At 51.3% G+C, this 115,343-nt stretch carries 99 protein-coding genes, 2 pseudogenes and 1 riboswitch (2 of these 102 only partly in view); of the genes and pseudogenes, 74 read left to right on the forward strand and 27 right to left on the reverse strand.

Annotation, left to right across the window (positions count from 1 at the left end; genetic code table 11):
* The 6 genes from ACLJPE_RS00275 to dusC all read left to right on the forward strand — a co-directional run.
* On the forward strand, positions 1-153 hold the 3' portion of the coding sequence (locus ACLJPE_RS00275; RefSeq protein WP_000194216.1) for an MFS transporter. 1,206 nt of this gene lie to the left of the window's left edge; only the last 153 of its 1,359 coding nucleotides appear in the window; the start codon falls outside the window, past its left edge; its stop codon occupies positions 151-153.
* Between the two features lie 11 nt (positions 154-164).
* Positions 165-1,202, forward strand: coding sequence for a gentisate 1,2-dioxygenase (gene gtdA, locus ACLJPE_RS00280; RefSeq protein ID WP_001289851.1), 1,038 nt, complete (start codon positions 165-167; stop codon positions 1,200-1,202).
* 15 nt (positions 1,203-1,217) lie between these two features.
* A complete protein-coding gene (locus tag ACLJPE_RS00285; protein ID WP_000170621.1) occupies positions 1,218-1,919 on the forward strand; it encodes a fumarylacetoacetate hydrolase family protein in 702 nt (233 codons plus the stop codon).
* A gap of 8 nt (positions 1,920-1,927) precedes the next feature.
* A complete protein-coding gene (gene maiA / locus ACLJPE_RS00290) occupies positions 1,928-2,572 on the forward strand; it encodes a maleylacetoacetate isomerase (protein WP_000781183.1) in 645 nt (214 codons plus the stop codon).
* A 14-nt stretch (positions 2,573-2,586) separates the two neighbouring features.
* Positions 2,587-3,780, forward strand: coding sequence for a 3-hydroxybenzoate 6-monooxygenase (locus ACLJPE_RS00295; protein ID WP_000150103.1), 1,194 nt, complete (start codon positions 2,587-2,589; stop codon positions 3,778-3,780).
* Between the two features lie 108 nt (positions 3,781-3,888).
* On the forward strand, positions 3,889-4,827 hold the full coding sequence (dusC, locus tag ACLJPE_RS00300; protein ID WP_023220013.1) for a tRNA dihydrouridine(16) synthase DusC: 939 nt from the start codon (positions 3,889-3,891) through the stop codon (positions 4,825-4,827).
* Positions 4,828-4,884: 57 nt separating this feature from the next.
* Here the strand turns inward: dusC and yohP are convergent, their stop codons facing one another.
* The gene (gene yohP, locus ACLJPE_RS00305; RefSeq protein ID WP_000698460.1) at positions 4,885-4,968 is read right to left on the reverse strand and encodes a small membrane protein YohP; all 84 of its coding nucleotides are present in this window, start codon (positions 4,966-4,968) and stop codon (positions 4,885-4,887) included.
* 317 nt (positions 4,969-5,285) lie between these two features.
* Between yohP and mdtQ the strand changes: the two genes are divergently transcribed.
* Together mdtQ and ACLJPE_RS00315 are read left to right on the forward strand one after the other, a co-directional pair.
* Positions 5,286-6,722 carry a multidrug resistance outer membrane protein MdtQ gene (gene mdtQ, locus ACLJPE_RS00310; RefSeq protein WP_023231102.1) on the forward strand — a complete coding sequence of 479 codons (1,437 nt, stop codon included), beginning with the start codon at positions 5,286-5,288 and terminating at the stop codon, positions 6,720-6,722.
* Between the two features lie 65 nt (positions 6,723-6,787).
* Positions 6,788-7,549 carry an SDR family oxidoreductase gene (locus ACLJPE_RS00315; protein WP_000169617.1) on the forward strand — a complete coding sequence of 254 codons (762 nt, stop codon included), beginning with the start codon at positions 6,788-6,790 and terminating at the stop codon, positions 7,547-7,549.
* Positions 7,550-7,596: 47 nt separating this feature from the next.
* On the opposite strand, the gene ACLJPE_RS00320 is transcribed toward ACLJPE_RS00315, so the two are convergent.
* Positions 7,597-8,166: a DedA family protein gene (locus ACLJPE_RS00320; protein WP_001530335.1), complete on the reverse strand. Its 570-nt coding sequence runs from the start codon at positions 8,164-8,166 to the stop codon at positions 7,597-7,599.
* A gap of 158 nt (positions 8,167-8,324) precedes the next feature.
* Here ACLJPE_RS00320 and ACLJPE_RS00325 point away from each other — a divergent pair, with 158 nt between their 5' ends.
* Together ACLJPE_RS00325 and pbpG are read left to right on the forward strand one after the other, a co-directional pair.
* A complete protein-coding gene (locus ACLJPE_RS00325; RefSeq protein WP_001017057.1) occupies positions 8,325-8,912 on the forward strand; it encodes a Yip1 family protein in 588 nt (195 codons plus the stop codon).
* Positions 8,913-9,077: 165 nt separating this feature from the next.
* Positions 9,078-10,025 carry a D-alanyl-D-alanine endopeptidase gene (gene pbpG, locus ACLJPE_RS00330; protein ID WP_000911555.1) on the forward strand — a complete coding sequence of 316 codons (948 nt, stop codon included), beginning with the start codon at positions 9,078-9,080 and terminating at the stop codon, positions 10,023-10,025.
* 58 nt (positions 10,026-10,083) lie between these two features.
* On the opposite strand, the gene dld is transcribed toward pbpG, so the two are convergent.
* Positions 10,084-11,814 (reverse strand): D-lactate dehydrogenase, encoded by a 1,731-nt coding sequence (dld, locus tag ACLJPE_RS00335; protein WP_000095235.1) that lies wholly within the window; start codon positions 11,812-11,814, stop codon positions 10,084-10,086.
* Between the two features lie 266 nt (positions 11,815-12,080).
* On the opposite strand from dld, the gene bglX reads away from it, so the two are divergent.
* The 5 genes from bglX to ACLJPE_RS00360 all read left to right on the forward strand — a co-directional run bounded on the left by bglX (position 12,081) and on the right by ACLJPE_RS00360 (position 18,304).
* Positions 12,081-14,378 (forward strand): beta-glucosidase BglX, encoded by a 2,298-nt coding sequence (bglX, locus tag ACLJPE_RS00340; protein ID WP_000871554.1) that lies wholly within the window; start codon positions 12,081-12,083, stop codon positions 14,376-14,378.
* A 180-nt stretch (positions 14,379-14,558) separates the two neighbouring features.
* Complete coding sequence (locus tag ACLJPE_RS00345; RefSeq protein ID WP_000155868.1) at positions 14,559-15,476, forward strand: ABC transporter substrate-binding protein; 918 nt, start codon at positions 14,559-14,561, stop codon at positions 15,474-15,476.
* 3 nt (positions 15,477-15,479) lie between these two features.
* The gene (locus ACLJPE_RS00350) at positions 15,480-16,649 is read left to right on the forward strand and encodes an ABC transporter permease (RefSeq protein WP_001278104.1); all 1,170 of its coding nucleotides are present in this window, start codon (positions 15,480-15,482) and stop codon (positions 16,647-16,649) included.
* Positions 16,642-17,589, forward strand: a complete 948-nt coding sequence (locus tag ACLJPE_RS00355) for an ABC transporter ATP-binding protein (RefSeq protein ID WP_000569166.1) — start codon at positions 16,642-16,644, stop codon at positions 17,587-17,589. Before ACLJPE_RS00350 ends, ACLJPE_RS00355 begins: the two co-directional genes overlap by 8 nt.
* Complete coding sequence (locus tag ACLJPE_RS00360; protein WP_000824858.1) at positions 17,573-18,304, forward strand: ABC transporter permease; 732 nt, start codon at positions 17,573-17,575, stop codon at positions 18,302-18,304. The genes ACLJPE_RS00355 and ACLJPE_RS00360 overlap by 17 nt, the downstream gene beginning before the upstream one ends.
* Here the strand turns inward: ACLJPE_RS00360 and ACLJPE_RS00365 are convergent.
* Both ACLJPE_RS00365 and mlrA read right to left on the reverse strand, forming a co-directional pair.
* On the reverse strand, positions 18,285-18,392 hold the full coding sequence (locus tag ACLJPE_RS00365; protein ID WP_001261696.1) for a protein YohO: 108 nt from the start codon (positions 18,390-18,392) through the stop codon (positions 18,285-18,287). The genes ACLJPE_RS00360 and ACLJPE_RS00365 overlap by 20 nt on opposite strands.
* A gap of 59 nt (positions 18,393-18,451) precedes the next feature.
* The gene (gene mlrA / locus ACLJPE_RS00370) at positions 18,452-19,183 is read right to left on the reverse strand and encodes an HTH-type transcriptional regulator MlrA (RefSeq protein WP_001240418.1); all 732 of its coding nucleotides are present in this window, start codon (positions 19,181-19,183) and stop codon (positions 18,452-18,454) included.
* A 222-nt stretch (positions 19,184-19,405) separates the two neighbouring features.
* On the opposite strand from mlrA, the gene ACLJPE_RS00375 reads away from it, so the two are divergent.
* The 3 genes from ACLJPE_RS00375 to ACLJPE_RS00385 are packed head-to-tail and all read left to right on the forward strand — an operon-like array spanning position 19,406 to position 22,321.
* Positions 19,406-21,091, forward strand: a complete 1,686-nt coding sequence (locus tag ACLJPE_RS00375; protein WP_000272850.1) for a sensor histidine kinase — start codon at positions 19,406-19,408, stop codon at positions 21,089-21,091.
* Positions 21,088-21,807 (forward strand): two-component system response regulator BtsR, encoded by a 720-nt coding sequence (gene btsR, locus ACLJPE_RS00380; protein WP_000598637.1) that lies wholly within the window; start codon positions 21,088-21,090, stop codon positions 21,805-21,807. Before ACLJPE_RS00375 ends, btsR begins: the two co-directional genes overlap by 4 nt.
* Positions 21,808-21,853: 46 nt before the next feature.
* Positions 21,854-22,321, forward strand: coding sequence for a DUF1456 family protein (locus ACLJPE_RS00385; RefSeq protein WP_000950413.1), 468 nt, complete (start codon positions 21,854-21,856; stop codon positions 22,319-22,321).
* Positions 22,322-22,377: 56 nt separating this feature from the next.
* Here the strand turns inward: ACLJPE_RS00385 and ACLJPE_RS00390 are convergent, their stop codons facing one another.
* From ACLJPE_RS00390 to metG, 3 genes are all read right to left on the reverse strand, one after another.
* On the reverse strand, positions 22,378-22,908 hold the full coding sequence (locus tag ACLJPE_RS00390) for a YehR family lipoprotein (protein WP_023137005.1): 531 nt from the start codon (positions 22,906-22,908) through the stop codon (positions 22,378-22,380).
* Positions 22,909-23,079: 171 nt separating this feature from the next.
* Positions 23,080-23,538 carry a YehR family lipoprotein gene (locus ACLJPE_RS00395; RefSeq protein WP_000703136.1) on the reverse strand — a complete coding sequence of 153 codons (459 nt, stop codon included), beginning with the start codon at positions 23,536-23,538 and terminating at the stop codon, positions 23,080-23,082.
* Positions 23,539-23,778: 240 nt separating this feature from the next.
* Positions 23,779-25,812, reverse strand: a complete 2,034-nt coding sequence (gene metG / locus ACLJPE_RS00400) for a methionine--tRNA ligase (RefSeq protein WP_024154944.1) — start codon at positions 25,810-25,812, stop codon at positions 23,779-23,781.
* 164 nt (positions 25,813-25,976) lie between these two features.
* Here metG and apbC point away from each other — a divergent pair, with 164 nt between their 5' ends.
* From apbC to ACLJPE_RS00430, 6 genes are all read left to right on the forward strand, one after another.
* Positions 25,977-27,086 (forward strand): iron-sulfur cluster carrier protein ApbC, encoded by a 1,110-nt coding sequence (apbC, locus tag ACLJPE_RS00405; RefSeq protein ID WP_001005424.1) that lies wholly within the window; start codon positions 25,977-25,979, stop codon positions 27,084-27,086.
* Between the two features lie 277 nt (positions 27,087-27,363).
* Entirely contained in the window at positions 27,364-27,645 is a 282-nt protein-coding gene (locus ACLJPE_RS00410; RefSeq protein ID WP_000760404.1) for a YehE family protein, read from the forward strand.
* Positions 27,646-27,923: 278 nt separating this feature from the next.
* Positions 27,924-28,457, forward strand: a complete 534-nt coding sequence (yehD, locus tag ACLJPE_RS00415; protein ID WP_000830680.1) for a fimbrial protein YehD — start codon at positions 27,924-27,926, stop codon at positions 28,455-28,457.
* 61 nt (positions 28,458-28,518) lie between these two features.
* Positions 28,519-29,199: a fimbrial assembly chaperone gene (locus ACLJPE_RS00420; RefSeq protein WP_000827109.1), complete on the forward strand. Its 681-nt coding sequence runs from the start codon at positions 28,519-28,521 to the stop codon at positions 29,197-29,199.
* A 28-nt stretch (positions 29,200-29,227) separates the two neighbouring features.
* Positions 29,228-31,714: a fimbrial biogenesis outer membrane usher protein gene (locus ACLJPE_RS00425; RefSeq protein WP_001528511.1), complete on the forward strand. Its 2,487-nt coding sequence runs from the start codon at positions 29,228-29,230 to the stop codon at positions 31,712-31,714.
* 15 nt (positions 31,715-31,729) lie between these two features.
* On the forward strand, positions 31,730-32,752 hold the full coding sequence (locus ACLJPE_RS00430) for a fimbrial protein (protein WP_000825909.1): 1,023 nt from the start codon (positions 31,730-31,732) through the stop codon (positions 32,750-32,752).
* Between the two features lie 43 nt (positions 32,753-32,795).
* On the opposite strand, the gene rcnB is transcribed toward ACLJPE_RS00430, so the two are convergent.
* Complete coding sequence (gene rcnB, locus ACLJPE_RS00435) at positions 32,796-33,110, reverse strand: Ni(II)/Co(II) efflux transporter accessory subunit RcnB (protein ID WP_001645180.1); 315 nt, start codon at positions 33,108-33,110, stop codon at positions 32,796-32,798.
* A 281-nt stretch (positions 33,111-33,391) separates the two neighbouring features.
* Positions 33,392-33,488: riboswitch (TPP riboswitch) on the forward strand.
* Between the two features lie 31 nt (positions 33,489-33,519).
* Between rcnB and thiM the strand changes: the two genes are divergently transcribed.
* From thiM to ACLJPE_RS00450, 3 genes are read left to right on the forward strand one after another with little or no spacing between them, the layout of a single operon-like run.
* Positions 33,520-34,317 (forward strand): hydroxyethylthiazole kinase, encoded by a 798-nt coding sequence (gene thiM / locus ACLJPE_RS00440; protein WP_001606226.1) that lies wholly within the window; start codon positions 33,520-33,522, stop codon positions 34,315-34,317.
* Complete coding sequence (thiD, locus tag ACLJPE_RS00445; protein WP_001188961.1) at positions 34,304-35,104, forward strand: bifunctional hydroxymethylpyrimidine kinase/phosphomethylpyrimidine kinase; 801 nt, start codon at positions 34,304-34,306, stop codon at positions 35,102-35,104. Before thiM ends, thiD begins: the two co-directional genes overlap by 14 nt.
* Positions 35,105-35,139: 35 nt before the next feature.
* Positions 35,140-35,886 (forward strand): GntR family transcriptional regulator, encoded by a 747-nt coding sequence (locus ACLJPE_RS00450; RefSeq protein WP_000434059.1) that lies wholly within the window; start codon positions 35,140-35,142, stop codon positions 35,884-35,886.
* Here the strand turns inward: ACLJPE_RS00450 and ACLJPE_RS00455 are convergent.
* The 3 genes from ACLJPE_RS00455 to ACLJPE_RS00465 are packed head-to-tail and all read right to left on the reverse strand — an operon-like array spanning position 35,860 to position 39,094.
* Complete coding sequence (locus ACLJPE_RS00455) at positions 35,860-36,825, reverse strand: PfkB family carbohydrate kinase (RefSeq protein WP_001645176.1); 966 nt, start codon at positions 36,823-36,825, stop codon at positions 35,860-35,862. The genes ACLJPE_RS00450 and ACLJPE_RS00455 overlap by 27 nt on opposite strands.
* Positions 36,822-37,826, reverse strand: coding sequence for an ADP-ribosylglycohydrolase family protein (locus ACLJPE_RS00460; protein ID WP_000642800.1), 1,005 nt, complete (start codon positions 37,824-37,826; stop codon positions 36,822-36,824). Before ACLJPE_RS00460 ends, ACLJPE_RS00455 begins: the two co-directional genes overlap by 4 nt.
* Positions 37,823-39,094 (reverse strand): nucleoside permease, encoded by a 1,272-nt coding sequence (locus ACLJPE_RS00465; protein WP_000858692.1) that lies wholly within the window; start codon positions 39,092-39,094, stop codon positions 37,823-37,825. Before ACLJPE_RS00465 ends, ACLJPE_RS00460 begins: the two co-directional genes overlap by 4 nt.
* Before the next feature lie 253 nt (positions 39,095-39,347).
* Between ACLJPE_RS00465 and fbaB the strand changes: the two genes are divergently transcribed.
* Positions 39,348-40,400 (forward strand): class I fructose-bisphosphate aldolase, encoded by a 1,053-nt coding sequence (fbaB, locus tag ACLJPE_RS00470; protein WP_000129590.1) that lies wholly within the window; start codon positions 39,348-39,350, stop codon positions 40,398-40,400.
* Between the two features lie 52 nt (positions 40,401-40,452).
* Here fbaB and yegS read toward each other — a convergent pair whose 3' ends face one another.
* Complete coding sequence (yegS, locus tag ACLJPE_RS00475) at positions 40,453-41,352, reverse strand: lipid kinase YegS (RefSeq protein ID WP_001273393.1); 900 nt, start codon at positions 41,350-41,352, stop codon at positions 40,453-40,455.
* A gap of 555 nt (positions 41,353-41,907) precedes the next feature.
* On the opposite strand from yegS, the gene steD reads away from it, so the two are divergent.
* Both steD and ACLJPE_RS00485 read left to right on the forward strand, forming a co-directional pair.
* Positions 41,908-42,243, forward strand: coding sequence for a type III secretion system effector SteD (gene steD / locus ACLJPE_RS00480; RefSeq protein WP_031602137.1), 336 nt, complete (start codon positions 41,908-41,910; stop codon positions 42,241-42,243).
* 121 nt (positions 42,244-42,364) lie between these two features.
* On the forward strand, positions 42,365-42,781 hold the full coding sequence (locus tag ACLJPE_RS00485; protein ID WP_001555792.1) for a CesT family type III secretion system chaperone: 417 nt from the start codon (positions 42,365-42,367) through the stop codon (positions 42,779-42,781).
* A gap of 9 nt (positions 42,782-42,790) precedes the next feature.
* Here the strand turns inward: ACLJPE_RS00485 and ACLJPE_RS00490 are convergent.
* From ACLJPE_RS00490 to mdtA, 11 genes and pseudogenes are all read right to left on the reverse strand, one after another.
* A pseudogene (locus ACLJPE_RS00490) lies at positions 42,791-42,970 on the reverse strand (non-LEE encoded effector protein NleB); the annotation flags it as partial.
* Between the two features lie 450 nt (positions 42,971-43,420).
* A complete protein-coding gene (yegQ, locus tag ACLJPE_RS00495; RefSeq protein WP_001517981.1) occupies positions 43,421-44,782 on the reverse strand; it encodes a tRNA 5-hydroxyuridine modification protein YegQ in 1,362 nt (453 codons plus the stop codon).
* 115 nt (positions 44,783-44,897) lie between these two features.
* The gene (locus ACLJPE_RS00500; RefSeq protein WP_039513969.1) at positions 44,898-47,009 is read right to left on the reverse strand and encodes a DUF4034 domain-containing protein; all 2,112 of its coding nucleotides are present in this window, start codon (positions 47,007-47,009) and stop codon (positions 44,898-44,900) included.
* Between the two features lie 10 nt (positions 47,010-47,019).
* A complete protein-coding gene (locus ACLJPE_RS00505; RefSeq protein WP_001645168.1) occupies positions 47,020-47,736 on the reverse strand; it encodes a DUF1266 domain-containing protein in 717 nt (238 codons plus the stop codon).
* The gene (locus tag ACLJPE_RS00510; RefSeq protein WP_039513973.1) at positions 47,736-48,938 is read right to left on the reverse strand and encodes a hypothetical protein; all 1,203 of its coding nucleotides are present in this window, start codon (positions 48,936-48,938) and stop codon (positions 47,736-47,738) included. The genes ACLJPE_RS00505 and ACLJPE_RS00510 overlap by 1 nt, the downstream gene beginning before the upstream one ends.
* 268 nt (positions 48,939-49,206) lie before the next feature.
* A complete protein-coding gene (baeR, locus tag ACLJPE_RS00515) occupies positions 49,207-49,929 on the reverse strand; it encodes a two-component system response regulator BaeR (RefSeq protein WP_000137854.1) in 723 nt (240 codons plus the stop codon).
* A complete protein-coding gene (gene baeS / locus ACLJPE_RS00520; protein WP_000870070.1) occupies positions 49,926-51,329 on the reverse strand; it encodes a two-component system sensor histidine kinase BaeS in 1,404 nt (467 codons plus the stop codon). Before baeS ends, baeR begins: the two co-directional genes overlap by 4 nt.
* Positions 51,329-52,741: an MFS transporter gene (locus ACLJPE_RS00525; RefSeq protein WP_000137821.1), complete on the reverse strand. Its 1,413-nt coding sequence runs from the start codon at positions 52,739-52,741 to the stop codon at positions 51,329-51,331. The genes baeS and ACLJPE_RS00525 overlap by 1 nt, the downstream gene beginning before the upstream one ends.
* Positions 52,738-55,818, reverse strand: coding sequence for a multidrug efflux RND transporter permease subunit MdtC (gene mdtC / locus ACLJPE_RS00530; RefSeq protein ID WP_039513978.1), 3,081 nt, complete (start codon positions 55,816-55,818; stop codon positions 52,738-52,740). The genes ACLJPE_RS00525 and mdtC overlap by 4 nt, the downstream gene beginning before the upstream one ends.
* Positions 55,819-58,941, reverse strand: a complete 3,123-nt coding sequence (mdtB, locus tag ACLJPE_RS00535; RefSeq protein ID WP_001197795.1) for a multidrug efflux RND transporter permease subunit MdtB — start codon at positions 58,939-58,941, stop codon at positions 55,819-55,821.
* The gene (gene mdtA / locus ACLJPE_RS00540) at positions 58,941-60,182 is read right to left on the reverse strand and encodes a multidrug efflux RND transporter subunit MdtA (RefSeq protein WP_000678813.1); all 1,242 of its coding nucleotides are present in this window, start codon (positions 60,180-60,182) and stop codon (positions 58,941-58,943) included. Before mdtA ends, mdtB begins: the two co-directional genes overlap by 1 nt.
* A gap of 282 nt (positions 60,183-60,464) precedes the next feature.
* On the opposite strand from mdtA, the gene ACLJPE_RS00545 reads away from it, so the two are divergent.
* Positions 60,465-60,524, forward strand: a complete 60-nt coding sequence (locus tag ACLJPE_RS00545) for a type I toxin-antitoxin system Ibs family toxin (protein ID WP_105887528.1) — start codon at positions 60,465-60,467, stop codon at positions 60,522-60,524.
* A 98-nt stretch (positions 60,525-60,622) separates the two neighbouring features.
* Here the strand turns inward: ACLJPE_RS00545 and yegD are convergent, their stop codons facing one another.
* Positions 60,623-61,975: a molecular chaperone gene (gene yegD, locus ACLJPE_RS00550; RefSeq protein ID WP_000469628.1), complete on the reverse strand. Its 1,353-nt coding sequence runs from the start codon at positions 61,973-61,975 to the stop codon at positions 60,623-60,625.
* 133 nt (positions 61,976-62,108) lie between these two features.
* On the opposite strand from yegD, the gene alkA reads away from it, so the two are divergent.
* Positions 62,109-62,978: a DNA-3-methyladenine glycosylase 2 gene (gene alkA, locus ACLJPE_RS00555; protein WP_000494714.1), complete on the forward strand. Its 870-nt coding sequence runs from the start codon at positions 62,109-62,111 to the stop codon at positions 62,976-62,978.
* Here the strand turns inward: alkA and ACLJPE_RS00560 are convergent.
* A complete protein-coding gene (locus ACLJPE_RS00560) occupies positions 62,946-65,936 on the reverse strand; it encodes an MASE1 domain-containing protein (protein WP_023223158.1) in 2,991 nt (996 codons plus the stop codon). The genes alkA and ACLJPE_RS00560 overlap by 33 nt on opposite strands.
* 330 nt (positions 65,937-66,266) lie before the next feature.
* Between ACLJPE_RS00560 and udk the strand changes: the two genes are divergently transcribed.
* The 3 genes from udk to asmA all read left to right on the forward strand — a co-directional run bounded on the left by udk (position 66,267) and on the right by asmA (position 69,475).
* A complete protein-coding gene (gene udk, locus ACLJPE_RS00565; protein WP_000132082.1) occupies positions 66,267-66,908 on the forward strand; it encodes a uridine kinase in 642 nt (213 codons plus the stop codon).
* Positions 66,909-66,998: 90 nt separating this feature from the next.
* Positions 66,999-67,580: a dCTP deaminase gene (gene dcd / locus ACLJPE_RS00570; RefSeq protein ID WP_001234783.1), complete on the forward strand. Its 582-nt coding sequence runs from the start codon at positions 66,999-67,001 to the stop codon at positions 67,578-67,580.
* 38 nt (positions 67,581-67,618) lie between these two features.
* Positions 67,619-69,475 carry an outer membrane assembly protein AsmA gene (gene asmA, locus ACLJPE_RS00575; RefSeq protein ID WP_039513982.1) on the forward strand — a complete coding sequence of 619 codons (1,857 nt, stop codon included), beginning with the start codon at positions 67,619-67,621 and terminating at the stop codon, positions 69,473-69,475.
* 85 nt (positions 69,476-69,560) lie between these two features.
* On the opposite strand, the gene ACLJPE_RS00580 is transcribed toward asmA, so the two are convergent.
* Positions 69,561-71,141: a TerC family protein gene (locus ACLJPE_RS00580; RefSeq protein WP_000454712.1), complete on the reverse strand. Its 1,581-nt coding sequence runs from the start codon at positions 71,139-71,141 to the stop codon at positions 69,561-69,563.
* Between the two features lie 674 nt (positions 71,142-71,815).
* Here ACLJPE_RS00580 and ACLJPE_RS00585 point away from each other — a divergent pair.
* The 39 genes and pseudogenes from ACLJPE_RS00585 to ugd form a co-directional block, all read left to right on the forward strand.
* Positions 71,816-72,955: a polysaccharide export protein gene (locus tag ACLJPE_RS00585; protein ID WP_023231092.1), complete on the forward strand. Its 1,140-nt coding sequence runs from the start codon at positions 71,816-71,818 to the stop codon at positions 72,953-72,955.
* Between the two features lie 5 nt (positions 72,956-72,960).
* Positions 72,961-73,410, forward strand: a complete 450-nt coding sequence (wzb, locus tag ACLJPE_RS00590) for a low molecular weight protein-tyrosine-phosphatase Wzb (RefSeq protein ID WP_000482224.1) — start codon at positions 72,961-72,963, stop codon at positions 73,408-73,410.
* Complete coding sequence (gene wzc, locus ACLJPE_RS00595) at positions 73,407-75,566, forward strand: tyrosine-protein kinase Wzc (RefSeq protein ID WP_000137227.1); 2,160 nt, start codon at positions 73,407-73,409, stop codon at positions 75,564-75,566. The genes wzb and wzc overlap by 4 nt, the downstream gene beginning before the upstream one ends.
* Positions 75,567-75,652: 86 nt before the next feature.
* Positions 75,653-76,495, forward strand: a complete 843-nt coding sequence (gene wcaA, locus ACLJPE_RS00600; RefSeq protein WP_000205695.1) for a colanic acid biosynthesis glycosyltransferase WcaA — start codon at positions 75,653-75,655, stop codon at positions 76,493-76,495.
* Positions 76,496-76,497: 2 nt separating this feature from the next.
* Positions 76,498-76,986: a colanic acid biosynthesis acetyltransferase WcaB gene (wcaB, locus tag ACLJPE_RS00605; RefSeq protein ID WP_000888725.1), complete on the forward strand. Its 489-nt coding sequence runs from the start codon at positions 76,498-76,500 to the stop codon at positions 76,984-76,986.
* On the forward strand, positions 76,983-78,200 hold the full coding sequence (wcaC, locus tag ACLJPE_RS00610; RefSeq protein ID WP_031602069.1) for a colanic acid biosynthesis glycosyltransferase WcaC: 1,218 nt from the start codon (positions 76,983-76,985) through the stop codon (positions 78,198-78,200). The genes wcaB and wcaC overlap by 4 nt, the downstream gene beginning before the upstream one ends.
* Positions 78,175-79,389, forward strand: a complete 1,215-nt coding sequence (gene wcaD / locus ACLJPE_RS00615) for a colanic acid polymerase WcaD (protein ID WP_000091397.1) — start codon at positions 78,175-78,177, stop codon at positions 79,387-79,389. Before wcaC ends, wcaD begins: the two co-directional genes overlap by 26 nt.
* A gap of 12 nt (positions 79,390-79,401) precedes the next feature.
* Complete coding sequence (wcaE, locus tag ACLJPE_RS00620; RefSeq protein ID WP_000480134.1) at positions 79,402-80,148, forward strand: colanic acid biosynthesis glycosyltransferase WcaE; 747 nt, start codon at positions 79,402-79,404, stop codon at positions 80,146-80,148.
* Positions 80,149-80,163: 15 nt separating this feature from the next.
* Positions 80,164-80,718, forward strand: a complete 555-nt coding sequence (gene wcaF / locus ACLJPE_RS00625) for a colanic acid biosynthesis acetyltransferase WcaF (RefSeq protein WP_001153603.1) — start codon at positions 80,164-80,166, stop codon at positions 80,716-80,718.
* Between the two features lie 23 nt (positions 80,719-80,741).
* Positions 80,742-81,863, forward strand: a complete 1,122-nt coding sequence (gene gmd / locus ACLJPE_RS00630) for a GDP-mannose 4,6-dehydratase (RefSeq protein WP_000048160.1) — start codon at positions 80,742-80,744, stop codon at positions 81,861-81,863.
* A 2-nt stretch (positions 81,864-81,865) separates the two neighbouring features.
* A complete protein-coding gene (locus ACLJPE_RS00635) occupies positions 81,866-82,831 on the forward strand; it encodes a GDP-L-fucose synthase family protein (protein WP_001041701.1) in 966 nt (321 codons plus the stop codon).
* A gap of 2 nt (positions 82,832-82,833) precedes the next feature.
* The gene (locus tag ACLJPE_RS00640) at positions 82,834-83,307 is read left to right on the forward strand and encodes a GDP-mannose mannosyl hydrolase (protein WP_001528436.1); all 474 of its coding nucleotides are present in this window, start codon (positions 82,834-82,836) and stop codon (positions 83,305-83,307) included.
* Positions 83,304-84,527 (forward strand): colanic acid biosynthesis fucosyltransferase WcaI, encoded by a 1,224-nt coding sequence (gene wcaI / locus ACLJPE_RS00645; protein ID WP_023233200.1) that lies wholly within the window; start codon positions 83,304-83,306, stop codon positions 84,525-84,527. The genes ACLJPE_RS00640 and wcaI overlap by 4 nt, the downstream gene beginning before the upstream one ends.
* On the forward strand, positions 84,524-85,966 hold the full coding sequence (gene cpsB, locus ACLJPE_RS00650; protein WP_000605943.1) for a mannose-1-phosphate guanyltransferase: 1,443 nt from the start codon (positions 84,524-84,526) through the stop codon (positions 85,964-85,966). Before wcaI ends, cpsB begins: the two co-directional genes overlap by 4 nt.
* Before the next feature lie 110 nt (positions 85,967-86,076).
* Positions 86,077-87,447, forward strand: a complete 1,371-nt coding sequence (gene cpsG / locus ACLJPE_RS00655; RefSeq protein WP_023231091.1) for a colanic acid biosynthesis phosphomannomutase CpsG — start codon at positions 86,077-86,079, stop codon at positions 87,445-87,447.
* 53 nt (positions 87,448-87,500) lie between these two features.
* A complete protein-coding gene (gene wcaJ / locus ACLJPE_RS00660; RefSeq protein ID WP_000183163.1) occupies positions 87,501-88,895 on the forward strand; it encodes an undecaprenyl-phosphate glucose phosphotransferase in 1,395 nt (464 codons plus the stop codon).
* 101 nt (positions 88,896-88,996) lie between these two features.
* Positions 88,997-90,475, forward strand: coding sequence for a colanic acid undecaprenyl disphosphate flippase WzxC (wzxC, locus tag ACLJPE_RS00665; RefSeq protein ID WP_000058681.1), 1,479 nt, complete (start codon positions 88,997-88,999; stop codon positions 90,473-90,475).
* Positions 90,476-90,496: 21 nt separating this feature from the next.
* Positions 90,497-91,777, forward strand: a complete 1,281-nt coding sequence (gene wcaK, locus ACLJPE_RS00670; protein ID WP_039513985.1) for a colanic acid biosynthesis pyruvyl transferase WcaK — start codon at positions 90,497-90,499, stop codon at positions 91,775-91,777.
* Complete coding sequence (gene wcaL, locus ACLJPE_RS00675) at positions 91,774-92,994, forward strand: colanic acid biosynthesis glycosyltransferase WcaL (protein ID WP_039513987.1); 1,221 nt, start codon at positions 91,774-91,776, stop codon at positions 92,992-92,994. Before wcaK ends, wcaL begins: the two co-directional genes overlap by 4 nt.
* 10 nt (positions 92,995-93,004) lie before the next feature.
* Positions 93,005-94,408, forward strand: coding sequence for a colanic acid biosynthesis protein WcaM (gene wcaM / locus ACLJPE_RS00680; RefSeq protein ID WP_039513990.1), 1,404 nt, complete (start codon positions 93,005-93,007; stop codon positions 94,406-94,408).
* Positions 94,409-94,585: 177 nt separating this feature from the next.
* Complete coding sequence (gene galF / locus ACLJPE_RS00685) at positions 94,586-95,479, forward strand: GalU regulator GalF (protein ID WP_000981469.1); 894 nt, start codon at positions 94,586-94,588, stop codon at positions 95,477-95,479.
* 376 nt (positions 95,480-95,855) lie between these two features.
* Positions 95,856-96,941 carry a dTDP-glucose 4,6-dehydratase gene (gene rfbB / locus ACLJPE_RS00690; protein WP_000697846.1) on the forward strand — a complete coding sequence of 362 codons (1,086 nt, stop codon included), beginning with the start codon at positions 95,856-95,858 and terminating at the stop codon, positions 96,939-96,941.
* The gene (rfbD, locus tag ACLJPE_RS00695) at positions 96,941-97,840 is read left to right on the forward strand and encodes a dTDP-4-dehydrorhamnose reductase (RefSeq protein ID WP_015405858.1); all 900 of its coding nucleotides are present in this window, start codon (positions 96,941-96,943) and stop codon (positions 97,838-97,840) included. Before rfbB ends, rfbD begins: the two co-directional genes overlap by 1 nt.
* A gap of 47 nt (positions 97,841-97,887) precedes the next feature.
* Positions 97,888-98,766, forward strand: a complete 879-nt coding sequence (gene rfbA / locus ACLJPE_RS00700) for a glucose-1-phosphate thymidylyltransferase RfbA (RefSeq protein ID WP_015405859.1) — start codon at positions 97,888-97,890, stop codon at positions 98,764-98,766.
* A complete protein-coding gene (gene rfbC / locus ACLJPE_RS00705) occupies positions 98,767-99,318 on the forward strand; it encodes a dTDP-4-dehydrorhamnose 3,5-epimerase (RefSeq protein WP_000973709.1) in 552 nt (183 codons plus the stop codon).
* A gap of 5 nt (positions 99,319-99,323) precedes the next feature.
* Positions 99,324-100,317, forward strand: a pseudogene (locus ACLJPE_RS00710) (CDP-6-deoxy-delta-3,4-glucoseen reductase).
* On the forward strand, positions 100,314-101,087 hold the full coding sequence (rfbF, locus tag ACLJPE_RS00715; RefSeq protein ID WP_000648785.1) for a glucose-1-phosphate cytidylyltransferase: 774 nt from the start codon (positions 100,314-100,316) through the stop codon (positions 101,085-101,087). Before ACLJPE_RS00710 ends, rfbF begins: the two are co-directional and overlap by 4 nt.
* A 4-nt stretch (positions 101,088-101,091) precedes the next feature.
* Positions 101,092-102,171: a CDP-glucose 4,6-dehydratase gene (gene rfbG / locus ACLJPE_RS00720; protein WP_023233204.1), complete on the forward strand. Its 1,080-nt coding sequence runs from the start codon at positions 101,092-101,094 to the stop codon at positions 102,169-102,171.
* 26 nt (positions 102,172-102,197) lie between these two features.
* The gene (gene rfbH, locus ACLJPE_RS00725; RefSeq protein WP_023233205.1) at positions 102,198-103,511 is read left to right on the forward strand and encodes a lipopolysaccharide biosynthesis protein RfbH; all 1,314 of its coding nucleotides are present in this window, start codon (positions 102,198-102,200) and stop codon (positions 103,509-103,511) included.
* A 27-nt stretch (positions 103,512-103,538) separates the two neighbouring features.
* Positions 103,539-104,438, forward strand: a complete 900-nt coding sequence (gene rfbJ, locus ACLJPE_RS00730; protein WP_023233206.1) for a CDP-abequose synthase — start codon at positions 103,539-103,541, stop codon at positions 104,436-104,438.
* An 81-nt stretch (positions 104,439-104,519) separates the two neighbouring features.
* Complete coding sequence (locus ACLJPE_RS00735) at positions 104,520-105,812, forward strand: MATE family efflux transporter (protein ID WP_024148572.1); 1,293 nt, start codon at positions 104,520-104,522, stop codon at positions 105,810-105,812.
* A 4-nt stretch (positions 105,813-105,816) separates the two neighbouring features.
* A complete protein-coding gene (rfbV, locus tag ACLJPE_RS00740; RefSeq protein ID WP_000908622.1) occupies positions 105,817-106,818 on the forward strand; it encodes an abequosyltransferase RfbV in 1,002 nt (333 codons plus the stop codon).
* 318 nt (positions 106,819-107,136) lie between these two features.
* The gene (locus ACLJPE_RS00745) at positions 107,137-108,198 is read left to right on the forward strand and encodes a glycosyltransferase family 4 protein (RefSeq protein WP_001528395.1); all 1,062 of its coding nucleotides are present in this window, start codon (positions 107,137-107,139) and stop codon (positions 108,196-108,198) included.
* The gene (rfbN, locus tag ACLJPE_RS00750; RefSeq protein ID WP_023233208.1) at positions 108,199-109,143 is read left to right on the forward strand and encodes an O antigen biosynthesis rhamnosyltransferase RfbN; all 945 of its coding nucleotides are present in this window, start codon (positions 108,199-108,201) and stop codon (positions 109,141-109,143) included. It begins immediately after the preceding gene.
* A complete protein-coding gene (locus ACLJPE_RS00755; RefSeq protein ID WP_001528486.1) occupies positions 109,144-110,583 on the forward strand; it encodes a mannose-1-phosphate guanylyltransferase/mannose-6-phosphate isomerase in 1,440 nt (479 codons plus the stop codon).
* Positions 110,570-112,003 carry an O-antigen biosynthesis phosphomannomutase RfbK gene (rfbK, locus tag ACLJPE_RS00760; RefSeq protein ID WP_023233209.1) on the forward strand — a complete coding sequence of 478 codons (1,434 nt, stop codon included), beginning with the start codon at positions 110,570-110,572 and terminating at the stop codon, positions 112,001-112,003. Before ACLJPE_RS00755 ends, rfbK begins: the two co-directional genes overlap by 14 nt.
* Before the next feature lie 71 nt (positions 112,004-112,074).
* Positions 112,075-113,505, forward strand: coding sequence for an undecaprenyl-phosphate galactose phosphotransferase (locus tag ACLJPE_RS00765; RefSeq protein WP_000368703.1), 1,431 nt, complete (start codon positions 112,075-112,077; stop codon positions 113,503-113,505).
* Positions 113,506-113,668: 163 nt separating this feature from the next.
* The gene (gene gndA, locus ACLJPE_RS00770; RefSeq protein WP_000043533.1) at positions 113,669-115,075 is read left to right on the forward strand and encodes an NADP-dependent phosphogluconate dehydrogenase; all 1,407 of its coding nucleotides are present in this window, start codon (positions 113,669-113,671) and stop codon (positions 115,073-115,075) included.
* 235 nt (positions 115,076-115,310) lie between these two features.
* Positions 115,311-115,343, forward strand: the beginning of a protein-coding gene (ugd, locus tag ACLJPE_RS00775; RefSeq protein WP_000704825.1) for a UDP-glucose 6-dehydrogenase. It continues 1,134 nt past the right edge of the window; only the first 33 of its 1,167 coding nucleotides appear in the window; its start codon is at positions 115,311-115,313; its stop codon lies beyond the right edge, outside the window.

A 115,343-nucleotide genomic window follows, 5' to 3' on the forward strand; every position in this document is an offset into this window, starting at 1 on the left:
ATGGCCCTCAATTTCTCTTTCGATACGTTGTTTTTTGTCATTGCTATTCCGGCGGCTATCAGCGCGGTAATGCTTACCCTGCTGACGGTGGTTGTCCGCCTTTCGATTTCTGTACCTGACGACCTGCCGCGTGCCAGCGTCGTAAACGAATAAGGAGAATCTCCATGTCTGAAATAAATCAGAACGTAAAAGATAGCCGTCAGCAGTATTACCAGCATATTTCCGGGCAGAATCTGACGCCGCTGTGGGAATCGTTACATCACCTGGTACCGCAGACGCCAAACGCCAACTGCGCGCCGGCCTACTGGAATTATCAGGAAATTCGTCCGCTACTGATGGAAAGCGGCAATGTCATTGGCGCGAAAGAGGCGATCCGCCGGGTGCTGGTGCTGGAAAATCCGGCGTTGCGCGGTCAGTCGTCGATCACGGCGACCTTATATGCTGGTTTACAGCTGATCCTGCCCGGCGAAGTCGCGCCGAGTCATCGCCATAACCAGTCGGCGCTGCGTTTTATCGTCGAAGGTAAAGGCGCATTTACCGCGGTGGACGGCGAGCGCACGCCAATGCATACCGGCGATTTTATCCTGACGCCGCAGTGGCGCTGGCACGATCATGGTAATCCGGGGTCAGAGCCGGTGGTATGGCTGGATGGTCTGGATCTGCCGTTAGTCAACCTCCTGGGCTGTGGGTTTGCGGAAGACTATCCCGAAGATCAGCAGCCGGTGACGCGAAAAGAGGGCGATTATCTGCCGCGCTATGCAGCGAATATGCTGCCGCTGCGCCACCAGCGCGGGAACTCGTCGCCGATTTTCAACTATCGTTACGACCGCAGCCGCGAGGCGCTGCACGATCTGACCCGTATGGGCGATCCGGATGAGTGGGAAGGTTACAAGCTGCGTTACGTTAATCCCGTCACCGGCGGTTATCCGATGCCGTCAATGGGCGCGTTCCTGCAATTGCTGCCAAAAGACTTTGCCTCGCGTGTGGCGCGGAGCACCGACAGCACTATCTACCACGTCGTTGAAGGGGCAGGGCAGGTCACTATCGGCAACGAAACTTTTCATTTTTCCGCAAAAGACATTTTTGTGGCGCCGACCTGGCATGAGGTGTCGTTTCGCAGCAGTGAAGACACGGTGTTATTCAGCTTTTCGGACAAGCCGGTTCAGGAAGCCCTGGGGCTGTTCCGCGAAGCACGTTATTAATTAGGGAGAGAGAACATGACCAAATATGTATTCCAGCCGCAGGCCCCGGTAACAGTACCAGTGGCGGGCAGTGATGAGCAGTTTCCGGTACGTCGCGTTTACTGCGTGGGTCGCAACTATGCCGCCCATGCCCGTGAAATGGGCTTTGATCCTGATCGCGAACCGCCGTTCTTCTTTTGTAAACCAGCGGACGCTGTCGTCCCGGTAGCGGCGGGGGATACCCTGGAACTGCCGTATCCGGCGCAGACCGATAACTACCATTATGAAATTGAGCTGGTGGTGGCGATTGGTAAAAAGGGGAGCGATATCCCGCTGGAAAAAGCCCATGAATATGTCTGGGGATACGCCACCGGTCTGGACATGACGCGTCGCGATCGTCAGATGGAAATGCGTCAGATGGGACGCCCGTGGGAAATCGGCAAAGCGTTCGATCTCTCCGCGCCCATTGCGCCATTACACAAAGCCGCTGAAACGCATAATGTGGATAACGCCCCTATTTGGCTACAGGTTAACGGCGAAGACCATCAGCGCAGCGATATTCGTCATCTGATTTGGTCGGTAAATGAAACCATCAGCTATTTGTCCGGCTTCTTTGAATTGCAGCCAGGCGATTTGATTTTCACCGGTACGCCAGAGGGGGTGGGCGCCGTGGTGAAAGGGGATGTCATCACCGGGAACGTAGAAGGTCTGACGCCGATTGCTGTGAAAATTGTCTGAGGTGAACGATGAAGCTGTACAGTTTCTTTAATAGTTCGGCGTCTTATCGTGTACGTATTGCGCTGGCGTTAAAGGGGATTGATTACCAGACGGTGGGCGTCAATATTCGTATCGGCCAGCAGAATGCGCTGGCCTACCGACGGATGAATCCGGTAGGCCTGGTGCCGACGCTGGTCACTGATGACGGCGAATCGTTGGGGCAATCGTTGGCCATCGTCGACTGGCTGGACCGACATTTTCCGCAAACGCCGCTGCTGCCGACGAGCGACCCGGCGCGCAGCCAGGCGCTGGAAATTGTTTACGCTATCGCCTGCGATATACACCCAATCAATAACATGCGCGTGTTGCGCTACCTGACCGATGAGCTGAAGGTTAGCGAAGAGGATAAAAAACGCTGGTACGCCCACTGGATACAGCAAGGGTTAAGCGCGGTAGAGCAGCTATTGCGTAAAAGTCAGTCCGGACGATTCTGCGTGGGCGACGCGCCAGGACTTGCGGACTGCTGCCTGATTCCTCAGTGGGCGAATGCGCTCAGGATGGGCTGCGATTTATCAGGCTATCCGCGCTGTAAAGCCGTTTATGACGCCTGCGTACAGCTACCGGCGTTTATTGCCGCCGCGCCGGAAAATCAACAGGATAAAATCCCGGCCTGAAAAGGAGAATGACCATGACTCACGTGACAAGCGCAATTATTGTAGGTGGCGGAATCGGCGGCGCGGCGACCGCGCTGTCGCTGGCGCGCCAGGGAATAAAAGTCATGCTGCTGGAAAAAGCGCACGAAATTGGCGAGATTGGCGCGGGTATTCAGCTTGGGCCGAACGCTTTTTCGGCGCTGGATAGTCTCGGTGTGGGCGATGTTGCCCGCCAGCGTGCGGTGTTTACCGATCACATTACCATGATGGATGCCGTGAATGCCGAAGAAGTGGTATGCATTGAAACCGGGCAGGCGTTCCGCGACCATTTTGGCGGGCCGTATGCGGTAATTCACCGGGTAGATATTCATGCAACGGTATGGGAAGCGGTGCTGACGCACCCTGGCGTGGAGTATCGTACCTCGACCCATATTGTCGATATCCGCCAGACGCCGGATGACGTTACGGTGTTTGATGAGCAGGGAAATAGCTGGACGGCGGATATTCTCGTGGGCTGCGACGGCGTTAAATCGGTCGTGCGGCAAAGTTTACTCGGCGACGCGCCGCGCGTAACGGGGCATGTAGTCTATCGGGCGGTGATTGATTGCGACGATATGCCGGACGATTTACGTATTAACGCACCGGTGCTGTGGGCAGGCCCGCATTGTCACCTGGTTCATTATCCGCTGCGCGGAGGCCAACAGTACAATCTGGTGGTGACATTCCACAGCCGCCAGCAAGAAGAGTGGGGCGTGAAAGACGGCAGTAAAGAAGAGGTGCTCTCTTATTTTGCCGGCATTCATCCCCGCCCGCGCCAGATGCTGGATAAGCCGACCTCCTGGCGCCGCTGGTCGACCGCCGATCGCGAGCCGGTCGCGAAATGGGGAACCGAGCGTATCACTCTGGTGGGCGACGCCGCGCATCCGGTGGCGCAATATATGGCCCAGGGGGCCTGTATGGCGCTGGAAGACGCCGTCACGCTAGGCAAAGCGCTGGAACGCTGCGACGGCGACGCGCAGCAGGCATTTGCGCTGTATGAGTCGGTGCGTATTCCCCGCACGGCGCGTATCGTCTGGTCTACCCGCGAGATGGGGCGTCTCTATCACGCCGCCGGGGTGGAGCGTCAGGTGCGTAATCTGTTGTGGAAAGGGAAATCGCAGGAGGCGTTTTATCGCGGTATCGAATGGCTGTACGGCTGGAAAGAAGATAACTGTCTTGAGCCGCGTTGAGCGCCTTACGTGACGTAGCGTGGCGTTTGCGCCGCCACCCGGCAAAAAGTTTTGCTCATCGCAGAGAGGCGTTATGATAGCGCCTCTTTTTTTGCTGTGGATACCGATATGCGTGTTTTACTGGCGCCGATGGAAGGCGTGCTCGACGCGTTAGTGCGCGAGCTGCTGACCGAAGTGAATGATTACGATCTCTGCATCACCGAATTTGTGCGCGTGGTGGATCAGCTGCTGCCGGTAAAAGTGTTTCATCGCATCTGCCCGGAGTTGCATCACGCCAGCCGCACGCCGTCCGGCACGCCGGTGCGTATTCAGCTTCTGGGCCAGCATCCGCAGTGGCTGGCGGAAAACGCCGCGCGGGCGACGGCGTTGGGATCGTATGGCGTGGACCTGAACTGCGGCTGTCCGTCAAAAGTGGTGAACGGCAGCGGCGGCGGCGCGACATTGCTCAAAGATCCCGAACTCATCTATCAGGGCGCGAAAGCGATGCGGGCCGCGGTACCGTCGCATCTGCCGGTGACGGTAAAAGTGCGTCTCGGCTGGGATAGCGGCGATAGAAAATTTGAAATCGCCGATGCGGTGCAGCAGGCCGGCGCCAGTGAACTGGTGGTGCATGGCCGTACCAAAGCGCAGGGCTACCGCGCCGAGCATATCGACTGGCAGGCGATCGGCGAAATACGCCAGCGTCTGACTATTCCGGTTATCGCGAATGGCGAAATCTGGGACTGGCAGAGCGCGCAGGCATGTATGGCGGCCAGCGGCTGCGATGCGGTGATGATTGGCCGTGGGGCGTTAAATATTCCTAACCTGAGCCGGGTGGTGAAGTATAACGATCCGCGTATGCCGTGGCTGGAAGTGGTTGCATTATTACAAAAATATACCCGACTGGAAAAGCAGGGCGATACCGGTTTATACCATGTCGCGCGTATTAAACAGTGGTTGGGATATTTACGTAAGGAATATATTGAGGCGACGGAACTCTTTCAGTCGATTCGGGCGTTAAACCGTTCGTCCGAGATTGCGCGGGCGATTCAGGCTATTAAAATCTAATCTCTACAGCGTCCAGAACGTGTGCCGGACAGATACTATCGCTGCCCGGCGCAGGAATCAGAAAATCATCTTAAACACGCCCGTTACCACCAACAGCCCAATCAGAAAAATAATTAAGATTGCCCATAGAAGAATTTTCATTGTTTGTCCCTTTATTGGTAAATACAAACAAAGTATAGGAAAGTATTAAGCCATCTGCTGCCTTGTTGGGCGTGGCGACGTTTAACTCATGAAGGCTGCTGGCGCGTATTGCAGCAAAATCGTTCATTTATTAACGGGTTAATGGGACTTTACATTGAATCATTACATCAAAAAATGTATCAGATGAAATTATTTGCTAATCATATAAATTTCAAAATATGTCTTTTGTTGTCTGATGATGTATTGCCACGCGTAACTAAAAAATAGATCGTCGTAAGACGTACTCTCTGCGCACCTTTTTTTATCAGAACACCTCCATGAATCGTAATTCTTTCCTTGCCGCGACAGCGAGCTTACCGCTTTTTATTTTGCTGGCGGGCTGCGCCCCCATGCACGATACCCGCCAGTCGCTGACCCAGCAGACGCCCTCTTCTCATGTTGATTCCAGCCTGCCGGCGGCATTGAAAAACGGTTGGCCGGATAGCCAGTGGTGGAAGGCGTATCACGATACGCAGCTTGACGCGCTGATTGATAATGCCATACAGCATTCGCCGGATATGCAGGTGGCTGAACAGCGTATTCAACTGGCGGAAGCGCAGGCGAAAGCGGTTGAGGCGCAGGACGGCCCGCAGCTCGACTTTTCTGCTGACATTGAGCGCCAGCGAATGTCCGCGGAAGGGCTGATGGGGCCATTCGCGATTACCGACCCCGCGGCGGGAACGACCGGGCCGTGGTATACTAACGGTACATTCGGCCTGACGGCGGGCTGGGATCTGGATTTATGGGGGAAAAACCGCGCTGAAGTTACCGCGCGGATCGGGGCGGTCAAAGCGCGCGAAGCGGAGCAGGAGCAGACCCGACAATTGCTGGCAAGCGGCGTGGCGCGACTCTACTGGGAGTGGCAGACGCAGGCGGCGCTGAAAAATGTGCTGATGCAAATCGAGCATGAGCAGCAAAACGTGGTGGCGGTAAACCGGGAGTTGTATCAACACGGCATTACTTCTTCTGTTGAAGGGGTCGAGACCGATATCGACGCCAGTAAAACCCAGCAGCAGATGAATGACGTTAACGGTAAAATGAAGGTTATTGAAGCGCGGCTCAGCGCGTTAACCAATACGCAATCGGCGGCGCTCAAGCTGCGTCAGGTGAGTCTCCCCGCCGTTGAAAGCCAGTTACCGTCGCAACTGGGGTATTCGTTGCTGGCGCGCCGGGCGGATCTACAGGCCGCGCACTGGTACATTGAATCCTCGTTGAGCAGCATTGACGCCGCGAAGGCCGCGTTTTATCCCGATATCAATCTGATGGCTTTTTTACAGCAGGATGCGTTACATCTGAGCGATCTGTTCCGCCATTCCGCACAGCAATATGGCATTACCGGCGGGCTGACGCTGCCGATTTTCGACAGCGGCAGGCTGAATGCCAACCTCGATATCGCCAAAGCGCAAAGCAACCTTTCTATCGCCAACTACAACAAAGCGGTGGTAGATGCGGTTAATGATGTGGCGCGCGCTGCCAGTCAGGTAGAGACGCTGGCGCAGAAAAACCAGCATCAGCAGCAGATTGAGCATGACGCGCAGCGTGTGGTCGGTCTGGCGCAAGCGCGCTTTAATGCCGGCATTATTGCGGGTTCCCGCGTGAGCGAGGCCAAAATCCCGGCACTGCGCGAGCAGTGTAACGGCTTGCTGTTGCAGGGCCAGTGGCTGGATGCCTCCATTCAGCTTACCAGCGCGCTGGGCGGCGGTTATCATTCCTGATTTTTCCGGATGATTCAGACAGGGTTCCTATACTTAGGCTGTGTATGAATCATCCGGAGAGGAATATGACCAAAGTTGCAATTGTAACGGCATCAGATTCGGGAATTGGCAAAGCGTGTGCGTTGTTATTAGCACAAAACGGTTTTGATATTGGTATCACCTGGCATTCCGATGAACGCGGCGCGCAGGAGACGGCGAAAAAAGCGGCGCAATTTGGTGTGCGGGTAGAGACCATTCATCTTGACCTGAGCCAGTTACCCGAGGGCGCGCAGGCCATTGAACATCTTATCCAGCGCCTGGGGCGCGTTGACGTGCTGGTCAATAATGCCGGGGCGATGACCAAATCCGCGTTTATTGATATGCCGTTTACGCAGTGGCGGCAAATTTTTACCGTGGACGTCGATGGCGCATTTCTCTGCGCGCAGATCGCCGCCCGGCATATGATTAAACAAGGAGAGGGAGGGCGTATTATCAACATCACCTCCGTCCATGAGCATACGCCGCTTCCGCAAGCCAGCGCCTATACCGCGGCGAAACATGCGCTGGGGGGATTGACTAAATCCATGGCGCTGGAACTGATTGAACATCATATTTTGGTCAACGCCGTCGCGCCAGGCGCTATCGCCACGCCGATGAATGATATGGATGACAGCGACATTGAGCCGGGATCGGAACCCTCGATCCCTATCGCCCGACCGGGTTCTACGCATGAAATAGCCAGCCTCGTCGCCTGGCTGTGTTCGGAAGGCGCAAGCTATACCACCGGTCAGTCGCTGATTGTCGACGGCGGGTTTATGCTGGCGAATCCGCAATTCAACGCAAAATAAACGCCGGGGCCGGATGGCGGCGTTATGCCATCCGGATACCATCGGGTTTAACGGGCCTCCGCTTTGCCGCGGCTTTTCAGCCACCAGCGCACGCCCACCACCAGGACGATGGCCAGAATCAGCCAGACCCCATGCCTGAGATGCTGATCGAGGTCGTGCAGCCATGGCGCGATCATCTCGCCGCCAAGATATCCCAGCGTGGTAAACAGCAGCGCCCAGATCAGCGCGCCTACAATATTCAGCGGCAGAAAAATTTTAGGCGGCAGGCGGCTGGCGCCAATCAGCAACGGGCCAACCACCCGGAAGCCATACATAAAACGCGTGCCGATCACAAACAGATACGGATGGCGTTGGATCATTTTCTGCGCGCGACGAATCTTCGTATGATAACGCGGGAAACGACGCAGGATCTTCCCGCCATAGCATCGTCCTAACAAGTAAAGTAGCTGATCGCCCATCATCCCTCCCAGCGCGACGGCCGCCGCCACCAGCGGAAACTTGAGCAATCCCTGATGCGCCGCGACGCCCCCCAACAGGGTAACGGTTTCACCTTCGGCCATACTGCCGATAACCAGCGCCGCATAGCCATAATGCGTAATAAGCGTGTTGATATCCATGCGTAAACCACCTCCGGCATTAAGCATACACCCTGGCAAGAGGCGTGCGTGGCAAAGCCGACGTTTTGCCGGAGACTATTTCGCTGTTGTTCATAAAATAACCAGAAACTGAATTATACTTGAACATACTGGCATCTGAGGCAGCAGAAGGGGGCAGTATGAACCATGTATGGGGGCTTTTTTCCCATCCCGATCGGGAAATGCAGGTGATCAAAAGCGAAAACGAAACCGTTTCGCATCACTATACGCACCATGTTTTGCTGATGGCGGCGATTCCCGTCGTCTGCGCCTTTATCGGCACGACGCAAATCGGCTGGAATTTTGGCGACGGCAACGTGTTACAACTCTCGCTGTTTACCGCTTTTGCGCTGGCGGTCTTGTTCTACGGCGTGATGCTGGCGGGCGTCGCGGTGATGGGACGCGTCATCTGGTGGATGGCGCGAAACTATCCGCAACGGCCATCGCTTGCGCGCTGTATGGTTTTTGCCGGCTATGTCGCGACGCCGCTGTTTTTAAGTGGTCTGGTGGCGCTCTATCCCCTGGTATGGCTATGCGCTTTGGTCGGCGCTGTCGCGCTCTTTTACACCGGCTATTTGCTGTATTTGGGTATTCCGACTTTCCTTAACATTAATAGAGAGGAAGGATTAAGCTTCTCCAGTTCGACGCTCGCTATCGGCGTGCTGGTCCTGGAGGTGCTACTGGCGATCACCGTGATCCTGTGGGGATACGGCTACCGCCTGTTCTGATGCGAAAAAGGGCTGGCGCAAAAGCCAGCAATGCAGCATTTGCTGACGATTCTTCTGTAGCGGCAACGCTGTCGTGCCGCTATGATGCCACTGCTAGCTTGAGTATAATCTTAGCTCAGGCGGTGTGCGTTACGACGCGCGTGAATCATTATCAGAAATCTCATCATGCTGAAATTCCGAGCTTCATTCCTGAGCCTTGCTCTGATGTTGGCCGTACCTTTTGCCCCGCAGGCCGTGGCGAAAACGGCAGCGACAACCGCGGCGTCTCAACCTGAGATTGCCTCCGGTAGCGCAATGATTGTTGATCTCAACACCAATAAAGTGATCTATTCGAACCACCCGGATCTGGTGCGTCCGATTGCCTCAATAACCAAATTAATGACGGCGATGGTCGTGCTCGACGCGCGATTGCCGCTGGATGAAATACTGAAGGTCGATATCAGCCAGACGCCGGAAATGAAAGGGGTTTACTCCCGCGTGCGCCTGAACAGCGAAATTAGTCGCAAAAATATGTTGCTGCTGGCGTTGATGTCATCCGAAAACCGTGCGGCGGCAAGCCTGGCGCACTATTATCCTGGCGGTTATAACGCGTTTATTAAAGCGATGAATGCGAAGGCGAAAGCGCTGGGCATGACGCATACCCGCTTCGTTGAGCCGACGGGGCTGTCGATTCATAACGTCTCGACCGCGCGGGATTTAACAAAACTGCTGATTGCCACGAAGCAATACCCGCTGATTGGCCAGCTAAGCACCACGCGCGAAGACATGGCGACATTCTCGCATCCGGCGTATACGCTGCCGTTTCGCAATACCAACCATTTGGTCTACCGTGATAACTGGAATATCCAGTTAACGAAAACCGGCTTTACCAATGCGGCGGGGCATTGCCTGGTGATGCGTACCGTGATCAATAACAAACCGGTCGCGCTGGTGGTCATGGATGCGTTCGGCAAATATACCCACTTTGCGGACGCCAGTCGCCTGCGTACATGGATTGAAACCGGTAAAGTCATGCCCGTTCCGGCTGCCGCGCTGAGCTATAAAAAGCAAAAAGCCGCGCAAATGGCGGCAGCCAGCGCCAGCGCCGGAGCGCAAACCGCACAGAACGATTAAGTCGCCGCAGGCCCGGCAGGCATCGCGCCGCCGGGCATTCACGGTAAACCGCACGGTGTTAATGCGTTTCGTCGGGCGTATTTTCCTGCCAGAATTTCCGCTTACTCGTTTTGCCGATACCGGGGTTCATACTGTTGGTTGGGTCATTTTGCCGATAAAAACGCGTCAGCGTTTCCGGCGCTTTATACAGATGTCCCACGTTGTGCTCCGCCGGGTACTGCGCCCCGCGCGCCTGCAATAGCTCCAGCATTTGCGCTTTCAGCGCATGGACGTCGACGCCTTTCTTTACGATATAGTCCTGATGAAAAACGTGGCACATAAAGTGTCCGTAATAGAGTTTATGTACCAGTTGGCTGTCGATTTCCGGCGGCAGATGCTCGAACCAGTCGGTATCGTTGCGGCGCAGAGCGATATCCAGCGCCAGGATATCTTCCACTTCATCAGAGTGTACGGCCTGATAACGAATCGCCGCGCCAGCAGCGGCGAAGCGGTGCAGGAAGGCTTTGCTGCCTTCTTCCGGCGTACAGGTGAAGAAACCGCCCTCAGCGGATTTAAAAAATTCATTCAGCCAGCGTTGCGCTTCTGCGACGCCGTCTCCCGCCATTTTTAACAGCAGATGATGCTCATATTTATCGCGCCAGTTTTTCATTCGCGGCGGCAGATGGCTGGGAAACAGATGGCCGAATTTCTGCATCGCGCGGTCGGTGAAATGCGGACGGAAAAATTTTACTTTTTCCAGCATCGCATCGGTTCGGCCTTTTAGCGTGAAAAAGAATGGCATCTTGTCGGTGCCGAGTTTATCGATCATCAGAAAGGTATCTTTACCGTACTGCTCCGCAATATCGTAGATATCGCGATGCATATATTCTCCCGCCACTGGCAGATTGTCGAAGTTCGCCAGAATATGCCGACGGATTTCAGTCAGTACCGCGGGCTGATTGGTGCCGATATAAAAAACCTGCTGATTTTTTTCCGCTGCAAAGGTATCAAGGCGAACGGCAAAAACCGCCAGTTTTCCGGCGCAGCCGGAAGATTCAAACAAACGGTCCGGGTCGGCGTTATAGCGGGCGGGCGTATCGGCGTTGATATCTCGTACCCGCGTCACATAGTCGTGATCGTGCGCATGACGACCATCGTGACGCACATCCTCATCTTTAATCCGTTCGTCATCCAGCTTGCTCAGGATCTGCTCCGGCGTATGCCCAAGATCGATACCCAGATGATTGACCAGTTGCAGTTTGCCTTGCTCGTCAATACGGGCAAAGAGCGACATCTCGGTATAGGCCGGGCCGCGCTGCACCAGCGAGCCGCCGGAGTTATTACAGATGCCGCCGATGACCGACGCGCCGATACACGACGAACCAATCACCGAGTGCGGTTCACGGCCCAGCGGTTTAAGCGCTTTTTCCAGCGCATAGAGCGTCGTACCGGGCCAGGCCAGAACCTGTTGGCCGTTATCCAGTAAGTGCAGCTTATCCAGCCGCTGGGTGCTGATAATCACAATATCGCGATCGTAGTCGTTGCCGTTCGGCGTGGAGCCTTCCGTCAGACCGGTGTTGGCGGCCTGCATCAGAATAATTTTGTCAGCGTTAACGCAGGCGTTGAGCACACGCCACAGTTCCAGTAACGAACCCGGGAAAACAACGGCCAGCGCGTCGCCCTGACCGGAACGGAAACCCTTGCGATAGCGGGCGGTTTTGGCGGGGTCTGTCAGCAGGTGAGAATGGCCTACCAGGCGGGCCAGCTCATTCAGGAACGTTTTATTATCAGTCATTGTTATGGAAGACATTCTCCACTCCTTGTGGTGGGACAAAATATCAGCGTTAAGCATAGCGCTTTGTATGACAATACGCTTTCTCATTCAAATTGTCTCTGTGTTGGTAGTATTCATTTGCCGCCTTGATACCATTTGCTGGCGGTTGCGTATTCGACTGTGCGGAAAATTAGGAGAATAACCTTCGCTTTCTTCTCCTCTCGCGTTTAGGCTTATGGCAAACTGCGGTTTTTATTCTGTTTTTACCGCCTCGTCGGGATAAAGATAAAGAGAGACTCAACATGAAATGGTTATGTTCAGTAGGTGTTGCTGTGAGTCTGGCGATGCAGCCAGCATTGGCGGAAAACCTGTTTGGCAATCACCCGCTGACGCCCGAAGCGCGCGACGCGTTCGTCACAGATTTACTCAAGAAAATGACTGTCGATGAAAAAATTGGTCAGTTACGTCTGATTAGCGTCGGCCCTGATAACCCGAAAGAAGCGATTCGCGAGATGATCAAAGACGGGCAGGTAGGGGCGATTTTCAATACCGTCACCCGCCAGGATATTCGTCAAATGCAGGATCAGGTGATGGCGTTGAGCCGCCTGAAAATTCCTCTCTTTTTTGCCTATGATGTGGTACACGGCCAGCGAACCGTCTTCCCGATAAGCCTCGGTCTGGCTTCTTCTTTTAATCTGGATGCGGTAAGAACCGTAGGACGCGTATCGGCGTATGAAGCGGCGGACGACGGTCTGAATATGACCTGGGCACCGATGGTGGATGTCTCCCGCGATCCGCGTTGGGGGCGCGCCTCCGAAGGCTTTGGCGAAGATACATATTTAACCTCCATCATGGGCGAAACCATGGTGAAAGCGATGCAGGGCAAAAGTCCGGCGGATCGCTACTCGGTGATGACCAGCGTGAAACATTTTGCCGCCTATGGCGCCGTTGAAGGCGGTAAAGAATACAACACCGTGGATATGAGTTCCCAGCGTCTGTTTAATGACTACATGCCGCCGTACAAAGCGGGGCTGGATGCGGGGAGCGGCGCGGTGATGGTGGCGCTGAACTCGCTGAACGGCACGCCTGCGACGTCAGATTCCTGGCTATTGAAAGATGTCCTGCGCGATGAGTGGGGCTTTAAGGGAATTACCGTTTCCGACCACGGCGCTATTAAAGAACTGATTAAACACGGCACGGCGGCCGACCCGGAAGATGCGGTGCGCGTGGCGCTAAAGGCAGGGGTGGATATGAGCATGGCGGATGAGTATTACAGCAAATATCTGCCGGGCCTGATTAAGTCGGGCAAAGTGACGATGGCGGAACTGGACGACGCGACGCGCCATGTGCTCAACGTAAAATATGACATGGGATTGTTTAACGACCCCTATAGCCATCTGGGGCCGAAAGAGAGCGACCCGGTGGACACCAATGCCGAAAGCCGCCTGCATCGTAAAGAGGCGCGGGAAGTGGCGCGGGAAAGTGTGGTACTGCTGAAAAACCGGCTGGAAACGTTGCCGCTGAAAAAATCGGGCACCATTGCCGTTGTTGGGCCGCTGGCCGACAGTCAACGTGATGTAATGGGGAGCTGGTCTGCTGCTGGGGTCGCGAATCAGTCGGTGACGGTGCTGGCGGGTATTCAAAATGCCGTCGGCGACGGGGCGAAGATCCTCTATGCCAAAGGGGCGAATATCACTAACGATAAAGACATCGTCGATTTCTTAAACCTGTATGAAGAGGCGGTGAAAATCGATCCGCGCTCACCGCAGGCGATGATTGATGAGGCGGTGCAGGCGGCGAAACAGGCCGATGTGGTGGTCGCAGTGGTAGGCGAGTCGCAGGGGATGGCGCATGAAGCCTCCAGTCGTACCAATATCACCATTCCGCAGAGTCAGCGCGACTTAATCACCGCTCTGAAAGCCACCGGTAAGCCGCTCGTACTGGTATTAATGAACGGCAGACCGCTGGCGCTGGTAAAAGAAGATCAACAGGCCGATGCGATTCTGGAGACCTGGTTTGCCGGGACGGAAGGCGGCAACGCCATTGCCGATGTGCTGTTTGGCGATTACAACCCGTCAGGCAAACTTCCGATATCCTTCCCGCGTTCGGTGGGACAAATTCCGGTCTATTACAGCCATCTCAATACGGGACGCCCGTATAATCCTGAAAAGCCAAACAAATACACCTCACGTTATTTTGACGAAGCGAATGGCCCGCTCTATCCGTTTGGTTACGGTCTGAGCTACACCACATTTACGGTGTCTGACGTCACGCTCTCCTCACCGACAATGCAACGCGACGGCAAAGTCACGGCCAGCGTAGAGGTCACGAACACCGGTAAACGCGAAGGGGCAACGGTCATCCAGATGTACTTACAGGATGTCACGGCGTCAATGAGCCGCCCGGTGAAGCAATTAAAAGGCTTTGAAAAAATCACCCTCAAACCCGGCGAACGTAAAACCGTGAGTTTCCCGATTGATATCGAGGCGTTGAAGTTCTGGAATCAGCAGATGAAATATGACGCGGAACCCGGCAAGTTCAACGTCTTTATCGGCGTGGATTCCGCTCGCGTTAAACAAGGATCGTTCGAACTACTGTAAGCCTGCCGTCAACAGGGTGCGATAGCTGCGCCCTGTCTGGCAATGACTTTTCCTGTCCCCCCTTTTATTACCAGTCACGTCACTTACACTGGCGGAAAATCCCAGGTTAAACGCAGACTTTTCAACTATGCTTTTTTCTCAAGTCTCTGAAAAAGGCCGTAAAAGGATGAGGAAAGCATCATGACGATCTCAAAGCTATGGGTAAGTTCGCTGGCGTTGCTGGCGACGGTGAGTTTACCTCTACAGGCGGCATCGCCCGTGACGGTCGGGTCAAAGATTGATACCGAAGGCGCGCTGCTCGGCAACATGATTTTGCAGGTACTGGAAAGCCACGGCGTTAAAACGGTCAATAAAATTCAGCTCGGGACCACGCCAGTCGTTCGTGGCGCGATTACCGCCGGAGAGCTGGATATCTATCCGGAATACACCGGTAACGGGGCGTTCTTTTTTAAAGATGAAAACGATCCGGCATGGAAGAATGCAAAGCAAGGCTTTGAGAAAGTCAAAAAACTGGATGCGGAGCAGAATAAGCTGGTCTGGTTGATGCCTGCGCCGGCAAATAACACCTGGACCATCGCGGTACGCCAGGACATCGCGGAAAAAAATAAACTCTCCTCGCTTGCCGATCTCAGCCGTTATCTGAAAGAGGGCGGCACTTTTAAACTGGCGGCGTCTGCGGAATTTATCGAACGGGCGGATGCGCTGCCGGCATTTGAAAAAGCCTATGATTTTACCTTGAATCAGAACCAGCTCTTGTCGCTGGCGGGCGGCGATACGGCGGTCACGATCAAAGCCGCCGCGCAACAAACATCCGGCGTTAACGCCGCGATGGCGTATGGCACCGACGGCCCGGTCGCCGCGCTGGGTCTGCAAACCCTGAGCGATCCGAAAGGCGTCCAGCCTATCTATGCCCCCGCGCCGGTAGTGCGTGAATCGGTGTTACAAGCCTATCCGCAGATAGCCGACTGGCTGCAGCCCGTTTTCGCCAGCCTTGATGAGAAAACGCTGCAACAGTTGAACGCCAGAATCGCCGTAGAAGGGCTGGATGCGAAAAAAGTCGCCGCAGATTACCTCCGACAAAAAGGGTGGGTGAAGTAATCTGTGAGTGACGCTGCCAAAAAAATTACGGTTAATCGTGTGCTGTTGCTGTTGGTTGTTCTGGCCCTGCTTGCTGTCGCGCTACCTTTCATTAATTACGCCCCGAATCGTCTGGTGAGCGGCGAGGGGCGCCAGTTATGGGAGATCTGGCCGGCGACCATCTGGATGCTGACTGGCGCGGGATGCGCGCTGTTTACGCTGTGCTTTGTACCCGGTAAACGCGGTAGCGTACTGACGCTGATGATGGCGCAGACGCTTTTTATTGTCATGCTGTGGGGAGTCGGTAGGGCGGCGACCCAGTTGGCGCAGGAGGGCAGCCCGCTGGCGCGTACCAGTCTGGGAAGTGGATTGTGGCTGGGCCTCGGTCTGATGCTGCTGGCCTGTAGCGATGCGATCCGCCGTATTACCGTTGGGCCGCTGTGGCGCTGGTTGCTGCACGCGCAAATTGTCATTGTCCCGCTGGTGCTGCTGTTTTCAGGCACGTTCGACAACCTCTCGCTTCTGAAAGAGTATACCAATCGCCAGGATGTTTTCGATGCCGCGTTGGTGCAACATTTGATGTTGCTGGCGGGCACGGTGCTGCCGGCGCTGGCGATCGGACTACCATTGGGCGTCTGGTGTTATTTTTCCGCCTCACGCCAGGGGCCGGTGTTTACCGTGCTGAATGTGATCCAGACTATCCCTTCCGTCGCGCTGTTTGGCCTGCTGATTGCGCCGTTGGCCGGACTGGTGAAACAGTTTCCGTGGCTTGCCGCATTCGGCGTCGCGGGAACCGGCATGACGCCTGCGTTGATAGCGCTGGTGCTCTATGCGTTATTGCCGCTGGTGCGCGGCGTGGTCGCCGGGCTCAATCAGGTGCCGCGCGATGTGCTGGAGAGCGCAAGAGCAATGGGAATGAGTAGCGGCCAGCGCTTCAGGCATGTGCAACTGCCGCTGGCGCTGCCGGTCTTTTTACGTAGCCTGCGGGTAGTAATGGTCCAGACAGTGGGAATGGCCGTCGTCGCCGCGCTGATTGGCGCGGGAGGTTTCGGCGCGCTGGTGTTTCAGGGGCTATTGAGCAGCGCCATTGATTTAGTCCTGTTGGGCGTCATTCCGGTGATTGCGCTGGCGGTAGTGATCGACGCGCTGTTTGATTTATGGATCGCGTTTTTGAAGGGAGCAACCGATGATTGAATTTAACCATGTTAGTAAAACCTTCGGCGATCAACAGGCTGTTAGCGACCTCAATTTGCACTTTAGCGAAGGCAGCTTTTCGGTGTTAATTGGCACCTCCGGTTCGGGAAAATCGACCACGCTGAAGATGATTAACCGGCTGGTAGAGCATGATAGCGGAACGATCCGTTTTGCCGGGGAAGAGATCCGCAGCCTGCCGGTGCTTGAACTGCGCCGTCGCATGGGCTATGCCATTCAGTCTATCGGTCTTTTTCCCCACTGGACGGTGGCGCAAAATATCGCCACCGTACCGCAACTACAAAAGTGGTCGCGTGCGCGGATTAACGATCGTATTGATGAACTGATGGCATTATTGGGTCTGGAAAGCGCGCTGCGCGATCGTTATCCGCATCAGCTTTCCGGCGGGCAACAGCAGCGGGTCGGCGTTGCGCGGGCGCTGGCTGCCGATCCGCAGGTATTGCTGATGGACGAGCCTTTCGGCGCGCTTGATCCGGTAACGCGCGGCGCATTGCAGCAGGAGATGACCCGCATTCATCAGCTACTGGGGCGCACCATCGTACTGGTGACGCACGACATCGACGAGGCGCTACGCCTCGCCGACCATCTGGTGCTGATGGACGGGGGCCACGTTATCCAACAGGGATCGCCGCTTTCTATGCTGACCTCGCCGGAAAATGATTTCGTGCAGGCGTTTTTTGGCCGCAGCGAGCTGGGCGTAAGGCTGCTTTCGTTACGTAGCGTAGGCGATTATGTACGCCGGCATGAACAGCTCAGCGGCGACGCGCTGGTGGAAGAGATGACGTTACGCGATGCGCTATCGATGTTTGTCGCCCGCCGGTGCGACGTCCTGCCGGTGGCGAATCAGCAGGGCGAGCCCTGCGGTACGCTCCATTTCCGCGATCTGCTTTCGGAGACGTCCCCCCGTGAAACGACTGTGTGATCCACTTCTCTGGCTTATTGTTCTGTTCTTGCTTCTGCTGTTTGGATTGCCTTATAGCCAGCCGTTCTTCGCCGCGCTGTTTCCCGATTTGCCGCGCCCGGTCTACCAACAGGAGAGTTTTGTCGCCCTCGCGCTCGCCCATTTCTGGTTGGTGGGCATCTCAAGTCTGTTTGCCGTCGTGGTGGGCGTCGGCGCAGGGATTGCGGTCACGCGAGAAAGTGGGAAGGAGTTTCGTCCCCTGGTGGAGACTATCGCCGCCGTCGGGCAGACCTTTCCGCCGGTCGCGGTACTGGCGATCGCGGTACCCGTCATGGGTTTTGGTCAGCAACCGGCCATTATCGCCTTGATCCTGTATGGGGTGTTGCCCATCCTGCAGGCGACCCTGGCCGGGCTGGGCGCGGTGCCTGCCAGCGTGATGAGCGTTGCCAGCGGTATGGGAATGAGCCGTCGCCAACAGTTGTATCAGGTTGAGCTGCCGCTGGCCGCGCCGGTGATTCTGGCGGGCATCCGAACCTCGGTGATTATCAATATTGGTACGGCGACCATCGCTTCAACGGTGGGAGCCAGTACGTTAGGCACGCCGATCATTATCGGGCTTAGCGGCTTTAATACGGCCTATGTTATCCAGGGGGCGCTGCTGGTGGCGCTGGCGGCGATCATTATCGATCGCCTGTTTGAAAGGCTGACGCGCGCGCTTACCCGGCACGCAAAATAAAACTGTAACCTGCCAGCATCACGCCGCCGATACCGCCAATAGCCATCAGCAGGAAAAGGGCGATCACCCCGATTTTCGCTACGCGCATTATGTACTCCTTATGTTAATAAAAGGAGTATACATTAAAGCGAATTTGTTAGCTGCTGTTTAAACGCCTAGGGGATGAATGTCGCGTCCCTGGGCGCGCCATGCCAGGAGTTGTTGCTGCTGCGCCAGCGTCTGGTTTTCTCCGCACCATACCAGTAACGTCTTGCCGTCAAACAGTTCCGGGCGGAACTGGCTAAGCGAGTGCGCCAGCACGTCGATTCGCCATCCCTGTTGGCTGGCGACCCAACCTTCCAGCCACAGGCGGGTGGTATCATGGATATTCCAGCCGATCACCAACGCATCTTTTCCCTGTTTCTTACGCGCAGACGCCAGGCAGAGCGCAATATAGTTGATCAGGATACCGTCAAGAATGCCGAGCAGCGCCTGAAGGGCGGGTTGTTGGCACTGTAACCGTCGCCGCAGCGGGACGAACAGGTTCGTGGTCAATGTTTGGGCTGGATAATCCTGACCGCGTTCTTTGACCCATAACCGTAAACTGTGCAGATTACTGCTTTGCAGGTAGTGCAGCAGGATCTCCTGCTGTTCGCGCCAGCCGTTAGGTTGTTCGCTACTGTCGCTACTGAGCAGCACTTTGACTTTGCTGACCTGGACGCCGTTATCTATCCAGCGCTTGATTTCGCGGATTCTGTCGATATCGGCATCGTTAAACAGACGATGACCGCCATCCGTTCGCTGTGGTTTTAAAAGTCCATAACGTCTCTGCCACGCGCGCAACGTGACAGGATTGATATCACAAAGCAAAGCCACTTCACCAATTGTGTAAAGCGCCATCGTTTCACCCTTGCTCGCGAGGTCCCGGTTTAACTTTAGACGCTCTTTTAGGAACCAGGAAGTTTTGCCTGTTTTTTATGCATTAAAACGCGAAGTAGCGGGTTGCGGCGCGGCGTTTAAGTGATCGTATTCACGAATTCATATTTTTATGCAACAGTTCAAAGAAAGTTAATCGTACTCAATGTATGTTACGCGCTTTTAATTGAAGTGTGGTTTGCGGGTATGTACGAGTTTAATCTGGTGTTGCTGCTGCTTCAGCAGATGTGCGTGTTTCTGGTCATTGCGTGGCTAATGAGTAAAACGCGCCTGTTCATCCCGCTTATGCAGGTCACGGTTCGTCTGCCGCACAAGCTTCTGTGTTACGTCACGTTTTCTATCTTCTGCATTATGGGCACTTATTTTGGGCTGCATATCGAAGATTCAATTGCCAATACCCGCGCGATTGGCGCGGTGATGGGCGGCCTACTCGGCGGGCCGGTCGTCGGCGGGCTGGTCGGTCTGACCGGTGGGTTACATCGGTATTCTATGGGCGGCATGACGGCGCTGAGCTGTATGATTTCCACCATCGTCGAAGGGCTGCTGGGCGGGTTGGTACACAGCGTTCTCATACGTCGCGGACGCCCGGACAAAGTGTTTAGCCCGCTGACGGCGGGAGCAATTACGTGTGTTGCCGAACTGGTGCAGATGCTGATCATTTTACTGATAGCCAGGCCGTTTGACGATGCCCTGCATCTGGTCAGTAATATTGCCGCGCCGATGATGGTGACGAATACCGTTGGCGCCGCGCTGTTCATGCGTATTTTGCTCGATAAGCGCGCCATGTTCGAAAAATATACTTCGGCATTTTCTGCTACCGCGCTGAAGGTCGCTGCGTCAACGGAGGGGATTCTGCGTCAGGGATTTAACGAAGTGAACAGTATGAAGGTGGCGCAGGTGTTATATCAGGAGCTGGATATTGGCGCCGTCGCCATCACCGATCGCGAAAAACTGCTGGCTTTTACTGGTATTGGCGACGATCACCATCTACCGGGCAAACCCATTTCATCAGGTTATACGCTGAAAGCAATTGAAACCGGAGAGGTGGTTTATGCCGATGGCAACGAAGTGCCGTACCGCTGTTCGCTACACCCGCAGTGTAAACTCGGCTCGACGCTGGTGATCCCGCTGCGTGGCGAAAATCAGCGAGTCATGGGCACCATTAAATTGTACGAAGCGAAAAACCGGCTGTTCAGCTCAATTAACCGCACCCTGGGAGAGGGTATTGCGCAGCTTTTATCCGCGCAGATCCTGGCCGGGCAGTATGAACGGCAGAAGGCGTTGCTGACGCAGTCAGAGATCAAGCTGTTGCACGCGCAGGTGAATCCGCATTTTCTGTTTAACGCGCTCAATACCATTAAAGCGGTGATTCGCCGCGACAGCGAACAGGCCAGCCAACTGGTGCAGTACTTGTCGACCTTTTTTCGCAAAAATTTAAAACGCCCGTCGGAAATCGTCACGCTGGCGGATGAAATTGAACACGTGAACGCTTATCTGCAAATTGAAAAAGCGCGTTTTCAGTCGCGTCTGCAGGTACAGCTTGATGTTCCATCGACGCTTTCACGTCAGAAATTGCCTGCGTTTACATTACAGCCGATTGTTGAGAACGCCATTAAACATGGCACGTCGCAACTGCTTGATACCGGCAACGTCGCTATTCGCGCCCGGCGCGAAGGGCAGCATTTGATGTTAGATATTGAAGATAATGCGGGACTGTATCAGCCTTCCGCCGGCAGTAGCGGGCTGGGGATGAGTCTGGTGGATAAACGTCTGCGCGAACACTTTGGCGATGATTATGGTATTAGCGTGGCCTGCGAGCCGGACTGCTTTACCCGAATTACATTACGACTTCCACTGGAGGAGGACGCATGATTAAAGTGCTGATTGTGGATGATGAGCCGTTAGCGCGGGAAAATCTGCGGATTTTGCTCCAGGGGCAGGATGACATTGAGATTGTGGGAGAGTGCGCGAACGCGGTAGAAGCGATTGGCGCGGTACATAAGCTGCGACCTGATGTGCTGTTTCTGGATATTCAGATGCCGCGTATCAGTGGGCTGGAGATGGTAGGAATGCTTGACCCGGAACACCGCCCGTATATCGTTTTTTTGACCGCGTTTGACGAATACGCCATCAAAGCCTTTGAAGAACACGCTTTTGATTATCTGCTCAAGCCGATAGAGGAGAAACGGCTGGAAAAAACGTTACATCGTCTGCGTCAGGAGCGCAGTAAACAGGATGTTTCGTTGCTGCCGGAAAACCAGCAGGCGCTTAAATTCATTCCCTGTACCGGACACAGCCGGATCTATTTGTTGCAAATGGATGATGTCGCCTTTGTCAGTAGCCGTATGAGCGGCGTTTATGTGACCAGCAGTGAAGGTAAAGAGGGGTTTACCGAGCTGACGCTGCGCACGCTGGAAAGCCGGACGCCGCTACTGCGTTGTCATCGTCAGTTTCTGGTGAATATGGCCCATTTGCAAGAAATTCGGCTGGAGGATAATGGGCAGGCAGAGCTGATTTTACGCAACGGCCTGACGGTGCCGGTAAGCCGTCGCTATCTGAAAAGTTTAAAAGAGGCGATTGGCCTGTAAAAGACTGTTAGAATATCGTTTTGCCATAGAAACGACCGAAGGCCTCATGCTGAGTAACGATATTCTGCGTAGCGTGCGCTACATTTTAAAAGCTAATAATACCGATCTGGCGCGCATCCTGGCGCTGGGTAACGTTGATGCTACGCCGGAGCAGATTGCAATCTGGTTGCGCAAAGAAGAGGAAGAGGGGTTTCAGCGTTGCCCGGATATCGTGTTGTCCTCATTTCTCAATGGCCTCATTTATGAAAAACGCGGCAAAGATGAGGCGGCGCCTGCATTGACGGCGGAACGTCGTATCAACAACAATATTGTGCTGAAAAAGCTGCGTATCGCCTTTTCGCTAAAAACAGATGATATCCTGGCGATACTTACCGGTCAGTTGTTTCGTGTCTCAATGCCAGAGATCACCGCGATGATGCGCGCGCCGGATCATAAGAACTTCCGCGAATGCGGCGATCAGTTTATGCGTTATTTTCTGCGCGGTCTGGCGGCCCGTGAACACGCGGCGAAGTAATTCTGCGGTATTGTTCCCGGCAGCGTCCTGTCTGACCGGGAAAACTCATTATTATACTAATTGATTCTATGATACCCGCTCTCTTCCAACAGTTTCTGCGAGCGAATCATTGACAGATAGTGCGCGGAACAGTTGTCAATTGATGATCCTGGCAATTTACAGAGGTCGCTCATTTTTGCCTGGGTAAAATCAATATTCACATATTCCGTAGCATAGCTATCATAATAGTCGATTCGTTCAGTCAAACCCGGCATACCCTGATAAGCTTCGCTGACTTGACTCAGCATTTTTTGTGCTTCTTCTTTATTATTGGCTTTCAGGGTTTTATAAAGTATTTTATTTTCAGATGCTTGACGTAAAACGATATCCCCTTTGTAGTAATAGGTTAACTTGATTTCAATACCGTTGAGATTACCTACATAGCGTTGTGTTTCCTCTGACTCTTTGTTAGCGGCTATCTTTTTGATAAACGCTGTCATGTTATTTTGCTTTCCCTGGAGAGTATCGTTTTTCTGATCGCAGCCAGTTATGCTAACCGATAGAGAGAGCGCGAATAGTGGCAGCGCCATAAGGCGTAGAATCCGCATAACAATTCCTTGTCGTTAAGTATTGGTGTAGCCAGGAATTCAGGGATTATAGGCTTTGGCGAGGGGACTTACAGCGAGGCTGTCTTTTTTCGGAATTCATAAAGAAAAGACGCTGCCGAAGCAGCGCCCTGAGCGACTTTACCAGTCGATGCAATACATTATGCCTGCCAGTTATTTCGCTTCTTTAAAACCAGCGGCTTCCAGCAGCGTCTGGGTTTGTTTCATGCTGATACCTTTGCTGGTATCGCCGGACACCATTGTCCCAGAGATTCCCTGTAACGCTTTAAAGTCCACTTTTTCCATATCCACAGAGACGTTTTCCTGGGCATAGGTATCTTCATAGGTTAATTTTTCTTCTACTCCGGCGATATTTTTATATTTCGCGCTCAGCGGATCGAGAATTTTGGCGGCATCTTCTTTCGTTTTAGCGCCTACAGTGGCATAGCTGATTTTACTTTCAGACGTCTGCTTAATGATTTTGTCACCTTTATAGGTGTAGGTAATTGAAATTTCTGTCCCCGCCAGGTTTGCGTTAAAGGTCTTTGATTCTTCTTTATCGCCACAGCCAGCAAGAGAGAACACCAGTACGGAAGCCAAAGCCGCGGACAATAACTTGCCAGAAATTTTCATCTAAAACTCCATTTTATATAATGATTGGGTTTTTAAAATAATTTCAATGAATTAATTTAACCCAGTAATAGCAATGTATCAGGGAGGGATAGAATATGACTTTTAGCCGTTATTTAGCAGTCCGGATATGGAGTCTTAGCGCTATTGCTTATTAAGGAAAAAGTTAAAACGCGCGGAGGGGGCGATATGCCAGTCAGGATTAAGCGGTTAAAAAAGCCGGAGCATGCTCCGGCTTGTTGCTTATTTCACCTGCTGGCCAGGCTTCGCGCCCTCATCAGGGCTTAACAGGAAGATATCTTTCCCGCCAGGGCCTGCGGCCATCACCATTCCCTCGGAAACGCCAAAGCGCATTTTGCGCGGCGCGAGGTTGGCGACCATTACCGTCTGGCGGCCAATCAGCGCCTGCGGGTCCGGGTAGGCGGAACGAATGCCGGAGAAGACGTTACGCTTCTCGCCGCCCAGATCCAGCGTCAGACGCAGCAATTTGTCAGAGCCTTCCACAAACTCGGCGTTTTCAATCAATGCTACGCGCAGGTCAATTTTGGCGAAATCGTCAAAGGTGATGGTTTCCTGAATCGGGAAGTCGGCTAACGGGCCGGTAACCGGCGCAGCTGCGGCTTTCACCTCTTCTTTAGACGCTTCAACCAGCGCTTCAACTTGCTTCATGTCGATGCGATTGTAGAGCGCCTTAAAGGTGTTGACCTTGTGACCGAGCAGCGGCTGTTCGATGGCATCCCAGTTCAGTTCGCTGTTCAGGAAGGCTTCAACGCGTTCAGAAAGCGTCGGCAGTACCGGTTTCAGATACGTCATCAGCACGCGGAACAGGTTGATGCCCATCGAGCAAATGGCCTGCAGGTCAGCGTCGCGGCCTTCCTGTTTAGCCACCACCCACGGCGCTTGCTCGTCAACATAACGGTTAGCGACGTCGGCCAGCGCCATAATCTCACGGATAGCTTTGCCGAATTCACGGCTTTCCCATGCTTCGCCAATCACCGCAGCGGCGTCAGTAAAGGTTTTGTACAATTGCGGATCGGCCAGTTCAGCCGCCAGCACGCCGTCGAAACGCTTATTGATAAAACCGGCGTTACGCGAGGCCAGATTGACTACTTTATTGACGATATCGGCATTGACGCGCTGGACAAAGTCTTCCAGGTTCAGGTCGATGTCATCAATGCGTGAAGAAAGCTTCGCGGTGTAGTAGTAGCGCAGGCTGTCGGCGTCAAAGTGTTTCAGCCAGGTGCTGGCCTTAATAAAGGTGCCGCGCGACTTAGACATCTTCGCGCCGTTCACCGTCACGTAACCGTGAACGAACAGGTTGGTCGGCTTACGGAAGTGGCTGCCTTCCAGCATGGCAGGCCAGAACAGGCTGTGGAAATAGACGATGTCTTTGCCGATAAAGTGGTACAGCTCGGCGTCGGAGTCTTTCTTCCAGTATTCTTCAAAGCTGGTTGTGTCGCCGCGCTTATCGCACAGATTTTTGAAGGAACCCATATAGCCAATCGGCGCGTCCAGCCAGACGTAGAAATATTTGCCCGGCGCGTTCGGGATTTCGAAACCAAAATACGGCGCGTCGCGGGAGATATCCCACTGCTGGAGGCCGGATTCAAACCACTCCTGCATTTTGTTCGCCACCTGCTCCTGCAGCGCGCCGCTGCGGGTCCACGCCTGCAGCATTTCGCTGAATGACGGTAGGTCAAAGAAAAAGTGCTCGGAGTCACGCATTACCGGCGTCGCGCCGGACACCACGGATTTCGGCTCGATAAGTTCGGTCGGGCTGTAAGTTGCGCCGCAGACTTCACAGTTATCGCCGTACTGGTCCGCGGATTTACATTTCGGGCAGGTGCCTTTCACAAATCGGTCCGGCAGGAACATGCCTTTTTCCGGATCGTAGAGTTGAGAGATAGTGCGGTTCTTAATAAAACCGTTCTCTTTCAGGCGCGTATAAATCAGCTCGGACAGCTCGCGATTCTCGTCGCTGTGCGTTGAGTGGTAGTTGTCGTAGCTAATATTAAAACCGGCGAAATCGGTCTGGTGCTCCTGGCTCATTTCACCGATCATTTGCTCCGGCGTAATACCAAGCTGCTGCGCTTTCAGCATGATCGGCGTGCCATGAGCGTCATCGGCACAGATGAAGTTAACCTCATGGCCGCGCATTCGCTGGTAACGGACCCAGACATCAGCCTGGATGTGCTCCAGCATATGGCCGAGGTGGATAGAGCCGTTGGCGTACGGCAGCGCGCACGTTACCAGAATTTTCTTCGCGACTTGAGTCATAGTGGGTATTACTTCTTCTGTTGTAAAAAAGGGCTTTGATAGTACCAAAATGGTAATTACTGCGCCAAGCGATAAGGGCATTTATCCGTAAATGAATAATTGTTACCGCTGGAGTAAACTACAAAGTTACAATCGTACTTTTCAGAACTACAAAAGGAGTCGGGATGAACGAACAATCCCAGGCCAAATCACCAGATACCCTGCGAGCGATGGTCGCCGGGACGCTGGCGAATTTTCAGCACCCAACCCTGAAGCATAACCTCACCACGCTTAAGGCGTTGCACCACGTCGCCTGGATGGATGATACGCTGCACGTTGAGCTGGTCATGCCGTTCGTCTGGAACAGCGCGTTTGAGGTCTTAAAAGAGCAATGCAGCGCCGATCTGTTACGTATTACAGGCGCAAAAGCGATCGACTGGAAACTGTCGTACAACATTGCGACGCTGAAACGCGTCAAAAATCAGCCTGGCATTAATGGCGTGAAAAACATCATTGCCGTGAGCTCCGGTAAAGGCGGGGTGGGTAAATCGTCCACGGCGGTAAACCTGGCGCTGGCGTTAGCGGCTGAAGGCGCAAAGGTCGGGGTTCTCGATGCCGATATTTACGGTCCGTCGATCCCAACCATGCTTGGCGCAGAAGATCAGCGCCCGACATCGCCAGACGGTACGCATATGGCGCCGATTATGTCTCACGGCCTGGCGACCAACTCGATCGGCTATCTGGTGACTGACGATAACGCGATGGTATGGCGCGGCCCAATGGCCAGTAAGGCGCTGATGCAGATGTTGCAGGAGACGCTGTGGCCGGATCTGGATTATCTGGTACTGGATATGCCGCCGGGAACCGGGGATATTCAGCTAACGCTGGCGCAGAACATTCCTGTTACCGGCGCGGTGGTGGTGACTACGCCGCAGGATATCGCGCTAATCGACGCCAAAAAAGGTATCGTGATGTTCGAGAAGGTGGAAGTGCCGGTGCTCGGCATTGTGGAAAATATGAGTATGCATATTTGTAGCAACTGCGGCCATCACGAGCCGATCTTCGGCACGGGCGGCGCGCAGAAGCTGGCGGAAAAATACCATACTCAGCTTCTGGGTCAGATGCCGTTGCATATTAGTCTGCGCGAAGATCTCGATCGCGGTACGCCGACGGTGGTTAGCCGTCCGGAGAGCGAATTTACCGCGATCTATCGCGAACTGGCCGATCGCGTTGCGGCACAGCTTTACTGGCAGGGTGAAGTGATTCCGGGAGAAATCGCCTTCCGCGCGGTGTAATCCTCCTGACGTATTCTAAAGAGAATATGGCATTCACTGCATTAATATATATTGATGCAGTGAATGTATTAATAAAATAATAGCCCCCGCATTGTTAATTCCTGCTTAAACAGACAGGTGTTTATCTGAAATAATCGGCAAAAACATTATTTGAATTGATCATACCTATCCTACTGATTTATTTTTTCAATTGGTTTTAAGGTATCGATACGTTCATCCTGCTCATCAGGACGGCCTGCATACTGTTTGACGTTCACCAGAGGAACAATTGCTCACTATGAAAAAATATTTGCTGATGGGAATTATAGTTTCGGCTTATGGGATAAGCGTACCTGTTTTTGCCTCCGACACCGCAACATTAACCATCAGTGGAAAAGTGACCGCGCCAACGTGCAGTACAGAAGTGGTAAACGCACAGTTGCAGCAGCGTTGCGGCAACACTATCCACGTTTCAACGCTGCAAACACCCGCCGCTACGCCGATGAGAGGTGTGACAACGCAGCTATACACGGTGCCTGGTGATAGCACCCGACAGATTGTTGTTAATCATTACGACTAATTCTTATTAATTCCGCAGGCCCATATCATTGACATCAATGATATGGGCTTTTTTATTCGTTGTGTTTATATGTAAGGGCAGTAAATTTCGGAAATTAATAAGTTTACAAAATAATGATAAGCAATGATTATTTGTTGCAATTATATTGCAATCTGTAAATTGTTTTAAATCAACAAAACATCGTGTTTACATTGCGATAACTTCCTGTCTGTGAGAATTTTCTTTGCAAGGGTTAATAACTCTTAACAAATAGAAATTACTTCATTAAGGAAGAGATTATGAAACGTTCACTTATTGCTGCTTCTGTATTGTCTGCTGTATTTATGAGCGCTGGGGCTTTTGCTGCTGATGAAGATATGGGTGAATTAAAAATCAACGGAGAAGTGGTAGGAACATCCTGTACGTTCGAAGGCGCAAATAGCGCGACTATTGAATTATCCCAGGTAGGTGTTGATAGATTGACTGACTTAAACCCTGGCGATATATATACAGGATACACTAGTCCAGAAGCGATTTTAAAAGTAAAATGTTCGAATACAGCTAATCCACGAATTAGTTTTAACCGTTCTCAATTTGTGGATAATATGCAAATCACCAAAAATAATGCTACTAATAATGGCGCGGGCTTCGCTGTTTATCTTGATGGTATTCAGGTGAAACCTGATGAGTCGGGGAATTATACTCTGAATTCAAGTAAGTTTGAAAATGGTGTATATACCCTGAACTTTTCTGCCCGCTATGCCGCCGTTGAAAATACTGTAACACCAGGTTCTGTTGAATCTGTACTGACAATGACGGTATTAACTGATTAACAATCTTTTTTTGGCGGCTAAGCTTTTAGCCGCTTGTATCTCTTTTATAAGGTTATCGGCCATGAAACGGATGATTGCATTATGCCTGGCTTGTGCCGCTATGCCTGCGTGGAGCGGCATTTATATATATGGTACACGTATTATTTATCCGGCGCAGAAAAAAGATATTACCGTACAATTAATGAATGACGGTAAACGAAGCTCACTCATCCAGGCGTGGATTGATAACGGTGATACCAGCCTGCCGCCAGAAAAATTACAGGTTCCATTTATTATGACCCCACCTGTAATTAGAGTCGCGGCAAATTCAGGTCAGCAATTAAAAATAAAAAAACTCGCTAATAACTTGCCTGGCGATCGTGAAAGTCTTTTCTACCTCAATGTACTGGATATTCCACCAAATTCAGACGAGAACAAAGATAAAAACATTATTAAATTTGCGCTACAAAACCGGATAAAGTTGATCTATCGCCCACCGGGGGTACAGAAAGTCGATAAAGCAACATTTTCCCGCTTGCAGTTGCTTCGTGCGCCAGGGAGTATTAGCGTGAAAAATAATTCCGCAAACTGGATCACTATTCCAGAAGTTAAAGCAAAAAGTAAAGTAAATAAAGAAACCTTATTACTGGCTCCATGGTCATCGCAAAGTATCACCACAACGGCAGTTGTAAATAGTTATACCGTGACGCTAATTGATGATTCTGGGAATTATTTAAACGAGACTATCAAAATAGAAAATTAAAAGCGGGGAATTAACCTAAGGATAGATAATGGAAAAGTTAAACGCCATCACGCTGTCACTTTTTGCAGCGTTGCTTACTTCACCCGCCTGGGCTGAAGAAGAAACATTCGATACTAACTTTATGTTCGGTGGGTTGAAAGGTGAAAAGGTGTCCCGTTATCAGATTGATAGCACCAAACCCATGGCTGGCGTTTATGAGATGGACGTTTATGTCAATAAAGAATGGCGTGGAACTTATGAGGTTAATATTCAGGATGACCCCGATAGTACCTGTATTTCTCCGGATCTGATCGCCAGCCTGGGAATTAAATTTACCCCGCAGAGTACAACAGTAGAAAATGAATGTATTGCGCTGAAAACGGTGGTTCATGGAGGTAGTGTTTCTTATGACACTGCCGCTTTTAACCTTTATCTGAGCGTCCCTCAGGCTTATGTGTTGGAATATGAAGCGGGCTATGCGTCTCCAGAGACATGGGACCGTGGAATTAACGCTTTTTATACATCGTATTATGCCAGCGAATATTACAGCCATTATAAAAGCGGCGGTAGTGAGAAAAATACTTACGCAAATTTTGTCAGCGGATTGAATCTGCTTGGATGGCAATTACATTCTAACGCTAATTTTTCCAAAAGTGACAATTCAGCTGGCAAATGGCAGAGCAATACTCTGTATCTGGAACGTGATTTCCCGGCGGTACTGGGGACAATGCGTCTGGGGGAACAGTACACTAGCGGGGATATGTTTGATACGGTGCGCTTTCGCGGGGTGCGCTTCTGGCGTGATATGCAAATGCTGCCGCACTCTAAGCAAAATTTCGCTCCGGTTGTGCGTGGCGTGGCGCAAAGTAACGCCCTGGTGACGGTTGAACAGAATGGCTTCATTGTTTATCAAAAAGAAGTTCCGCCTGGCCCCTTTGTATTTGAAGATCTTCAGCTGGCAGGGGGGGGAGCCGATCTGGACGTGAGCGTTAAAGAGGCTGACGGTACTGTTTCACGGTTTATTGTTCCGTATTCTTCCGTTCCCAATATGGTGCAGCCCGGCGTAGCAAAATATGATTTCGCCGCCGGACGAAGCAGAATTGAAGGAGCCTCTCAGCAAACTGATTTTCTCCAGGGAACCTATCAGTACGGGGTCAATAACCTGCTAACGTTGTATGGCGGAACGATGTTAGCCAGCGATTATCGCTCATTTACCCTTGGCACCGGGTGGAACACGCTGATTGGCGCGGTATCTGTCGACGGTACGTTGTCTCATAGCAAGCAGGATAATGGCGATGTTTTTGATGGGGAAAGCTACCAGATTGCCTGGAATAAATATCTCCCGCAATCAGCCACCCATTTTTCTCTGGCAGCATATCGCTACTCATCACGTGATTATCGCACTTTTAACGATCATGTCTGGGCTAATAACCGGGACAACTATCGTCGCGATGATGACGATATTTATGATATTGCAGATTATTATGAGAATGACTTTGGGCGTAAAAATACTTTCACTCTCAATATTAATCAGACGCTACCCGATGGGTGGGGATATTTTACTGCCAGCGCCCTGTGGCGCGACTATTGGGGGCGTAGCGGTACAGGCAAGGATTATCAGTTAAGCTACAGTAATACCTGGCAGCGGCTCAGTTTTACGCTATCGGCAACCCAGACTTATGACAGCGATAACCGTGAAGATAAGCGCTTTAATATCTATTTATCGATTCCCTTAACATGGGGAGTAAAGGAGAATGGGGGAAATCGTGATATCCATTTATCGAATTCCACCACCTTTGACGATCAAGGTTATGAGGCGAATAACACCAGCCTTAGCGGCACGTTCGGTAATCGCGATCAGTTTAATTATACGACTAACCTCAGCCAGCAGCGACAGGAACACCAAACGACATTCGGGGGATCAGTAACCTGGAACGCCCCGCTGGCGACGGTCGGCGGCAGTTACAGCCAATCCAATCAATATCATCAGGTGGGCGGAAATATTCAGGGAGGGCTGGTTGCATGGGCCGATGGCGTGCATTTAGCCTCTCGCCTTAATGATACTATCGCGATTATTAACGCGCCGTACCTGGAAGGCGCGGCGGTGCAGGGGCGTCCCTATTTACGTACCAATGCAAAAGGTTATGCCGTATTTGAAGCATTGACGCCATACCGGCAAAATTTTATCTCTCTTGATGTCTCCGAGAGTGAAAGTGATGTCGCTCTGCTGGGAAACCGTAAAGTTACAGTGCCTTATCGCGGAGCCGTAGTGGTGGTTGATTTTGAAACAGAGACCAGTAAACCTTTTTATTTCCTGGCGCGGCGCGCAGATGGCGAGCCTTTAACGTTTGGTTATGAAGTGGAAGATGACGAGGGAAATAATGTAGGACTGGTAGGTCAGGGGAGCCGGGTATTTATTCGTACTGAAAAGGTTCCCGTTTCGGTAAAAGTCGCAACAGATAAACAACAGGGTCTTTTCTGTAAGATCACTTTTGATAAACAGATTGATGAAAATAACGTTTATATTTGTCGGTAATCTTTAGGTGACGCCATGAAAAGACTACTATTTTTATTAATAATGATGCAGTTTACGCAGTTGGGTTACGCGGCGTGTAATGCGACCTTAACCAACACGAAGGATTATACGATTCAATCCGATAGCTTAATGCTGGGGGGGGAGGAGTCAGCCATTATTACAAATGGTTTCACTGATGCCAATTGTTCTAATAGTGATGTTGTGACTAAATTAGAGACATCCGATCATATTATTGGTATGGGGCCGAATGATAGTGTTAAGTTAAAATTAAAAGTTGAATGGCAAAGCAGTAGTGCGATAAATATGCGCAACCAAAACGGTGTAATTGAAGCCCCCTATAAGATAACGATTTCAGAAATAAACTCACTGGAGGCGGTGACTGTGTCTGCCAGGGGGGGATACTCGGTTACGATAGATAATATAACGGTGATGTCGGGTGCAAAGAATCAATGGAGCGGTAGCGATTGGGTGGTATTTATTTTAAAATATATTGGCTGTTGGGGGAATAGAGAGTGTGTTGCGAACGTTATCACTGATCTGAATGGGAAAGGCGTTTATAAAGCCAATTTAACGATAAATTACAACCGTAAAGAAACTACCTGCGCCCCCCAGAATCTCACCATCACGCTGGACCCGGTGCCTATGACTAAACTCCGCACTAAAGGAGAGGTTAGTGAATTTTCTAAGCAGGGTGATATTATTCTGGATTGCAAAAATCAGGTACGGAATGCGATGCTGACATCACGGCAAATAGCGGTGAATCTACGTAGTGATTTAGTCTGGGATGAGAATGAAGCAGTCCTGAAACCGGATAACGATAATGGCGTTGGGTTTATCTTAAGAGATTCAAATCGGAGCCTGCTTAAAATAAACAAAGGAGCAGCGATAAACAGTATTTTCAAAACCTATGCCAAAGGCAGTGCAGTGAATTCGGTGGAAGCTATTCCTGTCTTTGCCACATATTATGTTCTTGATCCTGCAAAAGTTAAAGCGGGGCCATTACAATCGAAAGCATTAATCGTGGTATCTTATAATTAATTTTATGCTGTACGCACTCTTTATACAAAGAGTGCGTATATCATTATCGATGATAAAAAATCTCGCCATCATAGGCTTTGATGATTTTTCCATCGGTATCGTTAATCAGTACATACGCGCCGCCCATATAGGTCCAGTGAGTACCGGCATTTGGCGCGGGCAGATTACGTAATTTCCACTGTTTAATATTATACTCATCGGTGCGGTACATCTGCGGAACGGTATCGCCGGGCTTGAAGTGGGTGAAGTCGGCGATAAAACTTTTTAACTCATATTGATCAATGCCCGTTGTCGCGGGGGCGGCCCATGCAAAACTGGTTGCAAGCAACAGCGCGCAAGGCAGCAACTTACTTTTCATACTTTTACCCTCCACATATGCGGGTCAGTTAACATCGTGTGTATCATTTCTGCTGGTGGCGTATCTGACAAGCGCTATTTTGTTATCTCACGCCCCTTTTCGTAAAAAGTGTAAACGAAAGCGTCGTGCAGCAACATATCCGCCAGCAAGTTTGCCAGAACCGAATAGGTTTTGAGAACTATCTGATAACGCTGAAATTATCGTCCGCCGTTGGCTGTAAATTTACATTGTCTGGCGCAGACAGTATGCTTAATAGCGAAACCCCGCTTAACACGGTGGGGCTTGACGACTCGGGGTGCCCTTCTTTGTGAAGGCTGAGAAATACCCGTACCACCTGATCTGGATAATGCCAGCGTAGGGAAGTCTGACACTGCTCGTGTCCCTTCTTCACGCGGGCAGGAGCTGAACCATGCAGCCTGACCTGCACTGCCGCACGCTTGCGGCGCATACGTTAAAACACTTTCGCGCGCTCTCCCCGCTTACGCACTGTATGACGAATGACGTCGTACAAACGTTTACCGCCAATACGTTGCTGGCGCTGGGCGCTTCACCCGCCATGGTGATTGATCCTGTCGAGGCCAGACCGTTTGCCGCCATCGCCAACGCCTTGCTGGTTAATGTCGGAACATTAACCGCCTCACGCGCTGAAGCGATGCGTGCGGCGGTAGAAAGCGCTTATGATGCCAAAACGCCGTGGACGCTTGATCCTGTCGCAGTAGGCGCGCTGGAATTTCGTCGGCGATTTTGCCTGGATCTCTTGTCCCTGCGCCCGGCGGCAATACGCGGCAACGCCTCGGAAATCCTGGCGTTAGCCGGCATGGCGCTGGGCGGACGCGGCGTAGATACCACCGAAGCGGCGTTGGCCGCACTGCCTGCGGCGCAGGCGCTGGCGCGTCAGATAGACTGCATCGTGGTGGTCACCGGCGAGGTAGATTACGTCACTAATGGTCAGCGCACGCTGAGCATTCCCGGCGGCGATCCGTTAATGACTCGCATTGTAGGCACCGGCTGCGCGTTGTCGGCGGTCGTCGCCGCCAGTTGCGCGTTACCGGGCGCCGCGCTGGACAATGTCGCGTCGGCCTGCTGCTGGATGAAACTGGCTGGACAGACCGCGGCAGAGCGTAGCGAAGGACCGGGTAGCTTCATCCCGGCTTTTCTTGATGCGCTCTATCATCTGGATGTGGAGGCGGCCAATGCAACGAATTAACGCGCTGACGATTGCTGGCACCGATCCCAGCGGCGGGGCCGGTATCCAGGCGGATCTTAAGACTTTTTCCGCGCTGGGCGCATATGGCTGTTCGGTCATCACCGCGCTGGTGGCGCAAAATACCTGTGGCGTACAGTCGGTGTACCGGATAGAGCCGGACTTTGTCGCCGCTCAACTTGATTCCGTGCTCAGCGATGTGCGCATTGATACCACGAAAATCGGGATGCTGGCGGAAACCGATATTGTCGAGGCCGTGGCGGAACGACTACAGCGCCATCATGTACGTAATGTGGTGCTGGATACGGTGATGCTGGCGAAAAGCAGCGATCCGTTGCTCTCGCCCTCTGCGATAGAAACATTACGCGTCCGGCTGTTGCCGCAGGTATCGCTGATTACGCCTAATTTGCCGGAAGCCGCAGCGTTGCTGGATGCGCCCCATGCGCGTACGGAACAGGAGATGCTGGCGCAGGGGCGGGCGTTACTGGCGATGGGGTGTGAAGCGGTATTAATGAAAGGCGGGCATTTAGAGGATGCGCAAAGCCCGGACTGGCTCTTTACCCGTGAGGGCGAGCAACGTTTTAGCGCGCCGCGTGTGAACACCAAAAATACGCATGGGACGGGCTGTACGCTGTCGGCGGCGCTGGCGGCGTTACGGCCCCGGCATCGCAGTTGGGGAGAGACGGTAAACGAGGCGAAGGCATGGCTTTCGGCGGCGTTGGCGCAGGCGGACACGCTGGAAGTGGGGAAGGGCATTGGTCCGGTACATCATTTCCACGCGTGGTGGTAGTATACTGCCTACAGACCCGTCGTCAGGAAAGATAAATGGAACAAGCGCATACCCGGCTCATCGCGCAACTGAATGAACGAATTTCAGCGGCGGATAATACGCCGCTATACATGAAATTCGCCCAGACGGTAAAGGATGCCGTGCGCAGCGGTATTCTTGAGCACGGTAATATTTTGCCTGGCGAACGCGATCTCAGCCAGCTTACCGGCGTCTCGCGCATCACGGTACGGAAAGCGATGCAGGCGCTGGAAGAAGAGGGTGTCGTCACGCGCGCCCGTGGCTACGGTACGCAAATCAATAATATCTTTGAATATTCTCTGAAAGAGGCGCGGGGATTTTCTCAGCAGGTTGTCTTGCGCGGCAAAAAACCGGATACGCTATGGGTTAACAAACGCGTGGTAAGTTGTCCGGATGAGATCGCGCAGCACCTGGCGATCCCCGCAGGCAGCGACGTCTTTTTACTCAAACGCATTCGTTATGTTGATGAGGACGCGGTATCGATTGAAGAGTCCTGGGTGCCCGCGCATCTGATTCATGATGTCGACGCGATTGGCATTTCGCTGTATGACTATTTTCGTCGCCAGCACATTTACCCTCAGCGTACCCGATCTCGCGTCAGCGCCCGGATGCCGGATGATGAGTTTCAGTCGCATATTCAAATGGATGGTAAAGTGCCGGTGCTGGTGATTAAGCAGGTGGCGCTCGATCAGCAGCAGCGGCCTATTGAATACAGCATCAGTTATTGTCGTAGCGACCTATACGTTTTTGTGTGCGAGGAGTAGCGCCTCGCGTGTGGGCGCGCAGTCGCCGCCGCGATGCCCGACCACCCAGCTCGCCACCGCATTTCCCAGCAGTACGGCATCCGCGAGCGGCCAGCCTGACGCTAGTCCTGCCAGCACGCCGCCGGCATGGCTGTCGCCCGCGCCGATGGTATCCACCACGGTTGTCGGAAACGCTGGCACAACGCCGGAAGATTGCGCGCTAAAATACCACGCTCCGTCTTTATCGTGGCGCACCACCAGCGGCGCGGAAAAGCGGTTTACCCATGCTTCGCCGAAAGTGCGCGTATCGGTCGCAAGCCCGGCGCGTTCCGCGGCGATGATGCCTTCCTGGCGATTGAGGGAGACGATGGGTCGGCAGGCCATAATGCGCGCCATTGTATCGTCTGTAATATCACCGATTCGTGGGCCAAAATCGATAAAAGGCGTTACATCGTCGACGGTTTCCAGCCACTGGATCAGTGGTTCGCCACAGGACGAGGCCAGTTGATAGCCGGACAGGTAGACAAGACTGCCCCGCGGTGTCCTGAGCTGCGACAGCCAGTCCGCATTCCACTGGTTTTCCACGCCGCTAAAAGACATAAACGTGCGTTCGCCATCCGGTTCGACTAACGCCAGACACCAGCCGTTATCTCCTTCAACCGCGTCAATCACGCTGGATAATCCCTCTTTTGCCAGACGGCGGCGAATCCTCTCCGCCCACACGCCCTGGCCCAGCGGCAGCGCATTGCTGGCGTCAATCCCCAGTCGTTTCAACGCCACGGCAATATTCAGCGCACAGCCGCCGACATTGACGCTCTGTTGTTGCAGTTCAATATCGCCTCCGCGACGCGGCAACGTCCAGGCGTCGGCAATGATATCGATCACTGCCGCGCCGATAACGGTGAGCGGACGCCGGGTATGCAGGGTCGGTAATAATGTCAGCAACCGTGCGCCGTTCATAGTGCCTCCCGCCGTTGACGATAACTCGCCAGCGCAACGGCATAGCGCGCAAAATCCAGCTGATTAACCTCGTCCAGCGTTTGCTTTAACTGGGGGTTAATGGCGCTTACCCCGTGCAACGCGCCGCAAATGGCGGTAGCCATCGCGCCGATAGTGTCGGTATCGCCGCCGAGGTTAGCGCACAGCACGGCACAGCGGTTAGGATCGGTATTCGCCAGTTCCACCATGGCGATAGCGCAGGGAACCGATTCAATGGTGCTGGTTCCCGCGCCGATGATCTGATAGAGCTGTTCGCTGGCAGATTCGACGCCGTCGGCGCGGCGGACAATGTTTAGCGCCAGTTCCAGACGTGCCGATAGCGAGGCGCTAAACGTGGTAATACGCGCTGTCTGCGCCTGATGGGCGACGGCGGGGAGCGAGTCGGCAATACTTTGCCACGTGTCGCCGTTAACCGCTCGCGAGACGGCCCAGGCGACAACCACGGCGCCAGCCACCGCCAGATCGGATTTATGCGTCGGGCTGGAGGCTAACGCTACTTCTGCTATAAAGGCTGTCAGGTTAGTTGGCGGCAACAGGCAGCCCAACGGCGAAACGCGCATGGCCGCGCCGTTAGTCACGCCGTTATTTTCCAGCGCCGCGATGGGTTTGCCGTCGCGAATCGCATTCAGCGCAATTTTTGACGTCGGGCCGAGTACATTTTTATTGAACGCATCAAAGCGTTCCGCCCAGGCGAGGATGTTACGTCCAATAATCTCGGGATCAATACTGCCTTCGCATTCGAGTAGCGCGTCGGCCAGGCAGAGCGCCATTGCGGTATCGTCCGTAAACTCCGCGCGGTTAAAATAGCAGGCGGCATTATTCTCTTTTGGCCCGGGCAGAAAGCGGTCAATCCAGCCGAAATGCGCTTTGACGCGCGTTCTCGGCCACAGCTCAGAGGGCATTCCCATCGCATCCCCTAACGCTTGCCCGTAAAGAGCACCGAGAATACGTTCTGCTTTCATTTTACTTCCCCTTGTGTCAACGCAATATCGCGATCGTCAATAGCAGTGATCTCTTTGTCCGATTCGCGAAAGAAAATCATAAACAGTAGCGCGATGACGGCAATCATCACTGCGCCAAACGTCCACATGCCCGCCCAGTTGAATGTCAGACCGTTAACCGGTTGCGGATAAGCAAACATTTTTTCCATCATCACGCCGCCGAGACGATACCCCAGCAGGCTGCCGAATCCCTGACAGCAGAGGGTGATAAGCCCTTGCGCAGCGGTACGCATATGAACCGGCGCTTTTTTATCGACATAAATGTAGGCGGTGACGTAGTAGAAATCGTAACTTACGCCGTGCAGCAAAATACCGAGGAACAGCAGGGCGTAAGTGAAGTACGTCTCCGCGCCGCCATAGACAAAAAAGCCGTAGCGGATCGCGGCGGTAATAAGACCAAGCAATAATACCTTTTTAATACCAAAGCGCTTAGTGAAAAAGGGCAGCGCCAGCATAAAGAAGATTTCAGAGAACTGGCCGAGCGTCATCCAGCCGGTGGCGTTTTTCATTCCCACTTCTGTCAGATAGCCGTTAGCGAAGATGTAGTAGAAGGCCAGCGGCATTGCAAACAGGAAGGAACAGAAGAAGAAAACGAGAAAGTTTTTATCGCGCAGCAGGACCAGCGCATCCAGCCCCAGCATCACTTTAATATCCATCTTGCCGGTGCTTTTTGGCGGCGTGTCTGGCAGACAGAACGCAAATACGCCCAGCAACGCTGAACTTGCGGCGGTTATGAGCAGTGGAATGTTGGTGGGGGAAATATCGTTATAGCCTAACATTTGCGGCAGGAATCCACAGGCGAGGCCGGAGGCAATCCACCCAATGGTTCCCATAACGCGAATGCGTGGAAAATCGCGTTCAACGTCCGGTACGTTAGCGAAGGCAATGCTGTTTGTCAGCGCGATGGTCGGCATATAGGTCAATGAATAGGCCAGAAGCAGCGGAAAGAATCCGGCGAAGGTGGTTTGCTGCGCCGCGAAATACATCAGTACGGCACCCGCAAACATCAGTACCGCCAGGACTTTTTGCGCCGAGAAAAAACGGTCGGTAACGGAGCCGACCAGAATCGGCGACAGGATCGCCGCAATGGCGGTACAGGCATAAGACCAGCCTATTTCACCGGCGGAAAACCCGCTTTTATTTAGCCATAGCCACAGGGGGACGAACCAGGCGCCCCAGATAAACCACTCCACGAACATCATGAACGACAGTTTAAAGGTCGTTTTCATTTTTGAATCCTTCATGACAGGTAAGGTACGCCACGACAATACCATTTAATAATACCTTTTAAATACCATTGAGCATTAATTTTGACCGATCTAACACTTTTTCGGACGTGAATCGAGTCAGCAGATAGCGCCGAAAAAATGCGCTAAAGTTGGCAAAAATGGTCGGTCAGTACCAGGCTTATTGCGACCCGCAATCTGCGGGGCAGGACTATTCACCTTCCGATACCCTATCGGAACTTACGGGAGCATAGCTATGACTGATATTGCGCAGTTGCTTGGCAAAGACGCCGACAGCCTTTTACAGCATCGTTGTATGACCATTCCGTCCGATCAGCTTTATCTACCCGGCAAGGATTACGTTGACCGGGTGATGATTGACAATAATCGTCCACCAGCCGTTCTGCGTAATATGCAGACGCTCTATAATACTGGTCGCCTGGCGGGAACAGGATACCTTTCGATACTGCCCGTCGATCAGGGGGTGGAGCACTCCGCCGGCGCTTCTTTTGCGGCCAACCCGCGCTACTTTGACCCAAAAAATATTGTTGAATTGGCGATTGAGGCCGGCTGTAACTGCGTGGCCTCTACCTACGGCGTACTGGCCTCGGTTTCACGGCGCTATGCGCACCGTATTCCGTTTTTGGTCAAACTGAATCACAACGAAACATTGAGCTATCCGACAGAGTACGATCAGACCCTGTACGCCAGCGTTGAGCAGGCGTTCAATATGGGCGCCGTGGCGGTAGGCGCGACGATCTATTTCGGTTCGGAACAGTCTCGTCGCCAGATTGAAGAGATCTCCGCCGCTTTTGAGCGTGCGCATGAGCTGGGTATGGTGACCGTATTGTGGGCTTACCTGCGTAATTCTTCCTTTAAAAAAGACGGCGTCGATTACCATGTATCCGCTGACCTGACGGGGCAAGCCAACCATCTGGCCGCTACGATTGGCGCGGATATTGTGAAACAGAAAATGGCCGAGAATAATGGCGGTTATAAAGCGGTCAACTTCGGCTATACCGACGACCGCGTGTACAGCAAACTGACGAGCGATAACCCGATCGATTTGGTACGTTACCAGTTGGCGAACTGCTATATGGGACGCGCCGGGCTTATCAACTCCGGCGGCGCGGACGGCGGCGACACTGATCTCGGCGACGCGGTTCGTACCGCGGTGATCAACAAACGAGCCGGTGGAATGGGGCTAATTCTGGGACGTAAAGCCTTTAAGAAATCGATGGCTGATGGCGTGAAGTTGATTAACGCCGTACAGGATGTCTATCTGGATAGCAAAGTCACCATCGCCTGAGTTTAACGAAGAAAAGCCGGATGTGAGCGCATCCGGCCAGCGACAGGTGTTATTAACGTAGCAACGGGCAGTCTGGCGGCAGCCGACAGCGTAATGCGCCAGGTAGCACCTCAATATGAAATTCTTGTCCGCTGAGTGGTTCGCCATCCAGATTAAACGTGATTTCATGCGGCGCATGAATATCAAACCACGCCGAGGCGCCGTCAATAATATTCGGATTGTCATCTGACTGCGTGAGTGTGGAAAACAGCGCCGGCAGCAGCTCTTCGCCGGTAAAAATCCGTAGCTGTAACAGCCCGTCGTTAATCAGCGCGGTGGGACATAATTGCTGCCCGCCGCCGGCCTGACGACCGTTGCCGATGCCGATCACCAGCGCATCTCCCTGCCAGTGAAAGTTTTCGCCACGTATTTCGCAGCGGTCAGGGGTCAGCGTATCCATTCTCATCAGACCGTGGATAAGATAGGAGACGCCGCCCAACGCGGCCTTGAGTTTTTCCGGCGTTTCAGTGGTAATGCGGGTGCCAAAACCGCCCGTCGCCATATTGATAAAACAGGTTTTATCATTGACCCTGGCCATATCAATTTCCATCGCGTTTCCGGCAATCGCCAGTTTCAGCGCTTTGTCCAGCGCTTCAGGAATACCGGCGCTGGTGGCAAAATCGTTGGCAGTGCCGAGCGGCAAAAGGCCCAGTGCAGGGGCTACGCCGTCGCGGATCTGGATGAGCGCGGTCGACACTTCATTAATGGTACCGTCTCCGCCGCCGGCAATCACCGTTTCAACGCCCAGTCTACGGGCTTCATCAACGTAACGCTGCGCGTCGCCTTTTTCCCAGGTTACCCGAACGTGAATCTGTATACCTTCGTCGCGAAGTAGAGTAATGGCCTCACGTAGCGGCTGGTTATCAGCGCTTTTGCCATTGAGGATCAGTAAGCTGGCGGGAAAGTTAGCCATCCGTTATGCCTTAATAAGTTGAACAACAATCTCCAGAAAGTGTATAGCAGAAATGAAAAAGCGAGGTCAGAACAGGATGAAAATTGAAATGTTGCGCACTTATTGCTTTACCGTTTTTCTTCCTGCTGTACGCAGCGGTAAGTGAAGCATGGTTTAAGGCAAATGGCGACAAGAGAGATGCCGGTATGCGCATTGAGTAGCGCTTGTGAGAGTGCAGGGAAATCACAAGGGGGAGTCAGACGCTTTCCGATATAGCGCCTTTGATAACGAAACGGAGAATTAACAAGACGAACATACGTCAGTTATCAGTATTAATTTCAAACACCATAATATCAGATAAAAACCTGATATTTATTACCAAACATACTTTTTAATAGCATAAAATCGAAATGTTCTTTAGACTCTTTAGCAGAAACACGGCGCACTATTAGAAGCACGCTACTATATATCAAATAAAACCTATTTAGATGATGGCTTAGCGCGGTGTCTTATAGTCGTGCCTGAGGTACCGCTTTTCTCATAAACATAAACAGGCATGTGCATGAAGAGGTTTATATGAATGTCACTTCAGGCGTGAATGCGCAAACGCCATTGCTCCCTCCTTCTGAACGGGGTAATGACGAAAAACCAGTAGCTGAAATCGTTGAGTTTAACGCTTACGGCAATAAACCCAGATGTTTAATGTGCCTGGGAACCACGGCATTGTTTACAGGTGTTTTCAGTGGGGTATGCTCAGGGGCTGTCGCCAGTGTCAGTAGTGGTGCTGCATATACTACCGCTCTGACGGTTTTAGGCGCATCGTTTGGCATGGGGGGAATTGGTATGATGGGAATATGCGCCGGACTATACCTTAGCGCAAATGGCATCAGAACCCGGCCAGCCTGGCCATAAATGAGCAAACACAGCAAGTCATAGGGAAAAGATGAATTCCGACGATGACACGGGGTGTTAAGCGTCCAGACAAGAGGCTTATGACTTATATAGAAACTCTTTAAATAGAGTATGGGGTGTTATGTATTCAAGAGCCGATCGCTTATTAAGACAGTTTTCACTAAAATTAAATGCCGATTCAATTGCCTTTGACGAAAACAGATTATGCTCATTTATTATAGATAACCGTTACCGTATCTTACTAACAAGCACTAATAGCGAGTATATAATGATATACGGTTTTTGCGGAAGACCTCCGGATAATAATAATCTTGCTTTTGAATTTCTCAATGCTAATTTATGGTTTGCAGAGAATAATGGACCACATTTGTGTTATGATAATAACTCACAATCATTATTACTGGCTCTCAACTTCTCACTCAATGAAAGTTCTGTAGAGAAACTTGAATGTGAAATTGAGGTAGTTATTAGATCAATGGAGAATCTGTATCACATTTTACAGGATAAAGGAATAACTCTGGATACCGATTATACGTGACGGTGGGAAGGGTGTTTGGTGATCTGGTGGTAATAGAGGATAATCAACCCCGGCAAAACTTACATGGCCTGATGAAGGTGGACTGAGCGTAGGTGCGATGGTTTGAGTATTACTTTGACATGAAATCAAACCTCTAATCCGGGAAAACATTATTTTAATCCTTGTAAAAGCGGCATTAAAACGTGCCATAACTTTACACGCTTAAATTATCGGTTTTTAACCTTAATTTAATAACCTGGAAACTTTTTGTATAAGTTCGCACAAAGCAGTTCTTGATTTAATTCACTGATTTTAAACGTAAATATCAGAATGCTAAGTCCTGAGTCTGACCGGATGCGGGAGGATTGTGACTTGCTGGCTGGCCATGAATAGTGGAGGTCTGTAAACCTAAGCGCCCATTTGCGCTTTGGTTAGTGTGGTCAATTTTTGGATGTGGCGGAAAGTACCACTTTTTTATTGATTATACGCAAAAAATAAGCCTGCGTAAGGGAGATTACGCAGGCCAAGGAGGTGGTTCCTGGTACAGCTAGCATTTATGGGTTATGTTTTTCAGCGCGTTGAATAATACCCGCATTGAGCGAAGCGGTATGTGATCAATTTCTAAGAATCTTCCCGCCATGAAAAAATAACCGCAATTAACTACTTAGCATGGGGGTTACGCGTTGATTCGCCTGAGAAATTACGCATCAATAGTGCGTAATCCAGCGTAACGTCCTGCGGGACGGGCATCCAGACGGTATAGCCATCGCCAGGCGCCACCGGCATAGCGTCGCCTTTGGCGTTCTCCATCTGTTCCAGGGTGAAATTGATATTTCCCTGCGGTGTCATCAGCTCCAGACTATCGCCAACGGAGAATTTATTTTTCACCGCCACGGCCGCCAGTTGGCCTTTACGCTCGCCGGTGAACTCGCCGACAAATTGCTGGCGTTCGGAAACGGAGTACCCGTACTCGTAATTCTGGTAATCGTCGTGCGTATGGCGACGCAGGAAACCTTCGGTATAGCCGCGATGAGCCAGACCTTCCAACGTTTCCAGCAGCGTAGGGTCGAAGGGTTTACCCGCGGCGGCGTCGTCGATGGCCTTACGGTAGACCTGCGCGGTACGGGCGCAGTAATAAAAGGATTTGGTGCGGCCTTCGATTTTCAGCGAGTGGACGCCCATTTTCGTCAGGCGCTCCACGTGGGCGATAGCGCGCAAATCTTTTGAGTTCATGATATAGGTGCCATGCTCGTCTTCGAACGCGGTCATGTATTCGCCCGGTCTTTGGGCCTCTTCTATCATAAACACTTTATCCGTCGGCGCGCCGATACCGAGCGTCGGCTCAACGTTCTGTACCGGAATCGGTTCGTGCTTATGCACGATGTTGCCGACAACGTCTTCTTTTCCTTCCTGCACGTTATATTCCCAACGGCAGGCATTGGTGCAGGTGCCCTGGTTCGGATCGCGTTTATTGATGTAGCCGGAAAGCAGGCAGCGGCCGGAATAGGCCATGCATAGCGCGCCGTGGACGAAAATTTCTATTTCCATATCCGGCACCTGCTGGCGAATTTCCTCAATCTCTTCCAGCGACAGCTCGCGGGAGAGAATCACACGGGTCAGCCCCATCTGCTGCCAGAATTTTACCGTCGCCCAGTTTACGGCATTAGCCTGTACCGACAGGTGAATCGGCATTGCCGGGAAGTGCTCGCGTACCAGCATAATCAACCCTGGATCGGACATGATCAGCGCATCCGGGCCCATCTCGACGACGGGTTTCAGGTCACGGATAAAGGTTTTGAGCTTGGCGTTATGCGGGGCGATGTTCACCACCACGTAGAATTTTTTTCCGAGCGCGTGGGCTTCGTTGATGCCAAGCTGCAAATTTTCGTGATTGAATTCGTTATTACGCACGCGTAAAGAGTAGCGCGGTTGGCCCGCATAGACGGCATCGGCACCGTAAGCGAAAGCGTAACGCATATTTTTCAGCGTTCCCGCCGGCGAAAGGAGTTCTGGTTTAAACATCATTTTCTCGTTCTGATGACAGGTCAGATCCGCCTCACCTGATGAGGCGGCTGGAGGAGAGTCCTCACTTTAAGGGCGGGCATTGTAGCGCCGTGGGAGAGGGGAGTAAACCACCTTACACCATTGAGTTGACCTGTCCCGGCAGCTCTGAGTTCGGGATGCGGACGGTATACCAGGCGAAACGAAAGCGTTTCCAGAAAGAATCGAAATGCAGGTGGTCCAGGCAGTCCATAACGATTTCATTATCCGGGTAAAGCGTGAAGGCAAAATGCGCCCAGCGTGCGCTTAGCTTCATATTAAACAGCGTTCGATCGTGTTTATTACCGTGCAGGCGCGATAGGGTCACCATAGCGTGTAGCGTGCCTTTGTTGGCCTCTTGTTGCACCAGTTCCAGATGCTTATGCGCCAGCGTAATATCCTTCACTTCAAAAATATTCAGCAGGAACAAGCCCCAGGCCTCTTTATGTCCGAACTGATGCGCCAGCCAGAGATTATCGAGCAGTTCTTTTTCATAAGCGGAACGTTTTTCGGTATCAAGTTCTTGTTTACTCAGACGCTGGTTGCAGATGCCGATGCTGAAATGAATATTTTGCAGGTCATTTTCATAGTCGGTATAGCCTCCGTTATCTATTAATTTGTACGGGGTGCTCTCGCGCAGCGCTAACTGCCGGTGCAAAATCTCCGCCGCGCGCTGAAAATACCCTAACGCGATGGCAGGATCGTAAGGTAGTAGGCCGTTGTTCTCTTTATTATTGTGTTCAAGGCCCAGCAGGTTTAGCGCGGCGGGGATATTTCTTTGCGCGCCCAGCTCTGCCAGCGACACGAAATGTTCCGGGAGCCCGAACCAGTTGAAATTTTTAATCGCCGCCCGCCAGTGATGGTTATATTTAATGTCGGCGACGCTATCGAGCCAGGCGAGGCCTTGCGCCTCATCCTTTTCGAAACCCAATAGCCCGGCGTACTGAACGTAGCCACGACGGATTTTCGGCACTGCGAATTCCGTTTGCTGCGCATTCTGACAGAGAAAATTATACATCCACCAGGTGTCAGGAAAATCGCGCAGGGCGAACTTTATCGTGTCATCAGAGAAATAATTGTTGAGCTTAACTTTTTCTACGATCGAACGCTGAAGGGTTCGCCAGAGCGCGTCATTATCGTCCAGATCGCTATAGCAGACCCGCAGCCACTTCAGCGCGTTGTGGCGGGATTCCTGGATATGCGCTCGCAGGCTAATCTCTTCGGCTTTGGCGATAATGCGTTCCTGTTCTGCCGGGGAGTCAACCTCTTTAATGCGCAGATCGCGGTGACCGTCCCACCAGATTAATAGCTCCAGATGTTCACGTTCTGCGGCAGAAAGGTGATCGCATACGCTTGATTCCAGAAATTCGCGGATTTCCTCGTGAGACCCTCCCCAGCGCGGCATACGAAACGGGATATATTCATCCAGCACGTAAAATGCTGTCGGGAAAATAGCCAGGCAGACGGCGAGCCAGTATTTTTGCCCGGCATCGTCATTGCACTCCGGTAGCACGGACGGGCGCGGCAAATTTGGGCAAACCGCGTCGGCAAACGACAGCCCGGAATGGGCCATCAGCGCGTCCACCTCCTGCGGTGAATGGCGATGATATTCAGCCAGATCTTCCATTAATGGCTGCCCGGCAACATCCGCGCCCACGAGGAACTCAACCAGCCAGTCGGGCTGGCCGAAGACTTTTGAGTTGGTGCTGGTCAGGGCCGCCGCCATCCACTGGCGCGGTTCACAGTCGATAGCATTGAGCGCGGCGATGACCATCCGTTCGTTGCAGGCGGCAGCGCAGATCCACATCGCTCGGGTGGTTTCTCTCGCCCAGCCATAGCTGCGATACAGCCACGCACGGTGATTCCAGTATTGCGCCTCGGCAAGCCAGGCGTGAGTAGAGCGGGGGCGGGCGCGCTGCCAGTTTTTGATCAGCGCTAATCCTTGCGGCCCGGCCTCAACCAGCGTGTCCATATCGTAAAAAGGGTTGTCCATTTGATTCCAGGCGAAGAAATAGCGCTTTTCCGCTTCGCGGCTGGTAAAGCTCTCCGTCAGCGCCTGGTTGTAGCGTTCGTCCAGTTCGTCATAGCGTTCTTCGCGCAGCAGGCCGGAAATATCGGCGATATGCCACTCGCGATGCCCGTCATTGAGGGGATTTTTGTGGTTGCACATCTCAAACATAGCGTTGAGCAGGCGGTCATCCTGTTCCATAAATAGTCCTTTAAATCGGCTCGAAAATTTTGAATTCATTCCACGGCAGTTGTCGCCAGCGGCTGACAGGGTCTTGCAGATAATGGGTGGCTTCCTGTAAATCCCGTCCGGCAAGCGCTGTTGGCGTGTCACGTAGCGTGAGCCATACCCGGCGGGCGCGAACGTAGGCGGTGGCGTAATCCTCCCAGGAATCAAAACAGTCCTGAGCGCGCTGGGCGTTAAGTAATAACACCAGCCAGGCCTGATGTACGTCGCACCAGCCGAGCCCGGCGATACAGCGGGTCAGAAAGGCGGTGCGCATGCAGTCGAAAGCCAGCGCGTCGCGGACCTGGCCCTGGGCCGCCAGATGATGATAAAACGTGCGCGGCGAGCTGCCGATGCCCGCAGGCCAGCGGCGTAAGATATCCTCAACCTTGTGGCGTAACGCCGCGCCGTCGAGGTTCTCGCTCAAGCCCAGCTCTTTTTTTACCTGCTGTGCCAGATAGCGGCGTTTGTCATCGTCAAGTTTGAAGACCAGCTCAACGCCTTTGGTCGGTAGCCCGTTGCGTCGGGCGAGGATATCGGCTAGCGCCAGCGCCCATTGCCGCCGCCGGGTATCGCGACGCAGATCCTTCAGACGATCTTTTTCTTTCTCCTCGGCGATACGGGCCGCAATCAGCGGTTTGTTTTTTTTGTAGTTGCGCCAGCTAAAAAATAGGGCGGCAATAATAAGAACAATCCAGAACATTATTGCACCTCCTTGATGACAGGGAGGTAACGCGTGGTTTGTAGCGTCAGGCTTTCAATTTCGAAAGGTTCGCTACTGGTGTTTTTTCCGGCAAGCGTAGGGTGCCATTCATGCCGTGGAAACAGCATTTCCGCAGCCGTCGCCACGTTAGGATCAACAACCTGAAGGTAGCGCAGCGCCTCTGGGGCGCTGTGCAACAGCAGCCACTGTAAAGCTACCGGGGGAGTGGGGAAGTGCTCCATTAAATGAAAATTGTCATGCAGCACATTGAGCAGAAAATTGAGGTCATGAATATGAGTAATAAATTTCCAACCTGAATATTCCGGCGTTGCTTCATAAACTATTCCCATCTCTTCGCAATCGGCGTGGCGCTCAGGAAGTGGTTGCAGATGGCGTAACAGAGATAAAACATCGTTAGCATATTTCTTAATAGGATGGCGATTTTGCTTACCTTTAATCTGATCAATGCTCAGGCCGTTATTACCAACCACCAGGCTTATTGTGACGTGGGGAATATTATTGCCGTCGCGCAGGCTGAACAGGCGAAGTTTTTGTTGTTCAATTTGTCGGGCGTAGTAATCGCCGTAGCCGCCGGAAAGCGCGCCTTTATTTTCAAAATCTCCGACGCAGTGTTGCATATGCCAGGATTCATACGCCATCTCACTGCGCAGGCCGGGGTTTGTTGCATCAAACTCAACCAGCACGCCGTTATTCACCGTCATCACCGGTTTTAGCGCCTCGCTGTTGGAGGGATACCAACCTTGTTCACGCAGGCGCTGCATTTTTTGATGCTCCGCTTCGCGCATTGCCAGCACGGTAAAGCAGTTGATGCGCTGTAGTTTAGTTTCCAGCCGCGTTCCTTCCTGACGCGAAAGAAATTCCACTAAATCTCTTTCCATTGCCACAAGTTGCGGGTGCTGAACGTTAAGGTAGTAAAAGCGCTCATAGCCACCCAGCTTTGGCGCCAGCCAGGCGGGGATTTCTGTATCAGCGCTAAAATAAACGGCATAATCGGCGACGGATCGCACAGGATAAACATGGGGAAAGTCACCAATGATCCAACGATAAAAATGGTTGCTTAACCAGCGCTGGATATTTTCGCTGTCGCCGCGTTGTTGGCTCCGGGAAAAAATAGACGATTTTACATTTGGCGCATTTATTATATTGCGTGGTTTATAGCGGTGAGATGACGTTTCTGTCATAAAAATCCATGTATAATTAAGTTGGTATTATGTTTATTTATTTTTAGATTCACTTAATGAATTAATGCGCAATAAGTTTAAAAAACTACTCACAGTATATCGGTAAACTAAAAAGAGCGGCCAAATAATTTATTGTCCCCGATCGCGTTCGTCATGGTTTTCGGGATACCGCTTGGCCAAAGAAAAGAGGACAGTGTGTTAATTCCGCCAGAATAGCGTTGGCGGAAAATATCGTTTTACGACCTTGTTATTGTTATGCCAATAATCATTATACCAGGCGACACGCATCCGCTTCCCAGCGATATCCCACCCCGTAGACCGCGCGTATAAATGACTGTTCGGCATCCAGCGATTCCAGTTTACGGCGCAGGTTTTTAATGTGGCTGTCGATAGTACGATCGGTCACCACACGGTAGTCGTCGTAGAGGTGGTTTAACAACTGCTCGCGGGAAAAAACTTTACCCGGTTCAAGCGATAAGGTTTTTAGCAGGCGGAATTCAGCGGGGGTTAAATCCAGCGCTTTACCACACCAGGAGGCCTGAAAGCGGCTTTCATCAATCATTAACGGGCTTTCGGCATCCTGCTGCTGGAGTTCGCGCTGCGGTTTACAGCGGCGCAAAATGGTTTTCACGCGGGCCACGACTTCGCGCGGGCTGTAAGGCTTACAGATATAATCATCGGCGCCGATTTCCAGCCCAAGCAGCCGGTCGATCTCTTCGATTTTGGCCGTGACCATCACAATGGGGATGTCGGAAAAACGGCGAATCTCCCGGCATAGCGTCAGACCATCGGTACCCGGCAGCATCAGATCCAGCAGAATCAGATCCGGCGGCGTTTGACGCACATACGGCAGTACCTTGTCGCCATGATTGATGAGCGTGGGGGCGTAACTCGCCGCGCGTAAGTAGTCAATAAGCAGCTGTCCCAGCTTGGGTTCATCTTCAACAATCAAAATGCGCGGCGTGTTTTCATCAATGGGTAATTCAGTCATACTTCTCTCTGTAAATCGCGATCCAGCGGTAACTCTACTGTAATGCTAACCCCGCCAAAAGGCGAATGAGCGGCGTGAAGATGACCGTTATGCGCGTGTACAATATTGACGCATATCGCCAGCCCCAGTCCAGAACCGCCGCTGGCGCGGTTACGGGACACTTCCGTGCGGTAAAAACGGTCAAAAAGTTTTTGTAACTGTTCATCGCTGACGCCCGGTGCAGAATCGGCAAAGGTCAGGAATAATGATTTGTCGCGTTGTTCGGCGGAAATATGCAGGCCACCGCCGCTGTCGGTGTAACGCAGACTGTTTTCCAGCAGATTATTAAACAGTTGCATCAGGCGATCCGGGTCGCCGAAGACGGTCATGCTATCCGGCAACGCGTAATGTAGCGTTAGCCCCCGGCTGGTAAAGCGTTCTCTGAACGCGCCGCCAGCGACTTCCAACAGGGGAACAAGATCGACGGTCGTTTTTTGGTAAGCCAGCGCGCCCTCGTCAGACAACGAAAGCTGATGCAGGTCGTCAACCAGTTTGGTAAGCGTACCGACTTCCGCCTGTAGGGAGGTAACCGATTCTGGCGTGAACTGGCGAACGCCATCCTGAATGGCTTCCAGTTCGCCGCGCAATACCGCCAGCGGCGTGCGCAGTTCGTGGGAAATATCCGCCATAAAGTCGCGGCGCATCTGCTGATTTTTTTCCAGCGTGCTGGCAAGCTGGTTAAAGTCCTGCGCCAGTTTTCCCAGCTCATCGGCGCTGGTTGGGGTCACGCGCGTGGTAAAATCCCCCGCCGCCAGTCTGTGCGTACCCTCGACCAACCGTTTGACCGGGGCGAGCAGGCCACGCGCCAGCAAAAATGTCGCCAGCGCGGCCAGCAACGTTGATAACGCCACGATCATCCAACTGGCGCGCCGCTGCTGCATATCAAAATTAATATCCGTATTGCGCGTCAGCCGCTCGACAGGAGAGGCGATAATCGCGCCGACTTCGACGTCATTGACCAGAATGGGGCGGCGAGTACCGTCATGCGGCACCGGACCGCGTGGGCCGACCAGCACCCGGCCATTTTGATCGACGACCCAGAACTGGGTGCGCCAACCGTGTGGCGGCATACCGGGGCCGGGTTTATCCCGGTCGTTGTCATGCTCAAATGAACGCAGAATCTGGAAAACGAAGCGATCGTTGTTGCGTAAAAAACGCCAGTTGCCGTGTTGCTGGTACTGGTCGCCCAGCGCATCGCCCAGCATTTGTAGCCGCTGCTCGTTGCCGTGTTTGATATAGTCAATAAATCCGCGTTCAAAACTGACGCGCACGGCCCAATGCATACTGATCAGCAGCACGATGCAGGTGGCGAAAATCGCCAGAAACAGCTTACCGGTGATTCCGGGCCGCCAGACTTTCATTACAGGCTCCTTTTACGCCGTGAAATGACCATGTTTTGCTGTGTATCGTTCGGCACGCGGGCAAAAATTATCGCCGGTAGCGCGATAATAACCGCCATACATAACCAGGTGTACATAAAGACGTGATGTGTGGCGCTACTGTCTATCCCGATATGCTGTTGGCCAAACATACCCAGCAGCATTCCGGCAATAGTGACGCCAATACTCATCGAGAGCTGCATAATCATCGATAATAAGCTATTGCCGCTGCTGGCCAGCGTATCGGGAAGGTCTTTTAGCGTTAAGGTGTTCATGGAAGAAAAGCGCGCCGAGTTCACCATTCCCTGCAAAAGCAGTACCAGCGGCAGGAGATAATACCAGCCGAGCAGCGCGACCGACATAAACAACAGGCTAACCAATGCCAGTCCGAGCGTGGTCGCTACCAGAACCCGACGATAGCCAAAACGGTTAACTATCTGCACCACAATCCGCTTCATTCCCATGCTGCCCAGCACCATGGGGATCATCATCAAACCGGCATGAAACGGTGAAAAACCAAGACCAATTTGCAAAAAGACCGGCGTCATAAACGGCAGCATACCGCTGCCGATACGCCCGGCAAAACTGCCCAGCAACCCCAGTGAAAACGTGGGCGTGCGGAACAATCGCAGGCTGAATAACGCGCCTGAGTTTTTTTTGGCATGGAGGAGATAGAGCAGAATGGCTGCCGCGCCGCCCGCAGCAAGTCCGGCTAATGTCCAGGGCGAAATCCCCATGCTTTTACTACCGTCCAGCGCCAGCGTGAGTACCGCCATGCCGATAGCTAACAGCAGGAACCCCGGCAGATCAAAGCGCCGGGTCTCTATGGTGTAGTTTGGCATCAGCATAAAGGTCGCCATAGCGCCGACAATTCCCACCGGGATATTGATCAGAAAGATCCAGTGCCATGAAGCATATTCCACCAGCACCCCGCCCAGCGCGGGGCCGAGTAACGGCCCGATCTGTCCCGGTAGGGTGACGAAGGTCATCGCCGCCATATATTGCGCGCGCGGCACGATTTTCATGACCGTCAGGCGTCCGACTGGCACCATCATCGCGCCGCCTACGCCTTGTAAAACCCGCGCTAATACCAGTTGATTAAGCGTGCCGGAGAGGGCGCAAAACAGCGAACCCAGCGTGAACAGCACAATGGCGGCAAAGAAAATATTACGCACGCCGATTTTATCTGCCAGCCAGCCGCTGGCGGGGAGCATCACGGCGACGGTAAGAACATATGACACCACTACCATGTGCATATGCAGCGGGCTTTCCCCCAGGCTTTTCGCCATGGAGGGCAGCGCAGTGTTGACGATGGTGGTATCCAGCGACTGCATAAAAAAGCCGAATGCCACAATCCAGAGTTGCCAGCGGGTGTTGTCAGGAAGTTCTGTCATATCTCTACTACCGGTTTGCTATTTTTACGCGAAAAACGCAGCCGCAGACGATCGAAAAAGAGGTACACCACCGGCGTGGTATAGAGCGTCAGGAGCTGGCTCATGACCAAACCGCCGACAATGGTTATCCCCAACGGCTGCCGTAATTCCGAACCGTCTCCGCCAGATAACACCAATGGCAGTGCGCCGAACAGCGCCGCCAGCGTGGTCATCATTATTGGACGGAAGCGTAACAAGCAGGCCTGGAAAATGGCTTGTTCCGGCGTCAGGCCGCCGCTTCGTTGCGCTTCAAGCGCAAAATCGACCATCATAATGGCGTTTTTCTTCACAATGCCAATTAATAGCATGATCCCTATCAGGGCGATTAGGCTGAAAGGGGCATTGAAGAGCTCCAGCGCCAGAAGCGCCCCAACGCCCGCCGATGGCAGAGTAGAGAGAATGGTCAGCGGATGGACGTAGCTTTCGTACAGTATCCCCAGCACAATGTAGACGGTAGCGATCGCCGCCACTATCAAAATAAGCTGCGAATTCATGGTCTGCTGGAAGACTTGCGCCGTTCCGGAAAAACTGCCGCGTACCGTCGGGGGGACGCCAAGCTGCGTCATTGTGCGATTAATGGCCTCCGTCGCCTGCGATAACGATGTGCCGGTCGGCAGGTTAAAGGCAATCGTGGACGCCGCGGACAATCCCTGATGGTTCACCGACAGCGGCGCATTGGCGGGCCGCCATTGGGCGAAATAAGAGAGGGGAATCGCTTTTCCGTCACGGTTGATAACGAACATTTTCTCCAGCGCGCTGATATCCTGGCTATAGCGCGGATCGACTTCCATCACCATTTTATACTGGTTCATCGGCTGATAAATGGTGGAAATTTGCCGCTGGCCGAAAGCATTATTTAACAGACTGTTTGCGGCCTGAACATCAATACCCAGCCGTGACATGGTGTCGCGGTCGTAGATAAGGTTCATCTCCGCGCCATTATCCTGCTGGTCGGAGTTTACGTCCGCCAGTTGCGGCAGGGCCGAGAGCGCTTTGCGTATTTTCGGCTCCCACTCGCGCAGCGCCGCCAGGGAGTCAGACAGCAACGTATATTGGTAACTGGCGTTAGCCTGCCGCCCGCCGACGCGAATATCCTGTACCGCCATCAGAAACAGCCTGGCGCCGGGTTCTTTTGCCAGTTTGACCCGCAGTCGATCAATGATTTGCTGCGCCGTCTCTTTGCGTTCGCCGCGCGGCTTCAGCGTAATAAACATCATGCCGCTATTCACCCGCGAGCCGCCGGTAAAACCAGTGACATTATTCACCGCCGGATCGTCGCGAATAATTTTCATAAAATCCTGCAGCTTGCCGCGCATGGCCTGGAAAGAGATGCTCTGGTCAGCCTGAATACCGCCCATCAACACGCCGGTGTCCTGCTCCGGAAAGAATGTTTTAGGGATGGCGATATAAAGCCAGATGTTCAGCGCAATGGTGCCAAGAAAAACCACACCGACAAGACGCGTATGGTTAAGCACCCATTTTAACGACGTGCCGTAACCCTGTTGCAAGGCGACCAGCAAACGGCCAACGCCCCGTTTACGCGGTTGGGTGCGCGGTTTGCTTGATTTAAGCATCCAGCCGCACATCATCGGCGTCAGCGTGAGCGAGACCACCAGCGAAATGCCAATCGCCACCGAGAGGGTAACGGCGAATTCCCGTAATAATCGCCCTGGCAGACCGCCCATTAACAGCAGCGGCAGAAATACCGCCACCAGCGACAGACTCATGGAGATGACCGTAAACCCGACTTCCCGCGTACCCTGTAATGCCGCCTGCAAAGGTTTCATTCCCGCCTCCAGATGGCGGGCGATATTTTCCAGCACCACAATGGCATCATCAACGACAAATCCGGTTGCGATAGTCAGCGCCATCAGCGACAGATTGTTGAGGCTGAAGCCGCACAGATACATGGCGGCGAAGGTGCCGATGAGCGAAACGGGAACGGCGACGGCGGGGATTAGCGTGGCGCGCCCGGAACGCAGGAATAAAAACACCACCAGGATCACCAGCGCGACAGAGATAACCAGCGTCTCTTCTACCTCTTGCAGCGATGCGCGAATCGTCGGCGAACGATCCTGGGCGATTTGTAAATCGATAGCGGCGGGGATCATTGCCCGCAGTTCCGGCAGTTTTGCCCGGATGCCGTCGACCGTCTGAATAATGTTGGCCTCCGGCAGCTTGCGGATCATCAACAAAATAGCGGGTTTAGCGTTCGTCATCCCGGCGTTACGGACATCCTGCACCGAGTCGGTGACGCTGGCGACGTCGCCCAGGCGTACCGCCGCGCCGTTGTTATAGTGAATAATCAGCGGCTGGTATTCGGCGGCGGTTTTCAGTTCGTCGTTGGTCTGGATTTGCCAGCGGTGGACGCTATCTTCAATTGCGCCTTGCGGTCGGCGTACGTTGGCGCTGTCGATCGCTTCGCGGACCTCATCCAGCGAGACGCCCTGGTTAAAGAGCGCCTGCGGGTTTAAGCCTACACGTACTGCGGGCAGGGAGCTGCCGCCGACGTCAACATCGCCGACGCCGTCAATTTGCGCGATGGTTTGCGCCAGTTGGGTAGAGGCGAAATCATACAGTTTGCCCTGTGACCAGCTCTCCGAGGTGAGCGTTAAAATCATAATCGGCGCGTCGGATGGGTTGGCCTTGCGATAAGTCGGGCGGCTGGGCATTCCGCCTGGCAACAAGCTTTGCGCGGCGTTAATGGCGGCCTGCACGTCGCGCGCCGCGCCGTTAATATCACGATCGAAATTAAATTCGAGAATAATGCGCGTACTGCCGAGCGAGCTGCTGGAAGTCATTTCATTGACGCCTGCAATGCGTCCCAAAGAGCGTTCCAACGGCGTCGCCACCGACGAAGCCATGGTTTCCGGCGAGGCGCCCGGCAGCGAGGCGCTAACCATAATCACCGGGAAATCGACCTGCGGCAGCGGGGCGACCGGCAGCAGACGGAAGCCCAGAATGCCGCACAGCGTAATGGCGGCGGCAATCAAAATGGTGGCGACCGGGCGGTAGATGAAAAGGGCGAAAAAGCGCATCTACGCCTCCTCTTTATGGCGCGGAAAGCGACTTTTCACGTACAGCGACAGGCGGTCAAACAGGAGATAAATCACCGGTGTGGTAAACAGAGTTAATACCTGGCTGACCAGTAGGCCGCCCACCATTGCGATCCCCAACGGGCGACGTAATTCCGCGCCAACGCCGGTACTCAACATTAATGGCAATGCCCCGAGCAACGCCGCCAGCGTGGTCATCAGAATCGGTCGAAAACGCAGCAGACAGGCCTGGAAGATAGCGTCGCGCGGACTCATCCCCTGTTCGCGTTCGGCGGCGAGGGCGAAGTCAATCATCATGATGGCGTTTTTCTTCACGATGCCGATCAGCAAAATAATGCCGATAATGGCGATAATATCGAGCTCGCTACCGGCGATGATCAGCGCCAGCAGCGCGCCGACGCCCGCCGTAGGCAGCGTTGAGAGAATCGTGATCGGATGGATAAAACTCTCATACAGCACGCCGAGCACGATATACATCGCCACCACGGCGGCGACAATAAGCCAGACGGTGCTGCCCAGCGCCGCCTGGAAGGCGAGCGTACTGCCCTGAAACTGCGTTGTAATATCCGCTGGCAGGGCGAGCGTTTTTTCCGTATCGAGAATTGCCTGCACCGCATCGCCGAGCGAATAGCCCTCCGGCACGTTAAACGAAAATGTCGTAACCGGGAACTGATCTAAATGATTGATAGAGAGCGGAGCGAAGCGCTGCTCAATGCGGGCAATCGCGCTGAGCGGTACGGTGCCGCCGTCGCGGCTCGTCAGGCGAATCGTCTCCAGCGCCGCCAGTCCCGGCGTGCTGGCGGTATTATGTTCCAGTACGACGCGGTACTGGTTCGCCTGGGTATAAATCGTTGAAATCAGGCGTTGCCCGAACGCGTTGTAGAGCGCGTTATCCACATCCGCCATGCTGATACCCAGACGGCTGGCGCTGTCGCGGTCGACATTCACCCAGGCCGCTAATCCCCGATCTTGCCAGTCGCTGCTTACCTCAGAGAGCTGTGGTAACGACTGTAGCGCGTTCTGCAGTTTTGGCACCCAGTGACTGAGCGCATCGAGCGTCGTGGCCTGCAGGGTAAACTGATACTGCGTGCGGCTGACCTGCGTGTCGATGGTTAAATCCTGCGTCGGCTGGAGATACAGCGCCACGCCGGGAATCGTCGCCACGGCGGTTTGCAGCCGGGAGATCACCTGCTGCACGCGGTCATCACGCGCATCCAGCGGCTTGAGGTTAATTTGCAGGCGCGCGCTATTCAGCGTGGGGTTAGCGCCGTCTACGCCAACAAAAGTCGTCAGACTTTGCACCGCCGGGTCCTGTAATATCCGCTCCGCCACCTGGCGCTGACGTTGCGCCATACTGGCATACGATGACGATTGCGGCGCCTGCAGCGCCCCCTGGATAATGCCGTTATCCTGTACCGGAAAGAACCCTTTCGGGATGACTATCCACAGCATAACGCTGAGCAGGAGCGTGGCGAATGCCACGCTCAATGTAAGCCACGGATGGTTGAGCACTTTCGCTAATCCGCGTCCGTAGCTGGCGATCACGCGGTCAAACATCCGCTCGCAGGCGCGGGAAAAGCGGTTTTGTTTACGCAGAGATTGCTGGCTGAGCATACGCGCGCACATCATGGGCGTGAGCGTCAAAGAGACGACGGCGGAGATTAAAATCGCTACCGCCAACGTCACCGCAAATTCGCGGAACAGTCGACCAACAATATCGCCCATAAAGAGCAACGGGATCAGCACCGCAATCAGTGAAAAGGTGAGGGAAATAATGGTAAAGCCGATTTCGCCCGCGCCTTTGAGCGCCGCCGCCAGCGGTTTTTCTCCTTTTTCGATGTAGCGCGAGATGTTCTCGATCACCACAATCGCATCGTCCACCACGAAACCCGTGGCGATAGTGAGCGCCATCAGCGTCAGGTTATTAATGGAAAAATCCAAAAATACCATCACCGCAAAGGTGCCGATAAGCGACAGCGGTACGGCGATGCCGGGAATAATTGTGGCGGGAATATTGCGTAAAAACAGATAGATAATCATGACGACCAGCGCGATCGCCAGCATCAGTTCAAACTGGGTATCGCGCACGGAAGCACGAATATTGGTGGTGCGATCGGACAGGACCGTGACCTTCACCGATTTCGGCAGGCTTTCGGTAAGCTGGGGCAGCATCTGGCGAATGCTGTCCGCTGTCGCAATGATATTGGCGCCAGGCTGGCGTTGAACGTTCATCACGATAGCCGGCGCTTGATTCGCCCATGCGCCGAGCCAGCTATTTTCCGCCCCCTGTTCGACGGTGGCGACATCGCCCAGCCGTACCGGCGCGCCGTTTTGATACGCGATGATAAGCCTGCGGTATTCGTCGGCAGACTGCATCTGATCGTTAGCAGAAAGCGTCACCGCCCGTTCGGGGCCATCCAGACTGCCTTTCGCCGAGTTGACGTTGGCGCCGGTAATTGCGGTACGGACCGTTTCGCTGGTCAGACCGAGCGCGGCGACAGCCTGAGCATTCAGTTTTACGCGTACCGCAGGGCGCTGCCCGCCGGCAAGCGTCACCAGCCCGACGCCGGAGACCTGCGAGATCTTCTGCGCCACGCGGGTTTCTACCATGTCCTCTACCTGGGTCATCGGCATCGCGTTTGAGGTGACGGCAAGCGTCATAATCGGCGGGTCCGCCGGGTTGACTTTGCTATAAATCGGCGGATTCGGCAGGTCGGAAGGCAATAAATTGGTGGCTGCGTTAATCGCCGCCTGTACTTCCTGCTCGGCAACGTCCAGCGGCAGCGTCAACTGAAACTGTAGCGTTACCACCGATGCGCCGCCGGAGCTTTGCGACGACATCTGCTTAAGTCCCGACATCTGGCCGAACTGGCGCTCAAGCGGCGCGGTGACGGCGGAGGTCATGACATCCGGGCTGGCGCCAGGGTAGAGCGTAACAACCTGAATAGTGGGGTAGTCGACCTCCGGCAAAGCGGCGACGGGCAGGAAGCGATAGCCGATAATCCCGGCGAGTAAAATCGCCGCCATCAGCAGAGTGGTGGCCACGGGGCGCAGAATAAACAGACGCGAAGGGCCGCCCGTGCTGCCCGGAGGTAATACCTGCATCAGGCGCGCGCTCCTTTTTGACCTTCATGGCGGGAAGGGGATTTTTCATCCGCCACGGTGGTCTGCGGCTCAACGACCTCGACTTTTGCGCCTTCCGTCAGCCGATCAATACCATCGGTAACGACGCGATCGCCTGCCGACAAGCCAGCGCTGATCACCACGTTTCGGTTATCCTGAATACCGATTTTTACCCGCTTCTTGCTGACGTTATTTTCGTCGTTCAGCACCCACACAAAGTGGCCCTCATTGCCCATTTGCACCGCCGCGGCAGGCACCACAACGGCATTTTGTTCGGTATCGACCAGCATCCGGGCGTTCACAAATTGATTGGGGAACAGCGTATCGTCCTGATTGGTAAAGCGCGCTTTAATTTTGATCGTTCCCGTCGTGGGATCAATCTGGTTGTCCAGACTGAGCAACACACCTTCGCTCAATTTGTGCGAGTTAGTCCGATCCCAGGCTTCTACGACCAGCGCTTTCCCCGCTTTCTGTGCCTGAACCACGGTCGCGATATCGCTTTCCGGCAGAGTAAAAATGAGATCAATCGGGTGCGTTTGCGTAATGACGACAATACCGGCGGTATCGCTGCTGGAAATCTGGTTGCCGACATCCACCTGTTTCAGACCCACGCGTCCCGAGACCGGGGCTGTGATACGACTCCAGTCGAGCTGTAACTGCGCGCTGGCGACATTGGCTTCATCCGCTTTAATGGTTCCCTGGGTTTCGTTGACCAGCGCCTGTTGCGCATCCAGTTCCTGACGGGAAACCAGATTGGTTTTTGCCAGTTGCTGATAGCGCGCCAGATCACGACGCGCATTCGCCAGCGTAGCGTTATCTTTCGCCAACTGTCCCTGAGCCTGCGCCAGGGCGACCTTAAACTGGCTGGGATCGATTTGCGCCAGCAGATCGCCTGCGTTGACCTGCTGACCTTCCTGAAAGTGCAGGGCGATGAGTTGACCATCCACGCGGCTACGCACCGTAACGGTATTCGCTGCGGTCACGGTACCCAGCCCGCTCAGATAGCGCGGTACGGCTTGCGTGGTCGCGGTCGCGGCCTGTACCGGCGCCAGAGGGCCGTCGCGCATACCGCGGCGACCTGCGGCGGCGGTATGCGGCGCTTGCGCGGCGACGCCCGGCGCGGCGGTCGGGCTTTCGCTACGGCTATGCCAGAACCAGAATGCGGCGGCGGCTACTACAACCCCAATCGCTATTGCCCAGCGGAAAGTATTACTGCCTTTCATCGGTATAAGTTTCTCATCCTGAAACGTTTTGCGGAATGTTGCTCCCTCTATTGTAGTCAGCAGGGAAGGGAGAAAAATGGAGGAATTATGGAACACGGTCGGGATTATTCTGAATGGCGGCCCGCTTTGCGAGGCGCTACGCAACTCTCATCGGTGAAAATCGTTAACGCGCCGGAGTGCGGTAAAGTGGCGGCACGGCAATGAAGGTAAGCCACCGATTTCAGCAGGACGCTGAAACGGGAAAGCCCCTCCCGAGGAAGGGGCCAAAATAAGGAAAGGGTTATGATGAAGGTAGTCATCATACTGGTGATACTCTTAGTGATTAGCCTACCAGCTTACTAAGACACCAGGGGGAGGAGGAATCCTCCCTTACCCTCACTCCTGACGTTAAGCCACATCAAGAATAATGTCAATCCATCAGCTCTGGGCTTGCGAGGCGCTTAGCGGAAAACGACCTCCGCCCAGCGCGCCAGTCCTGCGGTGACGGAGCCGAAATCATCGCCGCCAGCGACGGGTATGCCCGGTAGCTGTTCGGAAAGCGCTTTTTTAATCAATGGCGAACGGGCGCTGCCGCCGGTCAGATAGATGACATCCGGTTTTTCCTGCGCGCTGTCCAGCGCCAGTTGCACCTGTTCCAGAATACGCGCCAGCGGTTGATCCAGCGCCGCTTCCAGTCCTTGCTGGCTGATAGCGACCGCCAGGTCGTCGCTGATAAATGGCAGCCTCGCCGTAACATCCGCCTGGCCGGAAAGGGCGATTTTGCTCTCTTCCGCGCAACGTACCAGGCGGTAACTAAGCCGCTGGCGCCAGACCTTGAGCAGCAACGCGACCTTGTCTGCTTCACGCGCGTTGCGAACCAAATCATTCAACAGACGACCATTCGCGCTACTGTAAAAATCGCTTTGCGCCGGGACGTCGTTAATCGCCACGGCATTCCACCACGGCAGCACCGGCAGGGCGATGCCTTTTTCGGTTTCGCCGCCCATGCCCAGCAAAGGCATCAGATTTTTAAAGGCCAGCGCGATATCCAGATCGTTTCCGCCCACGCGGCAACCGCTGTGCCCCAACAGGCTGTTTTCACGATCGGCGCGCTGACGCCACTGTGGCCCCATTAGTAGCATGGAGCAGTCGGTGGTGCCGCCGCCAATATCCACGACCAGCACACGCTTCTCTTCCCGCAGCGTAGCCTCGTAGTCCAGGCCCGCCGCGACCGGTTCGTACTGGAATACCACCTCCTGAAAACCGGCGCGTTTTGCCGCCCGCTCCAGAATACCCTGCGCCTGGCGGTTCGCGTCATCGCCGCCGAGTCCCTGAAAGTTGATCGGGCGACCGATCACCGCCTGGGTAATGGCCTCCGGCAATTGGCTGTGCGCCGTATGACGAATATGTACCATCATGGCGCAGACCAAATCTTCAAACAGCGCGACCTGCTGCGGTTTCAGGCCGCTGGCGCCTAAAAAGGATTTTGGCGATTTGACAAACCAGACCTCCTGGGGATCGTCAATATAGTGCGCCAGCGACGCCAGACCAAACTGTACGCTTTGCGCGCCAACCTCAATATCTTCCTCGCGGTTGTAGCGTATCGCGCGGCGCAGCAGCGCCTGGGTTTCTTCGTCCGTTGCCGGCACATCATGATGGCGATACAGCCACTCGCTCACCGCCTCGCGCGTCGGCGCGCACAGCATAGACGGCAGTAATGCGCTGTTATTCTCCATTGTCAGCAACTGTGGATGCCCGTCGCGCATAATGGCGACCGAGCAGTTTGCCGTACCGTAATCAAATCCTATAAACACCTTAAAATCCCCATGCCAGTGAAGAAGGGGCGTGACTTTAGCGAAATGTCGTCGCGGCGACAACTGGAATATGAAAGCAAGGCGTTACGTGCGATTAGCGTTTATGCTGAAAGGTCAAATAAAGGAGAAAAGTATGTTTACCCTGAGCTGGCAGCCGCCTTACGACTGGTCGTGGATGTTGGGCTTTCTTGCCGCGCGTGCGGTGGATGGCGTGGAAACGGTAGGCGAGGGCTTTTATGCGCGCAGCCTGGTGGTGGGCGAGCATCGCGGACTGGTCAGCGTGAGGCCCCATCTGCCCACCCACACTGTGCAGGTTAGCGTAAGCGCCGGATTACTTCCCGTCGCGCCGGCGTGTCTGGCGAAGGTTTCGCGTCTGTTTGATCTTGACTGCCAGCCCGCGCAGGTTGCCGCCGTGCTGGGGCCACTGGGCGAGGACAGACCGGGGCTGCGTTTACCGGGATCGGTTGATACGTTTGAACAAGGCGTGCGGGCGATACTGGGGCAACTGGTGAGTGTCGCGATGGCGGCAAGGTTGACGGCGAAAGTGGCGCGCCGCTATGGCGAGGCGTTGCCGGATGCGCCCGATTATGTCTGTTTTCCCGGTCCGGAAACGCTGGCGTTGGCCGATCCGCTGGCGCTTAAAGCTCTGGGGATGCCGCTGCGGCGCGCCGAAGCGCTGATTCATCTGGCGCAGGCGACGCTGGCGGGAAAACTGGCGCTCGCCGCGCCGCCGGATATTGAGCAGAGCGTTAAAAATTTACAAACGTTTCCGGGAATTGGCCGCTGGACGGCGAACTATTTCGCCCTGCGCGGTTGGCAGGCAAAAGATATCTTTTTACCCGATGATTACTTAATTAAGCAGCGCTTCGCCGGGATGACGCCCGCGCAGATCCGTCGCTACGCGGAGCGCTGGAAACCGTGGCGTTCCTACGCGCTACTGCATATCTGGTATACCCACGGCTGGCAACCGTCAATGGATAGCGAAATAGCTGGTATTCAGTAACAAATCCAGTGGTTGCGCTTCGGCGATAGTGTCGCCATAAATTAGATCCACGCCAATACGGGAGAGCGTATCCAGCACCTGTGGGTTTTGTACCGGCCCGGCGAGCGTTTTGATGTCCAGATGCTGGGCGTGTCCCTGGATGATCGAGGTCAGCATTTCATCCATTAAACTCTCATGAACGTTGGCGATAAGGTCGCTATCCAGCAGTAAATAATCAGCGATATGCGGGGTCAGTAAATTAAACAGCTGTAAATCGCGCCCGACATGGCTGAGAATCACCTGGCAGCCGCGTTGCCGCAGTTTTCGCAGAGTCGCAGCGGCGGTCTGCGCCTGCTTAACGATAACGTCAGCCGGGATAATCAGGTGTAATAACCGTGGCGGCAGTGGGCTATGCTCCAGTTGTTCCAGCAGCTCATCAATGAGGGTCGCGCTGTATAATCCTGCGGCGGACAGCGGCAGCGCAACGCTTAATCCCTTGCTGGCGACGGCGGTCGCCGCATGGTGGAAAAACTCATGGAATACCCGTCGGTCAAGCGCGTGATGCAGCGCGGAGTCGGCTAATCCTGCCCGGAACGCGCGCTCTTCCATCACTTCCCCTTCGCTGGTCCACAGCCTGAGTGAGACCAGCCAAAAGCTGGTGGCCTCCGGCGTACGCGGCGGCGCGACGTTTCTGGCAAGCATTAGCAGGTGGTTATTTTTAATCATATGCCACTGTTCTTCCAGCGGCATCATTCCCTTTGAGGAGGTTAATGCGTGCTGCGGTTCGTACACGGTCAGACGGCCGCGACCGCTATTTTTCGCGGCGTAGCAGGCTATATCGGCCTGAGACACGACCTCTGTGAGCTGGCAGTTATGTTCATTTATCATTGTGATCCCGGCGCTGGCGCCGATCCGATGCAGGCGTCCTTCCCACATAAAGTGATATTCATTAACGGCGTTGATAAGCCGCGTCACGATAAAGCGCGCGCTGTCACTATTACAATCCGGCAGCAACAGGCCAAACTCATCGCCACCCAGACGGGCCAGGAGATCGCCGGAGCGAAGCATACTGAGCATCAGTGACGCGAGTTCGCGCAATAAGGCATCGCCGGCGGCATGTCCCGCGCTGTCGTTAACCGCTTTAAAACGGTCCAGATCGATAAACACCAGCGCATGATGTTGAGGCGATTCCTGTATTGTTTGCAGGCGCTGTTGAAGCTGCTTTTCAAAACTGGCGCGGTTGGCAAGATGGGTGAGGGCGTCATGCGTTGCGCTGTAGCTGAGCTGGCGTAACATTTTTCGTGATTCGGTAACGTCCTGGATAACCAGAACCGAACCAATCTTATCGCCGTCAAGCGTACTGAGCGGCGTGATACTGTAATGAATATCGTAGCTACCGCCGTTATGACAATGGAGCACTATCTCCTGTTCCATGTCCGATCGCGACCTGTCGGCGCGATAAATATCCTCCAGCAGCGGCCCCTTATCACCTGACGTAATGCGCAGAACCGTTAATAATGGCGCGCCTAAAGCATCCTCTTGCCGCCAGCCGCTCATCTTCTCGGCGATCGGGTTCATAAAGGTGATATTCATCGCGACATCAATACACACCACCGCTTCTCCGATAGAGTCAAGCGTGATGTGCAACCGTTCTTTTTCCTGAAACAGCGCGTCGTTCGCCTGTGTAATACGCTCCATCAACCGCTGGTTTTCCTGCTCGCTTTGCTTGAGATCGTTAATATCTTCAATCTGAGCAATAAAATAGAGAGGTTTATTGTCTTTATGCCGAACCAGCGAGACGGCCAGCAGCGCCCAGACGACATCGCCGTTGCGGGTGTAGTAGCGTTTTTCCATGGAATAGCTATTGATGTCGCCGCGCACCAGCATGTTTAGCTGTTCAAGGTCGTTATTCAGGTCTTCCGGCCAGGTCAATTGCTGAAATGTCATCGTGCGTAATTCATCCTGGCTATAGCCAAGAAAATGGCTCAGAGATTTATTGACCTGTAGCCACTGACCCTCCGTACCGACCAGCGCCATACCAATGGCGGAATACTCCATCGCGTTGCGAAAGCGGGATTCGCTCTCGGTGATATGTTTGCGTTCCGTGCGAAACGCGTACATCACCATCGTCATCATATTGGCAGGCAGCAGGATCATTAAAAAAGGCAGCCACGGCATATTGACCATCACGTCGGTTTTCGGCGTGGCGAGCAGCGTGGGGTCATTGGCCAGCATGAGCGAGACCACGATAACGGTAGCTAAAAAAATTAAAAACGCCTCCATTCGCGGCAGGCGCACCGCACTCCACATCAACAGGACGATAACGCACGTAAACGGCCACGGAATATAGCGCATAGCGAGCCAGCTTAGCGCCAGCGTAATGACCAGCGTCAATAGCGTTTCCAGCAACAGATGCGGGTCGCGATGACGCAACAGATAGTGTGGTTTAAACAGTAAACCTAACGGCACCAGCGTCAGCGCGCCGATGGCTTCCGATAATACCCAAATCAGAAACGCTTTCGAGGCGACCGCTTCCGGCGCTATTAGCCAAAATAACAGGCCGCCGAGTAGCGGCGGAATCACGGCGCTGCCGATAGCCAGACGAAACCAGTCATTCAAATTTTGTAAGGGGTTGTAGCTGGGGAGCAGTTTTCGCAGCAGTATCGCGCCAGTGGCCGCCTCGATAATATTTATTGCCGTCCAGCTAAAGTTAAGCGAGGCGGCAGGAAATAAAGTCAGTGAGGCGCCGATGCTGCCGAGCGAGCAGGCGACCGCGATCCCAGGCCACAGACGGCCCGCATGGCGGTAAAACGCGACCATCATAATGGAGGTGGGGAACCACAGCGGCGCGAGTTGGGTGCCGACACGCGATAATACGAGCGAAAAGAGCGTAAAGACAAACGCGACCAGGCCTAAACTGACCAGACGCAATAGCGGGTGGGGGACGGTAACGAAAACATGTTGGGATGGTTTACTCATTACCACTCTATCCGAATCGCCGGTAACGTCGCGGAATACCGGACGCGTCAGTTTACTCTGTGATTATGCTAGTATAAACGCGTAATGATTTATACGCTGGCTGAATATAAATTGTGGCTCCCGGCGTATTCCTCCTCCAGACGGGTCGATAAATCCGCTGTCCGCATTAAAACTGAACGCTTTTACGTCGCGACGTCGAATGCGCCGCCAACAAATTCACCGTGGCATAGCGCCGGACTGGTATCGCGCTGCTGAAATCCCTATAATTGCCGCGTTTGGCGTTTCGGCGCCCCCCTTCCTTACATCCAGGTTAATCAGGTCGCTAAATTTATGACTGATCAGTCTCATCAGTGCGTCATTATCGGTATCGCTGGCGCATCGGCTTCCGGCAAGAGTCTTATTGCCAGTACCCTTTACCGCGAATTGCGTGAACAAGTGGGTGACGAACATATTGGCGTTATTCCCGAAGACAGTTATTACAAAGATCAAAGCCATCTGTCGATGGAAGAACGCGTAAAAACCAACTATGACCATCCGAATGCGATGGATCACAGCCTGCTATTTCAGCATCTTCAGGCGCTCAAGCGCGGTTCGGCGATTGAATTACCGGTATACAGTTATGTTGAGCATACCCGTATGCAGGAAACGGTTCGCGTAGAACCGAAGAAAGTGATTATTCTTGAAGGTATTCTGTTACTGACCGACGCGCGTTTGCGTGAAGAGATGAACTTCTCTATTTTTGTCGATACGCCGCTGGATATCTGTTTGATGCGCCGTATCAAACGCGATGTGAACGAGCGTGGTCGCTCAATGGATTCGGTGATGGCGCAATATCAGAAAACGGTGCGTCCGATGTTCCTGCAATTTATTGAGCCTTCCAAACAATATGCGGATATTATCGTGCCGCGCGGCGGTAAAAACCGCATCGCTATTGATATTCTGAAAGCGAAAATCAGCCAGTTCTTTGAATAAATCTGGCGAATTGTGTACCGTTCAGTGATAACCTGGTTAGCCCTTGATGTGCTTGATTTAAGGGCTTGATGCGCGAAAGGAGAAAGTGCCATGCGTTTATGCGACCGAGATATTGAAGCCTGGCTGGATGAAGGCCGTTTGTCTATCACCCCGCGACCTCCCGTAGAGCGCATTAACGGCGCGACGGTCGATGTACGTCTTGGCAATAAATTTCGAACCTTCCGTGGCCATACGGCGGCGTTTATCGACCTGAGCGGGCCGAAAGATGAGGTCAGCGCGGCGCTGGATCGCGTGATGAGCGATGAAATCGTTTTGCCGGACGGCGAGGCATTTTATCTGCATCCGGGCGAGTTGGCGCTGGCCGTCACCTTTGAATCCGTTACCCTGCCGCCGGATTTAGTGGGCTGGCTGGATGGCCGTTCCTCGCTGGCGCGTCTGGGACTGATGGTGCATGTGACGGCGCACCGTATCGATCCCGGCTGGTCGGGCTGCATTGTGCTTGAGTTTTACAACTCCGGGAAGCTGCCGCTGGCGTTGCGTCCGGGTATGCTCATCGGCGCGCTGAGCTTTGAGCCGCTGTCAGGCCCGGCGGCGCGGCCTTATAACCGCCGTCAGGATGCCAAATATCGCGATCAGCAGGGCGCTGTCGCCAGCCGGATTGATAAAGACTGAGCCATTCGGCGCAATACTGCCGGTCCATTGAGGGTAGCATGAGACGATTTCTGACGACGCTGATGATTCTCCTGGTCGTGCTGGTGGCCGGATTCTCTGCGTTGGTATTGTTGGTCAATCCGAATGATTTCCGCGCCTATATGGTGCAGCAGGTTGCCGCGCGTAGTGAATATCAGTTGCAACTGGACGGGCCGCTGCGCTGGCACGTATGGCCGCAACTCAGCATCCTTTCCGGGCGAATGACGCTAACGGCGCGAGGCGCCAGCGAACCGCTGGTGCGGGCTGACAATATGCGCCTGGATGTCGCTTTATGGCCGCTGTTGAGTCATCAGCTTCATGTTAAGCAGGTGATGCTGAAAGGCGGGGTGATTCAACTGACGCCGCAAACGGAAGCGGTACGCAGTGATGATGCGCCGGTCGCGCCGAAAGATAATACCTTGCCGGACGTAGCGGAAGATCGCGGCTGGTCGTTTGATATTCGTAGCCTGCGCGTTGCCGACAGCGTGCTGGTTTTCCAGCATGAAAATAATGATCAGGTCACGGTGCGCGATATTCGTCTGAATATGGAACAAGATGCCGAGCATCGCGGCACGTTTGATTTTTCGGGACGCGTGAACCGCGATCAGCGGGATCTTGCTTTATCGTTCAGCGGAACGGTGGATGCTTCCGATTATCCGCATAATTTAACCGCGGGTATTGAGCAACTGCGCTGGCTATTGCAGGGCGCGGATCTACCGGCGCAGGGGATTGAGGGGCAGGGACAACTGCAGGCGCAGTGGCAGGAGGCGCAAAAACGTCTTTCATTTAACCACTTAAATTTAACGGCGAATGACAGTTCTCTGACCGGGCATGTTCAGGTAACGCTGGCGGAGCAGCCGGAATGGCAAATTGACCTCCAGTCCAGCAAGCTTAATCTGGACAACCTGTTGCCGCATCATAGCACCGTGGCACAGACGGGCGGCGCGGTGTCGCAGGGGCAAAATACGCTCCCCCTGACCAGGCCAGTTATCGCGTCGCGTGTTGGTGCGCCGCCTTATCAGGGGCTGCAAAGCTTTACGGCGGAGATTGCTTTACAGGCGGATTCAGTTCGCTGGCGGGGAATGGACTTTACCCAGGTTTCGACGAAGATGTCTAATCAGGCCGGATTGCTGGATATCACCGAGTTGCAGGGGAAACTGGCCGACGGAGAGATGTCGCTGCCCGGCACGCTTGACGCCCGCACCGCCAGTCCGCGCATCGAATTCCACCCTCGCCTCAACCATGTTGAGATTGGGACTATCCTGAAAGCCTTCAATTATCCGATTAGCCTGACCGGTAAGATGTCGCTGGTTGGCGATTTCTCCGGGGCGGATATTGACGCGGAGGCGTTTCGCCATAGCTGGAAAGGAAAAGCGCATGTTGACATGAGCAATACGCGCCTCGAAGGAATGAATTTCCAACAACTGGTGCAGCAGGCCGTAGAGCGAAGCGGCGGCGACGCGCAGCAGTCGCAGGAAAATATGGACAACGCGACCCGACTGGATCGCTTCACGACCGATCTGACGCTAAATAAGGGCACGCTGACGCTCGACGACATGGTCGGGCAATCTTCTATGCTGGCGTTAACCGGCAGCGGAACGCTGGATCTGGTTAAGCAGAGCTGTGATACGCAATTTAATCTGCGTGTGCTGGGCGGATGGAACGGCAATAGCAACCTGATCACCTTCCTGAAAGAGACGCCGGTGCCGCTGCGCGTCTATGGCAAGTGGCAGGAGCTGAACTATACCCTGCAAGTGGATCAGTTATTGCGCAAGCATTTACAGGATGAGGCGAAGCGTCGGCTCAACGACTGGGCGGATCGCAATAAAGATACCCGTAACGGTAAAGATGTGAAGAAACTGCTGGATAAGCTGTAGTTTTTGGCCAAAGAGGAGTGCCGGATGGCGAGGCTAACGCGCCTCCGGCCTGCCTGGTAAGCAGGCCGGGGCAGGCGAACAGACGTTACATCTCCGGGTCTGGCTCGCCGTTATGGAGCGGAATTAACTGCACTTTCTGCACTCGATGGCTTTCTACCTGCAATGTTTTCAGCAAATAATCACCCACCTGAACCTCTTCACCGGTTTGCGGTATGCGCTGCAAATATTCCATCAATAATCCGGCAATCGTATGGTATTCCCGTTTTTCATCCAGCGGCAGCGGCACGTACTGCACCAAATCCTCCAGCGGCATATGGCCGTTTGCTGTCCAGGAACCGTCCGGGTTCTTCTGAATATCGTGGCGGGCGTCAATTTCCTCGACTTCATTCGGCAGATTACCGGCGATAGTCTCCATGACATCGCTTAATGTCACAATGCCTTCAACCGAGCCAAACTCATCTACGACAAAGGCAAAATGGGTTCTGGCGTTACGGAACTGCTCCAGCGCAGGCAGCAGCGGCAATGTTTCCGGGAAAACCAGCGGTTGGCGAATCAGCGCCCGCAGGTTGAGCGGTTCGCCGCGCAGCGATTGTTGCAACAGATCGATGACGTGGACGACGCCGAGTAAATCTTCCTGTTCATTTTCACCCGTCACGACCAGACGCGTATGCTGGTTCTTTTCCAGCAGAGCGCGGATTTCCGCTTCCGGCGCGTTGAGATCGATATGCTCGATATCATGACGCGACGTCATGATGCTACTTACGGTGCGCTGGTTGAGATTCAGCACCCGCTCAATCATCCTGCGCTCCTGCGGATTAAAAATCTGGCTGTCGTCATGGTCTGCCAGCATCGCGGCGGTTTCCGCATCCAGTTCGGCATCCTCTTTTTTACCGCTAATCAGCCGCATCACGGCCTCCGTTGTGCGCTGGCGCAGCGTATGGTTAGCGGAAAGAAAACGGCGGCGGTTAAAAATAGCCAGTTGGTTGAGCGCCTCGATCATCACCGAGAAGCCGATAGCCGCGTACAGATACCCTTTCGGAATGTGGAAACCAAACCCTTCCGCCACCAGGCTAAAGCCGATCATTAGCAGGAAGCTAAGACACAAAATGACAATGGTGGGATGGTTGTTCACAAATCGGGTCAGTGACTTGCTGGCGAGCAGCATCAGGCTAATGGCGATTATCACTGCCGCCATCATGACCGCCAGGTGATCGACCATCCCCACGGCGGTAATCACGGAGTCGAGAGAAAAGATAGCGTCCAGCACCACGATTTGCGCGACCACCGCCCAGAATTTCGCCCCCTTACGCTGGGTAGGGTTGGCGCTATCTTTCCCTTCCAGCCGTTCATTGAGCTCCATGGTGGCTTTAAAGAGCAGGAAGAAGCCGCCGAACAGCATAATCAGATCGCGGGCGCTGAAGCTTAACGCCTGTACGCTAAAAAGCGGCTTAGTCAAGGTGACCAGCCACGAGATTGACGCCAGCAGCAGCAGGCGCATGATCATCGCCAGTATCAGGCCGGTAATGCGCGCGCGGTCGCGCTGCCCCGGCGGTAGTTTTTCAGCGAGGATGGCAATAAAGACCAGGTTATCAATGCCGAGAACAAGTTCGATAACGATTAACGTTACCAGTCCGGCCCAGATTGACGGATCGGCAATCCATTCCATAGTAAGAGCAATACCTTCTGTAATATGACAATTGTCACAATTCGATCATGGATAATACGGCGGAAAAATGCAATGCCGCAGAGCAATTTATCTTTGTTACGCGGCTATAAAATAACTTTAAAATAGCCGTAATGTTTCTGTCGGAAACTAAATAATGTCAAGAATATATTTAGGAAATATCGCAGGTGGAGTGGAGTAAATAAATATTGTCAACATCAATAAAATCCTAAAATCATCTGTTAATTCATTTAATATTAATCTTAAAAATATAGAATGGCGGGTTTGTTACCTTGCCTGTCATTAGGTTAGCTGCAACAATTCTTGCAGGATTAAGATAGCGCTCTTAAATATCCTGTCACAACATCGAGAAAACTATTAATACGTAACCTTTATTTCGCTGAAGATTTTTATCTGAACGAGGATAAAATCGGAGGGGAATGCGAAAATTTAGAATAATCAGTGTATTGGTAGCTAAGAAGCCAGGGGCGGTAGCGTGCCTGAAAGCCTGAATATAAGCCTTTATTATTCTGTCAATAGCCTGCGGATGAATTGATTTTTTTTCAGAATGATGCCAGTTAATTTTCTCTGCCATTAACTGCAAGGTAAATGTGCACGGACGAAGCCGCTATTTAAATTGCACAGGATAATGACTCTGCCAAAGTGATAAATAATCAATGATGAAATCCAAAATGAAATTGATGCCATTATTGGCGTCGCTCAGCTTGATAAGTGGTTGCACAGTACTTCCGGGCAGCAATATGTCTACGATTGGGAAAGATGTGATCAAACAGCAAGACGCTGACTTTGATCTTGACCGGATGGTCAATGTGTATCCGCTGACGCCACGGTTGGTTGAGCAATTACGCCCGCGGCCCAATGTCGCGCAACCGAATATGTCGCTGGACCAGGAGATCGCCAGCTATCAGTATCGCGTCGGGCCTGGCGATGTGCTGAATGTCACCGTCTGGGATCACCCGGAATTGACCACGCCAGCAGGCCAGTACCGTAGCTCAAGCGATACCGGCAACTGGGTACAGCCGGACGGCACCATGTTTTATCCCTACATTGGCAAGGTTAGCGTCGTCGGTAAAACTTTGTCAGAGATTCGCAGCGATATTACCGGGCGTTTAGCGAAGTACATCGCGGACCCACAGGTGGATGTCAATATCGCCGCTTTCCGCTCGCAAAAAGCGTATATCTCCGGCCAGGTGAATAAATCCGGTCAGCAGGCCATTACTAACGTACCGCTAACCGTCCTGGATGCGATTAACGCTGCGGGCGGCCTGACCGATATGGCGGACTGGCGCAACGTCGTGCTGACGCACAACGGCAAAGAACAGCGCATTTCGCTACAGGCGCTGATGCAAAATGGCGATCTTAGCCAGAACCGCTTGCTCTACCCTGGCGACATTCTGTATGTGCCGCGCAATGACGATCTGAAAGTCTTTGTCATGGGCGAAGTGAAAAAACAGAGCACCCTCAAAATGGATTTCAGCGGTATGACGCTCACCGAAGCATTGGGCAATGCGGAAGGCATCGATCTGACCACCTCCAACGCCAGCGGCATTTTTGTGATTCGTCCGTTGAAAGGCGAGGGGGGACGCGGCGGCAAGATCGCCAATATCTACCAGCTTGATATGTCTGACGCCACGTCATTGGTGATGGCGACGGAATTCCGACTTCAGCCTTACGATGTGGTGTACGTCACGACTGCGCCGGTTGCTCGCTGGAACCGTCTGATCAATCAGTTGCTGCCAACCATTAGCGGTGTCCGTTATATGACGGATACGGCCAGCGACATTCATTCCTGGTAATCGTTATGTTTAACAAAATATTAGTGGTCTGTGTGGGGAATGTTTGCCGTTCCCCGACGGCGGAACGTTTGCTAAAGCGCTTTCATCCCTCGCTGACGGTAGCGTCCGCCGGGTTAGGCGCGCTGGTCGGCAAAGGCGCCGATCCTGCGGCGGCGAGCGTGGCGAGCGCCCACGATCTGTCTTTGGAAAATCACTGCGCAAGGCAAATTTCCGCGCGTCTGTGCCGGGAATATGACCTGATTCTGACGATGGAGAAACGTCACATCGCCGCCCTGTGCGACATTGCGCCGGAAATGCGCGGCAAGGTAATGCTGTTTGGTCACTGGGACAGCGAGCGTGAAATACCGGACCCGTATCGCAAAAGCCGCGATGCGTTTGAGGCGGTGTACACATTACTGGAAAGGTCTGCCCGCCAGTGGGCGCAGGCACTGAATGCAGAGCAGGGAAAACCATGACAGAAAAAGTAAAACAATCTGCGGCGGTTACGGGTAGCGATGAAATCGATATCGGGCGTCTGGTCGGAACGGTGATTGAAGCGCGTTGGTGGGTGTTGGGGACGACGGCCATATTTGCGCTGTGCGCGGTAATTTATACGTTCTTCGCCACGCCCATCTATAGCGCCGATGCGCTGGTACAGATTGAACAAAACGCCGGTAATTCGCTGGTACAGGATATCAACAGCGCATTAGCGAATAAGCCGCCGGCTTCCGATGCGGAAATTCAGCTCATTCGATCGCGCCTGGTGCTGGGGAAGACCGTTGACGATCTGGATCTGGATATTGCCGTCACCAAAAACACCTTTCCGCTGTTCGGCGCCGGGTGGGAGCGGCTGATGGGGCGTCACAATGAAATGGTGAAAGTCACGACATTCACCCGACCAGAGACGATGAGCGGACAGATCTTCACCCTCAAAGTGCTGGGCGACAAACGTTATCAGTTGGTTAGCGACGGCGGATTTAGCGCGCAGGGCGTTGTGGGCCAGCCACTCAATAAAGACGGCGTGACGATGCGGGTAGAGGCGATTGACGCCCGTCCTGATACGGAATTTACGGTGAGTAAATTCTCAACGCTTGGCATGATTAATAACCTGCAAAATAACCTCACCGTAACGGAAACCGGCAAAGATACCGGCGTTCTGAGCCTGACGTTCACGGGAGAGGATCGCGACCAGATCCGCGAAATTCTCAACAGTATTACCCGTAACTATCTGCAACAGGATATTGCGCGGAAATCTGAGGAGGCGGGGAAGAGCCTGGCGTTTCTGGCAAAACAACTGCCGGAAGTCCGCAGCCGTCTGGATGTGGCGGAAAACAAGCTAAACGCTTTCCGCCAGGATAAAGACTCGGTGGATTTACCGCTGGAGGCGAAGGCGGTGCTCGATTCGATGGTTAATATCGACGCCCAGTTGAATGAGTTGACGTTTAAAGAGGCGGAAATTTCCAAGCTCTTTACCAAAGCGCATCCGGCTTACCGCACCCTGCTGGAAAAACGTAAAGCGCTGGAAGATGAAAAAGCCAAACTGAACGGGCGGGTGACGGCAATGCCGAAAACCCAGCAGGAGATTGTGCGTTTGACCCGTGATGTGGAGTCCGGCCAGCAGGTTTATATGCAACTGCTTAATAAACAGCAGGAGCTGAAAATCACCGAAGCCAGCACCGTTGGCGACGTGCGCATCGTTGACCCGGCGATTACCCAGCCGGGCGTGCTGAAGCCGAAAAAGGCGTTGATTATTCTCGGCAGCATTATTCTGGGATTAATGTTATCGATTGTCGGCGTGCTGCTGCGCTCGCTGTTTAATCGCGGTATTGAAAGCCCGCAGGCGCTGGAGGAGCACGGGATCAGCGTCTATGCCAGTATTCCGCTGTCGGAATGGCAAAAAGCGCGCGATAGCGTCAAAACCATTAAAGGAATTAAGCGTTACAAGCAGAGCCAACTGCTGGCGGTGGGCAATCCGACCGATCTGGCGATTGAGGCGATTCGCAGCCTGCGCACCAGCCTGCATTTCGCCATGATGCAGGCGCAAAATAATGTACTCATGCTCACAGGCGTCAGCCCCTCTATCGGCAAAACCTTTGTTTGCGCCAACCTGGCGGCCGTCATCAGCCAGACGCATAAACGGGTATTACTGATCGACTGCGATATGCGCAAGGGCTACACCCATGAACTGCTCGGCACCAATAACGTGGACGGCTTATCTGACATTCTGGCGGGCAAAGGCGAGATAGCCTCCTGCGCGAAACCCACGGCGATCGCTAATTTTGATCTTATTCCGCGCGGTCAGGTACCGCCTAACCCATCAGAACTGCTGATGAGCGAGCGCTTCGGCGAGCTGATCGCCTGGGCAAGCAGCCGCTACGACCTGGTATTAATCGACACGCCGCCGATTCTGGCCGTGACGGACGCCGCGATTGTGGGTCGCCACGTCGGGACGACGCTGATGGTGGCGCGTTATGCCGTCAACACCTTGAAAGAAGTGGAAACCAGTCTGAGCCGTTTTGACCAGAATGGCATTCAGGTCAAAGGCGTCATTCTCAACTCCATTTTCCGCCGGGCGACGGGCTACCAGGATTATGGCTATTACGAGTATGAATACCAGTCAGATTCCAAATAAAAAATAAGGCGTGCCGGATGGCGCGGCCTGTGACTGTAGGCCGGACAAGCGTAGCGCCATGCGGCAAAACTATCTGGGGAATAAGCATGACAACAGACAATCCGCTGATCTCAATTTATATGCCAACCTGGAACAGGCAGCAGTTGGCTATCCGGGCGATTAAATCAGTACTACGTCAGGACTACCGTCACTGGGAGATGATCATCGTGGATGATTGCTCCTCGTCTTATCAGCAGCTACAACAATTTGTTGAGGAGCTGAACGACCCGCGCGTTCGTTATACTCATAACGCCAGGAATACCGGCGCCTGCGCGGTTCGCAACCAAGCCATTATGCAGGCGCAAGGGCACTACATTACCGGTATTGATGATGACGATGAATGGACGCCAAACCGTCTGAGCGTGTTTCTGGCCCATAAACACCAGTTGACTACGCACGCCTTTTTGTATGCCAACGACTATGTGTGCGAGGGCGAGGTCTACTCTCAGCCTGCCAGCCTGCCGCTGTATCCGAAATCCCCTTATTCGCGCCGCTTGTTCTACAAGCGCAATATTATTGGCAATCAGGTTTTTACCTGGGCCTGGCGTTTTAAAGCGTGTTTGTTCGATACCGAACTCAAGGCGGCGCAGGATTACGACATTTTTCTGCGTATGGTGGTGGAGTATGGCGAACCGTGGAAAGTCGAAGAGGCGACGCAAATTTTACATATCAACCACGGCGAGATGCAGATTACCTCTTCGCCGAAAAAGTTCTCCGGTTATTTCCATTTTTATCGTAAGCACAAAGATAAATTCGATCGCGCCAGCAAAAAATACCAGCTTTTTACCCTGTACCAAATTCGCAATAAGCGAATGACCTGGCGCACGTTGCTGACGTTGCTCTCCGTGCGTAACAGCAAACGCCTGGCGGCCGGGCTGCGGGGGCGATAACGATGCTGGAAGACTTACGCGCGAATAGCTGGAGCTTACGCCCCTGTTGCATGGTGCTGGCCTACCGTATCGCTCATTTTTGTTCCGTCTGGCGCAAAAAGAATGTGCTGAATAATCTGTGGGCCGCGCCGGTGCTGGTGCTGTATCGCGTGATCACGGAATGCCTGTTCGGGTATGAAATCCAGGCCGCCGCGACCATTGGTCGGCGGTTCACTATCCATCATGGTTACGCGGTAGTGATCAACAAACATGTCGTCGCCGGCGACGATTTTACCATTCGCCACGGCGTCACCATTGGCAATCGCGGCGCGGACAGCCTGGCTTGTCCGGTGATCGGTAACGGCGTTGAGCTGGGGGCGAATGTCATCCTGCTTGGCGATATTACTATCGGTAATCACGTCACGATTGGCGCGGGTAGCGTGGTGCTTGACAGTATTCCGGACCATGCGCTGGTGGTGGGAGAAAAAGCACGGGTGAAGGTCAGCACATGAATATTCTGCAATTTAATGTACGGCTGGCGGAAGGCGGCGCGGCGGGAGTGGCGTTGGATCTCCATCTGCGGGCGCTGCAAAAAGGGCTGACGTCACGTTTTGTCTATGGTTATGGCAAAGGCGGAAAAAAAAGCGTCAGCCACCATCGTTATCCGCAGGTGATAAAACAGACGCCGCGCGGCACGGCAATCGCTAATATCGCGCTGTTTCGTTTCCTGAATCGCGATCTGTTTGGCAATCTCGACAATCTTTACCGCACGGTTATCCAGACATCCGGCCCGCTGGTGCTGCATTTTCATGTTCTCCACAGTTACTGGCTAAACCTGGCGGACATCGTGACGTTTTGCGAAAAAGTCAAAGCGCAAAAACCGGACGTCACTCTGGTCTGGACGCTGCACGATCACTGGAGCGTCACCGGGCGCTGCGCCTTCACCGACGGTTGCGAGGGCTGGAAAAGCGGCTGCCAAAAATGCCCGACCCTAAGCAATTATCCGCCGGTCAGGGTGGATCGGGCGCACCAGCTTATTGACGGCAAACGTCAGCGCTTTCGGGACATGCTGCGGCTGGGCTGCCGGTTTATTTCGCCGAGCCAGCACGTGGCCGAGGCCTTTAACAGCGTTTATGGCGCGGGGCGCTGCCAGATTATTAACAACGGTATCGATCTGGCGACCGAGGCGATTCTCGCGCAGCTATCACCTGTGCCGCTGAATCCGGGCAAACCGCGAATTGCCATTGTGGCGCATGACTTGCGTTACGATGGCAAAACTGACCAGCGTCTGGTACACGACATGATGGCGCTGGGCGAAAAAATTGAACTGCATACCTTTGGTAAATTTTCGCCTTTTACTGGCCAAAACGTTGTTAATCACGGTTTTGAAACCGATAAGCGCAAATTAATGAGCGCGCTCAATAAGATGGATGCGCTGGTCTTTAGCTCGCGGGTCGATAACTATCCGTTGATCTTGTGTGAAGCGCTCTCGATCGGCGTACCGGTGCTCGCTACCCACAGCGAGGCGGCGCAGGAGGTGCTGGCGAAATCCGGCGGCCAGACCTTTGCCGCTACAGATGTACTGCGCCTGGCGCAGCGGCGTAAGCCAGAGATTGCTCAGGCGGTATTTGGCGCCACGCTGGACGCCTTTCGTATGCGTAGCCGCGTCGCGTACAGCGGTCAACAGATGCTGGAGGAGTATGTCTCGTTCTATCAGAATCTGTAGCTACCTGCTGCTGCCGCTGATCTACCTACTGGTCAATGTCAAGATTGCCCAACTGGGGGAAAGCTTTCCCATTACCATCGTCACTTTTTTACCGCTGTTGCTGCTGTTATTTGTGGAACGCATTAGCGTAAAAAAATTGATGATCGCCTTAGGCATCGGCGCGGGGCTTACGGCATTTAACTTCCTGTTCGGCCAGTCGCTGAATGCTGGTAAATATGTCACGTCCACGATGCTGTTTGTCTATATTGTGGTCATTATCGGGATGGTCTGGAGTATCCGATTCAAAACCATTTCCGCGCATAACCACCGAAAGATTTTGCGTTTTTTTTATCTGGTGGTGGGTATGGTGGTCGCGCTCGCCGCGGTGGAGATGGCGCAAATTATCCTTACCGGCGGCAGCAGTATTATGGAAGGAATTTCGAAATATCTCATTTACAGTAATAGCTATGTACTGAACTTCATAAAATTTGGCGGTAAGCGTACCACTGCACTTTATTTTGAACCGGCATTTTTCGCTTTGGCACTAATCTCAATTTGGCTGAGCATCAAACAGTTTGGTATCAAAACACCGAAAAGCGATGCTATGATTCTGGCAGGGATAATATTATCAGGATCATTTTCAGGGGTAATGACCTTTATCCTGTTTTACCTTCTGGAGTGGGCGTTCCAATATTTGAATAAGGATGCGATAAAGAAAAAACTTCCACTGGCGCTGGTCTCATTAACCCTGTTTTTGGTTGGGGTAATTATTGCATTTCCTTATATCGCGACACGACTTGGCGATTTAGGGACGGAAGGCTCATCTTCTTATTATCGTATTGTGGGCCCGTTAGTCATGGTCGGATATTCCTTGACCCATATTGATGGTGTAGTCAGATTTGGCTCACTTTATGAATATGTTGCATCATTCGGAATCTTTAACGGTGCGGATGTCGGGAAAACCATAGACAATGGATTGTATCTGCTGATTATTTATTTTTCCTGGTTCGCAGTGCTAATGACGCTGTGGTATATGGGGAAAGTTTTAAAAATGGCGCTAAATGCGTTTGGCGATAATCGTAATTTTCGGGTGCAGCTCTATCTTTTTACGCCGGTGTCGCTGTTTTTTACCGGCTCAATATTTAGCCCGGAATATGCTTTTTTAATCGTCTGTCCGTTCATTTTGCGCAAGGCGTTAAAAATTTCATAACGGGGTGGTGGCATGTTTTTAAGCGTCGTTACCGTCGCCTTTCGCAATTACGAAGGGGTGGTAAAAACCTGGCGCTCGCTGCGCAATCTGGCGCGCGATCCGGGCCTGTCATTTGAATGGATCGTAGTGGATGGCGGTTCGGAGGACGGCACGCGCGAATTTCTGCAAAAACGTCACGGTGAGTTTAACCTGCGTTTTATCAGTGAAAAGGATCGCGGTATTTATGATGCCATGAACAAAGGCATTGCGCTGGCGCAGGGGCGCTATACCCTGTTTCTTAATTCCGGTGATGCGTTCCATGATGATGCCGCGCTGTTTGTCCGCCAACTGGCGCGACAAAAGGGCGAGGCGATGTATATTGGCGACGCGCTGCTGGATTTCGGCGGCGGGCATAAAATACGCCGGAAGGCTAAACCCGGGTATTATATCTACCATAGTTTGCCAGCCAGCCATCAGGCGATATTTTTCCCGACGGTAGCGTTAAAAAAGTATCCTTATGATCTGCAATATCATGTCTCTTCAGATTATGCGCTGGCGGCCCGTCTCTATAAAGCAGGCTATCCTTTTCGGCGAATTAACGGACTGGTATCTGAATTTTCGATGGGCGGCGTGTCAACCTCGAATAATCTGGAATTATGTCAGGATGCAAAAAATGTACAGCGAAAAATATTACGTGTGCCAGGGTTTTGGGCGCAATTATCCTATTTATTACGTCTGAAAACGACGGGTAAAACAAAAGCGCGGTATAACAAAGTCTAATCACCGGGAGTTATTATGCAGGATCTTAGCGGCTTTACGGTGCCGAAAGGGTTCCGCGGCGCTAATGCGCTAAAAGTACAATTATGGTGGGCGGTACAGGCGACATTATTCGCCGGGTCGCCGCAAATATTGTATCGCTGGCGAGCTTTTTTGCTACGTCTGTTTGGCGCCAAAATTGGAAAGAATGTGGTTATCCGACCGTCAGTAAAAATTACCTATCCGTGGAAATTAACCGTCGGCGATTATGCCTGGGTAGGCGACGACGCTGTGTTATATACGTTGGGTGAAATTAATATTGGCGCACATGCGGTCATTTCACAAAAAGGGTATTTGTGTACCGGTAGCCATGATTATACCAGCGCCCATTTCGATATTAACGCCGCGCCGATTGTTATTGGCGAAAAATGTTGGCTGGCAACCGATGTTTTTGTCGCGCCCGGCGTGACGATAGGTCATGGCACCGTCGTCGGCGCGCGCAGCAGCGTATTTAAATCATTACCGGCAAATGCGATTTGTCGGGGCAATCCCGCAGTGGTAACGCGCCAGCGCGTTCAGAAAGTTACTCCCTAACGGGACTATTTGAGGAAATGAAAATGTCAAAAGTCGCTCTCATTACTGGCGTAACCGGACAGGATGGGTCTTACCTGGCAGAATTTCTGCTGGAAAAAGGGTATGAGGTGCATGGTATCAAGCGCCGCGCGTCATCGTTTAATACCGAGCGCGTGGACCATATTTATCAGGACCCGCACAGCTGCAACCCGAAATTTCATCTGCATTATGGCGACCTGACCGACGCCTCCAACCTGACCCGCATTTTACAGGAAGTGCAGCCGGACGAGGTCTACAACCTGGGCGCGATGAGCCACGTGGCGGTGTCGTTTGAGTCGCCGGAATATACCGCCGATGTGGATGCGATGGGCACGCTGCGCCTGCTGGAGGCGATTCGCTTCCTCGGTCTTGAAAAGAAAACGCGGTTCTACCAGGCCTCCACCTCTGAACTGTACGGTCTGGTGCAGGAAATTCCGCAGAAAGAGACCACGCCGTTCTACCCGCGTTCCCCCTATGCGGTAGCGAAACTGTACGCCTACTGGATCACCGTCAACTACCGTGAATCCTACGGTATTTACGCCTGTAACGGCATTCTGTTTAACCACGAGTCCCCGCGTCGCGGCGAAACCTTCGTCACCCGTAAGATCACCCGCGCCATCGCCAATATCGCCCAGGGACTGGAGTCCTGCCTGTATCTCGGCAACATGGACTCGCTGCGCGACTGGGGTCATGCGAAAGATTACGTGCGAATGCAGTGGATGATGTTACAGCAGGAGCAGCCGGAAGATTTCGTGATTGCCACCGGCGTGCAGTATTCCGTACGCCAGTTTGTGGAGCTGGCGGCGGCGCAACTGGGGATAAAACTGCGCTTTGAAGGCGAAGGCATTAATGAAAAAGGGATCGTGGTATCCGTTACCGGACACGATGCGCCGGGCGTGAAACCGGGCGATGTGATTGTGGCCGTTGATCCGCGTTATTTCCGTCCGGCGGAAGTGGAAACCCTGCTGGGCGACCCGTCCAAAGCGCATGAGAAACTGGGCTGGAAACCGGAAATCACCCTGTCGGAGATGGTCTCCGAAATGGTGGCGAACGATCTGGAGGCCGCGAAAAAACACTCACTGCTGAAATCTCACGGTTACGAGGTGGCCATCGCGCTGGAGTCCTGAGAATGAATAAGCAACGAATTTTTGTGGCGGGCCATCGCGGGATGGTGGGCTCCGCCATTGTACGGCAGCTTGCGCAGCGCGGCGACGTGGAACTGGTGCTGCGCACCCGCGATGAGCTGGATCTGCTCGACGGGCGCGCGGTACAGGCGTTCTTTGCCGGGGCGGGTATCGACCAGGTTTATCTGGCGGCGGCGAAAGTGGGCGGCATTGTCGCCAACAACACGTATCCGGCGGATTTTATTTATGAAAACATGATGATAGAGAGCAACATTATTCACGCCGCGCACCTGCACAACGTGAACAAACTGCTGTTTCTCGGTTCGTCCTGTATCTATCCGAAACTGGCAAGGCAGCCGATGGCGGAAAGCGAGCTGCTGCAGGGAACGCTGGAGCCGACCAACGAGCCGTATGCCATCGCCAAGATCGCCGGGATTAAACTGTGCGAGTCCTACAACCGGCAGTACGGTCGCGACTACCGTTCGGTGATGCCGACCAACCTGTACGGCCCGCATGACAATTTCCATCCGGACAATTCACATGTGATCCCGGCGCTGCTGCGCCGCTTTCATGAGGCTGCGCAGAGCCATGCGCCGGAGGTGGTGGTGTGGGGCAGCGGCACGCCGATGCGCGAATTTCTGCATGTTGACGATATGGCGGCGGCCAGTATTCACGTGATGGAGCTGGCGCGCGAAGTGTGGCAGGAGAACACCGCCCCGATGCTGTCGCACATTAACGTCGGCACTGGCGTGGACTGCACCATCCGCGAACTGGCACAGACCATCGCAAAGGTGGTGGGTTACCAGGGCCGGGTGGTGTTCGACGCCGCGAAGCCGGACGGCACGCCGCGTAAATTGCTCGACGTCACGCGCCTGCATCAGCTTGGCTGGTATCACGAAATTTCACTGGAGGCAGGGCTTGCCGGTACTTACCAGTGGTTCCTTGAGAATCAGCAACGGTTCCGGGGGTGACAATGTTTTTACGTCAGGAAGATTTCGCCGCCGTGGTGCGGACCACGCCCCTCATCTCCCTCGATTTCATTGTGGAAAACGGCCAGGGGGAAATTTTACTGGGCCAGCGTCTCAACCGTCCGGCGCAGGGCTACTGGTTTGTGCCGGGGGGGCGGGTGTGCAAAGACGAAACGCTGGAGGCCGCCTTTGCACGCCTGACGCAGGCGGAACTGGGCGTGCGTCTGCCGCTGGCGGCAGGGACGTTTTATGGCGTCTGGCAGCACTTCTATGACGACAACTTTTCCGGTGAGGATTTTTCAACTCACTACATCGTGCTCGGCTTTCGTCTGCGCGTGACGGAGAGCGATTTACGCCTGCCTGACGCCCAGCATGGCAGTTACCGCTGGCTGACGCCGGAACAGCTTCTGGCAGGCGATAATGTTCATGAGAACAGTCGGGCCTACTTCCTTCCTGACGCGCCGGCGGTGGGCCTATGAAGATCCTGGTCTATGGCATTAACTATTCGCCGGAACTGACCGGTATCGGCAAATATACCGGCGAAATGGTGGCGTGGATGGCGCGGGAAGGCCATGAGGTGCGGGTCATTACTGCGCCGCCGTACTACCCGCAGTGGAAGGTCGGCGAGCGCTATTCCGCCTGGCGCTATCGCCGGGAAGAGGGCGAGGCTACCGTCTGGCGCTGCCCGCTGTATGTGCCGAAACAGCCCTCCACCTTAAAACGGTTGCTTCATCTGGGGAGCTTTGCATTGAGCAGTTTTTTCCCACTGATGGCGCAGCGTCGCTGGAAGCCGGATCGGATTATCGGCGTTGTACCGACGCTCTTTTGTACGCCGGGAATGCGCCTGCTGGCGACACTCTCCGGCGCGCGTACCGTACTGCATATTCAGGATTACGAAGTGGACGCCATGCTCGGCTTAGGAATGGCGGGAAAAGGCAAGCGCGGCAGCGTAGCGCGGTTAGCGACGGCCTTTGAACGCAGCGCGCTGCGTAACGTTGATAATGTTTCGACCATTTCTCGCTCCATGATGAATAAAGCGCGGGAAAAGGGCGTCGCGGCGGAAAAAATCCTCTTTTTTCCGAACTGGTCGGAAGTGGCGCGCTTTCAGGACGTTAATGACGCTGACGTGACGGCTTTGCGTCAGCAGCTTGGCTTGCCAGAGGGCAAAAAAATTGTGCTCTATTCCGGCAATATCGGCGAAAAGCAAGGGCTGGAAAAGGTAATTGACGCCGCGGAACGATTACGCGATCGACCGTTGATTTTTGCGATTGTCGGCCAGGGGGGCGGCAAGGCGCGGCTGGAGAACATGGCCCGCGAACGCAGCCTGCCAAATATTAAATTCCTCCCGCTGCAGCCTTACGACGTCTTACCCGCGCTGCTGAAAATGGGCGACTGCCATCTGGTGGTGCAAAAGCGCGGCGCGGCGGATGCGGTACTGCCCTCCAAGCTGACTAACATTCTGGCGGTTGGCGGTAATGCGGTGATTACCGCTGAGCCGCACACCGAATTAGGACAACTTTGCGCGCGTTATCCGGGCATCGCCGTTTGCGTGGAACCGGAGTCGACCGACGCGCTGGTTAACGGGATTAGCCAGGCGCTCGCCATGCCGAAAAACAACACGACGGCACGTGAATACGCCGAACGCACGCTCAATAAAGAGAACGTGCTACGCCAATTTATTGCAGATATTCGGGGATGATAATGCGTCAGACAAAACTTTACCCGGTTGTGATGGCCGGTGGCTCCGGTAGCCGATTGTGGCCGCTTTCTCGCGTGCTTTATCCAAAACAGTTTCTGTGCCTGAAAGGCGATCTCACCATGCTGCAAACCACCATTTGCCGTCTGAACGGCGTGGAGTGCGAAAGCCCGGTGGTTATCTGCAACGAACAGCACCGTTTTATCGTTGCCGAACAGCTCCGCCAGCTCAATAAGCTGACGGAGAACATTATTCTTGAGCCCGCCGGGCGCAATACCGCGCCGGCGATTGCGCTGGCGGCGCTGGCGGCGACGCGCCAGCATACGGACTGCGATCCGCTGATGCTGGTACTGGCGGCGGATCATGCGATCGCCAATGAAGAGGCCTTCCGCGACGCGGTGCGCGACGCCATGCCCTATGCCGACGCGGGCAAACTGGTGACCTTCGGTATCGTGCCGGATCTGCCGGAAACCGGCTATGGCTATATCCGGCGCGGTGATGTCGTGCCGGGCGCGACGGATGCGGTGGCTTTTGAGGTGGCGCAGTTCGTTGAGAAGCCGGGGCTGGAAACCGCTCAGGCCTACGTCGCCAGCGGCGATTACTACTGGAACAGCGGCATGTTTCTGTTCCGCGCCGGACGCTATCTGGAAGAGCTGAAAAAGTTCCGCCCCGATATTCTGGCCGCCTGTGAACAGGCGATGCGCGGCGTCGATCCGGATCTTGACTTCATTCGTGTGGATGAAGAGGCCTTCCTCGCCTGTCCGGAAGAGTCCATTGACTACGCGGTGATGGAGCGGACGGCGGACGCGGTGGTGATGCCAATGGACGCGGGCTGGAGCGATGTCGGCTCGTGGTCCTCGCTGTGGGAAATCAGCGCCCACACCCCGGAGGGAAACGTCCACCACGGCGACGTCATCAGCCATAAAACGGAAAACAGCTACGTTTACGCCGAATCCGGCCTGGTGACCACCGTCGGCGTGAAGGATCTGGTGGTGGTGCAGACCAAAGACGCCGTGCTGATTGCCGATCGCCACGCGGTGCAGGACGTGAAAAAGGTGGTGGAGAAGATCAAGGCCGACGGACGCCATGAGCACCACATGCACCGCGAGGTTTACCGCCCGTGGGGCAAATACGACTCCATCGACGCGGGCGAGCGCTATCAGGTGAAGCGCATTACCGTCAAGCCGGGGGAAGGACTGTCGGTGCAGATGCACCATCACCGCGCCGAGCACTGGGTGGTGGTGGCGGGGACCGCCAGAGTCACCATCAACGGCGAGGTTAAGCTGCTCGGTGAAAACGAGTCCATCTATATTCCGCTGGGGGCGACTCACTGCCTGGAAAATCCGGGAAAAATACCGCTCGATTTAATTGAAGTGCGTTCCGGCTCGTATCTCGAAGAGGACGACGTGGTGCGGTTCGAGGACCGTTACGGGCGGGTCTGACGCCTGCAATGGTGCCCGGTAAGCGCAACGCGCCATCCGGCAATGAACAACAATAACGATGTTGGCCATTTACGGTCAGGGCTAACTGTTGCCTGAAGAAGGGTAAGAACATGACAAAATTAACCTGTTTCAAGGCCTACGACATTCGCGGCAGGCTGGGCGAAGAGCTCAATGAAGATATCGCGTGGCGGATTGGTCGCGCTTACGGCGAATATTTAAAACCGAAAACCATCGTGCTGGGCGGCGACGTGCGCCTGACCAGCGAGGCGCTGAAGCTGGCGTTGGCGAAAGGGTTACAGGACGCGGGCGTCGACGTGCTGGATATCGGTATGTCCGGCACCGAAGAGATTTACTTCGCCACCTTCCACCTCGGCGTGGACGGCGGTATTGAGGTGACCGCCAGCCATAACCCGATGGACTACAACGGCATGAAGCTGGTACGCGAGGGCGCCCGCCCGATAAGCGGCGACACCGGTCTGCGCGACGTTCAGCGTCTGGCGGAAGCGGGCGACTTCCCGCCGGTGAACGAGGCCGCGCGCGGCAGCTACAGACAAATCAGCCTGCGCGACGCCTACATCGACCACCTGCTCGGCTATATCAGCGTCAACAATCTCACCCCGCTGAAGCTGGTGGTGAATTCCGGCAACGGCGCGGCGGGGCCGGTCATTGACGCCATCGAAGCGCGCCTGAAGGCGCTGGGCGCGCCGGTGGAGTTCATCAAAATCCACAACACCCCGGACGGCACCTTCCCGAACGGCATTCCCAACCCGTTGCTGCCGGAGTGTCGCGACGACACCCGCAAGGCCGTTATTGAGCACGGGGCGGACATGGGCATCGCCTTTGACGGCGACTTCGACCGCTGCTTCCTGTTCGATGAGAAAGGGCAGTTTATCGAGGGGTACTACATCGTCGGGCTGCTGGCGGAAGCGTTTCTGGAAAAACACCCGGGGGCGAAGATTATCCACGACCCGCGCCTGACCTGGAACACGGAGGCAGTGGTGACGGCGGCGGGCGGGACGCCGGTGATGTCAAAAACCGGACATGCCTTTATCAAGGAGCGGATGCGTACGGAGGATGCCATTTATGGCGGGGAAATGAGCGCGCATCACTATTTTCGTGATTTTGCCTACTGCGACAGCGGGATGATCCCGTGGCTGCTGGTGGCGGAGCTGGTGTGCCTGAAGGGGCAGTCGCTGGGTGAGCTGGTCCGCGACCGGATGGCGGCGTTCCCGGCGAGCGGGGAAATCAACAGCAGGCTGGCGGAGCCGGCGGCGGCCATCGCGCGGGTGGAAGCGCACTTCGCGGAAGAGGCGCAGGCAGTGGACCGCACGGACGGTCTCAGCATGTCATTCCCGGACTGGCGTTTCAACCTGCGCTCGTCAAACACCGAGCCGGTGGTGCGCCTGAATGTGGAATCACGCGGCGATATTCCGCTGATGGAAGCGCGAACACGCACTCTGCTGGCGCTGCTGAATCAGTAACGTCAGATCTCCCCTTACCGCCTGCGGGTAAGGGGCCAATCACAGGAACAACGATGACAAATCTAAAAAAGCGCGAACGAGCCAAAACCAATGCATCGTTAATCTCTATGGTGCAACGCTTTTCAGATATCACCATCATGTTTGGCGGGCTGTGGTTCATCTGTGAAGTCAGTGGACTGCCATTCCTGTACATGCACCTGTTGGTGGCGCTGATTACGCTGGTTGTTTTTCAAATGCTGGGCGGGATGACCGATTTTTATCGCTCCTGGCGCGGCGTCAAAATGTCGACAGAGTTAACGCTGTTACTGCAAAACTGGACGCTGAGCCTGATCTTCAGCGCCGGTCTGGTGGCGTTTAATGATGACTTTGACAACCGCCTCGCCACCTGGCTGGCCTGGTATGCGCTGTCCAGCCTGGGCTTAGTGTTATGCCGTTCATTTATTCGTTTCGGCGCGGGCTGGCTACGCAATCGTGGTTATAACACTCGCCGGGTCGCCGTCGCCGGAGATTTGCCTGCGGGCCAGGCGTTGCTGGATAGTTTCCGTAATGAGCCGTGGCTGGGTTTTGAGGTGGTGGGCGTCTATCACGATCCCAAACCGGGCGGCGTCTCTGCTGACTGGGCCGGGAACTTCGAGCAGTTAATTGACGATGCGAAAGCCTCGCGAATTCACAATGTTTATATCGCCATGTCGATGAGCGACGGCGCCATGGTGAAAAAACTGGTGCGCGAGCTGGCCGACACCACCTGCTCGGTGATCCTTATTCCCGATGTGTTCACCTTTAATATTCTCCACTCGCGCGTGGAGGAGATGAGCGGCGTTCCTGTCGTTCCGCTGTATGACACGCCGCTGTCAGGGATTAACCGTCTGCTTAAACGGGCAGAGGATATCGTGCTGGCGTCGCTGATTCTGCTGCTCATCTCACCGGTACTGTGCTGCATTGCGCTGGCGGTCAAATTGAGCTCGCCCGGGCCGGTGATTTTCCGTCAGACGCGCTACGGGATGGACGGCAAGCCGATCAAAGTCTGGAAGTTCCGCTCAATGAAGGTGATGGAGAACGATAAGGTCGTTACCCAGGCGACGCAAAACGATCCGCGCGTCACCCGGGTAGGTAACTTTTTGCGTCGTACCTCGCTGGATGAATTGCCGCAGTTTATCAACGTATTAACTGGCGGGATGTCCATCGTCGGTCCTCGTCCTCACGCGGTGGCGCACAACGAACAGTATCGTCAGTTGATTGAAGGTTACATGCTACGCCACAAGATGAAGCCGGGCATCACCGGCTGGGCGCAAATTAATGGCTGGCGCGGTGAGACCGATACGCTGGAGAAAATGGAAAAACGCGTGGAATTCGACCTGGAATACATCCGCGAATGGAGTATTTGGTTCGATATCAAAATCGTTTTTCTGACGATTTTTAAAGGGTTTGTTAATAAAGCGGCGTATTAAGAACCTGACCCACAAGGCTATTTTACTTGCCATATTGCACCAGGGCAGTGCTCAATCTGGCTGCGCCAATGACGCCTTGTGAACAGGTTCTGGAGAAAAGAATGAGTTTACGACAAAAAACGATCAGCGGCGCTAAATGGTCGGCTATCGCCACGATAGTGATTATCGGTCTGGGGTTAATTCAGATGACGGTGCTGGCGCGGATCATCGACAACCACCAGTTTGGCCTGTTGACCGTCTCGCTGGTGATCATCGCGCTGGCCGACACGATCTCGGACTTTGGCATCGCGAACTCGATTATCCAGCGTAAAACGATTGGGCATCTGGAGCTGACCACGCTCTACTGGCTAAACGTTGGGCTTGGGATTGTGGTATTTGCGGTGGTCTTTTGGCTGAGCGATGCGATTGCCCATGTTTTGCATAACCCGGATCTCGCGCCGTTAATCAAAACGTTGTCGCTGGCGTTTATCGTGATCCCTCACGGGCAGCAGTTCCGCGCGCTGATGCAAAAAGAGCTGGAGTTCAATAAGATCGGCATGATCGAAACGACCTCCGTGCTGGCGGGGTTCACCTTTACGGTGATTAGCGCCCATTACTGGCCGCTGGCGTTAACCGCGATTCTCGGCTATCTGGTGAACAGCGCGGTGCGAACGCTGCTCTTTGGTTACTTTGGCCGCAAGATTTACCGTCCGGGGCTGCATTTTTCGCTGGCATCGGTGTCCACGAACCTGCGTTTTGGCGCGTGGCTGACGGCGGACAGTATCGTCAATTACATCAACACGAATTTATCGACGCTGGTACTGGCGAGAATTCTCGGCGCAAGCGTCGCCGGGGGATATAACCTCGCGTACAACGTGGCGGTTGTGCCGCCGGCGAAGCTTAACCCCATCATTACTCGCGTGCTATTTCCGGCATTCGCCAAAATCCAGGACGATACCGAGAAGCTGCGCGTCAACTTCTATAAGTTGCTTTCCGTGGTGGGAATTATCAATTTTCCCGCGCTGCTGGGTCTGATGGTAGTGGCGAACAATTTTGTGCCGTTAGTGTTTGGCGAGAAGTGGAACAGCATTATCCCGATCCTGCAATTGCTGTGCGTGGTGGGGCTGTTGCGCTCGGTCGGCAACCCGATTGGTTCGCTGCTGATGGCGAAAGCGCGCGTGGATATCAGCTTTAAATTCAACGTCTTTAAAACGTTTCTGTTTATCCCGGCAATTCTCATTGGCGGCCATCTGGCGGGGGCGATTGGCGTGACGCTGGGGTTCCTGGTGGTGCAAATCATCAACACCATTCTGAGCTATTTCGTGATGATTAAGCCGGTACTCGGCTCCAGCTATCGTCAGTATATTCTCAGCTTGTGGCTACCGTTTTATCTCTCATTGCCAACATTTATTACCAGCTACGGCGCAGGAAAGTTGGTCGACGGCTATTTACCGTTGTCGGGGGTATTCGCGCTACAGGTTATGGTCGGTATTTTGAGTTTTATTTTAATGATTATTTTTTCACGCAATGCGCTGGTGATGGAAATTAAAAATCAGCTTGTTGGCAGTGCAAAACTGAAAAAGTTATTACGTGTCGGATGACGGGGATATAAGAGGCTATTTATGAAATTATTAATTTTAGGCAACCACACATGCGGCAACCGTGGTGATAGCGCCATTATGCGCGGTTTGCTTGATGCCATCCGTCAACAGGCGCCAGAGGCGGAGATGGATGTGATGAGCCGTTTCCCGGTGAGTTCCGCCTGGTTGCAGGGGCGCCCGATTATTGCCGACCCGCTGTATCAGTTAAGCCAGAAACAGCAGGCGGCGGCAGGGCTTAACGGTCGGGTGAAAAAAGTATTACGCCGTCGTTTTCAGCATAAAATTTTATTGTCTAAAGTCGCCCAGGAAGGATCGCTGCGTAATTTTGCTATCGCGCCGGAATTTGCCGAATTCGCGCAATTTATTGCGCAGTATGACGCCGTCATTCAGGTGGGCGGTTCAAACTATGTCGACTTATACGGTTTGACTCACTTTGAATATCCGCTGTGCGCGTTTATGGCGAACAAACCAATTTATATGGTGGGACATAGCGTCGGCCCTTTCCAGAACCCTGACTTTAACCAGCTCGCCAATTATGTTTTTGGGCGCACCAGTGCGCTGATCCTGCGTGAAACCGTCAGCCGTGATCTAATGACCGCCGCGCAGATCGATACCCGGAAAGTGGAGCAGGGGGTGGATACTGCCTGGTTAGTCGAACGCCGTCACGACGAGTTTGTCGCCAGTTATGCTGTGCAGCACTGGCTGGACGTCACCGCGCGCCGCAAAACCGTCGCGATTACGTTGCGCGATCTGGAGCCGTTTGATAAACGCCTGGGCACCACTCAGCATGCCTATGAGCAGGCATTTGCCCAGGTCGTGAATCGCCTGATTGCGGACGGTTATCAGGTACTGGCGCTGTCGACCTGCACCAGTATCGATCGCTATAACCGCGATGACCGGATGGTTGCGTTACGGATGGCGAAGTATGTAAACGACTCAGAACATTTCCATATCGCGATGGACGAACTCAATGACGTGGAAATCGGAAAGATCCTCGCCTCCTGCGTACTGACCATCGGGACGCGCCTGCATTCCGCCATTATCTCCATGAATTTTGGCACACCCGCCATCGCCATTAATTATGAACATAAATCCGCCGGGATTATGCAGCAGCTAGGCCTGGCGGAATTGGCCATCGATATCCGTCACTTGCTGAACGGTTCATTACAAAGCGTGGTGGCCGATACGCTCAATCAATTGCCTGCGCTAAAGGCAAAAGTGGCTAACGCCGTTACCGAGGAGCGGGCGAAAGGGTTCACGATGATCAAATCCGTTCTCGACAGAATTCGGGAGGAACAATGAAAGTCAGCTTTTTTCTGCTGAAATTTCCACTCTCATCGGAAACCTTTGTGCTGAATCAGATTACTGCGTTTATTGATATGGGCCATGAGGTGGAGATTGTCGCGTTACAAAAAGGCGATACCCAACATACTCACGCCGCCTGGGAGAAGTATGGCCTGGCGGCGAAAACCCGCTGGTTACAGGATGAGCCTCAGGGACGGCTGGCGAAACTGCGCTACCGGGCATGTAAAACGCTGCCGGGGCTGCATCGGGCGGCGACCTGGAAAGCGCTCAATTTTACCCGCTATGGCGATGAATCACGCAATTTGATCCTTTCCACAATTTGCGCGCAGGTGAGCCAGCCTTTTGTGGCGGATGTGTTCATTGCGCACTTTGGTCCGGCGGGCGTGACGGCGGCCAAACTACGCGAACTGGGCGTGCTTCGCGGCAAAATCGCGACTATTTTCCACGGGATTGATATCTCCAGCCGCGAGGTGCTCAGGCATTACACGCCGGAGTATCAGCAGTTGTTTCGTCGTGGCGATCTGATGCTGCCCATCAGCGATCTGTGGGCCGGTCGCCTGAAAAGTATGGGCTGCCCGCCGGAAAAGATTGCCGTTTCGCGCATGGGCGTCGACATGACGCGTTTTACCCATCGTCCGGTGAAAGCGCCAGGGATGCCGCTGGAGATGATTTCCGTCGCGCGCCTGACCGAGAAAAAAGGCCTGCATGTGGCGATTGAAGCCTGTCGGCAACTGAAAGCGCAGGGCGTGGCGTTTCGCTACCGCATTCTGGGGATTGGCCCGTGGGAACGTCGGCTGCGCACGCTCATCGAGCAGTATCAGCTAGAGGATGTCATTGAGATGCCGGGGTTTAAACCGAGCCATGAAGTGAAGGCGATGCTGGATGACGCCGATGTTTTTTTGCTGCCGTCGATTACCGGTACGGATGGCGATATGGAAGGTATTCCGGTGGCGCTGATGGAGGCGATGGCGGTGGGGATTCCCGTGGTGTCTACCGTGCATAGCGGCATTCCGGAACTGGTGGAGGCCGGCAAATCCGGCTGGCTGGTGCCGGAAAACGATGCGCAGGCGCTGGCGGCCCGACTCGCTGAGTTCAGCCGGATTGACCACGACACGCTGGAGTCGGTGATCACGCGCGCCCGTGAAAAAGTGGCGCAAGATTTTAATCAGCAGGCGATTAATCGCCAGTTAGCCAGCCTGCTACAAACGATATAAACGAGGTGGTATGCCCACGACTAAATTCTCCCGACGTACCCTCCTGACGGCAGGTTCCGCGCTTGCTGTTCTTCCTTTTCTACGCGCCTTGCCGGTACAGGCGCGTGAACCTCGCCAGACCGTCAATATTAAGGATTATCCGGCGGATGACGGTATCGCCTCGTTCAAACAGGCCTTCGCCGACGGGCAGACTGTGGTCGTACCGCCAGGATGGGTGTGTGAAAATATCAATGCGGCGATAACGATTCCGGCGGGAAAAACGCTGCGGGTACAGGGCGCGGTGCGTGGGAATGGCCGGGGACGGTTTATTTTGCAGGACGGGTGTCAGGTGGTGGGGGAGCAGGGCGGCAGTCTGCACAATGTGACGCTGGATGTTCGCGGGTCGGACTGTGTGATTAAAGGCGTGACGATGAGCGGCTTTGGCCCCGTCGCGCAAATTTTCATTGGCGGTAAGGAACCGCAGGTGATGCGTAATCTCATTATCGATGACATCACCGTTACCCACGCCAACTACGCCATTCTCCGCCAGGGATTTCATAACCAAATGGACGGCGCGCGGATTACGCATAGCCGCTTTAGCGATTTGCAGGGGGACGCCATTGAGTGGAATGTCGCGATTCACGACCGCGACATCCTGATTTCCGATCATGTCATCGAACGCATTGATTGTACCAATGGCAAAATCAACTGGGGGATCGGCATCGGGCTGGCGGGTAGCACCTATGACAATAGTTATCCTGAAGACCAGGCAGTAAAAAACTTTGTGGTGGCCAATATTACCGGATCTGATTGCCGACAGCTGGTGCACGTAGAAAATGGCAAACATTTCGTCATTCGCAATGTCAAAGCCAAAAACATCACGCCAGATTTCAGTAAAAAGGCGGGTATTGATAACGCAACGATCGCAATTTATGGCTGTGATAATTTCGTCATTGATAATATTGATATGACAAATAGTGCCGGGATGCTCATCGGCTATGGCGTCGTTAAAGGCAAATACCTGTCAATTCCGCAAAACTTTAAATTAAACGCTATTCGGTTGGATAATCGCCAGGTTGCTTATAAATTACGCGGCATTCAAATTTCCTCCGGCAACACCCCCTCTTTTGTCGCCATCACCAATGTACGGATGACGCGTGCTACGCTGGAACTGCATAATCAACCGCAGCACCTCTTTCTGCGCAATATCAACGTGATGCAAACTTCAGCGATTGGCCCGGCGTTAAAAATGCATTTCGATTTGCGTAAAGATGTCCGTGGTCAATTTATGGCCCGCCAGGACACGCTGCTTTCCCTCGCTAATGTTCATGCCATCAATGAAAACGGGCAGAGTTCCGTGGATATCGACAGGATTAATCACCAAACCGTGAATGTCGAAGCGGTGAATTTTCCGCTGCCGAAGCGGGGAGGGTAAGTACCACTATTTTTACGAAAATTCCTGGGAAAAAGTTGTTCATACTTAATGTTATGGTGCCGACTAAGACGTAATGTAGAGCGTGCCATCATTATCCCTGGCAGCAGAGTAATTCATGCTGGCGAAAACAAGCTAAAGAGCTATAATTCAGCAACCATTTTACAGGTGGAAGAAACAATGATGAATTTGAAAGCAGTTATACCGGTAGCGGGTTTGGGTATGCATATGTTGCCTGCCACCAAGGCAATCCCAAAAGAGATGCTACCGATCGTCGACAAGCCAATGATTCAGTACATTGTCGATGAGATTGTGGCTGCAGGGATCAAAGAAATCGTACTGGTGACTCACGCGTCTAAAAACGCCGTTGAGAACCACTTCGACACCTCTTATGAACTTGAATCACTTCTTGAGCAGCGCGTTAAGCGTCAGCTTTTGGCGGAAGTGCAATCTATCTGCCCACCGGGCGTAACGATTATGAACGTGCGCCAGGCGCAGCCGTTAGGGCTGGGGCACTCTATTCTGTGCGCGCGTCCGGTTGTGGGCGATAACCCTTTCATTGTGGTACTCCCGGATATTATTATTGATGATGCTACCGCCGATCCGCTGCGCTATAACCTTGCGGCGATGGTGGCGCGTTTCAATGAAACGGGTCGCAGCCAGGTGCTGGCGAAACGCATGAAAGGTGATTTATCGGAGTATTCCGTTATCCAGACGAAAGAACCTCTGGATAATGAAGGCAAAGTCAGCCGGATTGTGGAGTTTATCGAAAAACCGGATCAGCCGCAGACGCTGGATTCCGATCTGATGGCGGTGGGCCGTTATGTGCTTTCAGCCGACATCTGGGCGGAACTGGAAAGAACCGAACCGGGCGCCTGGGGCCGCATCCAGCTCACCGATGCCATTGCTGAACTGGCGAAAAAACAGTCGGTTGACGCGATGCTAATGACGGGTGACAGCTATGACTGCGGTAAAAAAATGGGCTACATGCAGGCATTTGTGAAGTACGGGCTGCGCAACCTGAAAGAAGGAGCGAAGTTCCGTAAGAGCATAGAGCAGCTTTTGCATGAATAAGTATTAACAACCGTGATAAATGGTTGGTGATAAACATAATAACGGCAGTGAACATTCGAAGCGGCAAGTTGGCTGAAACGAGTGTTGACTGCCGTTTTAGTTTTGTATAAAGGGCTTAAGTAACAAGGGGTTATCTGGAGCATTTTAATGCTGATTTTATAAGATTAATCCTTGTTTCCGGATGCAATTAATAAGACAATTAGCGTTTAAGTTTTAGTGAGCTTTGCCCTGCTGGGCGAGGTTTGTAACAAGTCGATATGTACGCAGTGCACTGGTAGCTGATGAGCCAGGGGCGGTAGCGTGTGTAACGACTTGAGCAATTAATTTTTATTGGCAAATTAAATACCACATTAAATACGCCTTATGGAATAGAAAAGTGAAGATACTTATTACTGGTGGGGCAGGTTTTATTGGATCAGCTGTTGTCCGCCATATTATTAAGAATACACAGGACACTGTAGTTAATATTGATAAATTAACCTACGCCGGTAATCTTGAATCCCTTTCTGATATTTCTGAAAGTAATCGCTACAATTTTGAACACGCGGATATTTGTGATTCCGCTGAAATAACGCGTATTTTTGAGCAGTACCAGCCGGACGCGGTGATGCATTTGGCTGCGGAAAGTCATGTGGACCGTTCGATTACCGGGCCAGCAGCATTTATTGAAACCAATATCGTCGGCACCTATGTACTTCTTGAAGTTGCGCGTAAATACTGGTCTGCGCTTGGCGAAGATAAAAAAAATAATTTTCGTTTTCATCATATTTCCACTGATGAAGTTTACGGCGATTTACCGCATCCTGATGAAGTTGAAAACAGCGTTACGCTGCCGTTATTTACTGAAACGACGGCATATGCGCCAAGTAGCCCCTATTCTGCGTCAAAAGCATCCAGCGATCATTTAGTCCGTGCCTGGCGGCGTACCTATGGTCTACCAACGATCGTTACCAATTGTTCTAATAACTATGGCCCTTATCACTTCCCTGAAAAACTGATTCCGTTGGTCATTTTGAACGCACTGGAAGGAAAGCCTTTGCCAATTTATGGCAAAGGGGATCAGATTCGCGATTGGCTATATGTAGAAGATCATGCTCGCGCGCTTCATATGGTAGTGACTGAAGGCAAGGCAGGGGAGACTTATAACATTGGTGGACACAATGAGAAGAAAAATCTCGATGTGGTATTTACCATCTGTGATCTGCTGGATGAGATTGTACCCAAAGCGACTTCTTATCGTGAACAAATCACTTATGTCGCGGATCGTCCGGGCCATGATCGTCGTTATGCCATTGATGCAGGTAAAATTAGCCGCGAATTAGGCTGGAAACCGCTGGAGACCTTTGAAAGCGGTATTCGTAAAACAGTGGAATGGTACCTTGCAAATACTCAATGGGTAAACAATGTTAAAAGTGGGGCGTATCAGAGTTGGATAGAACAGAACTATGAAGGACGCCAGTAATGAATATCTTACTTTTTGGTAAGACAGGGCAAGTAGGCTGGGAGTTGCAACGTTCTCTGGCACCAGTGGGGAATCTGATTGCCTTGGATGTCCATTCAAAAGAGTTTTGCGGTGATTTTAGCAATCCGAAAGGCGTTGCCGAAACCGTTCGTAAGCTTCGTCCCGATGTGATTGTTAACGCAGCAGCCCATACTGCAGTAGATAAAGCAGAGTCTGAACCAGAACTGGCGCAGTTACTTAACGCCACCAGTGTGGAAGCCATCGCTAAAGCAGCCAACGAAACTGGCGCATGGGTAGTGCATTATTCAACCGATTATGTATTTCCTGGTACCGGCGATATCCCATGGCAGGAAACGGACGCTACGTCGCCGCTGAATGTCTATGGCAAGACCAAACTGGCGGGAGAAAAGGCCCTGCAGGATAACTGCCCTAAGCATCTTATCTTCCGCACCAGTTGGGTTTATGCAGGTAAGGGCAATAATTTCGCAAAGACAATGCTTCGTCTGGCGAAAGAGCGTCAGACACTTTCAGTCATCAACGATCAGTACGGTGCGCCAACCGGTGCGGAATTACTGGCTGACTGCACGGCTCATGCGATCCGTGTGGCGTTAAAAAAACCAGAAGTCGCAGGTCTTTACCATGTGGTTGCCGGGGGAACCACAACCTGGCATGACTACGCGGCCTTAGTCTTTGACGAGGCGCGCAAAGCAGGGATAACGCTTGCGCTGACTGAGCTTAATGCTGTGCCGACCAGCGCCTACCCGACGCCGGCGAGCAGACCTGGAAATTCGCGTCTCAATACTGAAAAGTTTCAGCGTAATTTTGGCCTTATTCTGCCGCAATGGGAATTAGGAGTTAAGCGCATGCTGACTGAAATGTTTACGACGACAACCATCTGATAAATTTAAATGCCCATCAGGGCATTTTCTATGAATGAGAAATGGAAATGAAAACGCGTAAGGGCATTATTTTAGCGGGGGGCTCCGGCACCCGTCTTTATCCGGTGACCATGGCGGTAAGTAAGCAATTGCTACCAATTTATGATAAACCGATGATTTACTATCCCCTTTCCACGCTTATGCTGGCAGGCATTCGGGATATCCTGATCATCAGTACGCCACAGGACACGCCGCGTTTTCAACAACTGCTGGGAGACGGCAGCCAGTGGGGGCTGAATCTTCAATATAAAGTACAGCCAAGCCCGGATGGCTTAGCACAGGCGTTTATTATTGGTGAAGAGTTCATTGGTAATGATGATTGTGCATTAGTACTGGGTGACAATATCTTCTATGGTCATGATTTACCAAAGTTAATGGAAGCTGCCGTTAATAAAGAAAGTGGTGCTACCGTCTTTGCTTATCATGTAAACGATCCGGAGCGCTACGGTGTGGTTGAGTTTGACCAAAGTGGCACAGCCGTTAGTCTGGAGGAAAAACCGTTACAACCGAAGAGTAATTACGCGGTAACGGGGCTGTATTTTTATGATAATAGCGTGGTGGAGATGGCGAAACATCTTAAGCCTTCCGCTCGCGGTGAGTTAGAAATCACGGATATTAACCGTATCTATATGGATCAGGGAAGATTGTCTGTCGCCATGATGGGGCGCGGTTATGCCTGGCTGGATACAGGGACGCATCAGAGTTTGATAGAGGCCAGTAATTTTATTGCAACCATCGAAGAACGCCAGGGTCTGAAAGTGTCTTGCCCGGAAGAGATCGCATTTCGTAAAAATTTTATAAATGCACAACAGGTTATAGAACTGGCCGGGCCATTATCAAAAAATGATTATGGCAAATATTTGCTGAAGATGGTGAAAGGTTTATAAGTGATGATTGTGATTAAAACAGCAATACCAGATGTCTTGATCTTAGAGCCTAAAGTTTTTGGCGATGAGAGGGGATTCTTTTTTGAAAGTTATAACCAGCAGACCTTTGAAGAGTTGATTGGACGTAAAGTTACATTTGTTCAAGATAATCATTCAAAATCCAAAAAGAACGTACTCAGAGGGCTACATTTTCAGAGAGGAGAAAATGCACAGGGGAAGTTAGTTCGTTGTGCTGTCGGTGAGGTTTTTGATGTTGCGGTCGATATCCGAAAAGAATCGCCTACTTTTGGTCAATGGGTTGGCGTAAATCTATCTGCTGAGAATAAGCGACAGCTTTGGATTCCAGAAGGTTTTGCTCATGGTTTTGTTACTCTTAGTGAGTATGCAGAGTTTCTGTACAAAGCAACTAATTATTACTCACCTTCATCGGAAGGTAGCATTTTATGGAATGATGAGACAATAGGTATTGAATGGCCTTTTTCTCAGCTGCCTGAGCTTTCAGCAAAAGATGCTGCAGCACCTTTACTGCATCAAGCCTTGTTAACAGAGTAAGCATCGTGTCCCATATTATTAAGATTTTTCCATCAAATATTGAATTTTCCGGTAGAGAGGATGAATCAATCCTCGATGCTGCGCTATCGGCTGGCATCCATCTTGAACATAGCTGCAAAGCGGGTGATTGTGGTATCTGTGAGTCCGATTTGTTGGCGGGAGAAGTTGTTGACTCCAAAGGTAATATTTTTGGACAGGGTGATAAAATACTAACCTGCTGCTGTAAACCTAAAACCGCCCTTGAGCTAAATGCGCATTTTTTTCCTGAACTAGCTGGACAGACAAAAAAAATTGTCCCATGCAAGGTAAATAGTGCTGTACTGGTTTCAGGCGATGTTATGACTTTGAAGTTACGCACACCACCAACAGCAAAAATTGGCTTCCTTCCAGGGCAGTATGTCAATTTACATTATAAAGGTGTAACTCGCAGTTATTCTATCGCTAATAGTGATGAGTCGAATGGTATTGAGTTGCATGTAAGGAATGTTCCCAATGGTCAGATGAGTTCGCTCATTTTTGGGGAGTTACAAGAAAATACTCTTATGCGCATTGAAGGGCCTTGCGGAACATTTTTTATTCGCGAAAGTGACAGACCTATAATCTTCCTTGCAGGCGGTACTGGATTCGCTCCAGTTAAATCAATGGTTGAGCATCTCATTCAGGGAAAATGTCGTCGTGAGATCTACATTTACTGGGGAATGCAAGATAGTAAAGATTTTTACTCTGCATTACCGCAGCAGTGGAGTGAACAGCATGAGAACGTTCATTATATCCCTGTTGTTTCTGGTGATGACGCCGAATGGGTGGGAAGAAAGGGATTTGTCCATCATGCCGTGATGGATGATTTTGATTCTCTAGAGTTCTTCGATATATATGCATGTGGTTCACCTGTGATGATCGATGCCAGTAAAAAGGACTTTATGATGAAAAATCTCTCTGTAGAACATTTCTATTCTGATGCATTTACCGCATCTAAATAATATTGAGGATAATTTATGAAAGCGGTCATCCTGGCTGGTGGACTTGGCACCAGACTAAGTGAAGAAACAATTGTAAAACCAAAACCGATGGTAGAAATTGGTGGCAAGCCTATTCTTTGGCACATTATGAAAATGTACTCTGTGCATGGTATCAAGGATTTTATTATCTGCTGTGGTTATAAAGGATATGTGATTAAAGAATATTTTGCGAACTACTTCCTTCACATGTCAGATGTAACATTCCATATGGCTGAAAACCGTATGGAAGTTCACCATAAACGTGTTGAACCATGGAATGTCACATTGGTTGATACGGGTGATTCTTCAATGACTGGTGGTCGTCTGAAACGTGTTGCTGAATACGTAAAAGATGACGAGGCTTTCCTGTTTACTTATGGTGATGGCGTTGCCGACCTTGATATCAAAGCGACTATCGATTTCCATAAGTCTCACGGTAAGAAAGCGACTTTAACAGCTACTTTTCCACCTGGACGCTTTGGTGCATTAGATATCCAAGCTGGTCAGGTCCGGTCATTCCAGGAAAAACCGAAAGGCGATGGGGCAATGATCAATGGTGGTTTCTTTGTGTTGAATCCATCGGTTATCGATCTCATCGATAACGATGCAACAACCTGGGAACAAGAGCCATTAATGACATTGGCACAACAGGGGGAGTTAATGGCTTTTGAACACCCAGGTTTCTGGCAGCCGATGGATACCCTACGTGATAAAGTTTACCTCGAAGGGCTGTGGGAAAAAGGTAAAGCTCCGTGGAAAACCTGGGAGTAAGTAGATGATTGATAAAAATTTTTGGCAAGGTAAACGTGTATTCGTTACCGGCCATACTGGCTTTAAAGGAAGCTGGCTTTCGCTATGGCTGACTGAAATGGGTGCAATTGTAAAAGGCTATGCACTTGATGCGCCAACTGTTCCAAGTTTATTTGAGATAGTGCGTCTTAATGATCTTATGGAATCTCATATTGGCGATATTCGTGATTTTGAAAAGCTGCGCAATTCTATTGCAGAATTTAAGCCAGAAATTGTTTTCCATATGGCAGCCCAGCCTTTAGTGCGCCTATCTTATGAACAGCCAATCGAAACATACTCAACAAATGTTATGGGTACTGTCCATTTGCTTGAAGCAGTTAAGCAAGTAGGTAACATAAAGGCAGTCGTAAATATCACCAGTGATAAGTGCTACGACAATCGTGAGTGGGTGTGGGGCTATCGTGAGAACGAACCCATGGGAGGGTACGATCCATACTCTAATAGTAAAGGTTGTGCAGAATTAGTCGCGTCTGCATTCCGGAACTCATTCTTCAATCCTGCAAATTATGAGCAACATGGCGTTGGTTTGGCGTCTGTGAGGGCTGGTAATGTCATAGGCGGAGGCGATTGGGCTAAAGACCGTTTAATTCCCGATATTCTGCGCTCATTTGAAAATAACCAGCAGGTTATTATTCGAAACCCATATTCTATCCGTCCCTGGCAGCATGTACTGGAGCCTCTTTCTGGTTACATTGTGGTGGCGCAACGCTTATATACAGAAGGTGCTAAGTTTTCTGAAGGATGGAATTTTGGCCCGCGTGATGAAGATGCGAAGACGGTCGAATTTATTGTTGACAAGATGGTCACGCTTTGGGGTGATGATTCAAGCTGGTTACTGGATGGTGAGAATCATCTTCATGAGGCACATTACCTGAAACTGGATTGCTCTAAAGCAAATATGCAATTAGGATGGCATCCGCGTTGGGGATTGACTGAAACACTTGGTCGCATCGTAAAATGGCATAAAGCATGGATTCGCGGCGAAGATATGTTGATTTGTTCAAAGCGTGAAATCAGCGACTATATGTCTGCAACTACTCGTTAAGAAAATAAGTTTAAGGAATCAAAGTAATGACAGCAAATAACCTGCGTGAGCAAATCTCTCAGCTTGTCGCTCAGTATGCGAATGAGGCATTGAGCCCGAAACCTTTTGTTGCAGGTACAAGCGTTGTGCCTCCTTCCGGGAAGGTTATTGGTGCCAAAGAGTTACAATTGATGGTTGAGGCGTCTCTTGATGGATGGCTAACTACTGGTCGTTTCAATGATGCCTTTGAGAAAAAACTTGGGGAATTTATTGGGGTTCCTCATGTTTTAACGACTACATCTGGCTCTTCGGCAAACTTGCTGGCACTGACTGCGCTGACTTCCCCAAAATTAGGCGAGCGTGCTCTCAAACCTGGTGATGAGGTTATTACTGTCGCTGCTGGCTTCCCGACTACAGTTAACCCGGCGATCCAGAATGGTTTAATACCGGTATTCGTGGATGTTGATATCCCGACATATAATATCGATGCCTCTCTCATTGAAGCTGCAGTTACTGAGAAATCAAAAGCGATAATGATCGCTCATACACTCGGTAATGCATTTAACCTGAGTGAAGTTCGTCGGATTGCCGATAAATATAACTTATGGTTGATTGAAGACTGCTGTGATGCCCTTGGGACGACTTATGAAGGCCAGATGGTAGGTACCTTTGGTGACATCGGAACCGTTAGTTTTTATCCGGCTCACCATATCACAATGGGTGAAGGCGGTGCTGTATTCACCAAGTCAGGTGAACTGAAGAAAATTATTGAGTCGTTCCGTGACTGGGGCCGGGATTGTTATTGTGCGCCAGGATGCGATAACACCTGCGGTAAACGTTTTGGTCAGCAATTGGGATCTCTTCCTCAAGGCTATGATCACAAATATACTTATTCCCACCTCGGATATAATCTCAAAATCACGGACATGCAGGCAGCATGTGGTCTGGCTCAGTTGGAGCGCGTAGAAGAGTTTGTAGAGCAGCGTAAAGCTAACTTTTCCTATCTGAAACAGGGCTTGCAATCTTGCACTGAATTCCTCGAATTACCAGAAGCAACAGAGAAATCAGACCCATCGTGGTTTGGCTTCCCTATCACCCTGAAAGAAACTAGCGGTGTTAGCCGTGTCGAACTGGTGAAATTCCTTGATGAAGCAAAAATCGGTACACGTTTACTGTTTGCTGGAAATCTGATTCGCCAACCGTATTTTGCTAATGTGAAATATCGTGTAGTGGGTGAGTTGACAAATACCGACCGTATAATGAATCAAACGTTCTGGATTGGTATTTATCCAGGCTTGACTACAGAGCATTTAGATTATGTAGTTAGCAAGTTTGAAGAGTTCTTTGGTCTGAATTTCTAATTCAATCTATTCTATCTGGTGATTGCGATGACCTTTTTGAAAGAATATGTAATTGTCAGTGGGGCTTCCGGCTTTATTGGTAAGCATTTACTCGAAGCTCTAAAAAAATCGGGGATTTCAGTTGTCGCAATCACTCGAGATGTAATAAAAAATAATAGTAATGCATTAGCTAATGTTAGATGGTGCTGTTGGGATAATATCGAATTATTAGTGGAGGAGTTATCAATTGATTCTGCATTAATTGGTATCATTCATTTGGCAACAGAATATGGGCATAAAACATCATCTCTCATAAATATTGAAGATGCAAATGTTATAAAACCATTAAAGCTTCTTGATTTGGCAATAAAATATCGGGCGGATATCTTTTTAAATACAGATAGTTTTTTTGCCAAGAAAGATTTTAATTATCAACATATGCGGCCTTATATAATTACTAAAAGACACTTTGATGAAATTGGGCATTATTATGCTAATATGCATGACATTTCATTTGTAAACATGCGATTAGAGCATGTATATGGGCCTGGGGATGGTGAAAATAAATTTATTCCATACATTATCGACTGCTTAAATAAAAAACAGAGTTGCGTGAAATGTACAACAGGCGAACAGATAAGAGACTTTATTTTTGTAGATGATGTGGTAAATGCTTATTTAACTATATTAGAAAATAGAAAAGAAGTACCTTCATATACTGAGTATCAAGTTGGAACTGGTGCTGGGGTAAGTTTGAAAGATTTTCTGGTTTATTTGCAAAATACTATGATGCCAGGTTCATCGAGTATATTTGAATTTGGTGCGATAGAGCAAAGAGATAATGAAATAATGTTCTCTGTAGCAAATAATAAAAATTTAAAAGCAATGGGCTGGAAACCAAATTTCGATTATAAAAAAGGAATTGAAGAACTACTGAAACGGTTATGAGATTTTCATGATCTTTTAATAAATAAATCGTTAACAAATTAGTCGCGTTATGTTGTAAAAACTAAGTCGTTTAATTGCATAGTGAAAGTTCAATTGTTAAAAATTCCGAGTCATTTAATTGTTGCAGGTTCATCATGGTTATCCAAAATAATAATTGCCGGGGTGCAGTTAGCAAGTATTTCATATCTTATTTCTATACTAGGTGAAGAGAAATATGCAATCTTTAGTTTGTTAACTGGTTTATTAGTATGGTGTAGCGCTGTTGATTTTGGCATAGGTACAGGACTGCAAAATTATATATCAGAATGCAGAGCCAAAAACAAAAGTTATGATGCATATATTAAATCAGCATTACATCTAAGCTTTATAGCTATTATTTTTTTTATTGCTTTATTTTATATTTTTTCTGGGGTAATTTCCGCTAAATATCTTTCTTCTTTTCATGAGATATTACAGGACAAAACCAGAATGCTCTTTTTTACCTCATGTCTGGTTTTCAGTTCTATTGGAATCGGAGCTATTGCTTATAAAATACTTTTTGCCGAATTGGTCGGGTGGAAAGCTAATCTATTAAACGCATTATCTTATATGATAGGTATGCTCGGCTTGCTATATATATACTATAGGGGGATCTCAGTTGACATAAAATTATCACTAATAGTCCTGTATCTTCCAGTGGGTATGATTTCATTGTGCTATATTGTATATAGATACATAAAGCTTTATCATGTTAAAACAACAAAATCTCATTATATAGAAATTTTACGTAGATCTTCAGGTTTTTTTCTTTTTACTTTATTATCGATAGTGGTGCTTCAAACAGATTATATGGTCATTTCTCAAAGGCTAACTCCTGCTGATATTGTCCAATATACAGTAACGATGAAAATTTTTGGTTTAGTCTTTTTTATTTATACTGCTATTTTGCAAGCATTATGGCCTATATGTGCTGAATTGAGAGTCAAACAGCAATGGAAAAAACTTAACAAAATGATAGGTGTCAATATTTTGCTTGGCTCACTATATGTTGTTGGATGTACAATATTTATTTATTTATTTAAAGAACAGATATTTTCAGTAATAGCCAAAGATATTAATTATCAAGTTTCTATTTTATCTTTTATGTTAATTGGCATATATTTCTGTATTCGCGTTTGGTGTGACACTTATGCAATGTTATTGCAAAGTATGAATTATTTAAAAATACTTTGGATATTAGTACCACTACAAGCAATAATTGGTGGAATAGCACAATGGTATTTTTCTAGTACGCTTGGAATCAGTGGAGTGCTGCTTGGCTTGATTATATCTTTTGCTTTAACTGTTTTTTGGGGGCTTCCACTAACTTACTTAATTAAGGCAAATAAGGGATAATCATATGCTTATATCATTTTGTATTCCAACTTATAATAGAAAAGAATATCTTGAAGAGTTGTTGAATAGTATAAATAATCAGGAAAAATTTAATTTAGATATTGAGATATGTATATCAGATAATGCCTCTACTGATGGTACAGAGGAAATGATTGATGTTTGGAGGAACAATTATAATTTCCCAATAATATATCGGCGTAATAGCGTTAACCTTGGGCCAGATAGGAATTTTCTTGCTTCAGTATCCCTTGCGAATGGGGATTATTGTTGGATATTTGGCAGTGATGATGCTCTTGCGAAAGACTCGTTAGCGATATTACAAACTTATCTCGATTCTCAAGCAGATATATATTTATGTGACAGAAAAGAGACCGGGTGTGATTTAGTTGAGATTAGAAATCCTCATCGTTCCTGGCTCAGAACAGATGATGAGCTTTATGTGTTTAATAATAATTTAGATAGGGAAATCTATCTCAGTAGATGCTTATCTATTGGTGGTGTATTTAGCTATCTAAGTTCTTTAATAGTAAAAAAAGAACGATGGGATGCCATTGATTTTGATGCGTCCTATATTGGCACTTCCTATCCTCATGTATTTATCATGATGAGCGTATTTAATACGCCTGGGTGCCTTTTGCATTATATATCAAAACCACTCGTAATATGCCGAGGAGATAATGATAGTTTCGAGAAGAAAGGAAAGGCCAGGCGAATATTAATTGATTTTATTGCATATTTAAAATTAGCTAATGATTTTTACAGTAAAAATATATCTTTAAAACGAGCATTTGAAAATGTTTTGCTAAAAGAGAGACCATGGTTATATACAACTTTGGCTATGGCATGTTATGGCAATAGTGATGAAAAAAGAGATTTATCTGAATTTTATGCAAAGCTAGGTTGTAATAAAAATATGATCAATACTGTACTTCGATTTGGGAAACTAGCATATGCAGTGAAAAATATTACCGTGCTTAAGAATTTTACTAAACGGATAATTAAGTAGTAGTAAGTTATTATATTGAGATTAAATGTAGATTTAACCTTTCTGGATTCAGCTAGATTTACGTTACTGACTTTTCTTTTTAATGAAAAATCATATTTGATATATATAAATAAATTTGGATAGCTTAACTACTTAGATGTTTTTTCGGGGAATGTTAGTATAATAATATATTTTCCTTATGATTATTTTGTGGCGTTTTACTGCCGGTATTACATTAACTCTATTATTAAGAATTACACCTAGTGTAAACTTCGTAATATTATTTATCCTTATGATTATTGCTTTAAAGATGCGTATGGAAAAACGGAGAGCTATTCAATGATCGTAAACCTATCACGTTTAGGTAAAAGTGGTACGGGAATGTGGCAATACTCGATTAAATTTTTAACGGCACTGCGAGAAATAGCTGATGTTGACGCAATAATCTGTAGCAAGGTACACGCTGATTATTTTGAAAAGCTCGGTTATGCAGTAGTTACTGTTCCGAATATTGTTAGCAACACATCAAAAACATCGCGACTTAGACCATTAGTATGGTATGTATATAGTTACTGGCTTGCGCTGAGGGTTTTAATTAAGTTTGGTAATAAAAAATTGGTGTGTACTACGCATCACACTATCCCCTTACTGAGAAACCAAACGATAACCGTACATGATATAAGACCTTTTTATTATCCAGATAGTTTTATTCAGAAAGTGTATTTTCGCTTTTTATTAAAAATGTCCGTTAAGCGATGTAAGCATATTTTAACGGTATCTTATACCGTTAAAGATAGCATTGCTAAAACTTATAATGTAGATAGTGAGAAAATATCAGTAATTTATAACAGCGTTAATAAATCTGATTTTATACAAAAAAAAGAAAAAGAGAATTACTTTTTAGCTGTTGGAGCAAGTTGGCCACATAAAAATATTCATTCATTCATAAAAAATAAAAAAGTTTGGTCTGACTCTTATAATTTAATTATTGTATGTGGTCGTACTGACTATGCAATGTCTCTCCAACAAATGGTCGTTGATCTGAAACTAACAGATAAAGTGACTTTTTTACATGAAGTCTCATTTAATGAATTAAAAGTTTTATATTCTAAAGCCTACGCGCTTGTTTATCCATCTATTGATGAGGGTTTTGGTATACCTCCTATTGAAGCGATGGCATCAAATACTCCAGTTATAGTGTCCGATATACCAGTATTTCATGAAGTGTTAACCAATGGTGCATTATATGTGAATCCGGATGATGAAAAAAGCTGGCAGAGTGCAATTAAAAATATAGAGCAGTTGCCTGATGCAATTTCTCGATTTAACAACTATGTCGCACGGTATGACTTTGATAATATGAAGCAGATGGTTGGCAATTGGTTGGCGGAATCAAAATAAATGAAAATAACATTAATTATTCCCACATATAATGCAGGGTCGCTTTGGCCTAATGTTCTGGATGCGATTAAGCAGCAAACTATATATCCGGATAAATTGATTGTTATAGACTCAGGTTCTAAAGATGAAACGGTTCCGTTAGCCTCAGACCTGAAAAATATATCAATATTTAATATTGACTCTAAAGATTTTAATCATGGAGGAACCAGGAATTTAGCAGTTGCAAAAACTCTGGACGCTGATGTTATAATTTTTCTAACGCAAGATGCAATTCTTGCGGATTCGGATGCAATTAAAAATTTAGTTTATTATTTTTCAGATCCATTGATAGCAGCGGTTTGTGGTAGACAACTTCCTCATAAAGATGCTAATCCTCTTGCAGTGCATGCCAGAAAATTTAATTATAGTTCAAAATCTATTGTTAAAAGTAAGGCAGATATAGAAAAATTGGGTATTAAAACTGTATTTATGTCCAATTCTTTTGCTGCCTATCGGCGTTCCGTTTTTGAAGAGTTAAGTGGGTTTCCTGAACATACAATTCTTGCCGAGGATATGTTTATGGCGGCTAAGATGATTCAGGCGGGTTATAAGGTCGCCTACTGCGCTGAAGCGGTGGTAAGACACTCCCATAATTATACCCCGCGAGAAGAGTTTCAACGATATTTTGATACTGGTGTATTTCATGCTTGTTCTCCGTGGATTCAGCGTGACTTTGGCGGAGCCGGTGGTGAGGGTTTCCGCTTCGTAAAATCAGAGATTCAATTCCTGCTTAAAAATGCACCGTTCTGGATTCCAAGAGCGTTATTAACAACTTTTGCTAAATTCCTGGGTTACAAATTAGGCAAGCATTGGCAATCTTTACCGTTGTCTACATGTCGCTATTTTAGCATGTACAAGAGTTATTGGAATAATATCCAGTGTTCTTCGTCAAAAGAGATAAAATAAATGTCTGTTCTTCCCGTAATTATGGCTGGCGGCACAGGTAGCCGTTTATGGCCGCTTTCACGCGAATATCATCCGAAGCAGTTTCTAAGCGTTGAAGGTAAACTATCAATGCTGCAAAATACTATAAAGCGATTAGCTTCACTTTCTACAGAAGAACCCGTTGTCATTTGCAATGACAGACACCGTTTCTTAGTCGCTGAACAACTCCGTGAAATTGACAAGTTAGCAAATAATATTATTCTCGAGCCGGTAGGCCGTAATACTGCACCAGCGATCGCTCTTGCCGCGTTTTGTGCGCTCCAGAATGCTGATAATGTTGATCCTCTTTTGTTGGTTCTTGCTGCAGATCATGTGATCCAGGATGATATAGCTTTTACGAAAGCTGTCAGACGTGCTGAAGAATACGCCGCAAATGGTAAGCTTGTAACTTTTGGTATTGTTCCAACGCATGCTGAAACAGGTTATGGATATATTCGTCGGGGTGAGTTGATAGGAAATGACGCTTATGCAGTGGCTGAATTTGTGGAGAAACCGGATATCGATACCGCCGGTGACTATTTCAAATCAGGGAAATATTACTGGAATAGCGGTATGTTTTTATTTCGTGCAAGCTCTTATTTAAACGAATTAAAGTATTTATCACCTGAAATTTATAAAGCTTGTGAAAAGGCGGTAGGTCATATAAATCCCGATCTTGATTTTATTCGTATTGATAAAGAAGAGTTTATGTCATGCCCGAGTGATTCTATCGATTATGCAGTTATGGAGCACACACAGCATGCCGTGGTGATACCAATGAGCGCTGGCTGGTCGGATGTGGGATCCTGGTCCTCACTTTGGGATATATCGAATAAAGATCATCAGAGAAATGTTTTAAAAGGAGATATCTTCGCACATGCTTGTAATGATAATTACATTTATTCCGAAGATATGTTTATAAGTGCGATTGGTGTAAGCAATCTTGTCATTGTTCAAACAACAGACGCTTTACTGGTGGCTAATAAAGATACAGTACAAGATGTTAAAAAAATTGTCGATTATTTAAAACGGAATGATAGGAACGAATATAAACAACATCAAGAAGTTTTCCGCCCCTGGGGAAAATATAATGTGATTGATAGCGGCAAAAATTACCTCGTTAGATGTATCACTGTTAAGCCGGGTGAGAAATTTGTGGCGCAGATGCATCACCACCGGGCTGAGCATTGGATAGTATTATCCGGGACTGCTCGTGTTACAAAGGGTGAGCAGATTTATATGGTTTCTGAAAATGAATCAACATTTATTCCTCCGGATACTATTCACGCGCTGGAAAATCCCGGAATGATCCCCCTGAAGTTAATTGAGATTCAATCAGGTACCTATCTTGGTGAGGATGATATTATTCGTTTAGAACAACGTTCTGGATTTTCGAAGGAGTGGACTAATGAACGTAGTTAATAATAGCCGTGATGTTATTCATTCATCAGGTATTGTGTTTGGAACGAGTGGGGCTCGCGGTCTTGTAAAAGATTTTACACCTCAGGTATGTGCTGCTTTTACGGTTTCATTTGTTGCCGTTATGCAGGAACATTTTTCCTTTGATACCGTAGCATTGGCAATAGATAATCGTCCAAGTAGTTATGGGATGGCTCAGGCGTGTGCTGCTGCATTGGCGGATAAAGGCGTTAACTGTATTTTTTATGGAGTGGTACCAACCCCAGCTTTGGCCTTTCAGTCTATGTCTGACAATATGCCTGCGATAATGGTTACGGGAAGTCATATTCCATTCGAGCGGAACGGCCTCAAGTTCTATCGTCCCGATGGTGAAATCACGAAACATGATGAGGCTGCGATCCTTAGTGTTGAAGATACGTGTAGCCATTTAGAGCTTAAAGAACTCATAGTTTCAGAAATGGCTGCTGTTAATTATATATCTCGTTATACATCTTTATTTTCTACTCCATTCCTGAAAAATAAGCGTATTGGTATTTACGAACATTCAAGCGCTGGGCGTGATCTTTATAAGCCTTTATTTATTGCATTGGGGGCTGAAGTTATTAGCTTGGGTAGAAGCGATAACTTTGTACCTATAGATACAGAGGCTGTAAGCAAAGAGGATCGGGAAAAAGCACGCTCATGGGCTAAAGAGTTCGATTTAGATGCCATATTCTCAACAGATGGGGATGGTGATCGCCCTCTTATTGCTGATGAGGCAGGCGAGTGGTTGAGAGGCGATGTATTAGGTCTATTATGTTCACTTGCATTGGATGCAGAAGCCGCCGCTATTCCTGTTAGTTGTAATAGCATAATTTCTTCTGGCCGCTTTTTTAAACATGTTAAGCTTACGAAAATTGGATCGCCTTATGTTATCGAAGCTTTTAATGAATTATCGCGGAGTTATAGTCGTATTGTCGGCTTTGAAGCCAATGGTGGTTTTTTATTAGGAAGCGACATCTGTATTAACGAGCAGAATCTTCATGCCTTACCAACTCGTGATGCTGTATTACCAGCAATAATGCTGCTTTACAAAAGTAGGAATACCAGCATTAGCGCTTTAGTCAATGAACTCCCAACTCGTTACACCCATTCTGACAGATTGCAGGGGATTACGACTGATAAAAGTCAATCCTTAATTAGTATGGGCAGAGAAAATCTGAGCAACCTCTTAAGCTATATTGGCTTGGAGAATGAAGGTGCAATTTCTACAGATATGACAGATGGTATGCGAATTACCTTACGTGATGGATGTATTGTGCATTTGCGCGCTTCTGGTAATGCACCTGAGTTACGCTGCTATGCAGAAGCTAATTTATTAAATAGAGCTCAGGAACTTGTAAATACAACGCTTGCTAGTATTAAAAAACGATGCTTGCCGTAAAAGAATTGAATGTTATTTACTTAATATGCCTATTTTATTTACATTATGCACGGTCAGAGGGTGAGGATTAAATGGATAATATTGATAATAAGTATAATCCACAGCTATGTAAAATTTTTTTGGCTATATCGGATTTGATTTTTTTTAATTTAGCCTTATGGTTTTCATTAGGATGTGTCTATTTTATTTTTGATCAAGTACAGCGATTTATTCCTCAAGACCAATTAGATACAAGAGTTATTACACATTTTATTTTGTCAGTAGTATGTGTCGGTTGGTTTTGGATTCGTTTGCGACATTATACATACCGCAAGCCATTTTGGTATGAGTTAAAAGAAATTTTTCGTACGATCGTTATTTTTGCTATATTTGATTTGGCTCTGATAGCGTTTACAAAATGGCAGTTTTCACGCTATGTCTGGGTGTTTTGTTGGACTTTTGCTATAATCCTGGTGCCTTTTTTTCGCGCACTTACAAAGCATTTATTGAACAAGCTAGGTATCTGGAAGAAAAAAACTATCATCCTGGGGAGCGGACAGAATGCTCGTGGTGCATATTCTGCGCTGCAAAGTGAGGAGATGATGGGGTTTGATGTTATCGCTTTTTTTGATACGGATGCGTCAGATGCTGAAATAAATATGTTGCCGGTGATAAAGGATACTGAGATTATTTGGGATTTAAATCGTACAGGTGATGTCCATTATATCCTTGCTTATGAATACACCGAGTTGGAGAAAACACATTTTTGGCTACGTGAACTTTCAAAACATCATTGTCGTTCTGTTACTGTAGTCCCCTCGTTTAGAGGATTGCCATTATATAATACTGATATGTCTTTTATCTTTAGCCATGAAGTTATGTTATTAAGGATACAAAATAACTTGGCTAAAAGGTCGTCCCGTTTTCTCAAACGGACATTTGATATTGTTTGTTCAATAATGATTCTTATAATTGCATCACCACTTATGATTTATCTGTGGTATAAAGTTACTCGAGATGGTGGTCCGGCTATTTATGGTCATCAGCGAGTAGGTCGGCATGGAAAACTTTTTCCATGCTACAAATTTCGTTCTATGGTTATGAATTCTCAAGAGGTACTAAAAGAACTTTTGGCTAACGATCCTATTGCCAGGGCTGAATGGGAAAAAGATTTTAAACTGAAAAATGATCCTCGAATCACAGCTGTAGGTCGATTTATACGTAAAACTAGCCTTGATGAGTTGCCACAACTTTTTAATGTACTAAAAGGTGATATGAGCCTGGTTGGGCCACGACCTATCGTTTCGGATGAACTGGAGCGTTATTGTGATGATGTTGATTATTATTTGATGGCAAAGCCGGGCATGACAGGTCTATGGCAAGTGAGTGGGCGTAATGATGTTGATTATGACACCCGTGTTTATTTTGATTCCTGGTATGTTAAAAACTGGACGCTTTGGAATGATATTGCCATTCTGTTTAAAACAGCGAAAGTTGTTTTACGGCGAGATGGTGCGTATTAAGCTTAACGAGAAGTACTGAATAATAATTGTATAAAATAGCCTGCGTAAAATCTGAACACATCAATCGCTACCTTAATATCATACCTTTGAGTTAACATACTATTCACCTTTAACCTGCCATGACCGTTTGTGGCAGGGTTTCCACACCTGACAGGAGTATGTAATGTCCAAGCAACAGATCGGCGTCGTCGGTATGGCAGTGATGGGGCGCAATCTCGCGCTCAACATCGAAAGCCGTGGTTATACCGTATCCGTTTTCAACCGCTCCCGTGAAAAGACCGAAGAAGTGATTGCCGAGAATCCCGGCAAAAAGCTGGTGCCTTATTACACGGTGAAAGAGTTTGTTGAATCCCTCGAAACGCCTCGTCGTATCCTGTTAATGGTGAAAGCGGGCGCAGGTACTGATGCTGCTATCGATTCGCTGAAACCGTATCTGGAAAAAGGCGATATCATTATTGATGGCGGTAACACCTTCTTCCAGGACACAATCCGTCGCAATCGCGAGCTGTCTGCGGAAGGTTTTAACTTTATCGGTACCGGTGTTTCCGGTGGTGAAGAGGGCGCGCTGAAAGGGCCATCTATCATGCCTGGCGGTCAGAAAGATGCCTATGAACTGGTGGCGCCGATCCTGACGAAGATTGCTGCTGTGGCGGAAGATGGCGAACCGTGCGTGACCTATATCGGCGCCGATGGTGCGGGTCACTACGTCAAGATGGTCCACAATGGTATTGAATATGGCGATATGCAGCTTATCGCTGAAGCTTACTCCCTGCTGAAAGGCGGCCTGAACCTCAGCAATGAAGAGTTGGCGAACACTTTTACTGAGTGGAATAACGGCGAGCTGAGCAGTTATCTGATCGACATCACTAAAGACATCTTCACTAAAAAAGATGAAGACGGTAATTACCTGGTGGATGTCATTCTTGATGAAGCCGCCAACAAAGGGACCGGTAAATGGACCAGCCAGAGCGCGCTGGATCTGGGCGAACCGCTGTCGCTGATTACCGAATCTGTCTTTGCGCGTTACATCTCTTCGTTGAAAGCGCAACGTGTTGCCGCATCTAAAGTGCTCTCCGGGCCGAAAGCGCAACCGGCAGGCGACAAAGCGGAATTTATCGAGAAAGTGCGTCGCGCGCTGTATCTTGGCAAGATCGTCTCCTATGCGCAGGGCTTCTCGCAGCTACGCGCCGCGTCTGATGAATATCACTGGGATCTCAACTACGGCGAGATTGCTAAGATTTTCCGTGCGGGTTGTATCATTCGCGCTCAGTTCCTGCAGAAAATCACCGATGCTTACGCAGAAAACGCTGGTATTGCCAATTTGCTGTTAGCGCCTTACTTCAAGAAAATTGCTGATGAGTACCAGCAGGCGCTGCGTGATGTCGTGGCTTACGCGGTGCAGAACGGCATTCCAGTGCCGACATTCTCTGCGGCAGTTGCCTACTATGACAGCTATCGCGCCGCAGTACTGCCAGCTAACTTAATTCAGGCGCAGCGTGACTACTTTGGTGCGCACACCTATAAACGTACTGATAAAGAAGGTGTTTTCCATACCGAATGGTTGGAATAATTTCTGCAAAAATGTTTAAGCCCGGTTTAATACCGGGCTTTTTTTATCTCTATTCTTATTGATTTATCGCTTTTACTTAATATTAACTTAATAATCTGTGTTTATCGTAATGAAGATAATCTGAATTGTTTTCGTCTGCGTTGCACTTTATATACTCAGGCGTTAAAACTTTAATATCTTATCAGGATGCGAAATACATCATGATTCATAATTAAGTTAATTCTGAGAGCGAATAATGAAAATCACGATATCCGGGACGGGTTATGTT

It is taken from the genome of Salmonella sp. SAL04196, assembly GCF_046550835.1.
Lineage (GTDB): Bacteria > Pseudomonadota > Gammaproteobacteria > Enterobacterales > Enterobacteriaceae > Salmonella > Salmonella enterica.

What these genes read in the sequence shown, in the direction of transcription:
- gtdA (WP_001289851.1), top strand. Translation starts at nt 165, where the DNA reads ATGTCTGAAATAAATCAGAACGTAAAAGATAGCCGTCAGCAGTATTAC.
- ACLJPE_RS00285 (WP_000170621.1), top strand. Translation starts at nt 1,218, where the DNA reads ATGACCAAATATGTATTCCAGCCGCAGGCCCCGGTAACAGTACCAGTG.
- maiA (WP_000781183.1), top strand. Translation starts at nt 1,928, where the DNA reads ATGAAGCTGTACAGTTTCTTTAATAGTTCGGCGTCTTATCGTGTACGT.
- ACLJPE_RS00295 (WP_000150103.1), top strand. Translation starts at nt 2,587, where the DNA reads ATGACTCACGTGACAAGCGCAATTATTGTAGGTGGCGGAATCGGCGGC.
- dusC (WP_023220013.1), top strand. Translation starts at nt 3,889, where the DNA reads ATGCGTGTTTTACTGGCGCCGATGGAAGGCGTGCTCGACGCGTTAGTG.
- yohP (WP_000698460.1), bottom strand. Translation starts at nt 4,968, where the DNA reads ATGAAAATTCTTCTATGGGCAATCTTAATTATTTTTCTGATTGGGCTG.
- mdtQ (WP_023231102.1), top strand. Translation starts at nt 5,286, where the DNA reads ATGAATCGTAATTCTTTCCTTGCCGCGACAGCGAGCTTACCGCTTTTT.
- ACLJPE_RS00315 (WP_000169617.1), top strand. Translation starts at nt 6,788, where the DNA reads ATGACCAAAGTTGCAATTGTAACGGCATCAGATTCGGGAATTGGCAAA.
- ACLJPE_RS00320 (WP_001530335.1), bottom strand. Translation starts at nt 8,166, where the DNA reads ATGGATATCAACACGCTTATTACGCATTATGGCTATGCGGCGCTGGTT.
- ACLJPE_RS00325 (WP_001017057.1), top strand. Translation starts at nt 8,325, where the DNA reads ATGAACCATGTATGGGGGCTTTTTTCCCATCCCGATCGGGAAATGCAG.
- pbpG (WP_000911555.1), top strand. Translation starts at nt 9,078, where the DNA reads ATGCTGAAATTCCGAGCTTCATTCCTGAGCCTTGCTCTGATGTTGGCC.
- dld (WP_000095235.1), bottom strand. Translation starts at nt 11,814, where the DNA reads ATGTCTTCCATAACAATGACTGATAATAAAACGTTCCTGAATGAGCTG.
- bglX (WP_000871554.1), top strand. Translation starts at nt 12,081, where the DNA reads ATGAAATGGTTATGTTCAGTAGGTGTTGCTGTGAGTCTGGCGATGCAG.
- ACLJPE_RS00345 (WP_000155868.1), top strand. Translation starts at nt 14,559, where the DNA reads ATGACGATCTCAAAGCTATGGGTAAGTTCGCTGGCGTTGCTGGCGACG.
- ACLJPE_RS00355 (WP_000569166.1), top strand. Translation starts at nt 16,642, where the DNA reads ATGATTGAATTTAACCATGTTAGTAAAACCTTCGGCGATCAACAGGCT.
- ACLJPE_RS00365 (WP_001261696.1), bottom strand. Translation starts at nt 18,392, where the DNA reads ATGCGCGTAGCGAAAATCGGGGTGATCGCCCTTTTCCTGCTGATGGCT.
- mlrA (WP_001240418.1), bottom strand. Translation starts at nt 19,183, where the DNA reads ATGGCGCTTTACACAATTGGTGAAGTGGCTTTGCTTTGTGATATCAAT.
- ACLJPE_RS00375 (WP_000272850.1), top strand. Translation starts at nt 19,406, where the DNA reads ATGTACGAGTTTAATCTGGTGTTGCTGCTGCTTCAGCAGATGTGCGTG.
- btsR (WP_000598637.1), top strand. Translation starts at nt 21,088, where the DNA reads ATGATTAAAGTGCTGATTGTGGATGATGAGCCGTTAGCGCGGGAAAAT.
- ACLJPE_RS00385 (WP_000950413.1), top strand. Translation starts at nt 21,854, where the DNA reads ATGCTGAGTAACGATATTCTGCGTAGCGTGCGCTACATTTTAAAAGCT.
- ACLJPE_RS00390 (WP_023137005.1), bottom strand. Translation starts at nt 22,908, where the DNA reads ATGCGGATTCTACGCCTTATGGCGCTGCCACTATTCGCGCTCTCTCTA.
- ACLJPE_RS00395 (WP_000703136.1), bottom strand. Translation starts at nt 23,538, where the DNA reads ATGAAAATTTCTGGCAAGTTATTGTCCGCGGCTTTGGCTTCCGTACTG.
- metG (WP_024154944.1), bottom strand. Translation starts at nt 25,812, where the DNA reads ATGACTCAAGTCGCGAAGAAAATTCTGGTAACGTGCGCGCTGCCGTAC.
- apbC (WP_001005424.1), top strand. Translation starts at nt 25,977, where the DNA reads ATGAACGAACAATCCCAGGCCAAATCACCAGATACCCTGCGAGCGATG.
- ACLJPE_RS00410 (WP_000760404.1), top strand. Translation starts at nt 27,364, where the DNA reads ATGAAAAAATATTTGCTGATGGGAATTATAGTTTCGGCTTATGGGATA.
- yehD (WP_000830680.1), top strand. Translation starts at nt 27,924, where the DNA reads ATGAAACGTTCACTTATTGCTGCTTCTGTATTGTCTGCTGTATTTATG.
- ACLJPE_RS00420 (WP_000827109.1), top strand. Translation starts at nt 28,519, where the DNA reads ATGAAACGGATGATTGCATTATGCCTGGCTTGTGCCGCTATGCCTGCG.
- ACLJPE_RS00425 (WP_001528511.1), top strand. Translation starts at nt 29,228, where the DNA reads ATGGAAAAGTTAAACGCCATCACGCTGTCACTTTTTGCAGCGTTGCTT.
- ACLJPE_RS00430 (WP_000825909.1), top strand. Translation starts at nt 31,730, where the DNA reads ATGAAAAGACTACTATTTTTATTAATAATGATGCAGTTTACGCAGTTG.
- rcnB (WP_001645180.1), bottom strand. Translation starts at nt 33,110, where the DNA reads ATGAAAAGTAAGTTGCTGCCTTGCGCGCTGTTGCTTGCAACCAGTTTT.
- thiM (WP_001606226.1), top strand. Translation starts at nt 33,520, where the DNA reads ATGCAGCCTGACCTGCACTGCCGCACGCTTGCGGCGCATACGTTAAAA.
- thiD (WP_001188961.1), top strand. Translation starts at nt 34,304, where the DNA reads ATGCAACGAATTAACGCGCTGACGATTGCTGGCACCGATCCCAGCGGC.
- ACLJPE_RS00450 (WP_000434059.1), top strand. Translation starts at nt 35,140, where the DNA reads ATGGAACAAGCGCATACCCGGCTCATCGCGCAACTGAATGAACGAATT.
- ACLJPE_RS00455 (WP_001645176.1), bottom strand. Translation starts at nt 36,825, where the DNA reads ATGAACGGCGCACGGTTGCTGACATTATTACCGACCCTGCATACCCGG.
- ACLJPE_RS00460 (WP_000642800.1), bottom strand. Translation starts at nt 37,826, where the DNA reads ATGAAAGCAGAACGTATTCTCGGTGCTCTTTACGGGCAAGCGTTAGGG.
- ACLJPE_RS00465 (WP_000858692.1), bottom strand. Translation starts at nt 39,094, where the DNA reads ATGAAAACGACCTTTAAACTGTCGTTCATGATGTTCGTGGAGTGGTTT.
- fbaB (WP_000129590.1), top strand. Translation starts at nt 39,348, where the DNA reads ATGACTGATATTGCGCAGTTGCTTGGCAAAGACGCCGACAGCCTTTTA.
- yegS (WP_001273393.1), bottom strand. Translation starts at nt 41,352, where the DNA reads ATGGCTAACTTTCCCGCCAGCTTACTGATCCTCAATGGCAAAAGCGCT.
- steD (WP_031602137.1), top strand. Translation starts at nt 41,908, where the DNA reads ATGAATGTCACTTCAGGCGTGAATGCGCAAACGCCATTGCTCCCTCCT.
- ACLJPE_RS00485 (WP_001555792.1), top strand. Translation starts at nt 42,365, where the DNA reads ATGTATTCAAGAGCCGATCGCTTATTAAGACAGTTTTCACTAAAATTA.
- yegQ (WP_001517981.1), bottom strand. Translation starts at nt 44,782, where the DNA reads ATGTTTAAACCAGAACTCCTTTCGCCGGCGGGAACGCTGAAAAATATG.
- ACLJPE_RS00500 (WP_039513969.1), bottom strand. Translation starts at nt 47,009, where the DNA reads ATGGAACAGGATGACCGCCTGCTCAACGCTATGTTTGAGATGTGCAAC.
- ACLJPE_RS00505 (WP_001645168.1), bottom strand. Translation starts at nt 47,736, where the DNA reads ATGTTCTGGATTGTTCTTATTATTGCCGCCCTATTTTTTAGCTGGCGC.
- ACLJPE_RS00510 (WP_039513973.1), bottom strand. Translation starts at nt 48,938, where the DNA reads ATGACAGAAACGTCATCTCACCGCTATAAACCACGCAATATAATAAAT.
- baeR (WP_000137854.1), bottom strand. Translation starts at nt 49,929, where the DNA reads ATGACTGAATTACCCATTGATGAAAACACGCCGCGCATTTTGATTGTT.
- baeS (WP_000870070.1), bottom strand. Translation starts at nt 51,329, where the DNA reads ATGAAAGTCTGGCGGCCCGGAATCACCGGTAAGCTGTTTCTGGCGATT.
- ACLJPE_RS00525 (WP_000137821.1), bottom strand. Translation starts at nt 52,741, where the DNA reads ATGACAGAACTTCCTGACAACACCCGCTGGCAACTCTGGATTGTGGCA.
- mdtC (WP_039513978.1), bottom strand. Translation starts at nt 55,818, where the DNA reads ATGCGCTTTTTCGCCCTTTTCATCTACCGCCCGGTCGCCACCATTTTG.
- mdtB (WP_001197795.1), bottom strand. Translation starts at nt 58,941, where the DNA reads ATGCAGGTATTACCTCCGGGCAGCACGGGCGGCCCTTCGCGTCTGTTT.
- mdtA (WP_000678813.1), bottom strand. Translation starts at nt 60,182, where the DNA reads ATGAAAGGCAGTAATACTTTCCGCTGGGCAATAGCGATTGGGGTTGTA.
- alkA (WP_000494714.1), top strand. Translation starts at nt 62,109, where the DNA reads ATGTTTACCCTGAGCTGGCAGCCGCCTTACGACTGGTCGTGGATGTTG.
- ACLJPE_RS00560 (WP_023223158.1), bottom strand. Translation starts at nt 65,936, where the DNA reads ATGAGTAAACCATCCCAACATGTTTTCGTTACCGTCCCCCACCCGCTA.
- udk (WP_000132082.1), top strand. Translation starts at nt 66,267, where the DNA reads ATGACTGATCAGTCTCATCAGTGCGTCATTATCGGTATCGCTGGCGCA.
- dcd (WP_001234783.1), top strand. Translation starts at nt 66,999, where the DNA reads ATGCGTTTATGCGACCGAGATATTGAAGCCTGGCTGGATGAAGGCCGT.
- asmA (WP_039513982.1), top strand. Translation starts at nt 67,619, where the DNA reads ATGAGACGATTTCTGACGACGCTGATGATTCTCCTGGTCGTGCTGGTG.
- ACLJPE_RS00580 (WP_000454712.1), bottom strand. Translation starts at nt 71,141, where the DNA reads ATGGAATGGATTGCCGATCCGTCAATCTGGGCCGGACTGGTAACGTTA.
- ACLJPE_RS00585 (WP_023231092.1), top strand. Translation starts at nt 71,816, where the DNA reads ATGATGAAATCCAAAATGAAATTGATGCCATTATTGGCGTCGCTCAGC.
- wzb (WP_000482224.1), top strand. Translation starts at nt 72,961, where the DNA reads ATGTTTAACAAAATATTAGTGGTCTGTGTGGGGAATGTTTGCCGTTCC.
- wzc (WP_000137227.1), top strand. Translation starts at nt 73,407, where the DNA reads ATGACAGAAAAAGTAAAACAATCTGCGGCGGTTACGGGTAGCGATGAA.
- wcaA (WP_000205695.1), top strand. Translation starts at nt 75,653, where the DNA reads ATGACAACAGACAATCCGCTGATCTCAATTTATATGCCAACCTGGAAC.
- wcaB (WP_000888725.1), top strand. Translation starts at nt 76,498, where the DNA reads ATGCTGGAAGACTTACGCGCGAATAGCTGGAGCTTACGCCCCTGTTGC.
- wcaC (WP_031602069.1), top strand. Translation starts at nt 76,983, where the DNA reads ATGAATATTCTGCAATTTAATGTACGGCTGGCGGAAGGCGGCGCGGCG.
- wcaD (WP_000091397.1), top strand. Translation starts at nt 78,175, where the DNA reads ATGTCTCGTTCTATCAGAATCTGTAGCTACCTGCTGCTGCCGCTGATC.
- wcaE (WP_000480134.1), top strand. Translation starts at nt 79,402, where the DNA reads ATGTTTTTAAGCGTCGTTACCGTCGCCTTTCGCAATTACGAAGGGGTG.
- wcaF (WP_001153603.1), top strand. Translation starts at nt 80,164, where the DNA reads ATGCAGGATCTTAGCGGCTTTACGGTGCCGAAAGGGTTCCGCGGCGCT.
- gmd (WP_000048160.1), top strand. Translation starts at nt 80,742, where the DNA reads ATGTCAAAAGTCGCTCTCATTACTGGCGTAACCGGACAGGATGGGTCT.
- ACLJPE_RS00635 (WP_001041701.1), top strand. Translation starts at nt 81,866, where the DNA reads ATGAATAAGCAACGAATTTTTGTGGCGGGCCATCGCGGGATGGTGGGC.
- ACLJPE_RS00640 (WP_001528436.1), top strand. Translation starts at nt 82,834, where the DNA reads ATGTTTTTACGTCAGGAAGATTTCGCCGCCGTGGTGCGGACCACGCCC.
- wcaI (WP_023233200.1), top strand. Translation starts at nt 83,304, where the DNA reads ATGAAGATCCTGGTCTATGGCATTAACTATTCGCCGGAACTGACCGGT.
- cpsB (WP_000605943.1), top strand. Translation starts at nt 84,524, where the DNA reads ATGATAATGCGTCAGACAAAACTTTACCCGGTTGTGATGGCCGGTGGC.
- cpsG (WP_023231091.1), top strand. Translation starts at nt 86,077, where the DNA reads ATGACAAAATTAACCTGTTTCAAGGCCTACGACATTCGCGGCAGGCTG.
- wcaJ (WP_000183163.1), top strand. Translation starts at nt 87,501, where the DNA reads ATGACAAATCTAAAAAAGCGCGAACGAGCCAAAACCAATGCATCGTTA.
- wzxC (WP_000058681.1), top strand. Translation starts at nt 88,997, where the DNA reads ATGAGTTTACGACAAAAAACGATCAGCGGCGCTAAATGGTCGGCTATC.
- wcaK (WP_039513985.1), top strand. Translation starts at nt 90,497, where the DNA reads ATGAAATTATTAATTTTAGGCAACCACACATGCGGCAACCGTGGTGAT.
- wcaL (WP_039513987.1), top strand. Translation starts at nt 91,774, where the DNA reads ATGAAAGTCAGCTTTTTTCTGCTGAAATTTCCACTCTCATCGGAAACC.
- wcaM (WP_039513990.1), top strand. Translation starts at nt 93,005, where the DNA reads ATGCCCACGACTAAATTCTCCCGACGTACCCTCCTGACGGCAGGTTCC.
- galF (WP_000981469.1), top strand. Translation starts at nt 94,586, where the DNA reads ATGATGAATTTGAAAGCAGTTATACCGGTAGCGGGTTTGGGTATGCAT.
- rfbD (WP_015405858.1), top strand. Translation starts at nt 96,941, where the DNA reads ATGAATATCTTACTTTTTGGTAAGACAGGGCAAGTAGGCTGGGAGTTG.
- rfbA (WP_015405859.1), top strand. Translation starts at nt 97,888, where the DNA reads ATGAAAACGCGTAAGGGCATTATTTTAGCGGGGGGCTCCGGCACCCGT.
- rfbF (WP_000648785.1), top strand. Translation starts at nt 100,314, where the DNA reads ATGAAAGCGGTCATCCTGGCTGGTGGACTTGGCACCAGACTAAGTGAA.
- rfbG (WP_023233204.1), top strand. Translation starts at nt 101,092, where the DNA reads ATGATTGATAAAAATTTTTGGCAAGGTAAACGTGTATTCGTTACCGGC.
- rfbH (WP_023233205.1), top strand. Translation starts at nt 102,198, where the DNA reads ATGACAGCAAATAACCTGCGTGAGCAAATCTCTCAGCTTGTCGCTCAG.
- rfbJ (WP_023233206.1), top strand. Translation starts at nt 103,539, where the DNA reads ATGACCTTTTTGAAAGAATATGTAATTGTCAGTGGGGCTTCCGGCTTT.
- rfbV (WP_000908622.1), top strand. Translation starts at nt 105,817, where the DNA reads ATGCTTATATCATTTTGTATTCCAACTTATAATAGAAAAGAATATCTT.
- ACLJPE_RS00745 (WP_001528395.1), top strand. Translation starts at nt 107,137, where the DNA reads ATGATCGTAAACCTATCACGTTTAGGTAAAAGTGGTACGGGAATGTGG.
- rfbN (WP_023233208.1), top strand. Translation starts at nt 108,199, where the DNA reads ATGAAAATAACATTAATTATTCCCACATATAATGCAGGGTCGCTTTGG.
- ACLJPE_RS00755 (WP_001528486.1), top strand. Translation starts at nt 109,144, where the DNA reads ATGTCTGTTCTTCCCGTAATTATGGCTGGCGGCACAGGTAGCCGTTTA.
- rfbK (WP_023233209.1), top strand. Translation starts at nt 110,570, where the DNA reads ATGAACGTAGTTAATAATAGCCGTGATGTTATTCATTCATCAGGTATT.
- ACLJPE_RS00765 (WP_000368703.1), top strand. Translation starts at nt 112,075, where the DNA reads ATGGATAATATTGATAATAAGTATAATCCACAGCTATGTAAAATTTTT.
- gndA (WP_000043533.1), top strand. Translation starts at nt 113,669, where the DNA reads ATGTCCAAGCAACAGATCGGCGTCGTCGGTATGGCAGTGATGGGGCGC.